This is a genomic window from Streptomyces sp. NPDC051310, from assembly GCF_044455245.1.
In the GTDB taxonomy this organism is placed as follows: domain Bacteria; phylum Actinomycetota; class Actinomycetes; order Streptomycetales; family Streptomycetaceae; genus Streptomyces.
The window spans coordinates 111483-226825 of the sequence record NZ_JBITEO010000006.1; the positions used below are offsets into that span (position 1 = coordinate 111483).

The 115343-nt window shown below is 74.5% G+C and carries 92 protein-coding genes, 2 pseudogenes and 1 riboswitch (2 of these 95 cut by a window edge); of the genes and pseudogenes, 45 read left to right on the top strand and 49 right to left on the bottom strand.

Features of this window, described 5'->3' with window-relative positions:
• Positions 1-1479, top strand: the 3' portion of a protein-coding gene (locus ACIA79_RS11305; protein WP_399427943.1) for an amino acid permease. 48 nt of this gene lie to the left of the window's left edge; the window shows 1479 of its 1527 coding nt (coding positions 49-1527); its start codon lies off the left edge, out of view; its stop codon occupies positions 1477-1479.
• A gap of 12 nt (positions 1480-1491) precedes the next feature.
• Here the strand turns inward: ACIA79_RS11305 and ACIA79_RS11310 are convergent, their stop codons facing one another.
• A complete protein-coding gene (locus tag ACIA79_RS11310; protein ID WP_399427944.1) occupies positions 1492-2220 on the bottom strand; it encodes a GntR family transcriptional regulator in 729 nt (242 codons plus the stop codon).
• Positions 2221-2465: 245 nt separating this feature from the next.
• Here ACIA79_RS11310 and ACIA79_RS11315 point away from each other — a divergent pair, with 245 nt between their 5' ends.
• On the top strand, positions 2466-3656 hold the full coding sequence (locus tag ACIA79_RS11315) for a zinc-dependent alcohol dehydrogenase (RefSeq protein WP_399427945.1): 1191 nt from the start codon (positions 2466-2468) through the stop codon (positions 3654-3656).
• On the opposite strand, the gene ACIA79_RS11320 is transcribed toward ACIA79_RS11315, so the two are convergent.
• Both ACIA79_RS11320 and ACIA79_RS11325 read right to left on the bottom strand, forming a co-directional pair.
• The gene (locus ACIA79_RS11320) at positions 3657-5060 is read right to left on the bottom strand and encodes an FAD-dependent oxidoreductase (protein ID WP_399427946.1); all 1404 of its coding nucleotides are present in this window, start codon (positions 5058-5060) and stop codon (positions 3657-3659) included.
• 24 nt (positions 5061-5084) lie between these two features.
• Positions 5085-5462, bottom strand: coding sequence for a metalloregulator ArsR/SmtB family transcription factor (locus ACIA79_RS11325; RefSeq protein WP_031078979.1), 378 nt, complete (start codon positions 5460-5462; stop codon positions 5085-5087).
• A 119-nt stretch (positions 5463-5581) separates the two neighbouring features.
• Here ACIA79_RS11325 and ACIA79_RS11330 point away from each other — a divergent pair, with 119 nt between their 5' ends.
• On the top strand, positions 5582-7705 hold the full coding sequence (locus tag ACIA79_RS11330) for a heavy metal translocating P-type ATPase (RefSeq protein ID WP_399427947.1): 2124 nt from the start codon (positions 5582-5584) through the stop codon (positions 7703-7705).
• Between the two features lie 454 nt (positions 7706-8159).
• Here ACIA79_RS11330 and rpmF read toward each other — a convergent pair whose 3' ends face one another.
• The 4 genes from rpmF to ACIA79_RS11350 form a co-directional block, all read right to left on the bottom strand.
• Positions 8160-8330 (bottom strand): 50S ribosomal protein L32, encoded by a 171-nt coding sequence (gene rpmF, locus ACIA79_RS11335; protein WP_359659064.1) that lies wholly within the window; start codon positions 8328-8330, stop codon positions 8160-8162.
• Positions 8331-8389: 59 nt separating this feature from the next.
• Positions 8390-8944: a PadR family transcriptional regulator gene (locus tag ACIA79_RS11340; protein ID WP_399427948.1), complete on the bottom strand. Its 555-nt coding sequence runs from the start codon at positions 8942-8944 to the stop codon at positions 8390-8392.
• A gap of 23 nt (positions 8945-8967) precedes the next feature.
• Positions 8968-11007 carry an FAD-dependent oxidoreductase gene (locus ACIA79_RS11345; protein WP_399427949.1) on the bottom strand — a complete coding sequence of 680 codons (2040 nt, stop codon included), beginning with the start codon at positions 11005-11007 and terminating at the stop codon, positions 8968-8970.
• A gap of 390 nt (positions 11008-11397) precedes the next feature.
• Complete coding sequence (locus tag ACIA79_RS11350; protein WP_399427950.1) at positions 11398-12603, bottom strand: erythromycin esterase family protein; 1206 nt, start codon at positions 12601-12603, stop codon at positions 11398-11400.
• 58 nt (positions 12604-12661) lie between these two features.
• Between ACIA79_RS11350 and ACIA79_RS11355 the strand changes: the two genes are divergently transcribed.
• Together ACIA79_RS11355 and ACIA79_RS11360 are read left to right on the top strand one after the other, a co-directional pair.
• Entirely contained in the window at positions 12662-13408 is a 747-nt protein-coding gene (locus tag ACIA79_RS11355; RefSeq protein WP_399428117.1) for a TioE family transcriptional regulator, read from the top strand.
• Between the two features lie 409 nt (positions 13409-13817).
• Positions 13818-14603: a sulfite exporter TauE/SafE family protein gene (locus ACIA79_RS11360; RefSeq protein ID WP_399427951.1), complete on the top strand. Its 786-nt coding sequence runs from the start codon at positions 13818-13820 to the stop codon at positions 14601-14603.
• Positions 14604-14672: 69 nt separating this feature from the next.
• On the opposite strand, the gene ACIA79_RS11365 is transcribed toward ACIA79_RS11360, so the two are convergent.
• From ACIA79_RS11365 to dhaK, 7 genes are all read right to left on the bottom strand, one after another.
• Positions 14673-15509 (bottom strand): energy-coupling factor ABC transporter ATP-binding protein, encoded by an 837-nt coding sequence (locus ACIA79_RS11365; protein ID WP_399427952.1) that lies wholly within the window; start codon positions 15507-15509, stop codon positions 14673-14675.
• The gene (cbiQ, locus tag ACIA79_RS11370) at positions 15506-16255 is read right to left on the bottom strand and encodes a cobalt ECF transporter T component CbiQ (RefSeq protein ID WP_399427953.1); all 750 of its coding nucleotides are present in this window, start codon (positions 16253-16255) and stop codon (positions 15506-15508) included. Before cbiQ ends, ACIA79_RS11365 begins: the two co-directional genes overlap by 4 nt.
• Positions 16256-16261: 6 nt before the next feature.
• Positions 16262-16600 carry an energy-coupling factor ABC transporter substrate-binding protein gene (locus ACIA79_RS11375; protein ID WP_399427954.1) on the bottom strand — a complete coding sequence of 113 codons (339 nt, stop codon included), beginning with the start codon at positions 16598-16600 and terminating at the stop codon, positions 16262-16264.
• Entirely contained in the window at positions 16597-17421 is an 825-nt protein-coding gene (locus ACIA79_RS11380) for an energy-coupling factor ABC transporter permease (RefSeq protein ID WP_399428118.1), read from the bottom strand. The genes ACIA79_RS11375 and ACIA79_RS11380 overlap by 4 nt, the downstream gene beginning before the upstream one ends.
• Positions 17422-17450: 29 nt before the next feature.
• A riboswitch (cobalamin riboswitch) is annotated at positions 17451-17685 on the bottom strand.
• Between the two features lie 308 nt (positions 17686-17993).
• Entirely contained in the window at positions 17994-18401 is a 408-nt protein-coding gene (gene dhaM, locus ACIA79_RS11385) for a dihydroxyacetone kinase phosphoryl donor subunit DhaM (protein ID WP_399427955.1), read from the bottom strand.
• The gene (gene dhaL / locus ACIA79_RS11390) at positions 18398-19018 is read right to left on the bottom strand and encodes a dihydroxyacetone kinase subunit DhaL (RefSeq protein ID WP_399428119.1); all 621 of its coding nucleotides are present in this window, start codon (positions 19016-19018) and stop codon (positions 18398-18400) included. The genes dhaM and dhaL overlap by 4 nt, the downstream gene beginning before the upstream one ends.
• Positions 19019-19026: 8 nt before the next feature.
• Positions 19027-20019, bottom strand: coding sequence for a dihydroxyacetone kinase subunit DhaK (gene dhaK, locus ACIA79_RS11395; RefSeq protein WP_399427956.1), 993 nt, complete (start codon positions 20017-20019; stop codon positions 19027-19029).
• 246 nt (positions 20020-20265) lie between these two features.
• Between dhaK and ACIA79_RS11400 the strand changes: the two genes are divergently transcribed.
• The gene (locus ACIA79_RS11400) at positions 20266-20661 is read left to right on the top strand and encodes an STAS domain-containing protein (RefSeq protein WP_399427958.1); all 396 of its coding nucleotides are present in this window, start codon (positions 20266-20268) and stop codon (positions 20659-20661) included.
• A gap of 176 nt (positions 20662-20837) precedes the next feature.
• Positions 20838-21275, top strand: coding sequence for an ATP-binding protein (locus ACIA79_RS11405; RefSeq protein WP_399427960.1), 438 nt, complete (start codon positions 20838-20840; stop codon positions 21273-21275).
• Positions 21276-21314: 39 nt separating this feature from the next.
• Here the strand turns inward: ACIA79_RS11405 and ACIA79_RS11410 are convergent.
• Positions 21315-22826: pseudogene (locus ACIA79_RS11410) on the bottom strand (hypothetical protein); the annotation flags it as partial.
• A 310-nt stretch (positions 22827-23136) separates the two neighbouring features.
• On the opposite strand from ACIA79_RS11410, the gene ACIA79_RS11415 reads away from it, so the two are divergent.
• A complete protein-coding gene (locus ACIA79_RS11415) occupies positions 23137-23916 on the top strand; it encodes a universal stress protein (protein WP_399427961.1) in 780 nt (259 codons plus the stop codon).
• A gap of 136 nt (positions 23917-24052) precedes the next feature.
• Positions 24053-25132: a PEP/pyruvate-binding domain-containing protein gene (locus tag ACIA79_RS11420; RefSeq protein WP_399427962.1), complete on the top strand. Its 1080-nt coding sequence runs from the start codon at positions 24053-24055 to the stop codon at positions 25130-25132.
• A gap of 24 nt (positions 25133-25156) precedes the next feature.
• Here the strand turns inward: ACIA79_RS11420 and hpnR are convergent, their stop codons facing one another.
• Entirely contained in the window at positions 25157-26740 is a 1584-nt protein-coding gene (hpnR, locus tag ACIA79_RS11425; protein ID WP_399427963.1) for a hopanoid C-3 methylase HpnR, read from the bottom strand.
• Between the two features lie 135 nt (positions 26741-26875).
• On the opposite strand from hpnR, the gene ACIA79_RS11430 reads away from it, so the two are divergent.
• Both ACIA79_RS11430 and ACIA79_RS11435 read left to right on the top strand, forming a co-directional pair.
• Positions 26876-27184 (top strand): DUF1876 domain-containing protein, encoded by a 309-nt coding sequence (locus ACIA79_RS11430; RefSeq protein ID WP_399427964.1) that lies wholly within the window; start codon positions 26876-26878, stop codon positions 27182-27184.
• A gap of 97 nt (positions 27185-27281) precedes the next feature.
• Positions 27282-27557 (top strand): DUF1876 domain-containing protein, encoded by a 276-nt coding sequence (locus ACIA79_RS11435; RefSeq protein ID WP_399427965.1) that lies wholly within the window; start codon positions 27282-27284, stop codon positions 27555-27557.
• A 243-nt stretch (positions 27558-27800) separates the two neighbouring features.
• Here ACIA79_RS11435 and ACIA79_RS11440 read toward each other — a convergent pair whose 3' ends face one another.
• The gene (locus ACIA79_RS11440; RefSeq protein ID WP_399427966.1) at positions 27801-28202 is read right to left on the bottom strand and encodes a ChaB family protein; all 402 of its coding nucleotides are present in this window, start codon (positions 28200-28202) and stop codon (positions 27801-27803) included.
• 226 nt (positions 28203-28428) lie between these two features.
• Between ACIA79_RS11440 and ACIA79_RS11445 the strand changes: the two genes are divergently transcribed.
• The 4 genes from ACIA79_RS11445 (at position 28429) to ACIA79_RS11460 (ending at position 33587) form a co-directional block, all read left to right on the top strand.
• Positions 28429-29445: a thiopeptide-type bacteriocin biosynthesis protein gene (locus tag ACIA79_RS11445; RefSeq protein ID WP_399427967.1), complete on the top strand. Its 1017-nt coding sequence runs from the start codon at positions 28429-28431 to the stop codon at positions 29443-29445.
• Between the two features lies 1 nt (position 29446).
• On the top strand, positions 29447-32143 hold the full coding sequence (locus ACIA79_RS11450) for a lantibiotic dehydratase (protein WP_399427968.1): 2697 nt from the start codon (positions 29447-29449) through the stop codon (positions 32141-32143).
• A 19-nt stretch (positions 32144-32162) separates the two neighbouring features.
• On the top strand, positions 32163-32318 hold the full coding sequence (locus ACIA79_RS11455; RefSeq protein WP_399427969.1) for a hypothetical protein: 156 nt from the start codon (positions 32163-32165) through the stop codon (positions 32316-32318).
• A gap of 81 nt (positions 32319-32399) precedes the next feature.
• A complete protein-coding gene (locus ACIA79_RS11460) occupies positions 32400-33587 on the top strand; it encodes a lanthionine synthetase LanC family protein (RefSeq protein ID WP_399427970.1) in 1188 nt (395 codons plus the stop codon).
• Here the strand turns inward: ACIA79_RS11460 and ACIA79_RS11465 are convergent.
• Positions 33552-34682 (bottom strand): galactosyldiacylglycerol synthase, encoded by a 1131-nt coding sequence (locus ACIA79_RS11465; protein WP_399427971.1) that lies wholly within the window; start codon positions 34680-34682, stop codon positions 33552-33554. The two genes, ACIA79_RS11460 and ACIA79_RS11465, sit on opposite strands and share 36 nt — an antisense overlap.
• Positions 34683-34880: 198 nt before the next feature.
• Here ACIA79_RS11465 and ACIA79_RS11470 point away from each other — a divergent pair, with 198 nt between their 5' ends.
• The 5 genes and pseudogenes from ACIA79_RS11470 to ACIA79_RS11490 all read left to right on the top strand — a co-directional run bounded on the left by ACIA79_RS11470 (position 34881) and on the right by ACIA79_RS11490 (position 38718).
• Positions 34881-35648: an SDR family NAD(P)-dependent oxidoreductase gene (locus ACIA79_RS11470; protein WP_399427972.1), complete on the top strand. Its 768-nt coding sequence runs from the start codon at positions 34881-34883 to the stop codon at positions 35646-35648.
• Positions 35649-35652: 4 nt separating this feature from the next.
• Positions 35653-36540: a DMT family transporter gene (locus ACIA79_RS11475; protein ID WP_399427973.1), complete on the top strand. Its 888-nt coding sequence runs from the start codon at positions 35653-35655 to the stop codon at positions 36538-36540.
• 92 nt (positions 36541-36632) lie between these two features.
• Complete coding sequence (locus tag ACIA79_RS11480) at positions 36633-37391, top strand: polysaccharide deacetylase family protein (protein ID WP_399428120.1); 759 nt, start codon at positions 36633-36635, stop codon at positions 37389-37391.
• Positions 37392-37642: 251 nt separating this feature from the next.
• Positions 37643-37756, top strand: a pseudogene (locus ACIA79_RS11485) (hypothetical protein); the annotation flags it as partial.
• An 86-nt stretch (positions 37757-37842) separates the two neighbouring features.
• The gene (locus tag ACIA79_RS11490) at positions 37843-38718 is read left to right on the top strand and encodes a class I SAM-dependent methyltransferase (RefSeq protein WP_399427974.1); all 876 of its coding nucleotides are present in this window, start codon (positions 37843-37845) and stop codon (positions 38716-38718) included.
• A 61-nt stretch (positions 38719-38779) separates the two neighbouring features.
• On the opposite strand, the gene ACIA79_RS11495 is transcribed toward ACIA79_RS11490, so the two are convergent.
• The 4 genes from ACIA79_RS11495 to ACIA79_RS11510 form a co-directional block, all read right to left on the bottom strand.
• Positions 38780-39841 (bottom strand): trypsin-like serine peptidase, encoded by a 1062-nt coding sequence (locus ACIA79_RS11495; RefSeq protein ID WP_399427975.1) that lies wholly within the window; start codon positions 39839-39841, stop codon positions 38780-38782.
• 10 nt (positions 39842-39851) lie between these two features.
• Positions 39852-40973, bottom strand: a complete 1122-nt coding sequence (locus ACIA79_RS11500; RefSeq protein ID WP_399427976.1) for a trypsin-like peptidase domain-containing protein — start codon at positions 40971-40973, stop codon at positions 39852-39854.
• Positions 40970-44173 carry an ATP-binding protein gene (locus ACIA79_RS11505; RefSeq protein ID WP_399427977.1) on the bottom strand — a complete coding sequence of 1068 codons (3204 nt, stop codon included), beginning with the start codon at positions 44171-44173 and terminating at the stop codon, positions 40970-40972. Before ACIA79_RS11505 ends, ACIA79_RS11500 begins: the two co-directional genes overlap by 4 nt.
• 118 nt (positions 44174-44291) lie before the next feature.
• Positions 44292-45422: a hypothetical protein gene (locus tag ACIA79_RS11510; protein ID WP_399427978.1), complete on the bottom strand. Its 1131-nt coding sequence runs from the start codon at positions 45420-45422 to the stop codon at positions 44292-44294.
• Between the two features lie 378 nt (positions 45423-45800).
• Here ACIA79_RS11510 and ACIA79_RS11515 point away from each other — a divergent pair, with 378 nt between their 5' ends.
• Positions 45801-46649 (top strand): caspase family protein, encoded by an 849-nt coding sequence (locus ACIA79_RS11515; protein ID WP_399427979.1) that lies wholly within the window; start codon positions 45801-45803, stop codon positions 46647-46649.
• A 74-nt stretch (positions 46650-46723) separates the two neighbouring features.
• On the opposite strand, the gene ACIA79_RS11520 is transcribed toward ACIA79_RS11515, so the two are convergent.
• Both ACIA79_RS11520 and ACIA79_RS11525 read right to left on the bottom strand, forming a co-directional pair.
• On the bottom strand, positions 46724-47794 hold the full coding sequence (locus ACIA79_RS11520; protein WP_399427980.1) for an ABC transporter permease: 1071 nt from the start codon (positions 47792-47794) through the stop codon (positions 46724-46726).
• 21 nt (positions 47795-47815) lie between these two features.
• Entirely contained in the window at positions 47816-48694 is an 879-nt protein-coding gene (locus ACIA79_RS11525; protein ID WP_399427981.1) for a DUF6777 domain-containing protein, read from the bottom strand.
• Positions 48695-49022: 328 nt separating this feature from the next.
• Between ACIA79_RS11525 and ACIA79_RS11530 the strand changes: the two genes are divergently transcribed.
• Entirely contained in the window at positions 49023-50357 is a 1335-nt protein-coding gene (locus ACIA79_RS11530) for a streptophobe family protein (protein ID WP_399427982.1), read from the top strand.
• Between the two features lie 129 nt (positions 50358-50486).
• Here ACIA79_RS11530 and ACIA79_RS11535 read toward each other — a convergent pair whose 3' ends face one another.
• Positions 50487-51047, bottom strand: coding sequence for a TetR/AcrR family transcriptional regulator (locus ACIA79_RS11535; protein ID WP_399427983.1), 561 nt, complete (start codon positions 51045-51047; stop codon positions 50487-50489).
• Between the two features lie 48 nt (positions 51048-51095).
• Here ACIA79_RS11535 and ACIA79_RS11540 point away from each other — a divergent pair, with 48 nt between their 5' ends.
• From ACIA79_RS11540 to ACIA79_RS11555, 4 genes are all read left to right on the top strand, one after another.
• Entirely contained in the window at positions 51096-51554 is a 459-nt protein-coding gene (locus ACIA79_RS11540; protein WP_399427984.1) for a DUF1348 family protein, read from the top strand.
• 121 nt (positions 51555-51675) lie between these two features.
• Positions 51676-52563, top strand: coding sequence for an SDR family oxidoreductase (locus tag ACIA79_RS11545; protein WP_399427985.1), 888 nt, complete (start codon positions 51676-51678; stop codon positions 52561-52563).
• Positions 52560-53720, top strand: a complete 1161-nt coding sequence (locus ACIA79_RS11550; protein ID WP_399427986.1) for an aromatic acid exporter family protein — start codon at positions 52560-52562, stop codon at positions 53718-53720. The genes ACIA79_RS11545 and ACIA79_RS11550 overlap by 4 nt, the downstream gene beginning before the upstream one ends.
• Before the next feature lie 83 nt (positions 53721-53803).
• Positions 53804-55195, top strand: a complete 1392-nt coding sequence (locus tag ACIA79_RS11555) for an NADP-dependent succinic semialdehyde dehydrogenase (protein WP_399427987.1) — start codon at positions 53804-53806, stop codon at positions 55193-55195.
• Positions 55196-55207: 12 nt separating this feature from the next.
• Here ACIA79_RS11555 and ACIA79_RS11560 read toward each other — a convergent pair whose 3' ends face one another.
• Positions 55208-56191: a glutathione S-transferase family protein gene (locus ACIA79_RS11560; protein ID WP_399427988.1), complete on the bottom strand. Its 984-nt coding sequence runs from the start codon at positions 56189-56191 to the stop codon at positions 55208-55210.
• 76 nt (positions 56192-56267) lie between these two features.
• Positions 56268-57095 (bottom strand): helix-turn-helix domain-containing protein, encoded by an 828-nt coding sequence (locus ACIA79_RS11565; protein WP_399427989.1) that lies wholly within the window; start codon positions 57093-57095, stop codon positions 56268-56270.
• 403 nt (positions 57096-57498) lie between these two features.
• Here ACIA79_RS11565 and ACIA79_RS11570 point away from each other — a divergent pair, with 403 nt between their 5' ends.
• A complete protein-coding gene (locus ACIA79_RS11570) occupies positions 57499-58533 on the top strand; it encodes a hypothetical protein (protein ID WP_399427990.1) in 1035 nt (344 codons plus the stop codon).
• Between the two features lie 283 nt (positions 58534-58816).
• Here ACIA79_RS11570 and ACIA79_RS11575 read toward each other — a convergent pair whose 3' ends face one another.
• The 4 genes from ACIA79_RS11575 to ACIA79_RS11590 are packed head-to-tail and all read right to left on the bottom strand — an operon-like array spanning position 58817 to position 65948.
• Entirely contained in the window at positions 58817-62092 is a 3276-nt protein-coding gene (locus ACIA79_RS11575; protein WP_399427991.1) for an SAV_2336 N-terminal domain-related protein, read from the bottom strand.
• A gap of 3 nt (positions 62093-62095) precedes the next feature.
• A complete protein-coding gene (locus ACIA79_RS11580) occupies positions 62096-63121 on the bottom strand; it encodes an AAA family ATPase (RefSeq protein ID WP_399427992.1) in 1026 nt (341 codons plus the stop codon).
• 58 nt (positions 63122-63179) lie between these two features.
• Positions 63180-65471, bottom strand: coding sequence for a trypsin-like peptidase domain-containing protein (locus ACIA79_RS11585; RefSeq protein WP_399427993.1), 2292 nt, complete (start codon positions 65469-65471; stop codon positions 63180-63182).
• 3 nt (positions 65472-65474) lie between these two features.
• Positions 65475-65948: a CU044_2847 family protein gene (locus ACIA79_RS11590; protein ID WP_399427994.1), complete on the bottom strand. Its 474-nt coding sequence runs from the start codon at positions 65946-65948 to the stop codon at positions 65475-65477.
• Between the two features lie 205 nt (positions 65949-66153).
• Here ACIA79_RS11590 and ACIA79_RS11595 point away from each other — a divergent pair, with 205 nt between their 5' ends.
• A complete protein-coding gene (locus ACIA79_RS11595) occupies positions 66154-66786 on the top strand; it encodes an LAETG motif-containing sortase-dependent surface protein (RefSeq protein ID WP_399427995.1) in 633 nt (210 codons plus the stop codon).
• 42 nt (positions 66787-66828) lie between these two features.
• On the opposite strand, the gene ACIA79_RS11600 is transcribed toward ACIA79_RS11595, so the two are convergent.
• Positions 66829-67869: a PHP domain-containing protein gene (locus ACIA79_RS11600; protein WP_399428121.1), complete on the bottom strand. Its 1041-nt coding sequence runs from the start codon at positions 67867-67869 to the stop codon at positions 66829-66831.
• Positions 67870-67880: 11 nt separating this feature from the next.
• Positions 67881-69947, bottom strand: coding sequence for a SpoIIE family protein phosphatase (locus ACIA79_RS11605; protein ID WP_399427996.1), 2067 nt, complete (start codon positions 69945-69947; stop codon positions 67881-67883).
• A 149-nt stretch (positions 69948-70096) separates the two neighbouring features.
• On the opposite strand from ACIA79_RS11605, the gene ACIA79_RS11610 reads away from it, so the two are divergent.
• The gene (locus tag ACIA79_RS11610; protein ID WP_399427997.1) at positions 70097-72664 is read left to right on the top strand and encodes an alpha-L-arabinofuranosidase C-terminal domain-containing protein; all 2568 of its coding nucleotides are present in this window, start codon (positions 70097-70099) and stop codon (positions 72662-72664) included.
• A gap of 222 nt (positions 72665-72886) precedes the next feature.
• Complete coding sequence (locus ACIA79_RS11615; protein WP_399427998.1) at positions 72887-73897, top strand: LacI family DNA-binding transcriptional regulator; 1011 nt, start codon at positions 72887-72889, stop codon at positions 73895-73897.
• Here the strand turns inward: ACIA79_RS11615 and ACIA79_RS11620 are convergent.
• The 5 genes from ACIA79_RS11620 to ACIA79_RS11640 form a co-directional block, all read right to left on the bottom strand.
• Positions 73884-76109, bottom strand: a complete 2226-nt coding sequence (locus ACIA79_RS11620) for a glycosyl hydrolase family 95 catalytic domain-containing protein (protein WP_399428000.1) — start codon at positions 76107-76109, stop codon at positions 73884-73886. The genes ACIA79_RS11615 and ACIA79_RS11620 overlap by 14 nt on opposite strands.
• A complete protein-coding gene (locus tag ACIA79_RS11625; protein WP_399428001.1) occupies positions 76106-78079 on the bottom strand; it encodes a beta-galactosidase in 1974 nt (657 codons plus the stop codon). Before ACIA79_RS11625 ends, ACIA79_RS11620 begins: the two co-directional genes overlap by 4 nt.
• Positions 78080-78164: 85 nt before the next feature.
• Positions 78165-79067, bottom strand: coding sequence for a carbohydrate ABC transporter permease (locus ACIA79_RS11630; RefSeq protein ID WP_399428002.1), 903 nt, complete (start codon positions 79065-79067; stop codon positions 78165-78167).
• Positions 79068-79123: 56 nt separating this feature from the next.
• Positions 79124-80197, bottom strand: coding sequence for an ABC transporter permease (locus ACIA79_RS11635; protein WP_399428003.1), 1074 nt, complete (start codon positions 80195-80197; stop codon positions 79124-79126).
• Positions 80198-80223: 26 nt separating this feature from the next.
• A complete protein-coding gene (locus ACIA79_RS11640) occupies positions 80224-81918 on the bottom strand; it encodes an extracellular solute-binding protein (protein ID WP_399428004.1) in 1695 nt (564 codons plus the stop codon).
• Positions 81919-82682: 764 nt separating this feature from the next.
• Here ACIA79_RS11640 and ACIA79_RS11645 point away from each other — a divergent pair.
• The gene (locus ACIA79_RS11645) at positions 82683-85577 is read left to right on the top strand and encodes a glycoside hydrolase family 3 C-terminal domain-containing protein (protein WP_399428005.1); all 2895 of its coding nucleotides are present in this window, start codon (positions 82683-82685) and stop codon (positions 85575-85577) included.
• Here the strand turns inward: ACIA79_RS11645 and ACIA79_RS11650 are convergent.
• The gene (locus ACIA79_RS11650) at positions 85499-87076 is read right to left on the bottom strand and encodes a hypothetical protein (protein WP_399428006.1); all 1578 of its coding nucleotides are present in this window, start codon (positions 87074-87076) and stop codon (positions 85499-85501) included. The two genes, ACIA79_RS11645 and ACIA79_RS11650, sit on opposite strands and share 79 nt — an antisense overlap.
• A 216-nt stretch (positions 87077-87292) precedes the next feature.
• On the opposite strand from ACIA79_RS11650, the gene ACIA79_RS11655 reads away from it, so the two are divergent.
• Complete coding sequence (locus ACIA79_RS11655; RefSeq protein WP_399428007.1) at positions 87293-88096, top strand: class I SAM-dependent methyltransferase; 804 nt, start codon at positions 87293-87295, stop codon at positions 88094-88096.
• A gap of 85 nt (positions 88097-88181) precedes the next feature.
• Here ACIA79_RS11655 and ACIA79_RS11660 read toward each other — a convergent pair whose 3' ends face one another.
• From ACIA79_RS11660 to ACIA79_RS11690, 7 genes are all read right to left on the bottom strand, one after another.
• Positions 88182-89345: an aldose epimerase family protein gene (locus tag ACIA79_RS11660; protein ID WP_399428008.1), complete on the bottom strand. Its 1164-nt coding sequence runs from the start codon at positions 89343-89345 to the stop codon at positions 88182-88184.
• Positions 89346-89365: 20 nt separating this feature from the next.
• The gene (mmsB, locus tag ACIA79_RS11665) at positions 89366-90595 is read right to left on the bottom strand and encodes a multiple monosaccharide ABC transporter permease (RefSeq protein ID WP_399428009.1); all 1230 of its coding nucleotides are present in this window, start codon (positions 90593-90595) and stop codon (positions 89366-89368) included.
• Between the two features lie 9 nt (positions 90596-90604).
• Positions 90605-92143 carry a multiple monosaccharide ABC transporter ATP-binding protein gene (gene mmsA, locus ACIA79_RS11670; RefSeq protein WP_399428122.1) on the bottom strand — a complete coding sequence of 513 codons (1539 nt, stop codon included), beginning with the start codon at positions 92141-92143 and terminating at the stop codon, positions 90605-90607.
• 17 nt (positions 92144-92160) lie between these two features.
• Entirely contained in the window at positions 92161-93345 is a 1185-nt protein-coding gene (chvE, locus tag ACIA79_RS11675) for a multiple monosaccharide ABC transporter substrate-binding protein (protein ID WP_399428010.1), read from the bottom strand.
• A 3-nt stretch (positions 93346-93348) separates the two neighbouring features.
• Entirely contained in the window at positions 93349-94317 is a 969-nt protein-coding gene (locus ACIA79_RS11680) for a hypothetical protein (protein WP_399428011.1), read from the bottom strand.
• 288 nt (positions 94318-94605) lie between these two features.
• Positions 94606-95616: a zinc-binding dehydrogenase gene (locus ACIA79_RS11685; RefSeq protein ID WP_399428012.1), complete on the bottom strand. Its 1011-nt coding sequence runs from the start codon at positions 95614-95616 to the stop codon at positions 94606-94608.
• Entirely contained in the window at positions 95613-96767 is a 1155-nt protein-coding gene (locus tag ACIA79_RS11690) for a mandelate racemase/muconate lactonizing enzyme family protein (RefSeq protein ID WP_399428013.1), read from the bottom strand. Before ACIA79_RS11690 ends, ACIA79_RS11685 begins: the two co-directional genes overlap by 4 nt.
• Positions 96768-96999: 232 nt before the next feature.
• Here ACIA79_RS11690 and ACIA79_RS11695 point away from each other — a divergent pair, with 232 nt between their 5' ends.
• The 4 genes from ACIA79_RS11695 to ACIA79_RS11710 all read left to right on the top strand — a co-directional run bounded on the left by ACIA79_RS11695 (position 97000) and on the right by ACIA79_RS11710 (position 102562).
• Positions 97000-97773 carry an IclR family transcriptional regulator gene (locus ACIA79_RS11695; RefSeq protein WP_399428014.1) on the top strand — a complete coding sequence of 258 codons (774 nt, stop codon included), beginning with the start codon at positions 97000-97002 and terminating at the stop codon, positions 97771-97773.
• Positions 97774-97787: 14 nt separating this feature from the next.
• Entirely contained in the window at positions 97788-98630 is an 843-nt protein-coding gene (locus ACIA79_RS11700) for an SMP-30/gluconolactonase/LRE family protein (protein WP_399428015.1), read from the top strand.
• 160 nt (positions 98631-98790) lie between these two features.
• Entirely contained in the window at positions 98791-102240 is a 3450-nt protein-coding gene (locus tag ACIA79_RS11705) for an ATP-binding protein (RefSeq protein WP_399428016.1), read from the top strand.
• A gap of 118 nt (positions 102241-102358) precedes the next feature.
• The gene (locus ACIA79_RS11710) at positions 102359-102562 is read left to right on the top strand and encodes a hypothetical protein (protein ID WP_031079509.1); all 204 of its coding nucleotides are present in this window, start codon (positions 102359-102361) and stop codon (positions 102560-102562) included.
• 180 nt (positions 102563-102742) lie between these two features.
• Here the strand turns inward: ACIA79_RS11710 and ACIA79_RS11715 are convergent, their stop codons facing one another.
• Both ACIA79_RS11715 and ACIA79_RS11720 read right to left on the bottom strand, forming a co-directional pair.
• Positions 102743-103768, bottom strand: a complete 1026-nt coding sequence (locus ACIA79_RS11715; RefSeq protein ID WP_399428017.1) for an iron-containing redox enzyme family protein — start codon at positions 103766-103768, stop codon at positions 102743-102745.
• Positions 103765-105333, bottom strand: coding sequence for an FAD-dependent oxidoreductase (locus ACIA79_RS11720; RefSeq protein ID WP_399428018.1), 1569 nt, complete (start codon positions 105331-105333; stop codon positions 103765-103767). The genes ACIA79_RS11715 and ACIA79_RS11720 overlap by 4 nt, the downstream gene beginning before the upstream one ends.
• A 61-nt stretch (positions 105334-105394) precedes the next feature.
• Here ACIA79_RS11720 and ACIA79_RS11725 point away from each other — a divergent pair, with 61 nt between their 5' ends.
• The 5 genes from ACIA79_RS11725 (at position 105395) to ACIA79_RS11745 (ending at position 108384) form a co-directional block, all read left to right on the top strand.
• Positions 105395-106054: a HemK2/MTQ2 family protein methyltransferase gene (locus ACIA79_RS11725; protein ID WP_399428019.1), complete on the top strand. Its 660-nt coding sequence runs from the start codon at positions 105395-105397 to the stop codon at positions 106052-106054.
• Between the two features lie 34 nt (positions 106055-106088).
• Positions 106089-106250, top strand: coding sequence for a CDGSH iron-sulfur domain-containing protein (locus ACIA79_RS11730; RefSeq protein ID WP_399428123.1), 162 nt, complete (start codon positions 106089-106091; stop codon positions 106248-106250).
• 28 nt (positions 106251-106278) lie between these two features.
• Positions 106279-106512, top strand: coding sequence for a DUF6480 family protein (locus tag ACIA79_RS11735; RefSeq protein ID WP_399428020.1), 234 nt, complete (start codon positions 106279-106281; stop codon positions 106510-106512).
• Between the two features lie 19 nt (positions 106513-106531).
• Positions 106532-106948: a CBS domain-containing protein gene (locus ACIA79_RS11740; protein WP_399428021.1), complete on the top strand. Its 417-nt coding sequence runs from the start codon at positions 106532-106534 to the stop codon at positions 106946-106948.
• Positions 106949-107205: 257 nt separating this feature from the next.
• The gene (locus ACIA79_RS11745) at positions 107206-108384 is read left to right on the top strand and encodes an acyl-CoA dehydrogenase family protein (protein ID WP_399428022.1); all 1179 of its coding nucleotides are present in this window, start codon (positions 107206-107208) and stop codon (positions 108382-108384) included.
• 95 nt (positions 108385-108479) lie between these two features.
• Here ACIA79_RS11745 and ACIA79_RS11750 read toward each other — a convergent pair whose 3' ends face one another.
• Entirely contained in the window at positions 108480-109592 is a 1113-nt protein-coding gene (locus tag ACIA79_RS11750) for an ABC transporter substrate-binding protein (RefSeq protein WP_399428023.1), read from the bottom strand.
• Positions 109593-109798: 206 nt separating this feature from the next.
• On the opposite strand from ACIA79_RS11750, the gene ACIA79_RS11755 reads away from it, so the two are divergent.
• The 4 genes from ACIA79_RS11755 to ACIA79_RS11770 all read left to right on the top strand — a co-directional run.
• On the top strand, positions 109799-110344 hold the full coding sequence (locus ACIA79_RS11755) for an HAD domain-containing protein (protein WP_399428024.1): 546 nt from the start codon (positions 109799-109801) through the stop codon (positions 110342-110344).
• Between the two features lie 132 nt (positions 110345-110476).
• Positions 110477-111397, top strand: coding sequence for an oxygenase MpaB family protein (locus ACIA79_RS11760; RefSeq protein ID WP_399428025.1), 921 nt, complete (start codon positions 110477-110479; stop codon positions 111395-111397).
• 39 nt (positions 111398-111436) lie between these two features.
• A complete protein-coding gene (locus ACIA79_RS11765) occupies positions 111437-113806 on the top strand; it encodes a tetratricopeptide repeat protein (RefSeq protein WP_399428026.1) in 2370 nt (789 codons plus the stop codon).
• Positions 113807-114011: 205 nt separating this feature from the next.
• Positions 114012-115343, top strand: the 5' portion of a protein-coding gene (locus ACIA79_RS11770; RefSeq protein ID WP_399428027.1) for a phytoene desaturase family protein. Its footprint extends 213 nt past the window's final position; 1332 of the gene's 1545 nt are visible here — the first part of the coding sequence; its start codon is at positions 114012-114014; its stop codon lies beyond the right edge, outside the window.

A 115343-nucleotide genomic window follows, 5' to 3' on the forward strand; every position in this document is an offset into this window, starting at 1 on the left:
GACGAGGAGCAGCGGCTCAGAGAGCTCGGCTACCAGCCGGTCCTGGCCCGCCGGATGGGAGGCTTCGGCAACTTCGCCATCAGCTTCTCCGTCATCTCCATCCTCTCCGGCTGCATGACCCTGTACGGCTTCGGCCTCGGCACCGGCGGACCCGCCGTGATGATGTGGGGCTGGGTCGGCGTGGGCCTGTTCGTGCTCTGCGTCGGCCTGGCGCTCGCCGAGGTCACCAGCGCGTACCCCACCTCCGGCGCCCTCTACTACATGGCCGACCGGCTCGGCGGCCGCCGCTGGGGCTGGTACACGGGCTGGCTGAACCTGCTCGGCCTGCTCGGCGCGATCGCCGGCATCGACTACGGCGCCGCGCTCTTCACCGGGGCGTTCCTCAACCTGCGGTTCGGCTTCGAACCGACGCCCGGCTCCACCTTCGTGATCTTCCTGTGCATCCTCCTGCTGCACGCCGTGCTCAACCTCTTCGGCGTCCGCCTGGTGAGCGTCCTCAACTCCATCAGCGTGTGGTGGCACCTGACCGGTGTCGCCGTGATCGTCGGCGCGCTCGCGATCGTCCCGGACCGCCACCAGTCGGCCGAGTTCGTCTTCACCGAGTTCGTCAACGACACCGGCTGGTCGAGTCCCTTCTACGTGGCGGCCGTCGGCCTGCTCCTCGCGCAGTACACCTTCTCCGGCTACGACGCCTCGGCCCATCTCTCCGAGGAGACGTCCAACGCGTCCGTCTCCGCCGCCAAGGGCATCGTCCGGGCCATCTGGGTCTCCTGGGTCGCCGGCTTCGCGCTGCTCGCCGGACTGACCTTCGCCATCCAGGACTACGCGGGAACGCAGAACAGCGCCACGGGCGTCCCGCCCGCGCAGATCCTCCTCGACGCGCTCGGCAGCGGCGGCGCCTCCGCCCTCCTGCTGGTGGTGATCGTGGCGCAGCTGTTCTGCGGCAACGCCGAGGTGGCCGCCGCCAGCCGCATGGTCTTCGCCTTCAGCCGCGACAACGCCCTGCCCGGATCCGCGCTCTGGCGCAAGGTCAGCAGCCGCACCCAGACCCCGGCGCACGCGGTGTGGCTGTCGGTCGCGGTCGCCGCCGTGCTCGCCGCGCCGTCGCTGTACTCGGCGACCGCCTACGGCGCCGTCACCGCCATCAACGTCATCGGCATCACCCCCGCCTACGCCATCCCCATCTACCTCCGGCTGCGCGCGGGGGACCGGTTCCGGCCCGGCCCCTGGTCCCTGGGTCGCTGGAGCAAGCCGGTCGGCTGGATCGCGGTGGTCTGGGTCGCGGTGGTCACCGTGCTCTTCTGCCTGCCCCAGAAGGCCCCGGTGACCATCGACTCGATGAACTACGCGGTGATCGCGCTCGCCGCGGTGCTCATCCTGGCCAGCGTGTGGTGGTACGTCGCCCGCCGCTCGTACGGCACGCCCGCTCCGTACGGCAACGCGCGCGAACAGGCCGAGATATCCGAGGGCATCGTCTGAGCCCCCGCGGCGTCAGCTGGTGAACTCGTACGTCCAGGCCGCGGACTCCGGTGCGAACCGGAGGTCCGTGACCTCCAGCACGTGGCCGTGCTGGTCGCTCACCTCCCGGTGGACGCCGAGCCACGCGGTGTCCGCCGGGCCCCGGTCCACCCCGACCGACTCCCGCCGCGTGAGCCGCAGCCCGGCCCGGTGCATCCAGTGGTACAGCAGCCGCAGGTCGACCCGGTGGGGCCAGGCGTCCGGCCGCCGGTAGCGGGCCAGTTCGGGTATCTCGGCCAGCGCGTACCGCGAGAAGTACGTCAGGGCGTGCTGCCGCACCGGTGTGCCGTCCGGCCCGGTCAGCCGGTGGTGGTGCGTCAGCGTCGGCTCGCCGGGCAGCAGACCCAGCCGCTCGGCGTGTTCCGGTGGTGCGCTCTCCCAGGCCAGGTGCGTCTCGGGGAGCGTGTCCGGGGTCCCCGGACCGCAGGGGAAGTACAGCAGGCCGGGCGCCAGGGCCGGCTGCGCGGCCTGCGTGCCGGGGGCCGCGGCGTAGGTACCGCGCCGCTCGGTCACGACGAGCCGTTCGTCGCGCAGGAGCTGGAGCGCATTGCGTACGGTCTGCCGGTTGACCTGGAAGCGCTCCACGAGGGAGCGCTCCGAGGGCAGCCGGTCGCCCGGCGCGATGCGCCGGTGGGTGAGGTCGTCGCGCAGCGCTGCGGCGACCTGCAGGTAGAGCGGAAGTGCGGGGGCAGGCTCAGCCATGTTCAACCCTCAATTTCCTTCGCTCAGTGTAGTCGAGCGTGCCGTGTGGGTGATCAATCCCTATCATTGGTCTAAACCTTGCCGGAAGGGCCTGCCGGGCATGACGCACCACTCTGTCCGAAACGGATGCCCGTGACGAAGGCCCGCAACGAAGCCGAAACGGAGCCGCAACGGGTTCACCGCCCCTCCCTCCCGGGTACCCGGGCCGCGCCCCCCGCAGGAAGCCGGTCGAAGGGACACGCACGATGAGGGCCGTGACATGGCAGGGAAAGCGTGACGTCCGCCTGGAGACGGTGCCCGATCCCCGGATCGAGGAGCCCACGGACGCCGTCATCAGGGTCACGTCCACCGGACTGTGCGGCTCGGACCTGCACCTGTACGAGGTGTTGACGCCCTTCATGACCCCTGGTGACATCCTCGGGCACGAGCCGATGGGCATCGTCGAGGAGGTGGGCGCGGAGGTCACGGGCCTCCGGCCGGGCGACCGGGTCGTCGTGCCCTTCCAGATCGCCTGCGGCCACTGCTGGATGTGCACCTCGGGTCTGCCGACCCAGTGCGAGACCACCCAGGTCACCGAGGAGGGCATGGGCGCCGCCCTGTTCGGCTACTCCCGGCTGTACGGCTCCGTCCCCGGCGGGCAGGCCGAGTACCTGCGCGTGCCCCAGGCCCAGTTCGGCCCCGTCAAGGTCCCCGCCGGCCCGCCCGACGACCGCTTCCTCTACCTCTCCGACGTCCTGCCCACCGCCTGGCAGGCCGTCCGGTACGCCGACGTCCCGCCCGGCGGCTCCGTCGCCGTCCTCGGCCTCGGTCCCATCGGCGACATGTGCTGCCGCATCGCCCTCCACCTGGGCGCCGCCCAGGTCATCGGCATCGACCTGGTACCGGAACGCCTCCAGCGCGCCAGGGCCCGCGGTGTCGAGGTGTTCGACCTGACGGGCCACGACAGCCAGGACGACCTCGTGGAGGCGGTCAAGGACCGCACCCGGGGCCGCGGGCCCGACGCCGTCATCGACGCGGTCGGCACCGAGGCCCACGGCAGCCCCGTCGCCCGCACCCAGCAGCAGGCGGCCGGGCTGCTGCCCAAGGCATGGGCGGCCAAGCTCCACCAGAAGGCCGGGGCCGACCGGCTCGCCGCGCTGCACCTGGCCATCGCGCTCGTCCGGCGCGGCGGCACCATCTCCCTCAGCGGGGTCTACGGCGGCGCCGCCGACCCGCTGCCGATGATGACCCTGTTCGACAAGCAGATCCAGCTGCGCATGGGGCAGGCCAACGTCCGGCGCTGGGTCGACGACATCCTGCCCCTGCTCACCGACGACGACCCGCTGGGCGTCGACGACTTCGCCACCCACCACGTCCCGCTGGCCGACGCGCCCCACGCGTACAGGATGTTCCAGCACAAGGAGGACGGCGTGGTGAAGGTGGTCATGCACCCCTGATCAGCGGGTGCGCTCCGTCCGCCACAGGGGCGGCCCGGCGGGCGCCGGGGGCACCGGCCGCAGGAGCGCCGCACGCATGATCCGCGGCGCGAAGAGCGCGCGCAGCGGCTCATTGAGCGTCAGGACGGAGCGGAACGCCGCTCCCACCTCGGGGTCGCCCGCGTAGCGCTCCTGCACCCGCTCGAGGTACCAGCCCGCGGCGCGATCGGCCGGCCCGGTGCGGGCCGCGTTGCCCACCGCGCCCGGCATCCTCCGGTCCGCGCCCGCCGAGATGTCCCACGCCTGCCGGGAGGCGCCGAACAGCGCCCGCTGGACGCGGCGGGTGGTCGGCGTGCGGCGCGGGTCCGCGAGCGCGTCCCGCAGCGCCACCGCGCAGAGCGCGGCGACCGCCATGCCCTGCCCGTAGATGGGGTTGAAGGTGCACAGCGCGTCGCCGGTGGCGAGGAAACCGGCCGGGCGGCGGCCCGGGCGGTCGTAGCGCCGCCGGACGTTCGCCGTCGCGCGGAAGCCGTGCACCGGCGACTCCGGTTCCGCCTTGGCCAGCCACTCGCTCACCAGCGGGTGCGGCAGCTTGGCGGCGTACGCCTCGAACCCCGCTTCCTCCGTGGGCGGTTCGTCGCCGCGCAGGCCCGACAGCGTCACCAGGTGGCGGCCCTCCTCGACGGGCAGGACGGTCGCCGCGTACGTCTGCTGCGGGTTGGCCACGGTGTAGTGGCCGAGGGCGTCGGTGCCCGTGCCCGCCGGGGCGCCGCGGTAGACCCGGGTCGCGTACGCCAGGCCCGTGTCCAGCGTCTCCTCGCCCGCCGGTTCGGCGCCGATCGCCGACAGCCACTCGGGCGCGCGCGAGCCGCGTCCGGACGCGTCCACCACCAGGTCGGCCTCCAGCGCCCGCGGCTCCCTGACCCGCCCGGCGCCGCGCTCCCGCAGCAGCACTCCCCGCACGCGCGCGGCGTCGCCGAGCAGCCCGACCGCCTCCGTGCTCTCGACCGTCGCGATCCTCGGATCGGCCAGGACCCGGCGCCGGAGCACGTGCTCCAGCCGGGGGCGCCAACCGGTGACCAGGTACACGGTGGCGGGACTCCGGTGGAGCCAGCGGCCGTCCTGCCACTGCACCATGTCCTCCGGCATGCCGACCCGCGGCGCGCCCTGGGCGCGCAACTCCCCGATGACTCCGGGCAGCAGCTCGTCCAGGGCCCGCTGCCCGCTCTCCAGCAGGACGTGCGTGTGCCGCCCCTGCGGCACGCCCGCGCGCGCCTCGGGTTCCTCCGGGAAGCGGTCCCGCTCGACGACGGTCACCCGCTCCGCGTGCTCCGCGAGCACCCGCGCCGTCAGCAGACCGGCGATGCTCCCGCCGATCACCACCGCATGCCGTGTCCGCTCCGCCGTCCCCAACCGGTCCGCCATGCCCGCCCCTTGAGCCTCGTAGGTCTACGGGCGACCAGTATCCACGGCGGACCGGGGCAGATCACGTGCGCCGAGCCGGAGGTGCTCGATGTGGTACACCGCTTCGTCCAGCAGCTGGGCCACGTGGTTGTCGTACAGGCTGTACTCGATCCGGCGGCCCTGGCGCGTCCCGGTGACCAGGCCAAGGGCCCGCAGCAGGCGCAGCTGGTGCGAGACGGCCGACTGCTCCATGGCGACCGACTCGGCGAGTTCGGTCACACCGCAGGGGCCCTGGCGCAGCCGGGTGAGGATCATCAGCCGGGACGGGGTGGCGAGGGCCTGGAGCGTGGCGGCGATGGTGGCCGCGGACTCCGCGTCGAGGCGGGCTGCGGGGGTCGTCTCACCGTGCACTCCGTGTCCCATGCAGGTCATCGTAGCCGCGCGTACCCCGAATGAATGAAGAGCTCTTCATGTGTTCGGGTAAGGTGTGGCCGTACTCCGCCCGTCCCGCCCGCCCGCCCGTCCCCTCGGAGGTGTGACCGATGGCTTCCCCGGTGCTCGACGCCGACCGGCCCGCGACCCCGCCCGCTCCCGTGCCCCCCGGCCGCAGGACCGGACTCCTCGCCCTGCCCGAGGTCCGCTGGGCGGCGCTGTCCGCCGCCGCGTTCCTCGCCGCCCTGCCGCTCGACCTGGCCGGCGCCCCGGCATGGGCCTGGGGACCGCTGTACGCCGTCTGCTACGCCGCCGGAGGGTGGGAACCGGGCTGGGCCGGGCTGCGGGCCCTGCGGGAGAAGTCCCTCGACGTCGACCTGCTCATGGTCGTCGCGGCGCTCGGCGCCGCCGCGATCGGGCAATACCTCGACGGCGGGCTGCTCATCGTCATCTTCGCGGTGTCGGGCGCGCTGGAGGCCCTCGCGACCCGGCGCACCGCCGACTCGGTGCGCGGCCTGCTGGACCTGGCGCCCGCCCGTGCCGTACGGCTGACCGCCGCGGGCGAGGAACCGGTGGACGTGGCGGCGCTGCGGGTCGGCGACACCGTCCTCGTACGGCCGGGGGAGCGGCTGCCCGCCGACGGCACGGTCGTCGGCGGTGCGAGCGACGTCGACCAGGCGACCATCACCGGCGAACCGCTGCCCGCGCCCAAGGCGGTCGGCGACCCGGTCTTCGCGGGCACGCTGAACGGCACCGGAGCCCTGCGCGTCCGCGTCGACAAGGACGCCTCCGCGTCCGTCATCGCCCGGATCGTCGCCATGGTGGAGGAGGCGAGCGCGACCAAGGCCCCCACCCAGCTCTTCATCGAGAAGATCGAGCAGCGCTACTCGGTGGGCGTCGTCGTCGCGACGCTCGCGCTGTTCGCCGTGCCGCTCGCGCTCGGCGCGGACTTCACCGGAACGCTGCTGCGGGCCATGACCTTCATGATCGTCGCCTCGCCGTGCGCGGTCGTCCTCGCCACCATGCCGCCGCTGCTGTCCGCGATCGCCAACGCCGGGCGGCACGGCGTCCTCGTCAAGTCCGCGGTGGTCATGGAGCGGCTCGGACGGACCGACCTGGTGGCGCTGGACAAGACCGGCACGCTGACCGAGGGGGCACCCCGGGTGGCCGGGGTCCGGCTCCTCGCCGGCTCCCCGGCCGAAGCCGAGGTGCTCGCCCTGGCCGCCGCGGCCGAGCTGCCCAGTGAGCACCCGCTGGCCCGCGCCGTGGTCACCGCCGCCCGCGACCGCGGCCTCACGGTGCCGCAGGCCGCGGCGTTCTCCTCCACCCCGGGCGTCGGCGTCCGTGCGCTCGTGGACGGCCGCGAGGTCACCGTGGGCCGCCCCGCGGAGCCCTGCCGCGCGGTGCCCGCCGGCGACCGGGAGCCCGCGGCGCCCCGGGGGGCGGGGACGGGGCCGGCGGGGGAGGCCGCCGCGGTCGACGGGGCTTCCGGGGCGGCCGCGCCGGGCTCGGAGGCCGCCGCGGCCGTGCGCGAGGTGGAGGCCGGCGGGGCTCCCCGGGCCTCCGTGCCGGGCCCGGAGGTCGCCGCGGCCGTGCGCGAGGTGGAGGCCGGCGGGCGGACCGCCGTGGTCGTCGCCGTCGACGGTGTGCCGGTCGCCGTGCTCGCCATCGCCGACCGGCTGCGCGAGGGCGCCGCGGCCGCCGTCGCCGCCCTCGGGCGTCTCAGCGGCACGGCGCCCGCCCTGCTCACCGGCGACAACGAGCCCGCCGCCCGGCGGATCGCCACCGAAACCGGCATCGACGACGTACGGGCCGGGCTCCTTCCGCAGGACAAGGTCGCGGCCGTGCGGGAGTGGGAGCGGGCGGGGCGGCGCACCCTCGTCGTCGGCGACGGCGTCAACGACGCCCCGGCGCTCGCCGCCGCGCACTGCGGCATCGCGATGGGCCGTGCCGGTTCCGACCTGGCGCTGGAGACCGCCGACGCCGTGGTCGTACGGGACGAACTGACCGCCGTTCCCGCGGTCGTGGCCCTGTCCCGGCGCGCCCGGCGGCTCGTCGTGCAGAACCTGGTCATCGCGGGTGTCTGCATCGGCGCCCTGATCGTCTGGGACCTGGCCGGGCACCTGCCCCTGCCGCTCGGTGTCGCGGGCCACGAGGGCTCCACGGTCCTCGTCGGCCTCAACGGCCTGCGGCTGCTGCGGGAGAAGGCATGGCGCTCCGCGGCAGGAGCCTGACCGCGCCCGGCGCGGCGCGGGCCCGCCGGCGGTGCCGGCATCAGACCGGCGTCGGAAACGCGAAGCGCACTCCGGTCAGCTCTTCCGACAGCTTCCACAGACGGCGGCCGGTCGCCGGATCGGCCGCCGCGGGGAGGAGCTTCGCTTCCGTCGCCGCGCCGCGCCGCGCCGCGCCGCGCCGCGCGGCTCGGCCGGGCCGTCCGGCCCTGTGAACACCCCGCCGTTCACCCGCGGGTCGGTCGCCGCCTACCACTGCGGCAGCGCGCCCCGGTCCGGCGACTGCGCGAGCAGCGGATTGCCGATCCGGCCGAACACCACCCGCCACAGCGCCACCGGGTCCGTCGCCCCCCGGGGCGAACGGCGGGGCGGGGCCTCCCCGCGGTACGGAGCCGGCGCCCCGGCCCCGGCCGGCCCGGCCGGAAAGGCTTTGGGGTGGCGGGGGCCGTCGTCGGGCTCAGCCCTCCGGGTGGATCAGGCCGCGCTCGTACGCCTTCACCAGGCGCTGCGGCACCTGGTACACGGTGCCGTCGACCGTCACGGGCACGAGCTGGGGCGTGGACGCCTTCCACTGCGCGCGCCGGTGGCGGGTGTTGGAGCGGGACATCTTCCGCTTGGGTACGGCCATGACTGCGGGACCTCCATCGTCGGTACGGTGGCGGTCACGCTACATGAAAACGATTCCCATTAGTAATCGGCGGGGTGCCGGCCCGTCCCGTCGAGCGCGGCCAGCGCCTCCGTCAGCCATGCCGTCCAGAAGCGCTCCAGCTCGATCCCGCCCCGCAGCACGAGATGGCGCAGCCGGTCCGCCTCGGCGTTCCGCTCCGGCGGGAACTGCCGCTGCTCCATCCCCAGGTACTCCTCCAACTGGGCTTCGTGCAGCGCCAGATGGCGGCGCAGCTCCGCCTCCAGTCCCTCCGTGCCCACCACCGCGGCCGCCCGCAGCCGCAGCAGCAGGGCGTCCCGGATGGGCTTGGGATCCTCGCTCCTGCGCACCCACCCGGTCAGCTCGGCACGGCCCGCGGGCAGCACCTCGTACTCCTTCTTCTGGCCCCGGGCCGGTGCCCGGGAGGGCAGGGCACGGATGTGCCCCGCCTGCTCCAGCTTTCCCAGCTCGCGGTAGATCTGCTGGTGCGTGGCCGACCAGAAGTACCCGATGGACCGGTCGAAGCGGCGCGTCAGCTCCAGCCCCGAGGACGGCTTTTCGAGCAGGGCGGTGAGGATCGCGTGCGGGAGTGACATGACCGCATCCTAGGGAGGGACCGTCAGAGCGACGCGGCCAGCCGGGTCCCCTGGTCGATCGCGCGCTTCGCGTCCAGCTCCGCCGCGACGTCGGCGCCGCCGATGAGGTGCACCCGGACCCCGGCCGCCGACAGCTCCTCGAAGAGCTCGCGCCGCGGCTCCTGCCCGGTGCACAGCACGACCGTGTCGACCGGGATCGTCCGGGCCTCGCCGTCCACCGTGATGTGCAGGCCCTCGTCGTCGATCCGCTCGTACACGGCGCCCGCGACCATGGTCACGCCCCGGTGCTTGAGCTCGGTGCGGTGGATCCAGCCCGTCGTCTTGCCCAGGCCCGCGCCGACCTTCGACGCCTTGCGCTGGAGCAGGTGCACCGTGCGCGGCGGCCGCGGCCGCTCGGGCGCGCGAAGGCCCCCGCGCCCGGTGTACGCCATGTCGACGCCCCATTGCCGGAAGTACGTCTCCGGGTCCCGGCTCGCGCCCTCGCCGCCGTCCGTGAGGAACTCCGCCACGTCGAAGCCGATGCCACCCGCCCCGATGATCGCGACCCGCTCGCCGACCGGCGCGCCGTCGCGCAGCACGTCGAGGTAGCTGACCACGGACGCGTGGTCGACACCCTCGATGGCGGGCGTGCGCGGGGTCACGCCGGTGGCGATGACGACCTCGTCGTAGCCGGCGAGCAGCTCGGCGGTGGCGTACGTGCCCAGCTTCACCTCCACGCCGTGCTCGGCCAGCTGGGTGCGGAAGTAGCGCAGGGTCTCGTCGAACTCCTCCTTGCCCGGCACCCGCTTGGCGATGTTGAGCTGTCCGCCGATCTCGTCCGCCGCGTCGTACAGCGTGACGTCATGTCCGCGCTCGGCGGCCGAGACGGAGCAGGCGAGCCCGGCCGGACCGGCGCCGACGACCGCGACGCGCTTGCGCAGGCGGGTGGGGGACAGGACGAGCTCGGTCTCGTGGCAGGCGCGCGGGTTGACCAGGCACGAGGTGATCTTCCCGCTGAACGTGTGGTCCAGGCAGGCCTGGTTGCAGCCGATGCAGGTGTTGATCGCCTCCGGCCGGCCCTGCTCCGCCTTGGCCACGAAGTCCGGGTCGGCGAGGAAGGGGCGGGCCATCGACACCATGTCCGCCCGGCCCTCCGCCAGCAGTTGCTCGGCGACCTCGGGGGTGTTGATGCGGTTGCTGGTGATCAGCGGCACGGAGACCGAGCCCATCAGCTTCCGGGTGACCCAGGTGTACGCGCCGCGGGGGACGGACGTCGCGATGGTGGGGATGCGGGCCTCGTGCCAGCCGATGCCCGTGTTGATCATCGTCGCGCCGGCCGCCTCGATCTCCTTGGCGAGCGCGACGACCTCCTCCAGGGTGGACCCGCCCGGCACCAGGTCCAGCATGGAGAGCCGGTAGATCAGGATGAAGTCCTCGCCGAGCCGCTCGCGCGTGCGGCGCACGATCTCCAGCGGGAAGCGGACGCGGTTCTCGTACGAGCCGCCCCACCGGTCCTCGCGCCGGTTGGTGGCGGCCGCGATGAACTCGTTGATCAGGTAGCCCTCGGACCCCATGATCTCGACGCCGTCGTACCCGGCCGACTTCGCGAGCTCGGCGGCGCGCACGTAGTCCTCAATGGTCTGCTCGACCTCGGCGTCGGACAGTTCGTTCGGCACGAAGGGGCTGATCGGCGCCTGGAGGGCGCTCGGCGCGACCAGGTCGCGGTGGTACGCGTACCGCCCGAAGTGCAGGATCTGCATGGCGATGCGCCCGCCGGCGGCGTGCACCGCGTCCGTCACGACACGGTGCTTCGCCGCCTCCTCCTCGGTGGTGAGCTTCGCCCCGCCCTCGTACGGCCGCCCCGCGTCGTTCGGCGCGATGCCGCCGGTCACGATCAGCCCGACGCCGCCGCGGGCGCGGGCGGCGTAGAAGGCCGCCATGCGCGCGAAGCCGTTCTCGGCCTCCTCAAGTCCGACGTGCATCGACCCCATGAGCACGCGGTTGGGCAGGGTCGCGAAGCCGAGGTCCAGCGGCCGCAGCAGATGCGGGTACGGGGACGTGGCGGGGCTCGGGGTCGGGGTCATGGGGGCGCCTCCTCGCGCGGTGTCGTCGCCCCAGTTCTAGACGACACCGAGGGCCTTGTGCAACAAGTTGCATAAGGGCGGGGGCGTGAGTTGCGCTACCTCGGCCCTGGCGGGCCGTACGGTGACGTGCCGCGTATGCGGAGCTGGCACGGGCACCATGGCGCTGCGTGGACTGTCGGGACGGTCGATCGCGGTCTGGCATGATCGCGCGGTGCGTAATGCGAGGCTGCCGGCCGCGGAGGCTGTCGAGTCACATGTCCGGGTGTTCTTCGAGGGGCACTCCGTGGAGGTCGTCGACTACGACCTCGGGCCGGAACGGCGACAGGTGGCTCCCGATCTGCGCATCCTCGTGGTGGCGCCCGGTCCCCGCAGCGAGGGCTGGGCCACTCCCTACCCCGGCAGGGCGCAGTCCTTCACGAACACCAGGCCGTCGCTGTCCGCCAGGTGGGCCGGGTCGAGCGGGGCGTAGCCGAACCAGGGGGACACGCGGGGTGGGGGCGGTGTGCTGCCGAGGGCGGCGGCCAGGCGCCGGGCGTCGATGAGGCGGCGGTCCTCGGGGAGCGCGTACAGGAGCCCCTCGACGGTGTCCGGCGGCGGTGTGTCCACTCCCTGGTGCCGGATCGTGCCCAGCGCCGTCGCCACGAAGGCGTACTCCTCGCCGAGCCGGGCGCTCACCAGCGCGCCGGCGCTCCACCACTCCAGGGGCCTCCCGCCCATCCGCATCGTGCTCTTCTCGCGCTGGAGATGGGCATTGTGGGCGTGGACGAGAGCCGGGCCCCGAGCGGCGACGGCGAGGAGGTTGTCGGCCATGATCCGGTCCCGCACGCTCACCAGCCGGGTCAGGCGGGCCGGTGAGGTGTCGGCCATCCAGTGGTGGTACTGCAGCAGGCCGTTCGCGGTGCGCCCGTACAGGCGCGCCCGGTCCCAGTCGTCCCGCGATGTCGCCGCGATCAGATGCGGCGCCTGCTCCTCCAGCAGGGCGGCGAGTTCGTCGGCGAGCAGTCGCAGCTCCCTCGCCTCGGCCGACCGTCCCACGGACCGGGCCGGGTCCCTCATCGCTGCCGGTTCGGTCCACCGGTCGTCGCTGCCGAGCAGGCGGTCGAGCGTGTCCGCGGTGCAGGGGAGCAGGTCCGCGTCCACCCGGGCGGAGAGGTAGCCGTAGAGGGTGGTGAGGGCCTGCCGGGGGCTCGCGGCGCCGGTGATCTCCAGCGGCCCGTCGAAACCGGCGAAGCGCAGCCGCTCGCCCGCGGCCCGGCCCTCGTTGTGCTCGCGCATCCAGCGCACCAGCTCGCGGTTGGCCGCCGACGCGCCCCAGCCGTGGCTGATGCCGTGCTCCACGACGTCCTCCAGGGTGCCCGTGCCCGAGCGGACGTACTCGTCGACGACCAGGCCCTTCATGCAGTCGCTCTCGATCGCGATGGTCCGGTAGCCCTCCTCCTCGACGAGCTGCCGGAAGAGCTCGTTGCGCAGTTCGAGCAGCGTGTCCTCGCGGTGCGTGGGCTCGCCCAGGGCGAGCAGCCGCGGCCGGGCCGGGAGCAGCCTCATGACGGCAGCCGCTTCGACGGCATGGGCGCAGTCCTTGATGTCGTTGACCATGTCCTCAACGGTATCGTTGAACCTTCGGTGGAAACTTTTCCGCGAGATCGGCAGGTCCATGAGGCAAAAGCTTCAAAGTGGTGGTCATCGCAGCAGTGAGCGGCTCCGGCCGGTCGACCTGGCGCGTGAGCACGGTTTGTCCACCCAGGCGATCCGGAACTACGAAGAGGCCGGCATCCTCCCGCCCACCGACCGGACACCCCACGGCTACCGCACCTACACCCCGCTGCACGCGGGGGCCCTGCGCGCGTTCCTGGCCCTGGTGCCCGGCCACGGGCACCAGGCCGCGGCCTCGATCATGCGGGCCGTGAACGACGGCGCGGCCGACGAGGCGTTCCGTCTCATCGACACCGGCCACGCCCAGCTCCTCGACGACCGCCGGACCCTCGAGGCCGTGGAGAGCGCCCTCCGCGACCTGGACCCCGCACCGGGTACCGCACCGGCCGCGGTCCCCGGGCCGGGCGGCACGTTCATCGGGCCGCTCGCCGAGCGGCTCGGCATCCGGCCCGCGACCCTGCGCAAGTGGGAGCACGCCGGGCTGGTGCGCCCGAGCCGCGATCCCCTGACCGGCTACCGCGTCTACGACGAGGCTGCCGTACGGGACGCCCGCCTGACCCACCAGCTCCGGCGGGGCGGCTACCTGCTGGAGCAGATCGCCCCCCTGATCGACCAGGTCCGCACGGCCGGCGGCCTGGAGCCGCTGGAGGCCGCCCTGTCCGACTGGCGCGGCCGGCTGTCCGCCCGCGGCCGGGCGATGCTCACCGGCGCCGCGGAGCTGGAGGCGTACCTCCGCCTGCGCGGATGAGCCCCCGGTCGCGGGCCCGACGGGCTCCGCAACCGCTTCCGGTCGCGGTGGGACCGCCGCCACGGGCGCGGTGCGCCGCCGGCATCGCTGAGCAGGCGGCGACTCGTCCGGCACCGGAGCCCGGCGGGGCGCCGGGACCTCCACGAGTCCAGGACGCCGAGGTCTCCTGCGCCGCCGCGGTCGCCCGGCAGCTCCTCCGCCCGCGATCACGCCGTCGGGCGCTCCGCGAACGGCGCACCCCGCGGCTCACCACCGTCCATCGCCCCAGCAGGAGCAGGGAGCCGTCGCAGGACGGCCGCGGATGCCGCCGCGGCCGCTCTCGCCGTTTCATGAACATCACGTTGCCCGCCGCCACCGCCGACCGCCGCCACAGCGATACTGCACGTGCGAGCGGGGGGCGGGTACGACGGTGGACGGGACGATCTGGGCCGGGCTTGCGGCCGGACTGCTGATCTCTGCGGCGACCGCTCCGGTCGGTGTCTCCGGCGCGGTCTTCCTCCTGCCGGTCCATCTCAGCGTCCTCGGCGTGCCGAGCCCCGCGGTCACCCCGACGAACCTGCTGTTCAACGTGGTGGCCGGGCCCGGCGCCCTGTGGCGGTACCGGGCCGGCGGCGCCCTGCGCGACCGCCTCACCCGGCAACTGGTGCGGGGGACCCTGCCCGGTGTGGTCGCCGGCGCGGTCATCCGCGTCTTCGCCGTCCCCGGCCCTGCCGTCTTCCGGCTGCTGATCGCGCTCTTCCTGCTCCCGATGGGGCTGTGGCTGTGCTTGCGCACAGCGACCCCGTCGCGGAAGGGGTCATCACGGCCGGCCGAGCCGTCGGCGGGGTCCCTCACCGGGCTCGCTCTCGCGGTCGGGGTGATCGGCGGCATCTACGGCATCGGCGGCGGTTCCCTGCTGGGGCCCGTTCTCGCGGGCCGCGGCCTGCCGATGGCCCGCGTGGCACCGGCCGCGCTCGCCGCCACGTTCGCGACCTCGGTCGTCGGCGCCCTCACCTACGCCCTGCTCGCGACGGTGAGCCCCGGTGACGTGGCGCCGGACTGGGAGCTGGGATGCGCCTGCGGCGCCGGCGGCCTGATCGGCGGTTACCTCGGCGCCCGCCTCCAGCCCCGGCTGCCCGAGCCGGCCCTGCGCCTGCTGCTCGGGGCGCTGGCCACGGCCGTCGGCGCCCTCTACGCCGCGCAGGTCATCGCCTGACGCCCTTCCCCTCGGCGTACCGGCGTACCGGCGTACCGGTGCGTCGGCCGAGCTCCGGGCCCGTGCGTGCTACCCGCACCGGGCCCAGGCCTCCAGATCCTCAGGGGTGCGCGGGCCCGGGGCGTCCGGCGGCAGCAGGCCGTGGTCGCGCAGCACGCGCGTCACCGCCATGCCCCACGGCCTGCGCAGCCGCGCCGCGTCCAGCAGGGCGCCGTCCGCGAGGAGCTCCGCGACCGGGCCGGTGCGCAGGCCGTCCGCGGTGAGCACCGCCGCGTCGTCCGCCCAGCGCAGCGCCAGGTCCACGTCGTGCGTGGCCATGACCACCGTCGTGCCCGCCGCCCGCAACCGGTCCAGCACCTCCAGCAGCCGCTCCTGACCGTGCGGATCCAGGCCGGCCGTCGGCTCGTCCAGGATGAGCACCCGGGGCCGCATGGCCACCGCGCCCGCGATCGCGGCACGCTTGCGCTGCCCGTACGACAGCAGGTGGGTCGGCCGGTCCGCCAGCGCCGTGATGTCCAGCGCCTCGAGTGCCTCGCGCACGCGCGCCCGTACCTCGTCCTCCGCCAGCCCGAGGTTCATCGGCCCGAACGACACGTCCTGCGCCACGGACGCGGCGAACAGCTGGTCGTCCGGGTCCTGCACGACGAGCTGGACCGTCGTGCGCAGCCGGGTGAGCCCGGCCCTGTCGTACGTCACGTCCTCGCCGTGCAGCCGCAGCCGCCCGCTCGCACACCGCAGGCCGCCGCTCAGCAGCCGCAGCATCGTCGTCTTGCCGCTGCCGTTGCGGCCGAGCAGCGCGATCGCACGCCCCTCGGGCACGGCGAAGTCGACGCCCGACAGCACGGCGGGCCCGTCCTCGTAGGCGTATCCCGCACCGACCAGTTCCACGACGGCGTCACGATTCATGGCAGGAACCTTTCGAGTACGAGGGTGAGGGCGACGAGCCCCGCGAACAGCCCCGCGGTCGCGCCCAGGAACCGCCCGGAGACGGCCCCCTGCGGCACCAGCACCCGCAGCGTGCCGTCGTAGCCGCGCCCGGCCAGCCCGGACTGCAGCCGCGCCGCCCGGTCGAAGGCGCGGACGAAGGCCGTCGCGCCCAGGCCGGCCAGCGACCGCCAGGTGGCCGCCCGGCTCGTCAGCCCCAGCCGCGCGGCCTGCGCCTCACGGATCCGCCGGACGGCGTCCAGCAGCAGGAAGCTGATCCGGTACATCACCAGCGCCACGTCGACCACCGGGGCCGGCACCCCGGCCCGTACCAGCCGGGGCAGCACGTCCGAGACAGGAGTCGTGAACGCGAACAGCAGCACCCCGAGCGACGCCGCCGACGTCCGCAGCAGCAGCTGCCCGGCGTGCACCGGCCCGTCTGGGGCCAGGGTCACGAACCCGTCCGCCCCGCCCACCTGGAACAGCAACGGAACCGCCCCCGTGCAGCAGAAGCCGAGCGGAACGCGGAACGCCCGCCACAGCTGCCGCCGTCCCACCCCGGCCGGCCCCAGCAGCACGCCCAGGGTGGCCAGCGCCACCAGCACCGCCCCCGGCCACGGCGGCAGGCAGATCGCGAGGAGGGTCAGGCCGAAGCCGAGCACGGCCTTCTCGCACGGGTGACGGCGGCGCCAGCGACTGCTGTGCGCCGCCGCGTCGATCGGCAGCACCGGCGGCTACTCGACGCGTCCGGCGCTCTCGGCGCGCGCCTGCGCCCGCGCCTCGCCCTGCCGCCGCCCGCGGCGCAGACCGAAGTAGTAGGCCAGCACCCCCGCCCCGAGGGCGGCCTGGAGGGAGAACAGGGCCGACTCGATCTCGCCCGACGGCGGTTCGTAGAGCGGGCTGAACCACGGCTCGTAGTCCGGGTGCGTCTCGGTGATGGCGGTCTCGGCCTGCGCGTCCGCGCCGGTGAACGGCTCCTCCTTGTGGTCGCCCATCCCCAGCGCGAGCGGGAGGACGGCGAGCGCCACGACGACGAGCAGCAGCAGCGTGTTGATCCTGGCGTTACGGCTCATCGGCCCACGGCCTCCGTCTTCGTCCCGGTCCCGGTTCCCGTCTCCGGCCCGGTTCCCGTCTCCGCCGCGGCTTCGGTCTCCGACCCGGTCCCCGTCTCCGGCGCGGCTTCCGTCTCCGGCCCGGTTCCCGCCTTCTTCTCCGCCTCCGTGGTCGCCTTCGTCCCGAGCAGCACTCCGAGACGGGTCAGCTCGCCCTTGCTCGACTGCGTCAGCAGCCGCATCACCAGCACGGTGAGCAGGCCCTCGCTGACCGCGAGCGGCAGCTGCGTGACGGCGAAGATGCCGCCGAACTTGGCCAGCGCCCCCGCGAACCCGCTGCTCGGGTCCGGGAACGCCAGCGCGAGCTGCACGCTGGTGACGCAGTACGTGGACAGGTCGGCGACGAACGCACCGAAGAACACGCTCACCATCAGCGGCACGCCGGAGCGCCGCAGCAGCCGGTACACGCCGAATCCGGCCCACGGCCCGACGATCGCCATCGAGAAGACGTTGGCGCCCAGGGTCGTCAGACCGCCGTGCGCCAGCAGCAGCGCCTGGAACAGCAGGGTGATGGTGCCGAGCACCGCCATGATCGGCGGCCGGAAGAGGATCGCGCCCAGGCCCGTACCGGTGGGGTGCGAGCAACTGCCCGTCACCGACGGGAGCTTCAGCGCCGAGAGGACGAAGGTGAAGGCACCGGACGCGCCGAGCAGGAGAGTCGATTCGGGGTTGGACCTGACCTCGCGGGTGAGCGCCCGGACACCGTGGACGACGAACGGCGCGGCCGCCACGCTCCAGGCGGCCGCGTGCACGGGGGGCAGATAGCCCTCGGCGATATGCATGATGTGGGAGACCCTCTCCAGCACCTCGTGGATGGACAACGCGCCTTGGCCGGTCTCCTGGCTGACGGGTCATGCCGCCGCGGCTCCGCCTTCCCGGACACCACGGTCTCCCGCGGTGTTCCAGTGGCTTCCCGGGGTGGTACCCCCGGGAGTGGAGCCGGACTTCCCGATCACAGTGGCGAGGGCCGCACCGGTACCGCACCGGTTTCCCGTACACCAAGGCCCTGCGACAGTAGTGCGTTGACCAGGTGCATCACAACCCGCGCGCTCCCGCACGCCCCCGCCGCGTCCCCCTGCCCCGGTTCCCCGCCCCGCGCTCCGCCGCCGGAGCCGTACACCGCCCGGGGCCGGCGCGCAGCACGGCGCGGGGGGGTCGTCCTTGCGGGGGCGGGGGCGTGGGGAGGGGCCGAGCCGGGCGGGGGCCGGGGGGGGCCCGCCGCGGCGGGGCTCCCCCCCCCCCCCCCCCCCCCCCCCCCCCCCCCCCCCCCCGCCCCCCCCCCCCCCGCCCGGCCCCGCCGCCCCCCGCCGGGGGCCCCCGCGCCCCCCCCCCCCCCCCCCCCCCGCCGCGGGGGCTACTCCTTGCGGTAGCCGTACGCTTCGGACGCCGCCGACACCACCGCGTCCAGGTCGCCGCCCGCCGAGGCGGTGACCACGGCCGCCACCGCCCCCTCCACGAACGGGGCGTCCACCAGCCGCGTGCCGTCGGGGAGCTCGTCGCCCTCCGCGAGGAGGGCCTTCACCGTCAGGACGGCGCTGCCCAGGTCGACCAGGACGGCCACGCCCGCGCCGCCGTCCACCGACGCCGCCGCCTCGGTGATCAGCTCGGCGCTCGTGCCGAGCCCGCCGTCGGGGGTACCGCCCGCGGGCGCCACGGGCGCGGCCGCACCGCCCCCGGCGAGGCCCCGCGCCAGCTCGGCGACGGACGCGGCGACCGCCGCGCTGTGCGAGACGAGCACGATCCCCACCGGCGCCCCGCTCACCGGGCCCCCTCCGCCGCCGCCTCGGCGAGAGCGGCGAACAACAGCGCCGACGACGTCGCCCCGGGGTCCTGGTGTCCCACGCTGCGCTCACCGAGGTAGCTCGCCCGGCCCTTGCGCGCCTGCATCGGCACGGTCGCCAGCGCCCCCTGGTCCGCCGCCTCGGCGGCATCGGCGAAGGACTCGCCCAGCGACTCGCCGAGCGCCTCCACCGCCGGTTCCAGCGCGTCCAGCATCGTCTTGTCGCCGGCCGCGGCACCGCCGAGCTGTGCCACCGCGGCCACGCCCGCGCGCAGTGCCTCGACGAGCTGGACGGGCGCGACCGAAGCGGCGTCGCCGAGCGCCTTGCCGGTGCGCCGCAGCAGCGTCCCGTACAGCGGCCCGGAGGCACCGCCCACCGTCGAGATCAACTGCCGCCCGGCGAGCGTGAGCACCCCGCCGGGCGTCTCCGGCTCCTCCTTCCCGACCGCCGTGAGCACCGCGGCGAAACCGCGCTGCATATTGGCGCCGTGGTCGGCGTCACCGATGGCCGAGTCCAGTTCGGTCAGCCGGTCCGCCTCGCGCTCGACCGCGTGCGCCATGACCGCCATCCAGCGCCGGAAGAAGTCCGCGTCCAGCATCACCGGCGTCACACCCCCCACCGCAGCGCGGCCGTCCGTACCGGCGCGTCCCACAGCCGGAGAAGCTCCTCGTCGGCCCGGCACAGCGTGACCGAGCAGCCCGCCATGTCCAGCGACGTGACGTAATTGCCGACGAGCGTGCGCGCAACCGGCACCCCGCGCTCGCCCAGCACCCGCTGGACCTCGGCGTTGAACCCGTACAGCTCCAGCAGCGGCGTCGCGCCCAGGCCGTTGACGAGCACCAGCACCGGCCCCCGCCCGCCGAGGTCCTCCAGGACGGCGTCCACGGCGACGTCGGCGATCTCCCGCGACGTCATCATGGGACGCCGCTCGCGCCCCGGCTCGCCGTGGATCCCGACCCCCAACTCCAGCTCCCCCGGAGGGAGGTCGAACGTGGGGCTGCCCTTCGCCGGTGTCGTACAGGCGCCCAGCGCCACGCCGAAGCTCCGCGAGGCGGCGTTGACCTGCCGGGCGATCGCCTCCACCCGCTCCAGCGGTGCCCCCTCCTCGGCGGCGGCGCCCGCGATCTTCTCCACGAACAGCGTGGCCCCGGTCCCGCGCCGCCCCGCCGTGTACGTACTGTCGGAGACGGCCACGTCGTCGTCGACGAGGACCTTGGCGACCTGCACGCCCTCGTCCTCGGCGAGCTCCGCCGCCATCTCGAAGTTGAGTACGTCCCCGGTGTAGTTCTTGACGACGAACAGCACCCCGCGCCCGCTGTCCACCGCGGAGGCCGCCCGCGCCATCTGGTCCGGCACGGGGCTCGTGAACACCTCGCCGGCGCAGGCCGCCGCCAGCATCCCGGGTCCGACGAACCCGGCGTGCAACGGCTCGTGCCCGGAGCCGCCGCCGGACACCAGCGCCACCTTCCCCTCCACGGGCGCGTCACGCCGCACCACGATCCGGTTCTCCACGTCCACGGTCAGTTCGGGGTGCGCGGCGGCGATCCCGCGCAGCGCGTCGGCGACCACGGTCTCCGGCACGTTGATGAGCATCCTCAACGGTGTCTCCCAACAGATCGATCGAGCAGGCCCTCGGGCTGTTCCGGCAGATCAGGTGCTGTTCCGTGAGTAGTCCGTCCTGGGGTGGACAGGGCTCCAGTATCGGGCCGGAGCGCCGGCGCGGGGCGTATGCCCGCTCCGCCCGGTGGGGTGTTCCCGCCCGTGGGTGCCACCGGTGCGACGCCCCGGCCCCGCGGACACCCCCGAGCGTGGTGCCCGCGGGCATGCCTCTGTACTGTTCGCGGGATGGAAGAACAGATAAGCGGAGGAGCGGGCCAGGGGCCGGAGGTCACGGAGCCGCGTCTCGTGGTCGTACCCGAGGCCGACGGCGACATCCCGGTGCTGCGCGTCAGCGGAGACCTGGACCTCACCACCGTTCCTGTCCTCATGGACGCGGTGGACGCCGCGGTACGGGTCCACGGGCGCCGGCCGATCGTGCTCGATTGCGCCGGTCTGGAGTTCTGCGACTCCAGCGGCCTGAATTGTTTCCTCCAGCTGCACCAGGGCACCGGACCGACCGGAGGTCTCGTCCTCGCCCAGGTGGGGTCGACCGTGCAGCGGCTCCTGGACATCACCGGTGTCGACACGGCGCTGACCGTCGTGCCCTCGGCCGAGGCCGCTGTGGCCCGGCTCCGCAGCTGAAGCAGCGGGCGCCCCAGCCCGTACCTGAGGCACCGGGTGCCCCGGCTCCGCGTCCGAAACACCGCGGCGCCCGTACGAGCCCTTTTTCTCGCAAAAGCGGCAAGGCGTACATGTCCACTCGCGAATCGGGAAGCCGGAAAGCGCCTCCGAGTTCCGTCGGAACGAAGGGAGAGTGCATGACTGCCGAACGAGATCGTGTGCGGAGCGAAGGCCTGCTGAACACCCTGAGTATTGAACAGACCTGGCATTTCGAAGGCTTGCTGAGCGATGTCACCGAGGCCCGCGAAGGGGCTGCCGCGTTCCTGCGCGGTCTGGCGCGCATCCAGTCGCCGGCGGCGCCGGACGCACACGACGATGTGCTGCTGGTCGTCACGGAGCTGGCCGCCAATGCCTTCTCCTTCGCGCCGGGCCCCTTCACCCTGCGCCTGCGGGCGGTGGCCGACACCGTGCACATCGCCATGGAGGACACCAATCCCACGCCTCCAGCGCCGCGCCCCGTCGACCTCACCGGTCGCGGCGGCATCGGATGGCACCTGATCAACACCCTCGCGGAGCAGGCCCTCACGGTGCCCCAGGAGCACGGCAAGACGGTGCACGTCTTCATGGCGTGGTGAGCGCGGCGTGGCGGAAAGCGGTGCGAGGAGACGCGACGGTGTGAGACGGGCCATGTCGGCCCGGGGCAGGGAAGGGTTGGCAGCCGCGGCGGCCCCCACCTGAGGGTCGTCGTCGGCGAGCAGCTCCACGACGACCTGCGGCGGCAGGGCCGGGTGCGCGGCGGCCAGGCGCCTCGCCCGCGGGTCCGCCAGGCAGGCCGTGAGCGCCGCGGCGGTCGCGCGGGGGTGCCGGGCGATCTCGCGCAGCGCCTTGAGCGGAGGCCGCTCCAGCCGGGCCAGACGCTCCAGCAGGCCGGGCGGCGCATCCGGGTTCGCCGCCACGCGGGCCGCCACCTGATTCCCGTGCCGGCGCACCATGGCGTGCAGGGCCTCCCCGGGCAGTCCGGGATGCGGGGCCACCGCCTTGGCCACCTTGGCGTCCGGGTCCGCGGCGAGCGCATCGAGGACGGCGGGTGGCAGGTCGCGCCGTTCCGCCAGCAGCATCCGCAGCAGCGGGTCCGCCGCGGCGGCCAGCTCGTCGACCTCGGCCGCGCCGGCCGCGGCGATCGCCGGCAGCAGCACGGGACCGATCCGTGTCGTACGGGCCACCCGGGCGAGCACGTCCCAGGGGATGCGCGGGTGGTGGGCGAGACGCCGCTGCACATCGTGATCGCGGTCCGCGGCGAGGGCGCGGATCAAGACCTCACCGGTCGCCGGGTTGCCGGCGAGCTCGGCGCGCACCCCGGGATCCGGGTCCGCGGCGAGCACCTCGCATGCTTCCGTCGGCAGATCCGGCCGGGCGGCGAGCTCACGTCGCAGGAGCGGCGAGGGGTGCCGGACGAACCGGACGGCTGCTGCGACGGGCGTCATGGGGTTGCGCAGGGCGAACATCCGCGTCTCGTGCACCGTGGACGCGTGCGAGCCGTCGCAGGAGGCGCCGGGCCGCAGCACACAGTCCGGCCGGGGACAGGACGGCTCGTGCACGAACGGCACCGCCTCCTGATCGCAGACCGCGCACCGGCGGGCCGGGGCCAGCCCCTCGCCGGTGAGCAGGGCCGCCAGCCCGGCCGCGGGCGTACGGGTATTGGTGGCCGCGGCGCGGCGGACCTCGGCGTGCGGATGCCGGGCGAGCAGGGCGGCCGTGGCGGGCACGGTGGTCCACAGCCCCAGCTCCGCGACGACCCGTGGGTCCGCGTCACCGGCCAGGGTCTCCAGCACGTCGGGCGGCAGGCCGGGGCACGCGGCCAGCTTCTCCCGCCGTCCGACGGCCGGGTCCGCGGCGAACCGGCGCGCCCACTCCGGCCGGCCCGCGCCCGTGTCGAGCAGGGCGAGGGCGGCCCCCGGCCACGCTCCGGGGTCGACGTGCGCGGCCGGCAGCCGCCCGGCGTACGCAAGGTGCACGGCGACCTCGTCGCCGAAGCGGCGGGCCAGCGCCAGGGCCTGCGCGGGGCTGAGGTCGGCCCGGTCGGCGAGGGACGAGGCGGTGTCGGCGTCCGCCGTCTCGATCAGCCGGTCGATCAGGGCGGGCGGCAGAGCCGGATTGGCGGCGAGCCCGCCCAGGAGGTGATCCATGCCAGGCATCCTGCCCGAACGCGCATGCGGCGGGCGCGCGCATTTCGTACGGCGCGCATTTCGTACGCCGCCCGGTTCGTACGCCGCCCGGTTCGTACGGCGCGCATTTCGTGCGGCCCGCATGGCGCGGAGTGGGCGGCTGGTGCCGAGGGCGGTCGGCAGGACGTGCGGCCGGTGAGGCGCGTGGATCGGCGGCTCGCGGGATCCGGGTGACCCGCGGGGCGGACGGAGGCGGCCGAGGCGTGCGGGGATCCTCCGGCGGACGCACTGTGGAGGTACGGGACGACGAGCGGATCCCCGAGGAGTCGATATGCCCCGCACCGTCACCGTGACCGTCGGTGTCGACGCGACACGGGAGAGCATGGTGGCAGCCGAGTGGGGCGCCGACGAGGCGGCCACCCGCGGGCGCCCGCTGCGGCTCGTGCATGTGTGGAGCCCCGACACGGACGCGGTCACGCCCGTGACGGACCGGGGCGGCGAGCGGCACGCGGCGGAGCGGCTGCTGCACGCCGTGGCCGGGCACGTGCACCGCCACCGCCCGGAGGTGCACGTCGAGACGGACCAGCTCCACGGCAGTCCCGTCCAGGGCCTGTGCGACGCGAGCGAGGACGCCGAGCTGCTGGTCCTGGGCTCCCGGCGGCTCGGGAGCCTCACCGGCTTCGTCGGCGGCTCGCTCTCGCAGGCCGTGCTGGCGCGGGTGCGGCGGCCGGTCGTGCTGGTCCGGGCGCACGGCCCGGCGACCGGCGACGTGGTGCTGGGCCTCGACCCCGACCGGCCCAGCGACGAGGTGGCCGCCTTCGCCTTCGCCAGCGCCGACCGGTACGGGTGCGGCCTGCGGGTCGTCGCCGCCGAGCCGTCGTCCGAGCACCTCGTCGCGCGGTGGACCCGGCAGTACCCGGGCGTGGCCGTCACCCGGACGGGCGGACAGGGCCGGGTGGCCCGCGAGCTGGCCGAGGCCTCCCACGGAGCACGGCTGGTCGTCCTGGGCCACCGAAGACGCCGCGTGCCGTGGGGAGCGCGCGTCGGGCCCCTCGTCCACACCGTGATGCACGACGCCGCCGCTCCCGTCGCCGTCGTACCGCACCGCTGAGGAGCCCGGCCCGGGGCGCATCGTCTGCGCACGGAAGGGGACCCGGCCACCACCGGCGGTACCGGGCATGGCGGGACGGCCCGGCATGCCGGGCTTCCCGGTCGATGCATGGGCGGATCAGGGGCAGGGCGGGCTGATGAGCACATACGTGTACGACTTCACGCGGGGCGGCCGCGACCTCGCCGGGCTGCTCGGTGACAAGGGCGCCGCCCTCGCCGAGCTGACCCGGCTGGGCCTGCCCGTACCGCCCGGCTTCACGGTCACCACGGAGGCCGGCCGGGCGTTCCTCGCCACCGGGGAACCACCCGCCGGGCTCGACGAGCAGATCGGCGAGCACCTCGCCGCGCTGGAGCGGGCGACCGGCAAGCGGCTCGGCAAGGTCGACGACCCGCTGCTGCTCGCGGTACGGACCGGCGCCGGGCCCGCGGCCCCGGAGGTCCCGGCGCTGCGGGGACTCCCGGCACCGCGGGGACTGCCGGGACTGATGGACACGATCCTCGACATAGGGGTGAACGACTACGCCGTCCTGGGCCTCGGCAGGACCGCCGACCGGGAGCGGTTCGCCTGGGACTCCTACCGCCGCCTGGTGCAGATGTACGGCACCACCGTGCTGGGGGCCGACCCCCGCCGCTTCGAGGAGGTCCTCTCCGGGATCGAGCGGCAGCACCACGTGCCCGACGCCGGCCGGCTCGACGCCTGCGACCTCATCCGGACGGTCGAGACCTTCAAGGACGTCATCCTCGAAAGCACCGGCGAGGAGTTCCCCCAGGACCCGGCGGAACAGCTCCGCCGGGCGGTCCACGCCGCCTTCGCCTCCTGGAACGGCGAGCCGGCCCGGCGCCATCGCCGCCGCGCGGGCCTCCCCGGCGGCCTGGGAGCCGCCGTCACCGTGCAGGCCATGGTCTTCGGCAACCTCGGCCCGGACTCGGGCAGCGGCGTCGCCCGGACGCCTGTCCTGTCCGCCGGCGGGGCGACCGGCCGCGTCCACGGCCGCTACCTGGCCGAGGCCCAGGGCACGGACGTCGTGGCGGGTGCCCGCGAGGCGGTGCCCGTCGAGGAGCTCGCGGTGCTCGACCCGCCGTCCTTCGCCCGGCTCCGCGACCATCTGCGCACGCTGGCGGAGCACTGCCACCCCCGCCGCTGTGACGTGCAGTTCACCGTCGAGCACGGCGCCCTGTGGCTGCTCGGGGCCCGCGTGGTCGAGCCGGGGGAGTGACGGCCGGCGCCCGGGCCGCGGGCGTCAGACGCCGTCCGGCTCGGGATCGGGGCGTTCGACCCGCTCGCCCTGCTCCGCCCGCTCGGTGCGGTCGGCCCGCGCGGTCTGCTCGATCCGTTCGTCCCGCCGGAGCGGATGCGCCGGCACGCGCGTGTGGATGTAGAGGTCCTGGCGGCCCGGAGGTGTCGCCCGGCGCTGCGGGAGCGGCAACTCGAACTCCACCGGCCGCCGGTGGTCGGCGAGCTGGCGGCCCGCGTTGTAGACCCGGCCGAACTTCCACAGCATGCGGGCGAAGTTGGTCTGCCCGCGCGCCAGGTTCCGGCCGAGCACCCCCATGGCGCCGATGGCGTTGCTCAGGCCCAGGTGCTTGCGGTTGATGACGGCCTGCGTGCGCACCAGCTCCCGGTAGAACTCGTCCAGCGGCAGCGTGGTGGGGACGACCGCGTGCTGGATGTCGAAGAGCCGGTAGTCGCGGGTCGTCAGCTGACGGGCCTCGGTGTGCCAGATCTCCGTGCCGGGGTACGGCGTCATCACGGTCAGGTGCACGATCTCCGGCACCGACAGCGCGAACTCGCGTACGACGCGGAAACGCTCCGCGTCCCAGGCGGGGTCGACGATCAGGTTGATCGCCACCATGATGCCCATCCGGCGCGCCACTTCCAGCGCCCGGAAATTGTCGTCCGGGCTCACGCGCTTGCGGTAAAGGTCGAGCCCCTCGGCGTCGATCGCCTCCATGCCCAGGAACATGTACCGGAGTCCCAGCCTGGTCCATCGCTGGAAAACCTCCTGATTGCGCAGCAGGACATCACTGCGCGTCTCCAGGTAATAGCGCTTGCGGATTCTGCGGCGCTCCAGTTCCGCGGCGATTCCGTCACCGTGCTCGGGCCGGATGAAGGCCACGTCGTCGACGATGAACACATTCGGTTCGCGGATCGACGCCATTTCCTCCGCCGCGCCCTCCGGGGACGCCTTGCGGTAACTACGGCCGTAGAAGGTCCAGGCCGAGCAGAAGGAGCAGTCCCACGGGCAGCCGCGGGTGAACTCGATCGACGCGCACGGATCCAGCTCACCGATGAAGTAGCGGCGGCGCTTGCGCATGAGGTCGCGTGCGGGGCGCGGCCGGTCCAGGCTGTCCAGCAGCTTCGGCGCGGGCCCGCGGCCGTCCGCGCACACCACGCCCGGGACGGTCTGCACCCCGCCGTCGCGGACCGCGGCCAGCAGCGGTGCGACCGCCGGCTCGCCCTCGCCGCGCACGATCGCGTCCACCGCCCCGTCGGCCTGCTCCAGTACGTGTTCGGCGATGAACGACACGCTGTGGCCGCCGAAGAAGACGAAACAGCCCGGCGAGGCGGCCTTGGCCCGGCGGGCGATGTCGATGGCCTCGGGAATGTTCGCCAGGTAATTCAGCGAGATGCCCAGTGCCTCCGGCGCGAAGGAGACCATCTCGCGATCGAGCAGGGACCGGGAAAGGACCTGGAGGTCCACCACACGCACCTCGTGGCCGGCGTCCCGGGCCGCCGCGGCCACGCGTTCGAGCCCCAGCGGTTCCAGTCGCAGGAAGATCTCGGAGTACATCAGGGCACTCGGATGGACAAGCATGACGCGCATCTCGGGTCTCCGGCCGCCGGCGACAAGGGTTCGGTGGAACCATTTCTCCCTTGTCGGCCGGATTTCCCCGGGAAGGCACGCCGCGCATGAGCGGCCGGGCGCCGGGAGAGGGATCCTGGGATCCAGGAGGTTGCCATGGCACGAACACTGGAATGGCAGGTCCGGCTGGAACTCGCCGAGGAGGACGGCACCACGCGGGCACGGGCGACGGTGGAGGCGGAGGGGACGACGTTCACGGGGCACGGAACGGCCCGGCGCAACCCCGACGACCCCGACGTACCCGTGATCGGCGACGAATTGGCGGCGAGCCGCGCGATGAGCGACCTCGCCCGCCAGCTGATGCGTGCGGCGTACCGGGACATCGGCGAGGTGGGCGCAGGCCTGCCGGGCACGGAGCGGTACGAGGACGTCGGCGGTTACGGCTGGTCGGCGGTGAGCGCCTGACGGGCCCGGTTCCCCCTCCTCGCGCGCCCGTTCCCCCGGACGGGCGAGGGCCCGCCCACGGGTGCACGCTGGAGGAGTAGCTCAGGAGGTGAGTGGGATGCAGACCATCGTCGGATGGCACGTCGACATCGAATTCTCCGAGGACGAGGACACCGGCAAGACCAAGGCCTCCTGCCTGGTCCGGCTGCCCGACGGCACGGAGCTCCGCGGTCACGGCAGGGCGAAGCGGCACCCGGACGACCTGGAGCAGCAGCGGGTCGGCGAGGAGATCGCGGCGGCACGCGCGCTCAATGAGCTCTGCAGGAATCTCATGAGGAAGGCCGGACACGAGATCGAGGAGGTGACGCACATCCCGGCGCACATCGCGATGTGAACCGTCGGTGAGCCGGCGTTCGGCCGCCCCCGGAGCCCCGGCCCCCGCCCGGCCCGGGGCTCCTTCATGCCCACCGCCCGCCGGGCCGCGGCGTCATACGCACGGACCGCATCGCGCCGCCGGAGCCCCGGGCGGGCAGCCGCCCACCGGCACGCGGATCGGCACGCGCACCGGCGCGGAGAGTCGCCGGGCGGCCCCGTGGCGAGGTCGCCCGGCGACGACTGAGCCGGGCCGCGGCGCGCGTCAGGCGCGGGCCTGACGGGTCGCGGACCTGTTGGCCTTGCGGATGGCGTCCAGCAGTTCGGGCTTGGACATGCGCGAACGGCCGTCGACGCCGAGCCTCTTCGCCAGCTCGTACAGGTGCTCCTTCGATGCGTTCTCGTCGACCCCCTCACCGCTGCGCCCGCCCTGCCCCCGCGGCCGGGCGGCCCGCGGGTCGGACGGGCCCTTGCGGCCCCCCTCCTTGCGTTCCCAGTGGTCGCCGACCTTCTCGTGGGTGTGCTTCAGCGCGCTGAACGCCACCCGGTGCGCGCGCTCGCCCTCGCCGTACTGCTCGACGGCCGAGTCGTGCGCCTCGGCCCACGTACGCTGTGCGCTCTCCGGCGAGCGCCGCAGCGTCGAGGGCATGGCCTCGCGTGCCGGCATGACCACCGCCTCCCTCCGCGCGTACCCCGGACGGGGGACGAGTGTCCGGGAAGCGGGTGGGGCAAACGGCGCAGCCGGTGCCGTCCGGTGCAGGGGCCGAACGCCCGGCATATCTGAAATGCGCCAGCGTACGTCGGTTGATGATATGACCAATACTTTGCGTGCTTTCGGCACCCCTCGGCCCGGACATCACAGAGGAGGAATCCCGTCGCCTCGAGGAGGCCGCATGCTGGAGGTCGAGCGTCTGCTGGCCGATTGCCTGGACGACGCACGTGCCGGTTCGCTGGGCGCCGTACCGCTGGTCCCGTACGGCTCCGGGTACGCCGCCGCCCGCCGGGCGTTCCTCGCGGCCGGCCTGCAGGCCCTGCGGGACGACGTGCCGGAGGCGGGCTGGGTCCAGCTCAGCGTGGCGCCCGAGGCGTCCGCCTGGCCCCGCCTGTACGGGCGTCTCGCCGAGGCGGCCGACGACCTCGTCGGCACCGGGCTCGCCCGCGACTTCTTCTTCATGCACAAGCCGCCGGGCCTGCGGGTCCGCTTCCACGCCTCCGAACCGTCGCGCGCCGGTGAACTGCGCGCCGCCCTGACCCGCCACTTCGAGCGGCGGCGGGAGGACGGCGGCTGGGCGCGGCCGTACGCCGGTGTGTACGAGCCCGAGACGTACCTCTTCGGCGGCCCGCGCTCCATGGCCTACGTCCACGGGCTGTTCACCGCCGACGCACGGGCCTGGCTGGACGTCCACACGGCCGCGCCCGCAAGCCCCGCACCACCGGACTGGCGCGTGTCCCTGATGCTGCTGCGCACCGTGTTCGACGCCCTCGGCATCGTCGGCTGGGAGCACCGCGGGGTTTGGCAGGTCGTCCGCGAGGAGACCGGGCGCCGGCTCGCCGGCGGACTGCTGGGCGAGGCCCGGCAGCGCGCCGCCGACGGCATCCGCGCGTACTTCGAGCAGCCTTCCGACGCCCAGCTCGACGCTCTGCCGAAGGAGTGGCGGGACGTGCTGCGGGTGCACCGGGACGCGGCGCACCGGGCCGCGGACCGCTGGCGCGCCGGCTACTTCGAGTCCGGCGGTGCCACGGTCGGGCCCCGCCGGGCGGCCGCCCACTACGTGATCTTCCACTGGAACCGCGGCCGCCTCTCCGCGGCACGGCAGTGCCTGATCACCGAGGCGCTGGCCGACGGGAGCGCCGCGGCGGAGGGCGCCGAGACCGGCCGGAGCACCGCGGCCGCCGAGGGGAGGGGCTGACGTGGCCGGCGTACCCGACGAGGCACACGTGCCCGGACACCCGCTGGGCGCGACCGTGCTGCTGCGCATCGCCGGCATGCCCTGCGAGGCGTGGACGGCGGCCGCCGACCCCGGCCTGTTCGAGCGCGTCGCCCGCCACGCCGAGGCCGAGGAGGAGCGGATCGAACGTGCCCGCGTGCTGGCCGGCCGGCTCGGCGAGGAGGTCGTCCCGCACCCGCTCCTGGCGGCCGCCGAACGCGGCGCCGTCCTGGCCCTGCGGCGGCGGCTGCACTCCGGCGCCGCACCGGCCCTGGCGGACTGCGACCTGCTGGAGCGGTCGCCCGCCGTGCCCGCCGACCTCGCCGCCGAGGCCCGCGAGCTGGCCGATCGAGCCCGTATGCAGGCGGCGGGCCTCGCCGCACTCGACCGGGCCGTCGCCGCCGAAGCGGAGCGCCTCGCCGCACAGGCCTGGCACACCGCCCGCACCGACCCCGTGCTGCGCGCCTTCCTGGACAGCGCCGCCCCCGACCTCCTGGCGGACGTCGAACGCCGCCTGGCCCAGGGCCAGTCCTGGTCGGGCAAGCAGCTGCGCAAGCGCGCCGCGTACATCCGGCGCGTCCTCGGCCGGGCCGCGGTGAAGACCACACCCCGCGGCTGGGCCGGCCAGATCGCCGTCCTCCCGGTCACCGCCGGAGGTGACGGAACCTCCCTGCTCGCACCCGGACCCGTCCCGCTCGGCGCCCTGGCGGCCGCCGCCACGGAGAACGTCCACCTCGTCCGCGCCCGCACCGCCGCGCCGGACCTGCGCACCGCCGATCCGGCCACGCTGCTGGTGCCCGCGCCCCTGCACTTCACCGAACCGCCGCACGCCGGCCCCCCTGCCGGACCACCCGCCGAGGCCCCCGCCGGCCCGCGCGGCGACGGCGCCGGACGGCTGCGCTGCTACGTCGTGGACCCGCGCGAGCCCGGCCGCCTGCGCCATGTGGTGCTGCGCCGGACCCGCGTACTGGAAACCGTCCTGGCCCTCCTCGCCGACGGGCCCTGCCCGCTCGGCGAACTCGAGAAGACGATGCTGGCACTCGCCGCGCCGGCCGGCGCGCCGCCCGGCGACCCCGGCGTGCTGCGCGGATTCCTCCAGCACCTGCTCTCCATGGGCGTCCTCCAGGTGTGCGGGGCGCCACGCCACCACTACAGCGCCTGGACCCCGGCCGGCGCGGTCACCGCCGACGGCGGCGCGCTGCCCCGGACGCCCGCGGACACCGGGCCCGGCGGCTGGTTCCTCGACTCGTACCGCACCCTCGGCGCCGACGCCGCCGTGCCCGCTCCGGCCGCCGCGCGCGTGCTGCGCGGCCTGCGCGTCGCTGCCCGGATCAGCGCCCTGCGCGACGCCGACGGCCACCCGGACGGGCCGGACGTGCCGCTTCAGACACGTCCCGAGTTCGCCGCGGTCACCGAACGGCCGCGCCCGGTCAGCGAGATCCTCGCCGACCGGCTCCCCACCGCCGACGACCCGCCGCCCCGGCCCCGGCGGCACGGCGGGTGGACCCCGCCGCGCGACCCCGGCTCCGGCTACGCCCGGCTGCTCGGCCACCTGGACACCGCCACCCGCTCCGGCGCCGACCGCGTGGACGTGGACGACGCCCTGCTGGACGCCCTCGGCGCGCCGGGCGCCGACGACGCCCTGCCCGCCTGGCCGGTCGACTGCCTGCTGCGCCCGCTGCCACCGGGCGGCGCAGGGGGACCGGTGGCGGTCCTGGAGACCGCGTCCGCCGCCGGAGTGCTCGACGCCCGCTTCGCCGACGGACTGCGCACCCTGTACGGGGGCCATCCCAACGCCGACGCCTACCGCGACTTCCTCGCCGCCGTCGAACGGCGGGCCGGCGTGCGCTTCGTCGAACTGCTCGTGCCGCCGCTCGCCGAACGGGCCGCCAACGCCGTACGCCGTCCCGTGACGACCGGCTGGTGGACCGGGGACCCCGACCCCACGCCGTACTACGGGCCGCCCGGCGCGCACGCGCGCTACCTCCCGCTGGACCGCATCACCGTGCGCCGCAGCGGCCGGAGGATCGTCGCCGAGGCGGACGGACAGCGCATCATCCCCGTGCACCACGCCACGCGCTCCCCGGCGCCGCCGTACGACGTGCTGGTGCGGATCCTGCTCGCCGCGAGCCACCCGGCCGCCTCCCACCTCGTCCGGCTGGACGGGCTGGACGCCGCGCTGCCCGGGCGGCGCAGGCTGCCGCGGCTGATCGCGGGGGGCGACCTCGTGCTGTCCCCGGCCACCTGGCGGGTCGACCGCACGCACCTGTGGCAGCCCGGTGACGGGCCGCTCGCCAAGGTCCGCACCCTCGCCCTGCTGCGCCGCGCCCTGGGGCTGCCCCGCCACGCGTTCGTCCGCGCGGCCCCGGGGGCGAAACCGGTGCCCGTGGACTTCGACTCGCTCACCGCCCTCCAGGCCGTCGAGCGGCTCTGCGCCCAGCAGGCGGGGGGAGAGCTCCTGGTCGAGGAGATGCTGCCGGCCCCGGGGGACCTGCTGCTGCGCGATCCCCTCCACCACGGCGCCGCCGTCGCCGCGCAGGCGCTGCTGCGACTTCCGTACGACCGGGGCGCCGAGCAGTTCGCCGCGGTCGCCGCCGACGCGCTGCTGCGCGGCGACGGCACACCAGACGTCCCCGGCCCGCCCGCCAGGCGGCCCGCCGGGGCGGTCACCACCCAGTGAGGAAGAAAGGGAACGTCCCATGCCCAAGATCGAACTCGCCGACCTCGACTCTCTCATCGACGACCTGGACGAGCGCATCACCGACAGCGACCTGCCGTCGGCGTCCCCGTCGTCCGCCGGCTGCAGCGGCCTGTGCACGATCATCGTCTGCGCCACGGTCGTCATCTGCGCCTGACCGTCTCTCCCAGGAGCCGCCCGGTCCGTCCGGGCGGCTCCGCCCTCGTGATCCCACCGCCACCGTACGAGGAGCCCCCCCATGGCGTACGACACCACCGCGCCGGACACCGCCCGCGACACCGTGCTCGGCCTCGCCGTCCGGTACCTGGAGCAGTGGGCCGCCGCTCCCGGCGGTGACGGGCACCCCTCCGACCCCGGCGTCCCCGTCCTGGCGCACGTGGTCGCGGACGAGCACCCCGCCGCCGCGGCCGCCGTCGCCGTCTGGGCCAGGACCGCCGGCCGCGGCCCGTCCCACCCGGCGCTGTACAACGGGGGCCTCGCGGGCACGCTCGTCGGCCTGCGCCTCGGGGCCACGCTCCACCCGCCGCTGCACCGGGCCGCCGACCGGCTCCGCGACCACCTGGCCACCCGTCCCCCCGCGTACCGCACGCGCGATGTCGCCTTCCCCGACTACGACCTGATCTCCGGCCCCTCCGGTACCCTGCTCGCCCTGTGCGCGGGGGCGGAACCGGAGCCCGGCCTGCTGCGCCCGCTCGCCGCGCACCTGGCGCTGCTGTGCGACGGCGACGAACTGCCCCGCCTGCGGGCCGCGCAGTACGACGGACACCCCTATCTCGCGTGGATGCAGGGCCGGATCAACACGGGCATGGGCCACGGCGTCGCGGGAGTCCTCCCCGCGCTCACCGCGGCACTCCGCCGCGCGCCGGACCGGGAGTCCACGGCGCCGCTCACCGCCGCGCTCGGCCGGGCAACCCGCTGGCTCGCCCGCCAGGCGTACGACGACGACCGCGCCATCCGCACCTGGGCCGGTGCCGGACTCGACGGCGGTCCGCCGCCGGACGGCCCGAACCCCCGCCAGGCCTGGTGCTACGGCACCCCGGGCGTCGCCTGGGCGCTGTGGGACGCCGCCGACGCGCTCGGCGACATGGCCGTCGCCGAGGGGGCCGCCGACGCCTTCACGGCACTCGCCGAGCGCTACGACGAGGACTTCCACCTCTTCGGCGACACCCCCGGGGACCTGCTCGGGCTGTGCCACGGCGCCGCGGGCGTCCTGGCCGTCGCCGACGCCTTCGACCGCCACGCGCGCGTGCCGGCAGCGGCGGCGCTCAAGCGGCGGCTCGTGCGCCACCTGCTGACGCGGCTGCCCGAGACCTTCGACGACTGGCCGCCCGGCCTGCTGAGCGGCCCGCCCGGCGCGCTGAGCGCCCTGCTCACCGCCGCCCACGGCGCTTCACGCGCCTGGCTGCCCTGTCTCGGACTGCGCTGACGCCGGTGCGCCCGCGAGCTCGGCGACCAGCCGCGCCGCGTCGTCGCGGAACACCGCAGCCCCTCGCTCCGTGCGCCGGTCGCGCTCCGGGCCCGGCGGCACCAGCCGGCCGGCCTCGGCGAGCAGTTCGCCCAGGTCGGCGGCGTACACGGTCAGCCCCTCGGCCGCCATCTCCCGTACGCCGACGGTGCCGTGACCGGGGATCGGCCGGTAGCCGATCACGGGCAGCCGGGCAGCCAGCGCCTGGACCGACGTCTGCCCCGCCGCGTTGTCGACGAGCAGCCGCGCGGCCCCCATCAGACCCGGCATGTCGTCCACCCAGCCGACCGGCAGGACACCCCGCAGCCGCGTCGCGCTGCGGCGCAGCCGCTCGTCACGCCCGCACAGCAGCACGGGCAGGAAGCCGTGACCGGCCAGCGCCGCCGCCGTGCCGAGGAGCGCGTCGCCCACGCCCCACGCCCCGGCGGACAGCAGCACCGGCGGCCGCCCGCCCCCGGCGCGCGCCAGGGCCGCCGCCCACCGCTCGGAGGCGGGCGGCTCCCGGAACACCGGCGGCACCACCGGGCCGGGCGCGGCGGCCGGGCGTCCCGTCCGCGCCCGGGCCGTCCGCGCCGCGGCCTCGCTGACGCACAGGAACAGGTCGTTGCCCGGCTCCAGCCACGCCCGGTGCAGGGCGAAGTCGGTGACGAACACCGCGCACGGCACGCGCAGGGACCCCCGCCGCCGCATCCGGCCCGTGAGCTGGCCGGCGAGGTGGAAGGTCGAGACGACGACGTCCGGCCGCCACCCGCTGACGAGCGCGCCGAGGCGCCGCTCGGCCAGCGCCGCCATCGGCGACACGTCCGGCCGCCGCCCGCGCGCAGCCGGCCCCTCCTCCGGACCGGGCGCCAGGAACACCGCGTAGATCAGCTCGTACAGCCGGGGCACGTGGCGCACCGTGAACCGGTAGAACGACCGCACCCCCGGCCCGGCGCCGGGCGGCAGCAGCGTCAGCACGTCCCGTACGAGCACGTCGTGGCCCGCCGCGCGCAGCCGCCGCGCCAGCTCGGCGGCCACCGTGTCGTGACCCGCCCCCATGCTCGCGCTGAGCACCATGCATCGTCGCCCCATGTGGCGCCTCCAGACGTCGGTGTCGGCGTACCTCCACCGTGTTCCCCCGGGCCGCGCTCGGCGGCCCGGGGTGGCCGCCGAATCGACCTGTTCGGGTGGATCGTGGGGCGCGTACAGACTGTCGCGAGGCGAACCGGCGGGAAACCAGGAGGCTGGAAGGACACGTTCCCCACACCCCGGAGGATGCTGATGCCCCCGACAACCGCAGGGCCGGTCGCACTCGTCACGGGCGCGTCCTCCGGGATCGGCCAGGCCGTGGCCGAGCGCATCGCCACGGCGGGCGGCTGGCGGCTGCTGCTCGGAGGCCGGGACGAGGAGCGGCTCGCCGCCGTGGCGCGCAGCACCGGCGGCACCCCGCTCGCCGCCGACCTCGGCGAGCGGACGGGCGTGGAACGGCTCGCCGCACAGGCCGTGGAGCGCGAGGGGCGGGTCGACGCGCTGGTCGCGGCGGCGGGCGTCGGCTGGGCCGGACCGTTCGTCGGGATGCCCGCCGACGCCATCGACCGGCTGCTGGCGGTCAACCTCACCTCCGTGGTGCACCTCGTGCGGCTGGTGCTGCCGGGCATGGCGGAGCGCGGTGTGGGCCGGATCGTCCTGATCGCCTCCATGGCCGGCCGGGTCGGTGTCGCCAACGAAGCCGTGTACGCCGCGACGAAGGGAGCCCTGCTGGCCTTCGCCGAGAGCCTGCGCTACGAACTCGCCGGGACGCGCGTGCGCGTGACCGTCGTGCTGCCGGGCGCGGTCGAGACGCCGTTCTTCGCCCGGCGCGGCGTGCCGTACCACCGCGACCACCCGCGTCCCGTGCCCGCGGAGCGGGTGGCCGAGATCGTCTGGCGCGCCATCGAGCGGGGCGCGGAGGACGTCTACGTCCCCGGGTGGCTCGCGATGCCCGCACGTATGCAGGGCGCCGTCCCGGGGTTCTTCCGCGCCATGGCCAAGCGGTTCGGCTGACCCCGTGCTGGCTCTGTCGATCCTCCTGGCGCTCCTCGCGGCGCTCGGCAACGCCGGCGCCTCGGTGCTCCAGCGGCGGGCGGCGGCCGATGTCGGTTCCGGTCCGTCGCCGGCCCGCGGCGGCTGGATGGCCGGTCTGGTGCACCGGAGGGTCTGGTTGTGGGGCGCGGCCCTCCTCGCGGTCTCGGGCATCCTCCAGGCGCTGGCCCTGGCCACCGGCCCGCTGTCCATCGTCCAGCCCGTCATGAGCACCGAGCTGATGTTCACGCTCGTCGTCGGCAGCGTGGTGTTCCACCGCAGCCCCGACACCGCCACCCGCTGGGCGTTCGCCGCGATGGCGGTCGGCCTGGCCGCCTTCCTCGCGCTCGCGGACCCGTCGGGCGGCCGGGACACGGTGCCGGCGGCCGACTGGCTGTGGACCGGAGCCGCGGTCGGCCTCTTCGTGACCCTCATGATCGTCGTGTCGCTGCGGCTGTCGTCCGCGCCGCGGGCCGCCGTCCTCGGCACGGCCACCGCGACCGGCTTCTCCTGCACGGCCGCCCTGCTGAAGGACGCGCTCGGGCGGCTGCCGGACGGGATCGGCGCGGTCTTCACCACCTGGCAGCCGTACGCCGCGATGGGCGTGGGCCTCGCGAGCTTCTTCCTGCTCCAGGTGACCCTGCGGGCGGGCACCCTGGTGGCGTCCCAGCCCGCGATGACCCTCGGCGACGCGCTGCTGAGCGTGGTGCTCGGGGTGACCCTGTTCGCCGAGACGGTGCACCTCGGCTGGCGGGTGGTGTTCGAGGTCCTGGCCCTGGCGATCCTCACGGCCGGCTGCGTGCACCTGGCGCGCTCCCCGCTGGTGGGGGAGGAACCGGAGAACGGCGAGGGGGAGAGGAAGTCCAAGTGGTGAACCATGCCGAGGCACGGGGGCCGGGGCCGGGGGTGAACCGGGGGGCGGCGCGCGCGGTCCGTCCGGGCCCGGTGGCTGCCCGTGCGGTCCTGATGCGCCCGGTGGCGGCACGCCGCACGGTGCGCGTTCCCGCCGTCGTCCGGGGCGTCGCGGCCGCGTCGCTGGCCGTGGCCGCAGGGCACATCGGGCCCGCCGCCACCTGGCTGCCCGGGCCGCGCGGGCGCCTGTGGCCGCTGCTCGACGGGCGCGGCGACCCGGCGCGCGTCGCCCTCACCTTCGACGACGGGCCGGACCCGGAGAGCACGCCCCGCTTCCTGCACGCCCTGGACGAACTCTCCGTCCGCGCCACCTTCTTCGTGCTCGGAGAGCGGCTGGCGCGCCACCCGGAGCTGGGGCGGCGGATCGCCGCCGAAGGCCATGAACTCGCCGTCCACGGCTGGCGGCACGACCGCCCCTGGTGGCCCCGGCCGGTGCGCGACCACCGCGACCTCGCCCGCACCGCCGACCTCGTGGCGGAGGCCGCCGGGCACCGGCCCCTGTGGTACCGGCCCGCCTACGGCATCCTCACCGGCGGACGCTGGGCCGCCGCGCACGCCGCCGGCCTGCGGCCGGTGCTCTGGTCGGCGTGGGGGCGCGACTGGACGCACGACGCCACCCCCGACAGCGTCCTCGTCGAGGTGACGCGGACACTGCGCGGCGGGGCGACGGTGCTGCTGCACGACTCCGACGTGGTGAGCGCCCCGGGCTCCTGGCGCGCCACGCTCGGCGCGCTGCCCGGACTCGTCGCCGTGTGCCGTGCGTACGGCCTGACCGTGGGCCGCCTCGCCGACCACGGTCTGCCGGCCGCCTGACGTACGCGGCGCCGGACGGCTCGGGCCCGTGACCGCGGCTCGGGCGGATCGCCACCGGGCGCCGGTCCGGACGGGTGACGCCACCCGCGCGTCGGATCCCGTCCCCGCGCCGTGCCCGCCGGCCGCCTGGCAGAGTCGGCCCCGTTAACTCCAAGCGCCCTGCCTTCATGGGGCTGCTGGGTCGGGCCCCCGCGGCGGCCACCACCGCCCGGGGGCCTTGCCTTGGCCGGGCCGAGGGAGGGCCGACGGACATGGTGACGGAACCCGCAGTGCCGGACCCGGAGAAGCAGCAGGCGTTCGCAGCCCGGGTGGTCGAGGTCCTCAACGACGCTTCCCTCGCCCTGTTCACCAGCGTCGGCCACCAGACCGGCCTGTTCGACACCATGAGCACCCTGCCGCGCCCGCCACCAGCCGGGACATCGCCGGGGCCGCGGGGCTCGACGAGCGGTACGTGCGCGAATGGCTCGGCGGCATGGTCGTGGGCGGCTTCGTCGAGTACGACCCCGGCACGGCGACGTACCGCCTCCCGCCCGAGCACGCCGCCTCCCTCACCACGGAGGCCGGCCCCGACAACATGGCCGGGGTCATGCAGTACGTCGCGCTGATGGGCGAGGTCGAGCAGCAGGTCGTCCAGTGCTTCCGCACGGGCGGCGGCGTACCGTACTCCGCCTACCCCCGCTTCCAGGCCCTCCAGGCCCAGGAGAGCGCCCGCCTGTACGACATCGCCCTCGTGGACGTCATCGTCCCGCTCGCCCCGGGGGTCGTGGAGCGGCTGCGCGACGGCATCGACGTCCTGGACGTGGGGACGGGCCAGGGCCACGCGCCGGTCGTCCTGGCCCAAGCCTTCCCGCACAGCCGGTTCCACGCGCTGGACCGGTCCGAGGACGGCATCGCCGCGGGCCGCGCGGAGGCCGCCCGGCTGGGCCTGGACAACGTCACCTTCATCGTCGGCGACTCCACGGACATCCCCGGCACGTACGACCTCATCACCGCCTTCGACGTGATCCACGACGTCGCCGAGCCGGGCCCCACGCTGGCGGCCGTCGCCGCCGCGCTCCGCGAGGACGGCACCTTCCTGATGGGCGACATCGCCGCGTCGAGCAGGCTGGAGGAGAACCTCGGCCACCCCTGGGGCCCGGCCCTGTTCGGGTTCTCGCTCTTCTACTGCATGACCACCGCGCTCAGCACCGGAGGCGCCGGACTCGGCACGGTGTGGGGCGAGCAGACCGCCCGCCGCATGCTGGCCGAGGCGGGCTTCACCGACGTCGCGACGCGCTCCGTCGAGGGCGACCCGCTGAACCTCTACTACGTGGCGCGCAAGCGCTGACGGCCCCGGCCGCCGGCCGCCTGCCCCCTGCCGCCCGTCCGCGGCCGCCTGTCCGCGGCCGTCAGACGAAGTTCACGTCCGCCCGTTCCAGGAGCGGGTCCTCGACCATCTGCCACAGCGGCACCGCGTAGTTGCCGAAGCCGTAGCGGCCGCCGAAATGCAGGCCCAGGACGCGGTGGTCGGTGAGGTCGAGGACGGGGGAGCCGCTGTTGCCGCCGAGGGTGGAGCAGTCGTGCTTCATCACGTTCTGCTCGGGAGCGAGCCCGGTCGCGGTGCCCGGCTGGAGGCGCTTGACGTTGTAGACGTCCATGAAGATCCGGCGCATCGACTCCGGTTCGTTGCGCCTGCCGTCCCAGGCCGGGTAACCGACGCAGTACACCGGATGCCCGGGCAGGTCGGCCGGGGCGTCCGCCGCCACGGCCAGCGGGGCGGGCAGCGCCTCCGCGCCGTCGCCCGGGGCGATCCGCAGCAGCGCCATGTCGGCCTCCGGGTGGATGCCCACCACCTCCGTGACCTCGTACGCGGGGCCGCCGCCGGGCAGCGCCCCGTACTCCTCGGCCGTGTCCACCCGGGCCGCCATGCCCTGCTGGAAGCCCCACCCGCCGCCGTCGGACCGCGCGAACTCCACCGCCACATGACGGTTCGTCATCACCACATCGGAGCCGACGAGGAAGGCGGTGCCGACCCAGTCCAGGCTGACGTGCCCGGTGACCTCCACCCGGCCGACCCGGGCGAGCGTCTCCCGGATCGCGGCACGGTGGCCGTCCAGGACCGCCCAGTCGCCCGCCTGCGACGGGAAGTCGGAGCCCTGCACGAGGATCGCGGGCCTGCCTTCGAGCAGGACGATCGCCTCCAGGCCGAACGACTCCTCGCCGGAGAGCTCGTCCCCGCGCCCCTCGGCGAGCTTCTCCAGGCCGTCGGCGCCCGCCGACAGCACCCTGGCCCGCTCCTGCTCGGCGAACTGCGCGATCTGGCCCGCGGGCTGCTCCTGCGGCGCGAGCTCCTGCGCCGATTCGGGCACCTCCCGCGCCAGTTCTTCCCGGACGCGCTCGGCGACGGCGCGCAGGTCCGTGAAGACCCGCTCGGCGTCGGTGGCCACGGGTGACCTGTTCCCGGCTGTCATCTGCGTCTCCTCACTCGCGTTGTGCCGCCTCGATCTCCGCGTGGAGCGCGGGGCTGGTCGCCGCCACGTGGCTCAGCACGGCGGCCATCAGGGTGCCGACGTTCACGAAGGCGGCCGCCCTCCCCTGGAACGTGACGTCCTCGACCCGTTTCGTCCCGCGGTGCAGGGCCACCACCCGCCAGTCGTCGGTGAGGACCGGGGAGCCGGAGGACCCGCCGCGGGTGTCCGTGAAGTACCGCAGATCGCGCGCGTCCGCCTCGTACACGAGGTTGTTGCGCAGCGCCACCCGCTTCGGCTGCCCGCCAGGGTGCTGGATGATGTTGACGGCGACGAAGTCGCCGGGCGTGACGGCCGGCGCCTCCCGCGCGAGCCGCAGCACCGGCCGGGCCGGATCGCCGGCCAGCCGCAGGATCGCGTAGTCCAGGTCGCGGTCCGCGGCGAGCAGCCCCTCGAACGCGGCCTCCTCCGTCTCCTCCTCGTCCGTGTCGTAGTCGAACCGGGCGCGTGCGTTCGCGGCCTGGAGGAGCAGGTCGTCGGGGGCCGCCTCCGGCCGGCCGCCACCGCCGCTGTTCCGGGCGTTGACCACGTGGTGGTTGGTGACGAGCAGCGTCGGGGCGATCAGCCAGCCCGTGCCGGAGTGCGGGAACCCGTTCGGCTGGAGCGGCGCGCCCCCCTCGTACGGCGGGACCTTGACGCGGGCCACCGCCGTCCCGGCCAGGTCGCCCCCGCGCAGGAACCCGAAGGGAACCGTGTCGTCGCGGTGGACGACCTGCTCCTTGATCTCCGGGACGGCCACGTCGGGGACGTCCGGTTCGCCGCTCGCGTCCCGTGCCACGTCGTCCAGGGCCCGCTGGAAGACGGCGAGCGGCGCCGCCTCGGTGGTCTGTACGACGGCGTTGCGCAGCCAGATCTCCAGCGGTACGGAACCGTCCACGAGCCGCTCGACACGGTTCATCTCCACGAGGTCCGAGTGCAGCTGCCGTCCGGGCGCGGCCAGCACCGGCAGGGTCCCGCGGTAGCGCGGCAGCACGCCGTCGAACAGCAGGGGCCGCACCGACGGGTCGGCGAGCCCCGACTCCAGGGCGGCGTCCCGCACGGCGAGCAGCTGGTCGGGGGAGAGATACGCGGTCATGGCGGTCCTGTCCAGGGTGCGGGGGTCGGCCGGTCGCGGGCCGCAGTGGCGCCCAGCTCCATCGCCGCGGCCACCCCCGCGGTGATCTCGCCGCTCTCGTCGCGCACGTCGAGCAGTCGCCGGGCGAGCGTGTCGAGGGTGCCCCGGTCGCGCGCCAGCCGCAGGAGTTCGGTGATGCTGGACGGCGGGGGCGCCGCCGGCCGCGGGGCCCGGCCCGCCGCCTCGCCCAGCAGGTCCATCACGATGCCCAGCAGGCCCGGCCGGTGGGCCACCGCCCGGCGGACGGCCGCCCCGAGGACGTCCGGCACCTCGTCGTCGGCCGGCAGGCCCACCACCTCCAGCGTGTGACCGAGCGCCTCCGGGTCCAGCGCGTGGACCTGCGAGGCCGCCGCGCGGACGAGCTCCGGCTGGTCGGCCATCATGGCGTCGGGCAGCGCCCGCAGCCGCCGGGCCAGCCGGTCGTCGGCGTCCCGCAGGGTCTCCTGGAGGGCCTCCCCGGCCCCGCCCGCCTCCGCCGGCCGGCCCCGCGCCAGGCGGGTGCGGGCCAGCAGCGCGCCGATCGCCTCCAGGTCGTGTCCGATGCGTACGGCGGTGTCCTCCGCCACCCGCAGACACCGGTCCGCCCCCTCCGGGTCGCCGTCCTGCTCGGCGAGGCGCGCCGACAGCAGCAGCAGTTCCAGCTGCCGCTCCTCACACCCGGCGCTTTCGGCCGGTCCCAGCGCGCCGGAGGCGACCTCGCGGGCCTCCGCGCGCCGCCCGAGCCGGTCGAGCGTCTCGGCATGCAGCGCGTGCAGGGGGCTGCAGGGCGTCCAGGGGCGGCGCTCCGCGAGCCGGGCCACCGCGTCCTCGGCGAGCCCCTGCGCGAGCAGGTCCTCGATCTCGCGGGCCGCGAGCCGCTCCCAGTCCTCCTGATCGGCGCCGTCCAGGACCGTCTGCGGGGCACTGCGGCCGGACCTGGCGCTCAGCAGCCCGGCCGCCCGGGCGTCCATGTCCCGTTCGGCGCCCGTCAGGAACTGCTCCACCCCGGGCAGCCACCGCTCCTCCACCGAGCGCGGGCTCTCGCCGAGCCGCAGCCGGTGGTAGATCTCCTCGGCGCGCGCCTCCAGCCCCTCGCGCGCGGCGTAGTAGTCCACGGCGCGGCGCTCCACCTCGCGCGCGGTGCCGGCGCGGTCCTCGCCCAGCAGCCGCAGCATGATGCACCGTACGTCCGGGCGGTGCCGCAGCGCCGCGGGCCCGGCCGGCTCGACCAGGTCGAGGCGGGCCAGCTCGTCGAAGAGCCGCTCGGCCTCCTCCATGGTCTCCACGCGCAGCCCGCAGGGTCCGGCGAGGACCTCCTTGATGATCTCGGGGGTGATCGTGCGCAGCACCAGCCCGGGGTGCGCGAGCCGCCGGACGTCGTCGTCGGCGATGTGGTGCAGGATGCGGTCGTACAGGACGCCCTGCACCAGCATCTGGTCGACCCGCTGGAAGAACCGCCGGCGGCGGGCCGGGAGGCTGCCGATCAGGTCACGCAGCAGCTCGCCGCCCGCGGGGCCGGCTCCCGGCGTGGTGCCGTGCCCCGGCGTGGTCCCTTGCCCCGTCGCGGCGACCTGTCCCGTCGCTGTGCCCCGTCCCAGACCCGCCGGACCCGCCCCTCCGGGCCCGGTCTCCGCCGCGGCCGCCGCTTCGGCGAGTACGGCGGCACGGGCCGCGAGCTTCAGGCTCAGCGGGTGGCCGCCCACCCGGTCGGCCAGCAGCCCCGCCAGCTCCGGGTCGTCGACGCCGCACGCCTCCAGCAGCCGCACGGCGGCCTCCGGGTCGAGTTCGGGGAGCTCCATGGCGTGCGAGGCCACCGTCTGCGTGGGATGGCCCACGGGCGCCCGGCCCGAGACGAGGACGCGGGTCCGCGGGTAGACGCTGCAGAGCGCGGTGTACATGGCCCAGAGACGGCCGAGCACCGGCGAGCCGCGGTACTGCGCCTCCTCGAACGAGTCCAGTACGAGCACGAACGGGGCCTTCGCCTGCCCGGCCCCGGTGACCGCCCGCGCCATGACCTCGGCGACGCCCCGCATCAGGGTGGTCTCCCGCTCGGCGGCCAGCAGGTGGAACTCCTGCGACGACCGGCGGCCGAGCACGGCCCGTGTGGTGGCGAGCCGGTGCAGCTGGGTCACCCGCTCCTGGCCCTCCCGCTCGTTGCCCGCCACCTCCTGGCACTCGTCCGCCAGCGCGTCCAGGTCGGCGCGGTGCGACGGGTACTGGACGCCCAGCTGCCGGGCCATCTCGGCGATGAGGGTGATCGGTTCGTGCACCGACAGCGTGGGGCGCTCGTAGTCGACGTACGCGAACGGGAAGCCCGGCGTCACGTGCCGGACGCCGTCCAGCAGGAACGTGGCGAGCAGCGTGCTCTTGCCGATGCCCCCCGGCCCGTGGACCACGAGGGGACCGACGGGCCCTTCGTGGCCGGCGGCTCCTCCCGGCCCGGCGGGCCCTGTCGGTCCGGCGGGCCCTGTCGGTCCGGCGGGTACTGCGGTCAGGCCGGTGTAGGCGCCCAGCGCGCGCAGCTCGTCGGCGCGCCCCTCGAACGGGCCCTGTGCGAGCTGCTCCAGCGGCTCCAGCAGCCTGGCCCGCTCCAGGTCGCGTCGGACGTCCGCGGCGTCGGGAAGCCCCGTCACCCCTGGCACCCGGGAGAGCCACAGCACCGCCTGGAGCGTGTCGGCCAGCTCGGCGGCGTTCTGCCGCGCCGGGTCGGGCGGGCGGCCCGAGAGATAGGCGAGGCACACCTTTTCGGGGCCGGGCTCGTCGGCGAACTGGTGGGCGTTGCACTCCAGGAGCCGCAGCGCGGCCCCGGGGCCTGCGAGGCCGGTCAGCACCTCCTCCCGCACCGCGGGCTTGAGGGTCCACAGGCCGCTGGCGCGGCCGCCGACGGCGGTGCAGTCGTCGAGCAGCTCCAGGGTCGCGGGTCCGGCGGGCCCGGTGGACTCCGCTGCCCCGGCGGGCCCGGCGCTCTCCGGCAGCCGGAGCCGCTGGGGGTCGAACCGGCTCAGCAGGGCGGCCGCCTGACGGTAGGTCCGGCGCGCGTCCGCCACGGCCGGTGCGTCGCTTCCCTCGCCGCGCAGCTCCGCGCGCAGCCGGGCGGCGAACAGGTCCCGCAGCCCGGCGGCACCGGGAGCCGCGCCGGCCTCCACCGATGCGTCGGCCTCCACCGAACCGGCCGGCCCCATGGAACCGGCGGCCTCCACCGAACCGGCTGCGTCCGGCGCTCCCGGCGCTCCGGGCGCGCTCGCCGCGCCCGCCGGACCCGCCGCTCCCGGCGCGGACCGGTCGGGACCGCGGATGCCGTCAGAGGCCCCGGTAGACACGGATCGCCCCCTCCGCCGCCGTGCAGAGCCTGCGCATGTAGCTCTCGCCGCCGCCCTGCTCGGCGGCACGCAGCACCTCCTCGACGGCCACGTCCACCAGCGCGGTGACCGCCGCGTCCCGGGACGGCCCCGCGGGCAGGGAGCTCACCGCGGCGGACGGGCACTCGCGGAAGTACTGCTCGAAGAAGGCGCGCAGATCGGCGCGGTCCGCGACCCTGGCGGTATCGCGGCACACGCTGCCGCGCACGTCGTAGGGCAGTTGCCGCATCGTGGGCCCGTACCCGAGGAGGACCAGCCGCGGCGCCTGGTCGCCCCGTACCGCGGCGTGCTCGTAGATGGCGAGGGCCAGCTGCCCGATGAGGTCCCACACGTCGGAGCCCGCGTCGAGCTTGTCGCACTCGTCGAGCACCAGCCAGAAGGTGTCCTCCGCGTCGGTGGCCCGGCGCACCACCCAGTGGACGGCGTCCTCGACGGACGGCAGCAGGTCGTCCAGCTCGGCGGGGTCGAACGGCGCGACCGCGCTGCGCGGCTCGGCGACGAACTCGGCGAGCCGTCGCACCACGCGGCCGGCGGTCGAGGTGGGGGAGAGGGTGACCCGCGCGGGGCGGAAGCCGCAGTGCTGCCCGACGTGCCGGATCAGGCGGTACGTGTACGACCGGCCGCTGTCCGGCTCGCCGTCGACCATCAGCACCGACGTGTCCGGGTCCTGCACGAAGCGGCGCAGGGTCTCCCGCAGGTCCTGGCGGTCGATGAACGCCTCGGTGCCGTTCTTGAGGACGAGGGTGCGGAAGCTGTCCTGGGAGGTGTGGACGCGCACGTCCTCCCTCAGGCGCTCCAGGAACTCGTGCGCCTTGGCGACCTCGGGCCGGACGGCCAGGCGGTCGGTGGCGGCGACGGCCTCGACGAGCCGCAGCTGGCGCTCGATGTCCCGGCGGGACGCCCGGACGAGCGTGCGGGCGTTCTCGCCGCTGACCGCGGTCAGCGGCAGTGCGGCGACGAAGTCGGGGGGGAACCCCGCCTGGGCGAGCCCGGTGTGCGGATCGGTCGTGTCCAGGAGGTACTCGCGCACCCACAGGGTCACGAGGTCCCATTCCGTTTCGGCCAGAGGCATGCGGCCACCTACCAGAGCAGAGAGGACGCCTCTCTCCCCCTCTTTGTCATATTCACACCCAGCCAGGCCCCCCGCAAGGCGGTCATGAGCCCGCTATCACGCGCCGCTCACCTGCGTATTCGGAAGATGGCGAGGGTCGGCGGGCGCCTTGCGGGGCCTCGGACGCACAGGGTGGCCGCCGTCGGGCGCGGACGCCACCCGAACGGCCGGGTTCGGCCGGGCGCGGGCCATGGAACGCATCCGAGCGGCACACGTCCCCTCCGGCACGCCCGTACGACCCGCGCCCCGCGCACGCCCGTACGACCCGTACGGCCCCGCGCACCCGTGCGACCCGCACATCCCTCCGTAACCCGCCCGCATCCCGCACCAGGAGCCCCCATGGCCACTGGCCTCTCCCTGCACGTCGGACTGAACACGGTCGACCCACAGCGGTACGGCGGCTGGGACGGAGCGCTCGTCGCCTGCGAGAACGACGCCCGCGACATGGCCCGGACCGCCCGCGAAGCCGGCTTCTCCGACACGACGCTGCTCACCGCCGACGGCACCGTGGAGAACGTCACGGCCGAGCTGCGCGAGGCCGCCCGGCGGCTGAAGGACGGCGACATCTTCCTGCTCACCTACTCGGGCCACGGCGGACAGGTGCCGAACACCCTGCGCCCGGACGACGAGGCCGACGAGCTCGACGAGACGCTCGTGCTCTACGACCGCGAGTTCCTCGACGACGAACTGCACCGGGAATTCGGCCGGTTCGCCGAGGGCGTGCGCATCCTGACCCTGCTCGACTGCTGCCACAGCGGGACCGGCATCGAGGTGCGCGAACTGCTCACCCCCGACGCCATGGAGCAGCAGTTCCAGACCCGGGACCCGGCCCGCATCGAGCAGACGGCGCGCCTGATGCCCGTCACCAAGCAGCACGAGGTCTACGAGCGGGACAAGGACTTCTACCAGAAGCTCCAGCGGGAACTGCGCGACCGGGACGGGGAGGTCGCCGCCAGCGCCCTGCTCATCGCCGCGTGCCAGGACAACCAGCTCGCCTCGGACGGCCCCGTCAACGGCCTGTTCACCGGGACGCTGCTGGAGGTCTGGAACGGCGGCGGGTTCCGCGGCGGCTACCGTGCGTTCCACCGCGACATCGTGCGCCGCATGCCGCCCATCCAGAGCCCGAACCTCCACCTGGCCGGCCGGCCGTCCGACCGGTTCCTGGAGCAGCAGCCGTTCACGGTGTGACACCGCAGCCGGCCGTCCGCCTCGGGCCGCCGCCCCCGGGTCGCCGCTCCGGACGGGGGCCTCAGGACGGAGCCTCAGGACGCCGCGTGCGCCGGTGCCCGGTCGCGGCCGCCCGGGTGGCGGTGGCGCCACACCCAGAAGACCCCGCAGGACAGCAGTGCCCATCCGGCCAGCACAGCGAACGGGAACGGATGCTGGTGCCCGCCGAAGTACACGGCGGTGTGCTGGGCGTTCACCGAGGCACCCGGCGGCAGCCAGCGCCCGAGGTGCCCCAGCGCGGAGGGCAGCAGCGGCCAGGAGACCGCGCCACCGGACGACGGATTGCCCAGCAGCACCATCAGCCCCCACGTGGGCAGCATCGCCCACCGCCCCATCAGGGCGTTGAACATGGTGAACACCATGCCCGAGGCGAACATGGTCAGCGCCAGGATCAGCCACGACTCCGCGAACGGCAGGTCCAGGGCTCCCAGCAGCCAGTCCACGGTGGCGGCGATGGTGAATCCGCCCAGCAGCGCGTACGCCGCGGTGAAGGCGATGCGCTCGGCCGGGTTCAGGGCCCGGGCGTGCACACTCAGCTGGATGGCGCCCACGAAGCCGAGGATGACCGCGGCGAGCGAGATGTAGAAGAGCGCGAGCCCCCGCGGATCGCCCGGCTGCGACGGCTTGATGTCGCGGACCCTGACCGGCACACCCGTCGCCCGGCTCGCCGCCGCTCCCGATTCGGCCAGCACTTGCGCCACGGACGCGCCCGCCGCCCCGGCCACGTCGAGCTCCACACCCCGCTGCCGCACCGTCAGGACGGCGAAGACCTCCTGCTCCTCCACTGCGCGGCGGGCGTCCCCGTCACCGGCATACCGGCGCATCTCCAGCGAGGCACCGAGCGCCTTCTCCATGCCGGCGACGAACCGCCGGCCCTGCACGGTGTCGACCGGTCCGACCAGTGCCCTCGGGATGTGACGTGGTGTCGGGTTGGCCATGGTGTACGTGTACGAGCCGGCGAACAGCGCCGCGGCCGCGGCCAGGATCAGCACCAGCACGGCCGCCGGGAGGAACGGCGACCTCTTGAACGCCGCCCACCGGTCCGCCCGGGTCGGGGGCCTGCCGTGCTCGCCGTGCGCGGGTCGTGCCGCGTCTGTCCCGGGCATGCGTCGCGCGGTCCTCGCCGGTCAGGACACCGGACCCGGCGGGAGAGCCGGGCCGGGGTCGGACTCGGTGCCGCTGCCGGTGCGGGTGCCGCTGCCGCTGCCGGTTGCCGGGGCGGGTGCGGAGGCCGGCCGGGTGGTCGGGGCTGCTGCGGTGGCAGTGGCGGTGGCGGGGACCGCGGGTGGCGGGGCCGCGCGGTCGAACCGGTGCCCCGTCCCGCCCGCGGGACGGACGATCCGCCGGCCGGGAACCGCGAGGTCGGCGATGACGAAGGCGTCCACCGGCTTCTCCGCGGCTTTCACCCGCACCGTCCGCGCCAGGGAGAACCCGGTCCACCTGTTGCCCGTGGGGCGGTACCGGCCCTCCCCGTCCGGCTCGGACAGCGGGTTGCCGCAGGCGCACCGCACGCGGGGCACCGCGAGCCGGTCGACCAGGACGGCCGTGCCCGCCTGCAGCACGGCCTGGTAGGGGTACGCTTCGCCGCTGCGGTAGCCGTGGTCGGTCACCCATGCGTCCCGCACCAGCCGCAGCGGCGTCAAGGAGCGCAGGTAGCGGGGGACGGCGACCGGCTCGACACCCACCGCGACGGCGAACGCCCTGTTCTTGGCGGGCGCGGCGCCGAGGCGGCTGATCTGGCGCTCCACCTCGCAGGCGGGCACGTTCCGGGTGCCTCCGTACAGTCCGTCCGCCGCACCGCGGGTCGACGCGTGCCCGCCGTCCGCACCGGGCGAGGTGCCCCGGGCGGCCGGCGGAACCCGCGCGCCGCGCTGCGGATCCGTCGAGTCGGTGAAGCGGTCGTCACCGGGCTCGGCGGAGCCCTGGAGCCTGACCTCCCGGGTGACGTCGCCGTGGCCGCCCCGGCCGGGCAGGACGAGCGCCAGGACCACCGACACCGCGAGCACGCCGACCACCGCCGCGGCCTCGGGTCCGGACCGCCACCGCGGCCCGCGCCCGTGACCACCCTCCCCGCGCCCGCCGTCCCCGCGACCCCCCGCCGAGCGGGACGCCGGGTCGGGTACGGGCACCGGTGGCGGGTTCGTCGGCGGACCCGGCGGGGGGCCCGCCGGACGATCGGGAGGCGGCTGGGACGTCACGATTGCTCCCCTTCCTTCCGTTCCGCGCTCATTGTGTGCCGCGTGCGGGCGGCACCCGCAAGCCGGGACACCGGCGCGGTGCCGAACGGCCGCGCCCCGCGGGCGGACGCCCCGCCGCCCCCCTAACGTGACCAGCGTGAGCCGTCAGGTCCCTCAGGTCCCTCACCCGGGCGCCGCGCACAGCGGTGCCCACCATGCCGCACGTGCCTGGGGCGACGCCCTCCTCGCGGTGGTCGCGGGAGTGGCCGCGATGGCCGTCGTCGCCGCGCTCGGCCTGTGGGCCGCGGGCGCCGCCGACCTCCCCGGAGGTGCCTTCCCCAGCATCGTCGCCGCCGTCGTCGTCATGGCGGCCGGCGGTTCGGTGGAACTTGCCGGGGACGCCGGGGTGCTCGCCGGCACGGAAGCCGAACTGACCGCCATGCCGCTCTCGGTGACCCTGGCCGGAGCACTGGCCACCGGGGCCGTCTTCCTCCGCCCCCTGCGCCGCCACGCCGTCACGAGCGCCGGTGAACTCCTCGGCCGCATCGCCCGGACGACCGTGCTCTGGCTGGGCGCGCTCGCCGCGATCACCGCCCTCGCCCGGCACAGCTTCACCATCGACGCGAGCGACATCGCCGGTGACATCGCGGGCGACATCCTGGACTTCCTGGGCGCCACCCCCACCCTGGGCTTCCGCGCCGACCTCGGGCGGACCCTGCTGTTCGGGCTGCTGTGGGTGCTCGGCGTGCTGCTCGTCGCCCTGCTCGTCTCGCGCACGGCCGCTCTGCCGGCGCGGCTGCTGCGCTTGCAGGAACCCGTGCGCCCTGCCGCCTTCGCGATGCTGCTGCTGGTCCTCGCGTACGTCGTCATCGGCGTGCTCACGGGCCTCGTCGTGGCGGCCACCCGGGGGCACCCCGCCGACACGTTCGCGGTCATCCTCCTCGGGCTGCCGAACGTGGTGTGGCCGGCTCTCGGCGTCGGGATCGGGGGCGCCTGGGACGGCAGGGCGGAGGGGCCCTTCGCCCTGCCCATGCCGAGGATCCTCGACGCGGTGCTGCGCAGCTCGCCGGAGGCCACCGTCGACGTGGGCAGCCTCGCCGAGCAGGACTCCCGGGCCTGGTGGCTCGTCCCGGTCGCCGGCGTCCTGCTGCTGGGCGCCGCCTGCGTCATGTCGCTCCGCTCACCGGCCCGTACGCGGCTGTGGCAGCACGCCGTGCACCTGGGCGTGGCCTTCGCCCTCACGATGCTGGTGATCGTCCCACTGACCCGCGTCTCGGCACGGTACGGACTGTCGATGATCATCATCGGTGACGTGGACGCGTTCAGCGGTGCGGTGGTGCTGCGACCGCATCTGTGGGCCATGGTCGGCCTGGCTCTGGCCTGGGGCATCGTCGCCGGCCTCCTGGGCGGCCTGCTCACCTCGCGCGTACGCCGCCGGGGCCCCGTCCAGGTCCCTCAGGACGCGCCGCTCCAGCCCCCCGAGCACCGGTAGCCACCGACTGCACCAGCCGCACCCCCCGGTCACCCGCCCCGTGCAGGTCCACCCCCCTCGCCCGGTCACCGCCCCGTGCCGGTCCACGTCCCCTCACCCGGTCACCGCCCCGCCCCCGCTGCCGCCACCTCACCGGGGTGCCGCCGTCAGCAGCAGCCGCGCCGCCTCCCGTGCCTCGCCGGCGGGTGCGGACGAGCCGGTGAGGGCCGCCGTCGTGATCGCGCCCTCCGCGAGCAGGGCGATGTGCGCGCCGGTCGCCCCGGGGCCCCCCGCCTCCGCCACGAGCTCGCCGACGTAGCGGCGGAACGCCTCCTTGTGGCCCCGCGCCGCCTCGGCGACCTCCGGCGCGGTTCCGCCGAGCTCACCGAAGGAGTTGACGAACGCGCAGCCCCGGAAGCCCGGCTCCGCGAACCAGCGGCCCAGCCAGTCGAAGACCGCGAGGACCCGCTCGCCGGCCGGCCCGTCCACGGCGTCCACGTACGACGCGAGCGCGCCGCGCCAGCGCGCGTCGCGGCGCAGCAGGTACGCCTCGACCAGGGCGCCCTTCGACGGGAAGAGCTGGTACAGCCGCCGCAGGGTCACACCGGACGCCGCGCGGACGGCGTCCATCCCGACCGCCTGGATGCCCCGGGCGTAGAAGAGCTCCTCGGCGGCGTCGAGGATCCGCTCGCGGGCGGGTCCGTGGTCCATCGCTCCGCTCCCTTGCGTGAGAACCATCGTTCTCGTACGGTACCGGACGTGGTGAGAACGAGCGTTCTCACGGAAGAGGAGACCGCCGTGCGCCCGCCCCTGCCGCCGTTCACCGAGGAGACCGCCCGCCGGAAGGTGCAGCTCGCCGAGGACGCCTGGAACACCCGGGACCCGCGGAAGGTGGCGCTCGCCTACACCGAGGACTCCGAGTGGCGCAACCGCGACCGGTTCCTGCGCGGCCGCGAGGAGATCGTCGCCTTCCTGACCGACAAGTGGCAGCGCGAACTCGGCTACCGGCTCCGCAAGGAGTTGTGGGCGTACACCGGCAACCGGATCGCCGTCCGCTTCGCGTACGAGTACCACGACGCCGACGGCCGGTGGTTCCGCGCGTACGGCAACGAGAACTGGGAGTTCGACGGGAACGGCCTGATGAGCAAGCGGTACGCCAGCATCAACGACCTGCCCATCACCGCCGCCGAGCGCCGCATCGCACGTTCCGCCGACTGAGCGATCGAAGGGATTCGGCCCGCTCCTCCCGGGAACGCGAAGACACGGAAACAGCGCACACCACCACATCTCCGCGCACCCGCGGAGCCGTGCGACCGTGACGATCAGGAGAACCACCGCCATGAGCGATGACCGCCGGCCCCAGGACCCCGTCACCCGCCACCCGCGGCCGGACTTCCCCGAACAGGAACAGCCGCACCCCGGCTTCACCGAATCGATGGACCCGCGGCCCGACCACGGCGAGGAGTCGTACCGCGGCAGCGGACTGCTGGCGGACCGCGCCGCGGTCGTGACCGGCGGCGACTCCGGCATCGGCCGGGCCGTCTGCCTGGCTTACGCGCGTGAGGGCGCCGACGTGCTCTTCACCCACCTGCCCGAGGAGGCGGACGAGGCGCGCGAGACCGCCCGCCTGATCGAGGAGGCCGGCCGCAAGGCCGTCGCCGTGGTCTGCGACATCCGCGAGGAGGAGCAGTGCCGCGGCCTGATCGACCGGGCCGTCGCAGAGTTCGGGCGCATCGACGTCCTGGTGAACAACGCCGCCTTCCAGATGGCCCAGCCCGACGGCATCGAAGCCATCAGCACCGAGCAGTTCGACCGGGTCATGAAGACCAACCTGTACGGCATGTTCTGGCTCACCAGGATGGCGCTGCCCCACATCCCCAAGGGCGGCTGCGTCATCAACACCACGTCCGTACAGGCCTACAAGCCCAGCCCGCCCCTCCTCGACTACGCCATGACCAAGGGCGCCATCGTCACCTTCACCCAGGGACTCGCCCAGATGCTCGCCCCGCGCGGCATCCGCGTCAACGCCGTGGCCCCCGGACCGGTCTGGACGCCCCTGATCCCCGCCACCATGCCGGACACCGCCGAGTTCGGGAAGCAGGCCCCCCTGGGCCGCGCCGCCCAGCCCGCCGAGATGGCGCCCGCGTACGTCTTCCTCGCCTCGCCCGGCGCCAGTTACATCACCGCCGAGGTCGTCAACGCCACCGGGGGTACGCCGCTTCCGTGATCCTCTCCGCACGGGAAGCACGGCACCGCGTCCGCTGGGAGGCGGCCGCGGTCGGCCGGTCCATACGCAGCGCCCTCACCGGCCCCGGTCCCGAGCGGGACCTGGCCGTCCAGTCCCTCAAGGCCGCCGGGGCGGCCATCCTCGCGTGGGCCGTGGCCGGCTGGTGGTGGCAGGCGCCCCTCGCGCTGATGGCGCCCTGGACGGCCGTCGCGCTCGTACAGAGCACCGTCTACCGGTCCGTGCGCACGGGGCTCCAGCAGGTCGTCCTCATCGCCGCCGGGACGGTCCTCGCGGCCGCGGCGGCCGGTCTGACCGGCGACACCATGGCGGCGATGGCGCTGGTCCTGCCCGTCACCGTCCTGCTCGGCAACTGGTCCCGCTTCGGCGACCAGGGCACCTACGCCTCCACCACGGCGCTCTTCGTGCTGGTGTACGGCTCGTACTCGGGCTTCGACATCCTGCACCGGCTGCTGGAGACGCTGCTCGGCGCGGTGATCGGCATCGGCGTGAACGCACTCGTCCTGCCGCCCGTCCACCTGCGCAGCGCCCGCGACTCGCTGTGCCGGCTGCCCCGCGACGCCACCGCGCTGCTGCGCGACATGGCCGGGGAGATCGAGCGGGGCCACGAGCGGCGCCAGGCCCAGCAGTGGCACCAGCGGGCCCGCCGGCTGGCCGGACGGCTCACCGAGCTGCGCAGCGCCCGGACGTGGACCCATGAGAGCTACCGCTTCAACCCCGCCCACCGCGTCCGCCGGCCCCCCGGACCCGAGCTGCCCTCCACCGAGTGGGACGCCGCCTGGGAGCGCGTCGTGGACCATCTGACCTCCTTCACCGCCCTGCTCGCCGAGGCGGCCGGGGAGCGCCCGAGGTTCAGGCCGCCGCCGGACGCCGTCCTCGCCGACGTACCGCCGCTGCTGCACGCCCTGGCGGACGTGTGCGCGGCGGACTGCACCGCACTGGACGAACCCGGGCGGCGCGAGCCGGCCCTGCGGGCGCGGCAGGAGGCGATGGCCCGCTCCTGGGAGGCCCACCACCGCCTCAAGGCCCGGCTCACCGGTGGGGCCGCCCCGGACGACGAGACGGCCACCTCGGTCGGCGGCCTCGCCGCCGAGACCCGGCAACTGCTGCACGAACTGGAGAACGCACGCGTCGCCTGACCGCAGGCCCCCCGCTCGCGTTGCGGGACCCCGCCGCGCGCGGGAGGGTCGAGGCAGCGACCGCGAGGAGGAGGAACGCCCCCATGCCCATCGCGACGGTGAACCCCGCCACCGGCGAGACGCTGCAGACCTTCGACGCCCTCGACGCCGCCGGCATCGAACGCCGCGTGGCCGCCGCCGACGCCGCCTTCCGCGACTACCGCACCACCTCCTTCGACCGGCGGGCGGCTCTGCTCCGGCGGGCGGCGGACCTGCTGGAGCAGGACCAGGAGGACATCGCCCGCACCATGACCACCGAGATGGGCAAGCCCATCACCGCCGCCCGCGCGGAAGCGGCCAAGTGCGTCAAGGCGATGCGCTGGTACGCCGCCAACGCCGAGCGGCTGCTCGCCGACGAACACCCGCCGCAGGACCAGGTACGGGACGCCGGCGCCGTGCACGCGCGCGTGCACTACCGGCCGCTCGGCCCCGTGCTGGCCGTGATGCCCTGGAACTTCCCCCTCTGGCAGGTCGTCCGGTTCGCCGCGCCCGCGCTCATGGCGGGCAACACCGGGCTGCTCAAGCACGCCTCCAACGTCCCGCGGACCGCCCTTTACCTGGAGGACCTCTTCCGCCGCGCCGGCTACCCCGAAGGCGTCTTCCAGACCCTCCTCATCGGCTCCGGAGCCGTCGAGGGCATCCTGCGCGACCCGCGGGTCGCCGCCGCCACCCTCACCGGCAGCGAACCCGCCGGCCGCTCCGTAGCCTCCATCGCGGGCGACGAGATCAAGAAGACCGTCCTGGAGCTCGGCGGCAGCGACCCGTACGTCGTGATGCCGTCCGCCGACGTCGACAGGGCCGCCGACGTCGCCGTCACCGCACGCGTGCAGAACAACGGCCAGTCCTGCATCGCCGCCAAGCGGTTCATCGTCCACACCGACGTCTACGACGCGTTCGCCGAGCGCTTCACCGCCGGCATGGCCGCGCTCACCGTCGGCGACCCGATGGACGAGTCCACCGACGTCGGCCCGCTCGCCAGCGAACAGGGCCGCGACGGCCTCGAGGAGCTCGTCGACGAGGCCGTCCGCGGCGGCGCGGCCGTCCTGTGCGGCGGCCGCCGCCCCGAGGGACGGGAACGCGGCTGGTACTACGCGCCCACCGTCCTGGCCGGCATCACTCCCGCCATGCGCATCCATCAGGAGGAGACCTTCGGCCCGGTCGCCACCCTCTACCGCGCCGCGGACCTCGACGAGGCGGTGCGGCTCGCCAACGACACCTACTTCGGTCTCAGTTCCAACGTCTGGACCCGCGACGAGGAGGATGTGCGGCGCTTCGTCCGGGACCTGGAGGCGGGCGGCGTGTACGTCAACGGCATGACCGCCTCCCACCCGGCGCTGCCGTTCGGCGGCGTCAAGCGCTCCGGCTACGGCCGCGAACTGTCCGGCCACGGCATCAAGGAGTTCTGCAACGCCACCACCGTCTGGCAGGCGGCCTGACCCGGCTCGCCGCTACAGCGGCCGGACGATCTCGTCCGCGGGCGGCGGCCCCGGCGGCGTACCGTCGCCGAACGGCCGGCCGCCCAGCTCCTCACGGTGGTGCGGGGCGCGCCAGCCCCGCAGGTCCGGCCCGCGCGGCACGATCCGCGTCGGGTTGATGTCCTCGTGGACCTGGTAGTAGTGCCGCTTGATGTGGTCGAAGTCGACCGTGTCGCCGAAACCCGGCGTCTGGAACAGGTCACGCGCGTACGCCCACAGCACCCGGTCCTCGGTCAGCTTGTTGCGGTTGCACTTGAAGTGGCCGTGGTACACCGCGTCGAACCGCACCAGGGTGGTGAACAGCCGGATGTCGGCCTCCGTGATCGTGTCGCCGACGAGGTAGCGCTGCCCCGCCAGGTGCTCCGACACCTGGTCGAGCCGCGCGAACAGCCGCGCGTAGGCGGCGTCGTACTTCTCCTGCCGCTTGGCGAACCCGGCCGCGTACACGCCGTTGTTGATGTCCCGGTAGATGCCGTCCATGCGCTCGTCGATCTCGTCGCGCAGCGCCTCCGGGTACAGGTCGGGGGCCCCGGGGCGGTGCAGCGCGCCCCACTCGGTGGCCAGGTCCAGGGTGATCCGCTGGTAGTCGTTGGTCACGACCCGGCCGCTCGGCACGTCCACGATCGCCGGGACGCTGATCCCGCCGTCGTACTCCGGCTCCCGCGCGCGGTACGCCTCGCCCAGGAAGCGGATGCCCAGCACCGGGTCCCGGTCGTCCGGGTCCAGCGTGAACCGCCAGCTCCGCTCGTCCTGGACCGGGTCTGCCACCGCCAGGGACAGGGCGCCCTCCAGGCCCAGCAGCCGCCGCGCCACCAGCGAGCGGCTCGCCCACGGGCACGCCCGGCTGACGACCAGCCGGTAGCGGCCCGGCTCGACGGGCCAGCCGTCCCGGCCGTCGGCGGTGACCCGGTCGGTGAAGCGGCTCGCGGACCGCACCCATTCGGGGGAGTTGCTCACGGTGCCCACCTTCCTCGTGACGGCACACGGAACAACGGGTACCCGGTCGCCCCGTCGCGTATCGCGGGTTCACCCCTCACACGTCGGCCGGGGCGCGCAGCGCCGGAACCCGCCCCCGGCGGCGCTCACCGGGGTGGAAGTTCAGCAGGACCATGCGCGCACCGGGCGCCGCCAGCGGCTGGGCCGCGCACATGGTCACCCACCCGGGGCCCAGCTCCGCGTGGTGCACGGGCCGCTCGTCACCGTCGAGCCGGATGCGGCAGCTCGCCGACTCGTAGATGGCCGCGGCCACGGGGTCGGCCAGCACGTCGCGCACGATGCCGCGCAGCGTCCGGTCGCCGGGATCGGCGGCGAGCGCGACCCGCAGCTGCGGCAGCAGCAGGGGGGCCCACGCGGTCTCCCAGTCCGTCAGCACGGTACGGGCCTCCGGCTCCACCGCCATCCACCGCATCGTGTTGGCGGGCACCTCCCGCCGGGGGAAGAGCGCCTCGAACGGCGCGTTGTGGGCGAGCAGGTTCCAGGACCGGTCGTTGATGTACGCCATGTGGGAGAAGGCGTCGAGCGCCGCCTGCCAGGCGCCGGGGATCTCCTCGCCCGAGCGGGAGTTGAGCGGATACGGCGGGTCCTGGCCCAGGGCGTACCGGTACAGCGCGATCCACTCCTGCTCGTCCATGCCGAACAGGCGTGCCACGTCCTGCAGCAGGCCCACCGGCGGGTTGGCGTACCGGCCGGATTCCAGACGGCCGTACGTGTCCGGGGCGCGGTGCAGGAGCTGGTCGATCTGCGCCTGGGACAGCCCGGGTGCGCGCCGGCCCTGCCGGGTCGGACGGGACAGGCCGTGGCTCTCCGGCTTGATCCTCGCGCGGCGTTCCCGCAGCAGACAGCGCAGTGCCACCTTGTCCATGACGGTTCTTCCCCCAAGGGACCGGGCGGCGGCCTCGCGTTCGCCGGTGCCGCCGCGGTGATGAAACGGTTCCTGATCAGCCCTGTGCGCGGCCGGGCGGCCCGGTCACCGCCGGAGTACGGGCGGCGGCCGCAAGCGGGACCGGAACCGGGGCCGCCCCGGTGCGGGCACGGCGTACGGGCTGCTGCATGGAGTGCGTCCGTTCATGGGCATACGGCGGTACGGCGAGGGGGCCCGGCCCGCGCGCCCGCGAAGCGGGCGGGTGCCGGGAGGGTCGCACCGCTACGCTGGCCCGTCGGACACCGACGATCAAGAGCCTGCCCGGTGCGTACGTGCGCACGGCGCACACACGCAGCCGCACGGCAGCCGCGAGGGGAGAAGGGTGAGGGACAGGGACGACTCCGTGAGCGTCGAGGTGCCGGTGCTGTCCGCGGCCGCGCGGGCGCTCTATGCCCGGATCACCCGCGGCGAGCCGGTCGGGCCCGCGGACGGGGCCGCGCTCGACGAACTGGTGGACTGGCACCTCGTCGCCGTCGATCCGGACGCGGCCCGGGCCCCGATCGCCCTGGACCCGCAGGAGGCCGGCCGCCGCCGGCTCGACGACGAGCTGCGGGACATGGCCGCCCGGGCGGCGCGGACGGCCGCGATACCCGCCCTCGCCGACGAACTCGGCGTCCACTTCGAGCGCGCCAAGTGGCGCTCCGGATCCAGCAGCGAGTTCCTCACCGAGCCCGAACAGGTCGACGCCCGCATCGGCGAGGCCGTCGGCGGCGCCGAGACCGAGCTGTGGACCGCCCGGCCCCGCCGTCCGCGCAGCCCCGAGCTGATCGAGAGCACCATGGCGCACGAGGCCGAGGCGCTCGCCCGCGGGGTGCACGTGCGCACCCTGTGCCACGACAGCGAGCGCGACGATCCGCGCACCCGCGCCTGGGTGACCACCATGACCGCCAAGGGCGGCCGGTTCCGCACCCTCGCCGCGCCGTTCCAGCAGTGCGTCGTCGTGGACCGGCGCCAGGCCTTCATCCCCGACCACGTCGTCAACTCCAGCCCCAGCCACGCGGCCTGGCACGTCGTCGACCGCGCCCTGGTGGCGTACATCGCCGAGGGCTTCGCCGAGGCGTGGCGCCGCGCCGACATGTGGCACGGCGACCCCGAGCCGGGCAGACCCGACGACGGCGGCAGCGGACTGACCCGCCGGCAGCGGGAGATCCTCATGGACACGGCCGCCGGCATCGACCAGCGCATCACCGCCCGCCGGCTGGGCATCGGCCTGCGGACCCTGAGCAAGGAACTCGGCGACCTCCGCGCCCGCTGGGGCGTGACGACCCTCGCCGCCCTCTCCTACCAGTGGGCACTGTCCGCGGAGCGGCAGCAGCCGCACCACGGCGACCCGGCGCCCGGCGCCCGCTCCGGGACGAGCCCCGCCCCCGGCCCGTGATCACTTTTTCACCGAAGAAGCATCAGAGGAAAAACCGCCGGAGGTGCGGCATCCTGGACCAGCCGACCGGCCCGTCCCCGTGGGACACCACCGGTCCGCACAAGCCGCTATTACGGGGGGCGTTACCCGCGCCTCATGCCGGAAGGGCAGAGCAGGGCACGGGCAGCGTGTCCTGCCGGGCATCGCGCGGGTACCTCAAGGTCGCTGCCAGGGCCTTGACGGAACGCAGAGCCGAGTCGTCGTTACGCTCCCCGTGATAGGGCACTCACCATGTCGGGAGAGCTCACTCCCCGCCCGTCTCCGGAGTGAAGGGCACGGCCTCCCGCAGTGCGGTGTGCGTGAGGAGCCCCCCGTCCGGCACGTCCAGCGGATGGGGCGCCAGCACCCGGCGCGTGCGCAGCGTGACCCGCGCCGGGACGTACTCCAGGAACGACCGGGCGAACCACGGGTGCACCTGGTTCCTCGTGGCCAGGACCAGATGGATGCCGAGCCGAGCTCCCGACCGCGCGGCCCGCAGCAGCACGCTGCTCAGCTCCGGCTGCCGGGGCAGGATCTCCGTCACCTCGTCCATGACGACCACCAGCCGCGGCAGGACCGGTGGGCCGGGCGCCGCCGTGTGCTGCGCCTCGTACGCCCCGAAGTCCGGGCACCCGGCCGAGCGCAGCGCGCCCTCGCGCACGGTCAGCTCGGCGGCGAGCGCCTCCCGCAGGTCCAGCGCCCGGGCCGGCACGGTCGACAGTCCCAGGGCGGCCACGCCGGTGACCGGCCGCTGCGCGTACCGCTCCAGACCGCTGCGGCCGGTGAAGTCGGCGAGCAGCAGCCGCACGCCGTCCGCCGGACCGTCCGCGGTCAGCTGACGCAGCAGGGAGCTCAGCAGCCCGCGCCGCCCGACGTCCAGGGGGCCCTGGCACAGCACGTGCGGACCGTGGCCGCCGGACTCCGGGCCCGCCATGTCGAGGCGTACCGGACGGCCCGTCGGGCCGCGTCCGAGGAGCAGGCGCAGCCCGCGCCGGTGCGGTCGCCGGTGGTGCGCGATGCCGTTCAGCGCGCGCCGGACCTCCTCCGCGGTGGGGCGCCGCCCCGGGACGGTGTCGACGCAGTCGAGCAGGACGTCGGTGAGCCGCGGGTCAAGGGCAGGCGGCGTCTCCCGCGCTTCGTCGCGCCGGTCGTCCGCCCAGTCGCCCGAGGCGGCCGCGAGCAGGATCGCGCCCATGGACCACACGTCGGACGCCGGCGTCGGCGGCGCCGCGTGGTCGGGCAACTCCGGTGCGCGGTAGGTGCCTTCCCGGCGGAGCAGCCCGCGGTAGCGGCTCGGCCGGTCCGCCACGGTGGCGGTCAGCCAGCCCGTGATCAGCACGTCGCGGCCGGCCACCAGCAGGCACTTCGGCACGAGCGAGCCGTGGACGAGCCCCTTGCCGTGCGCCCTGGCCAGCCCGTCGGCGAACCGGCGCGCGACGGTCAGCAGGCCGTCCTCGTGCAGCGGGCCGTAGCGCCGGACGAACCGCCGCAGGTGGGGAGCGGGCCCGCGGTCCGCCTCGTCGTCCTGCGCGCACTCGACGGCCGCCCAGGGCAGGGCGGCGGTGACGTCGTGGGCGAGCAGCCGCGGCGCGTGGACGCCGTCCATCCGGCTCAGTGCGATGACCTCACGGGCCATCAGGTCGGTGTCGTGCAGCGCGGCGTCCTCCAGCCGGCGGACGATCACGGGCGTGCCCGTGCCGTCGTGCGCGAGGTACAGCCCGATCCCGGGCCACCCCCGCCGGTACTCGGCGACCACCGTGTACGGCAGCGTGCCGGCTCCCTCGAACCGGGGGTCACCCGGTGGTACGGGCACCCAGCCCTCGTCCGTCAGCCGCTGCGGCAGGGCCGGCGGCACCTGTGGCGCGGGCTGCTCTGCCGCGTGCGGGGCCCGGCCGCCGGGTGCCGCGGCCGCGGGCGCGGACACGCCGAGCCGGCGCATCACCCGCTCGTCCACCCAGCCGAACGGCCGGGGCCCGGCCGCCGGCACCCGCTCCGGCCCCTCCGGGTGCGGCAGCCAGGCGGGGAAATCGGGGGCGTGGCCCGCCAGTTCGGTCAGCCGCGCGGTCACCGACCGGGTGGTGCGCACCAGATCGGCGGGCGGCACGGTGCCGAGCAGGATCCGCCGCGTGTCCTCCCGGAAGTCGAACTCGCGGTGGTGCGGCAGGGCGTCCGGGGCGTCCTCCCGGTGCATCAGCCCACCGAGGAACACCTCCGCCAGGTGCGTGGTGTCCACCGCCGGCGTCATCGCGCTCTGTACCAGCCGCATCACCGGCACCGGCAGCGGCGCCACCGCCGCGAGATGCGCGGCCAGCCGGTACGCCTCCGGTGACGCCGCCTCCCGGAACCGCAGCACCGCGTCCCCGGACGACGCCCCCTCGGCGCGCCGCGGGACCGGACCGCCGCCGGACGGCGGACCGGCCGCCCCCCGCGGGCGCGCAAGCAGCGGCAGGACGGCACTGCCGCCGGGGGAACCCACCAGCGCCGCCCACGTGCCGACGGACCCGGGCGTCGCCTCCAGGACCGGGACCGGGATGCCGTCGAAGGGCGCCAGCTCCGGCGGCAGCACCGGGTCGGCGACGATCCAGGAGGCGCCCGCCGCGCCCCGGCGGCGCGTGGTGACCCGCCACCGCTCGGCCCGGATGCCGGAGCCGTCCCACAGCCGCGGCGGCAGCACCTGGAGCACCGCGGCCGGGCCGGTGGCGGCCGCCCGTTCCAGCGCGGCGTGCATCCGCCCGTCGCGCCAGGCCGCACCCACTCCGTCGCTCACCACCAGCAGCAGCGTGGTGCCCGACGGATCGCCGACGGTCGACATCGACAAGGTGGCCCGGCCGTCCGCGAACGGCCGGTGGCGCAGCAGCGGACCGTCCGCGCAGCGGCTGTCCAGGCCGTACACACGGACGTCGCGGAACGCCCCGCTGCGCTCCATCAGCAGCCGGACCTCGGCCGCCAGCCGCTGCCACAGCAGCATGGACACCCCGTCGTCGACGAGGACCACCAGATCCAGCCAGCGGGTCACGGCGGGCCGCAGCACCGCGTCCGGCAGCCCCGTCTCGGCCATGACCGCGACCGTGGCCGCCACGTCGAGCTCCCGGCGCGCCGCGTCGGGGCGCCGGTGCTTCAGCGGCCGCAGCGCACGGCCCAGCCGTAACTCGGCCGTGCCCAGCGCCTTGACGCCCGGGGCGCGGACCGGCATCGCCGGGACGCCGGGGCCGGCGCCCGCAGCCGGCGCGGACGGCCGGGCGGCCGGAGCGGCGTGCAGGGCCCCGAGCCCGCCGGACGGTCCGGTCGCGGCCGGGCCGGCCTCCTCGGCGGGCTCCTCCGGCCGCGCCGGGCCGTCCGCCGCCCGCGGGACCGCAGGGGGCCCGGTGCCGTCCGGCGCGGGACCGCCGGGCGGCGGCGCGCCCGGCCCGGCCACGGAACCGCCCAGCGCGGCCGCGGCCGCCGGGGGCAGCCGTGCCGCCAGCCAGAGCGCGTCCAGCAGCTCCTCGGCCGACAGTTCCGCCCCGCTTCCCGCGAGGACGTCCCGCACCCGGTCGAGCACCGGTCACACCGTCCCGCCGAGCCGGTGCAGCACGGCGTCCAGCAGCCCTTCGGCGTCCAGGTCCACCCCGCCCCGGCGCAGGAACACCGCGTTCAGCAGCTGGTCCGTGGCCAGTTCGCCGCGGGCCCTGCGGGCCAGGAACGCGCGCATCAGGTCGTCCACGCCCTCCAGGCCGCCGTCCGCCGCGGACCCGGCGCACTCCAGGTGGGCCCGGATGATCTCCCGCAGCCGCTCCTCGTCGGGCTCGGGCAGGTCCAGCCGCACGCAGCGGCGCAGGAAGGCGGGCGGGAAGTCCCGCTCGCCGTTGCTGGTGATGACGACGACGGGGAACTCCGAGCAGCACACCCGCCCGCGCTCGACCTCCGTCCAGGAGTGCGGATCGGCCGTCATCACCCGCACCCGGGCCTGGTCCTCGGGCAGCCGGGCCAGCTCCGGAATCTCGAACTCGCCCTCCTCGAAGACGTTCAGCAGGTCGTTGGGCAGGTCGACGTCGCCCTTGTCGAGCTCGTCGACGAGCAGCACCCGCGGCCGCGGGGACGGTACGAGTGCCGTGCCGAGCGGACCCAGACGGACGTACGAGCCGATGCCGGGGCCGTCGTCCGGCACGGCACCGTCGTCGCGGTCCCGCCGCAGGTTCGTCTCGCGGAGCCGGCCGATCGCGTCGTACCGGTAGAGAGCGTCCTGCAGCGTCGTCCGGCTGTTGACCGGCCAGTGCAGCACCCGGCCCAGCGACAGCTCGTGCGCGACGGCGTGCGCCAGCGACGACTTGCCGGTACCGGGCTGCCCGGTGACCAAAAGCGGCCGTCGCAGCAGCAGCGCGGCGCTGACGACGTCCGCCTCCGCCGGGCCGATGAGGTACGGACGCGGGCGGCGCCTCCCGCCTCCCGCCCCGCCGCCGAACCGCCGCCACGGCGGCGCCTGGGGGAACTCCGTCGTACGGGCCCGGCCGTCGCCCCGGAACAACCGCCACCCCTCGGGGCAGCCGCCGTCGCCGTCTCCGCGTCCCGCACCGGGACCTGTCGTCGTCATCAGGTGTCCGCTTCCGTTCGTCCGCATGCTGTTTCCGCCAGGCCGGCCGGGGCCGTGATCACGAGGGGTCGAGCAGTTCGAGGGATCCGGGGACGGGCAGCTCCGCGTCCTCCCACACCAGCGCCGGGCGCGCCGCCGAGGACACCGTGGCCCCGTACACCCCGGCGCGGAACTCCCGCACCCGCTCCGGCAGCTGGTGCAGCGGCCCCGCGGGGGCGAGGGCGTCGAGCCGCGCCGCGTGGCCGTGCCCGTCCGCCTCGCGGTCCCACAGCACCACCGGCACGCCCAGCGCCAGACACAGGTCGAGCAGCCGGTCCCGTTCCTCGCGCGGCCCGTGCAGCACCACCCCGGCCACGTCCTTGTGGCTGGTCTCCAGGCGCTGGTAGAGCTGCTGCAGGGTCGCGGAGGTCTCGTCGACCACCAGTACACCGGGGTCCCCGGCCGCCCAGCGGCGGCGCATCTCGGCGTCCCGGCGCGGGGAGCGGCGGCTCATCTCCGGGCAGCGCAGCGCCACCCGGTACTTGGCGCCGAGCGCCAGCCGCAGTCCGTCGAGGCCCGGGAACAGGTCACCGAGCGCGTTGCCCGTGTCCCAGCCGTCGACGGGGAGCTGGAGCCCGTCGCGGCCGACGACGACGTCCACCTGGGTGAGCGGGTGCGCGTCGTCGCCGTGGCCGCCCTCCGCCGCCTCGCGCACCAGCCGGCCGATCTCCTCCGGGGCGCAGGTGCCCTCGGGCGCCGCGACGGTCGCCGTCGTACCGTCCTTGCGGACCAGGCTGATCCGGCACCGGTAGCGCTCGGCACCCCGGCCGTCGGCGCCTGCCCCGCCCCCGGCGCCGGTGGTCCCGGCGGTCAGCCGCAGCACCACCCGGCTGACCGGGGACGGCCGCTGCGCGGCCCAGTTGGCGGCGTCGGCGCGCCGCTCGGCCAGGGCGACCGGGCTGATGCCGAGCCGCTGGGCGACCCGGTCGCACCAGCCGTGCAGGGAGTCCCGGGTCCCGCGGTCGGGTGCCGCCGACGCCACGAACGCGGCGAGGCGGAGCAGCGCGGGGACCGGCGGCGCACCGCCACCGGCCGAGGGCCCGTCCGGATACCCCTCCAGGGCCGGCACCACCGCGTCGAGGTCGCCCTCCGCCAGCCGGGCCGCGGCGCCCAGCGGCCCCGGCAGGGCCATGTAGCGCAGGGCTTCCCGGGCGGCGCGCGGGACGAGCGTGGCGTCGGCGGCGGTGACCCGGCGCAGGTCCTCCAGCAGCAGCCGGTGCTCGCCCACGGACAGCAGCCGCACACCCTGCTCCAGCCGGCCGAGTGCCAGCAGGGAGTTCAGCGCCTCCCGGTCGGCGTCGCTGCGCACCGCGGGCGCCAGCGACTCGGTGAGCGTCGCCAGGGCCCGCTCCTCGGTCACCAGGAACTCCGCCAGCTCCTCGACGGCCGGCGCCGCGTGCCCGCTCCCGGGAGCCGCGTACCCCAGCCCGGCCGCCAGCGCACGGGCGTGGTCCGCCCGCCGCCGCGGATCGTCCAGCAGCGCCCGCAGTACGGGCGTGAGCGCCGCGGCCGCCCGCGCCGTCTCGGGTCCGGCGCACCGCGGGTCCTGCCCGGCGCGTCCCGCGACGGCGCACTCCTGCAGGACGTCCGCGGCCCCGGCGCGGGCCAGTTCCTCGCGCACCGCCTGCCACGGCACGGCCCAGCTGCGCCGCACCGCCTGCTGCATGCCCAGCGGCTCCGCCCCCGGCGGCATCAGGTGTGCGACGACGAGCCCGGCCACGGCGGAGGCGTCCCGGGTCCACAGCGGTCCGCCGCTGTAGCCCGGACCGACGGCCGCCCCGGACAGCCGGCCGTCCAGGTAGCCGTACCGGCCCTCCCTGAAGCCGACGACGATGTCGGCGAACGTGATCGCCTCGCCCCCGCCGTGCCAGGCACGCAGCTCCTGGCCCTCCTCCATGTCACGCCACACCACCGGCCGGAACCTCGCGGGGGCCGGCTCGTCGAGGTCCAGGACGGCCAGGTCGCCGTCCCATTCCAGCGCCGAGGGCCGCGGCTGCGGAGGCACCCAGACCGAGACGGTGGCCGTGGCGCGGTGCGTCCCGCCGGCGTCCGCGGCACCGGGCCCCGTGCCGTCACCGGCCGCGGCACCGCCACCGGAGGCGGAGCCGCGCAGGGCCACCGTCAGCGGGCCGGCCGCGGCCGGGTGTTCGGCGCAGTGCAGGTCCCTGCCCAGGGCGTCGTTGACGACGTGGGCGCAGGTGAGCACCCGGCGCGGGGAGAGGAGCGCGGCGGCGCCCGCGGCCTTGGCGCTGCCCTCGTACAGCAGCGAGACCCGGCTGCCGGCGGCCGCCGGAGGTCGGAACCAGGTCATGCCTCAGCCCTGTCGGTGCTCGGACGCGCCCTGCCGTGCGGTGCCGCCGGGCTGGACGCCGTCCGGCCGGGGCGTGCTCTGCGCCGGGTCGTGGTGCCAGGTCGCCGACACCGTCATCGTCGCGTTGCCGTTCGCGCCGACGATGCCGAGCTTGAGGTCGTGCCCGATCTGGATGCCGAACTCCACCGACAGCTCCTGCGGGGCGTGCGGGACGCTCGTCACCGCCGTGTGCACCTCTTCGAGCAGCGGGCCGAGCGGACGCAGCGCGGTCCGCAGGGCCTCCGTCGCGAGGACGGCCGCCCGGCGCCCGCCGCCGCGCGCCACGGGGGTCAGGGTGCCCAGGCCCTCCGGCAGGTCCGGTCCGTCGTCCGCACTCCGGTCCGCGGCCGCACCGCTGCCGGACGCGGGCGTTCCGGTGTCGGACAGCTCCACGCGCAACGCGGCACCGGCAAGATCGAGTTCCAGGTATTCGGGCATGCGGTCATTGTGGCCGATCATGGGAGCGGCCTGCTCCGTCTTTCCGCAAGCCGTCCCAAGACGGGTACGGATCAAGCCAGTTGGCCGTCCGGGAGGCGCATGGGACGGTTGTGAACCCCACCCGGGAGAGCAGTACTGTGCGCTCCACGCCGACTCCGGCGCCATGTCGTACAGGAACCCGTCCCCGTACGGAGGAACCCCCCAGATGACCCTGTCCATCAGACCGGGACGCAGCGCCGCCGCCCTCGCGGCCGCGGCGGCCGTCCTCGGCGTCACCGGCGCGGCGCTCTCGGCCGTGCCGGCGGCGGCCCACACCCCCGCCTGGTCGGTGACCTGCTCCGAGGTGCAGGTCGACCTCACCGACTACACGGCGGACGCGCCGAACCAGGTGACGGTCACCGTCGACGGCAAGGACCTGCTGCCGACCCGCACTTTCGGCCGTGAGTTCCACGAGAAGCTCCGACTGCCCGAGCACGACAAGGAGCTGACGGTCCGGCTCGTCGTGAAGGACGGCAGCGAGGGCGGGAAGTTCTCGCGCGACGAGACCAGAACGGCCCCCGTCTGCGAGACCCCCGCCCCCACGCCGAGCACCACGCCGTCTCCCACGCCGCCCGCCGGCACCCCGGCGCCGGCCCCCACGCCCACCGTCACGACCCCGTCGGCCGAGGTCCCGCCGGCCGGGCCGTCCACGCCCGCGCCCGAGCCCACCGGCCCCGGTCTCGCCGAGACGGGCTCCTCCGGCACCGCACCGCTGATCGGCGGCGCGGCCGCTGCCGTGCTGCTCGCGGGCGGCGGCATCCTCTGGGCCGTCCGCCGGCGCCGTACGGCCCGGTCCTGACCGGTCGCCACACCGCTCGGCCGCGGTGCGGCGCCGTACCGCTCAGCCACCGGCCGACCGGGGCGCACGGCGCGTGCGGGTCCAGGTGAGCAGGTCCCCGGCCGGCCAGGTGTTGATCACCCGGTCGGCCGGGACGCCGCACTCCTCGGCCCGCGCGCAGCCCAGGATCTGCCAGTCGAGCTGTCCGGGCGCGTGGGCGTCGGTGTCGACGGCGAAGAACACCCCGGCCGCGACGGCCTCGCGCAGCAGCCGGCGCGGCGGGTCCAGCCGCTCCGGCCGGCTGTTGATCTCCACCGCCGTTCCCGACTCGGCACACGCCGCGAAGACCTGTTCCGCGTCGAACCGCGACTCCGGCCGCTTGCCGCCGACCAGCCGCCCCGTGCAGTGCCCCAGCACGTCCACCAGCGGATCCCGGACGGCCCTGACCATCCGCCGCGTCATGGCGGGCGCGTCCATCCGCAGCTTCGAGTGGACCGAGGCGACCACCACGTCGAGCCGGTCGAGGAGCTCGGGCTCCTGGTCGAGCGAGCCGTCCAGCAGGATGTCGCACTCGATCCCGGTCAGCAGACGGAACGGCGCCCACTGCTCGTTCAGCTCGGCGACCACGTCGAGCTGCTCCCGCAGCCGCTCCGCCGACAGGCCGCGGGCCACCGTCAGCCGCGGCGAGTGGTCGGTGAGCACGGCCCACTCATGGCCCATCGCCGCGGCGGTGCGCCCCATGACGTCGATGGGACTGCCCCCGTCCGACCAGTCCGAGTGCACATGGCAGTCGCCGCGCAGCGCCGCCCGCAGCCGGGCGCCCGGCGCGTCCGTGTCCCGCGCCCGCTCCCCGGCCTCCTCCTCCAGGCGCCGCAGGTAGGCGGGCACCTCGCCGGTCAGCGCCTCGCGCACCACCTGGGCGGTCTTCGGCCCGACGCCCCGCAGCCTCTCCAGCGTCCCGGCCGCCGCCCGCTCGGCCACCTCGCCGGGGTCCAGGGCGGCCAGCGCAGCCGACGCGGTACGGAAGGCGCGTACGCGGTAGGTCGGCGCCTGCGCCCGCTCCAGCAGGAAGGCGATCCGGTCCAGCGCCTCGACGGGGTTCACCACGGGACGTCCTAACCATGCCTCGGTGACGGGCCGATCTCGCACCACACGGCCTTTCCCTCGCCGCGCGGTTCCACACCCCAGCGCAGCGCCAGCGCGTCCAGGAGCAGCAGTCCCCGGCCGCCGGTCGCCGCCTCGCCCGGGGTGCGCCGCCGGGGCCACGCGCTGGAGCGGTCCTGGACCGCCAGCCGCACCCGGCGCACCGGCTCGGGCAGGACCTCCAGCGTCAGCACCGCGCCGCCCTCGGTGTGCAGCAGCACATTGCCGAGCAGCTCGCCGGTGACGAGTTCGGCGTCGTCCGCGAACTCCCGCAGCCCCCAGTCGCGCAGCGCCCGCCGCACCACCGCCCGCGCCTCCGACAGGCCCTGCGGGTCCGCCTGGTGGATGTACTGGTGGATGCGCGGCGCCCGCGGGGTGCCCGGGTCGGGGCTGCGGCGCAGCACCAGCAGGGCCACGTCGTCGCCCGCGCCCCAGCGCTCCCAGAACCGCTCCGACAGGTGGTCCGCCAGCGCTTCCGCCCCCGGCGGCCCGCTGCCGACCGCCCGCTCCAGGGCCTCGATCCCCTCGTCGATGTCCGCGCCCGGCTCCTCGACGAGCCCGTCGGTGCACATCACCAGCGTCTCGCCCGGCACCAGGTCGAGGCGCGTCTCGGGGAACTCCTCGTCCCCGAAGACCGATGCCACGCCCAGCGGCAGGCCGCCCGGCAGCTTGGGCTGCCCCACCCGTCCGTCCGTGTGCCGGATCAGCAGGCCCAGGTGTCCGGCCCGGACCGCCCGGAGCGTGCCGGTGTCCAGGTCCACCTGGGCGTACGTGCAGGTGGCGAACCGCTCCGTGTCCAGCTCCGCGAGGAACCGCGATGCGCGCGCCAGCACCGTGGAGGGGGCGTGGCCCTCACCGGCGTACGCACGCAGGGCGATCCGCAGCTGGCCCATGATCGCGGCCGCGTGCGTGTCGTGGCCCTGCACGTCGCCGACGACGATCCCGACCCTGCTCTTGGGCAGCGGGATGACGTCGTACCAGTCGCCGCCGACCTGGCGGCCGCCCCACGCCGAGTGGTAGCGCACGGCGATCTCGCCGCCCTCGACGGTCGGGATGCGGCGGGGGAGCATCGCGGCCTGCAGCCCGGTGGCCAGCTCGCGCTCCTCGTCGAAGAGGATCGCCCGCTGGAGGGACTGGGCCACGATCGCCGCGAGTCCCAGTGTGAGGTTGCGTTCGTCCGCGCTGAAGGCGGTGCGGCCGCGGTAGAACAGCGCCATCCCGCCGAGGGTGCGGGCCTGGGCGACCAGGGGCAGGTAGGCGGCGGCCCGGAAGCGCAGCTGCCCGGCGTACGGGGCGAGCACCGGGTAGTTCCGCACCAGCTCCTGGAACGAGCTGCAGAACAGCGGGCGCCCGCTCAGCACCGTCTCCGCCAGCGGCATCCCGCGCTCCAGCCGGCGAACCCGCAGGTCTTCCAGGACGTCGAGCGAGTCGCCGCTCAGGGCGATGATGTTCAGCGAGCCGTTCTCGACCAGGCCCAGCGCGAAGCCGTCGGCGCCCAGGCGGGCCAGACCTCCGGGGCCGGTCAGCGCGGCCGTGACGTCGTCCACGGTCACCGCGCGGGACAGCGCCTGCGTGGTGCGCTCGACCATGTTCGTCTGGCGCTTGCGGCGCTTCTCCAGCTCCAGCACGAACGTCGAGTGGGTGACCTCGAAGGTCGCGTCCCGGACGATCCCCACGATCCGGTGGGCCCGGCCCTCCCGGTCCCGCAGGATGCGCGCCTGTACGTGGGTCCACTGCGGCGATCCGTCGTCCAGCGGGATGCTGAAGTGGGCGGCGTACGACGAGCGGCCGCTGCTCAGCGCCTCCTTGATCACGTCTTCGAGCCGGACCCGTTCCTCCTGGTCCAGGCGGCGCACCAGGGAGCCGGGCCGGCTGTCGAACGTGCCGGGGGCCACGCCGAACACGAGCAGTCCCGCTTCGTCGACATCGATCGTCCCGGCGTCGAGATCCCAGTCGAAGCTGCCCGTGCGGTTCATGGCGAGCCGCTCGGGCTGGCCGATCTCGCCGCTGTGTGCCCGGTTGTCCGTCATCCCCCTCATTGTCGATTGCGTCCCGGGGGAACGCCAAGGCATCGGCGGAGGGTGCTGTCCTCCGACCCGTTGACGCGTTCACGTCGCCTGCCTAGGGTCTGTTCGAAGTCCTGGTCAATGTCCGATATATCGAACAACTGATACCCAGGAGCACTTGGATGGCACGCACCCGCCCGAAACCGGTCCTCGTGTCGGCGACCCTCCTCGCCGCCCTGCTCGCCGGGACGGTGATGACGGGCCCCACCCGGGCCGACGCCCCTCCGGCCGTCACCCCTCCGGCCCCCGGACCCGTGGACTACTCGCTCACGGTCCACCCCGACCGCACCGGCCCGGCGATCGACCGCACGATGTACGGCGTGTTCTTCGAGGACATCAACAACGCCGCCGACGGCGGCCTGTACGCCGAACTCGTCCAGAACCGGTCCTTCGAGTACGACCCGGCCGACCACCCCGCCTACACCTCGCTGACCGCCTGGCAGCAGACCGCCACGGGCGGCGCCACCGGAACGCTGCGGGTGGCCGGTGACGCCGAGCGGCTCGCCGAGCGCAACCGCCACCACCTCCGCCTCGACCTCACGGGGGCGGGCGGCGCCGCGGGTCGCTTCGGCGTCGTCAACAGCGGATACGGCGCCGGCATGGCGCTCACCGCGGGCCGCCCCCACGACTTCTCCGTCTGGGCCCGTACGGACCGCCCCGCCGGCACCCGGCTCACCGCCGAGCTCCGCGCCGCCGACGGCACCGCCGTGTCCGCGCCGCTGGCGGTCACCGTGCGCGGCGACCGCTGGACCAAGTACACCGGCACCCTCGTCCCCGGGGCGTCCACCACCACCGGACGCCTCGCCGTGACGGCGTCCGGAGCGGGGACCGTACGCCTCGACATGGTCTCGCTCTTCCCCCGCGACACCTACAAGGGCCGCCCGAACGGCCTGCGCAAGGACCTCGCGGAGAAGATCGCCGCCCTGAAGCCCGGCTTCCTGCGCTTCCCGGGCGGCTGCCTCGTCAACACCGGCAGCCACCGGGCGTACGAGGCCCCGCAGTGGGAGCGCAAGCGGTCCTACCAGTGGAAGGACACCATCGGGCCCGTCGAGCAGCGGGCCGTGAACGCCAACTTCTGGGGCTACCACCAGAGCTACGGGCTCGGCTACTACGAGTACTTCCGGTTCGCAGAGGACATCGGGGCGATGCCCCTGCCCGTCGTCCCCGCCCTCGTCACCGGCTGCGGCCAGAACGAGGCCACCGACGACCCCGCGCTGCTCCGGCGGCACATCCAGGACACCCTCGACCTGATCGAGTTCGCCAACGGACCGGTCACCTCGGAGTGGGGCCGCAAACGGGCCGCGATGGGCCATCCGGCGCCCTTCGGCCTGACACACCTGGCCGTCGGCAACGAGGAGAACCTGCCCGACGCGTTCTTCGCCCGCTTCACCGAGTTCCGCAGGGCCATCGAGGCGAAGCACCCCGGGATCACGGTCGTCTCCAACTCCGGCCCCGACGACTCCGGTGCGGTCTTCGACCGCTCCTGGCAGCTCAACCGCGACGCCGGCGTGGCGATGGTCGACGAGCACTACTACAACAGCCCGCAGTGGTTCCTGGAGAACAACGGCCGCTACGACACCTACGACCGCACCGGCCCCAAGGTCTTCCTCGGGGAGTACGCCTCCCTCGACAACCGCTTCTCCAACGCGCTCGCCGAAGCCGCCTACATGACCGGTCTCGAACGCAACGCGGACGTCGTCAAACTCGCCTCGTACGCCCCGCTCCTCGCCGACGTGCACCACAACCAGTGGCGGCCCGACATGATCTGGTTCGACAACCACCGGTCCTGGGGCTCGGCCAGCTACGAGGTGCAGAAGCTCTTCATGAACAACACCGGCGACCGGGTGGTGCCGAGCCGCGCCTCCGCCACGCCGCACGTCTCCGGCCCGATCACCGGCGCCGTCGGGCTGTCGACGTGGGCCACCAGCGCCGCGTACGACGACGTCGAGGTCACCGCGGCGGACGGCACCGCGCTGCTGCGGGAGGACTTCTCGGCCGGCGACACCCGCTGGACCCGCGCCGCCGGGCGCGGCGACTGGGCGGTCGTGGACGGCGCGTACGTGCAGTCCGACACGACCGCGGAGAACACCCTGGTGACGGCCGGCGACACCGGCTGGCACGACTACGACCTGCGGCTGAAGGCCACCAAGAAGTCCGGCAGGGAAGGCTTCCTCGTCGCCTTCGGTGTCCGCTCCACCGGCACGCACTACTGGTGGAACCTCGGCGGCTGGGGCAACACCCGCTCCGCCGTGGAGAAGTCCGTGGACGGCGGCAAGCAGACGCTGGCGGAGAAGAGCACGACCATCGAGACCGGGCGCACCTACGACCTCCACGTCCAGGTGCGCGGCCGCCAGGTCACGCTGTACCTCGACGGGCGCAAGTGGGGCTCCTTCACCGACGACAAGGCCGCCGAACCCTTCCGCCAGGTGGTGACGCGGGACAAGGGCGACCTCGTCGTCAAGGTCGTCAACGCGCAGGCGGCGCCGGCCCGGACGCGCATCGACCTGGGCACGGCCGCCGTCGCGCCGACGGCCCGGCTGACCACCCTCCACGCGGCACCCGAGGCCGTGAACACGGCGGACGCGCGCCCGGTGCGGCCACGGACGTCGGTCCTGCGGGGCGTGGCGCGGGACTTCACGTACACGTTCCCCGCCCACTCGGTCACCTTCCTGCGGATCAAGGCCGGCTGACCGGACCGCCCGACCACCGACGGGCCGGGAGGGGCAGCCGCCCCTCCCGGCCGTCCTCCGTCGCGGTCACGCGCGGGCACGGCCGGTCGAAGCGCTTCGATCGCAGTGCACCCTGTACCGGTCCCTCTGGAGACAGCTCCCTGGACAGGCGCATCGGGACGCATCTAAGGTCGTCGGCGAGGCGAATCGAAGCGCTTCACATCACCCGTCCTGGAGAGCCGAATGGTCACCCTCGCCGATGTCGCTCAGCATGCCGGAGTCTCCGCCAGCACGGTGAGCTACGTCCTGAGCGGCAAGCGGTCCATCTCCGCCTCCACCCGCGAGCGCGTCGAGCGCAGTATCGCCCAGCTCGGCTACCACCCCAACGCCGGCGCCCGCGCCCTCGCCAGCAACCGGTCCAACATCATCGCGCTGATGATCCCGCTGCGCACCGACATGTACGTGCCGGTGATGATGGAGATCGCCATCGCCGTCGCCACCACCGCCCGCGCCCACGGCTACGACGTCCTGCTGCTGACCGGCGAGGAAGGGCCCGCCGCCGTGCGCCGCATCGAAGGCAGCGCCCTCGCGGACGCGATGATCCTCATGGACGTGGAGCTCGACGACGACCGGCTGCCGCTGCTGCGCGAGGCCGCCCGGCCCGGCGTCCTCATCGGCCTGCCCGCCGATCCCACCGGACTGAGCTGCGTCGACCTCGACTTCGAGGCGGCCGGCGCCCTGTGCGCCGACCACCTGGCCTCCCTCGGCCACCGCGAGATCGCCGTCATCGGCGAGGCCCCCGCCGTCTACGAACGCCACACCGGCTTCGCCGAACGCACCCTCATCGGCCTGCGGACCCGCAGCGACGAGCTCGGCCTGCGCCTGCTGCACCGCCCCTGCGAAGGCAGCTACGCCGCCGTCGCCGCCACCCTCGCCCGGATCCACGACGAACGCCCCGCCACCACCGCCTTCGTCGTCCAGAACGAGGCGGCCACCGACCCGCTCCTCGCCCTGCTGCGCCAGCAGGGCCGCGCCGTCCCCGAGGACGTCTCCGTGATGGCCATCTGCCCGGACCAGGTCGCCGCGCACGCCTCCGTACCGCTCACCTCCGTCGCCGTACCGGCGCAGAGGATGGGCCGCCACGCCGTCCAGCAGGTCGTCGCCAAGCTGGAGGGCCGCGGCACGGACGAGACCGTCCTGCTCGCACCGGAGCTGACCGTGCGCGACAGCACGGGACCGGTCAGCGCGCGCTGACCCGCACGACGCGCTCCACACCCGCGACCAGGTCCAGCGTCCGCGCGCCCGCCGGTGTCCTCAGGTCGACGCGGACCGTGCGCGACGGCCGGACGGCGGCCGTGCACACCCCGTCGCGCCACCCCAGGTCGACCTCGGCGCCGAAGCGGGTGCGCACCCCGCGCAGCTCACCGCCGGGGAACGCCGCGGGAAGCGCCGGCAGCAGCACCAGACGGGCGGGCGTGGACTGCACCAGCAGCTCGATCAGCACCGCGGGCAGCGTGTGGGCGGCGTCCGCGTTGTAGACGTCGCGCCCCGGATAGTGCGCGCTCATCAGCGACGCGTGGAAGAAGTCGCCGCCCAGCACCCGGTGCAGCGCGTCCGCCGCCCGCTCGCCGTCGCCCAGCCGCGCGGCCACCAGGGCGTGGTGGAGCCGGCCGTGCGCGGAACCGTTCCCGGCGCCGCGCAGCTCCAGGGCGCGGTGCGCCGCACGGGCGAGCCCCGGGGTGTCGTAGGGGTTGATCTCACCGAGCGGCCACACCGGGTACAGGTGGCTGAGGTGGCGGTGGTCGTAGCGGTCCGCCAGACCGGGCCGGGCCCATTCGGCCAGGGCGCCGTCGCCGTTGACCCGGTAGGCGGGCAGCCGGCCGGCGAGTGCGCGCAGGCGCTCGGCGTCCGCGGGGTGGCGGTCCGCGGCCGTGGTCAGCGCGTGCCGGGCGGCCGCGATGTCCATCGTCGCGTCGACCGCGCCCCAGCCGCCGCCCACGGGCCGGTTCTCCGGGGAGTACGACGGCACGATCACGACCCGCCCGTCCGGTCCCGTGCGGGTGAGGAAGTCCTCGTAGAACCGGGCCACCTCGGCCAGCGCCGGGGCCAGTCGCGGATCGGCCGCGCCCGTCGTCTCCGCGTGCTCGACCAGCGGGTGCAGCAGCCAGTCGGCGCCCGCCGTCCACAGGTGCAGCGGGTAGCGGCGCTCGAAGTGGTACGCATGCCCCGACACGCCGTCCGTGTGGGCCGGCGCGACCACCCCGCGCGCTCCGAACACCTCCCGCGCGTTGTCCCGCCAGTCCGCCCATTGCCCGTACACCAGGGCGGCGTGCGCCTCGCTCACCTCCCCGAGCGCGGCGGGCGCGGCCGACGCGATCTGCAGATTGAGGTTGGCGTCGGTGGTGAACGCCCCGGACCAGGCCGTGTCCCAGTCGCCCGTCCACAGACCGGTGAGGCGGGGCGGCAGCATGCCGCTCGCCGACAGCAGGTGGTAGCGGCCCGCCGCGAACAGCCGCTCCAGCAGGGCGGGGCTGTCCGTTCTCCGCAGCAGCGCGCTGCCCGGCAGGGCACGGTCCGCCGCGCTGCCGCCGAGGTCCAGCACGACCCGCTCGTACGCGGCGCGGTGCAGCGCCCCGTGCCGCGCCAGCAGCCCCGCGTACGCCCCGGCGGGCGCAGCGCCCTCCGGCACCAGGGCGCGCAGTGCTGCCGCCGCTTCCCGCAGGTCCGGCTCGCCGCGCCGCCGGTGCACCCGCGTGAGCAGCAGCAGCCCGGCGGCCCCCGTCACCTCCAGGCCGCCCGGGCCGGCCTCGGTGCGCCCGCCCGCGGTGAGCACCAGGGTCACGCCCGAGAACGTCACGTCGCTGCCCGGATAGCGCGCCCGCAGGGTCAGCAGGCCGCCGCGGTCGTCCGGCGCCGCGTCCCGGACGACGGCCAGGCCGTGCGGAGCGCCCGGGAGGCCCGGGTCGAGGGTGACCGTGCCGGTCAGCGGAGCCCGGCCGCCGGTCACGTACTGGACGATCACGTCGTCGGCGCGCGAGACGAAGACCCGGCTGGCGCGCCCCTCGCGGACGGAGGACGCCACGCCGGTCGCGAAGTCGACCTCCCGCCGGACCGCCCGCGGCCCGGTGCCCGGCGGCTCCCGGCGTCGCACCCGCACCCGGAACGCGGGGTGGAAGGCGCCCACCCAGCGCAGCCCGCGCCCGTCGGTGAACCGATCCGCAGCGTCCCACTCGCCGGCCAGCAACCGGTCCTGGAGCGCCGGCAGTTCGGCCGCCAGACGGGGCGGGCGGGTGTCGGCGGGGTCCACCGGGCGTACCAGCGTGTGATGGGTGACCACGACCGCCTCGTCGTCGGGGTCACCCGTCACCATGGCACCGTGCCGCCCGTTGCCGCACAGGAAGGCGTCCTCCCAGCGGGCCGCGGGCGCCGCCTCCCACGTACCGTGGACGGGCCCGGAGCCCGTCACGGCGCGGTCTCCCGCAGCACCGCCACCCCGTACCGCTCCAGCGCCAGCGACCCGCGCACCGCCGCCCCCGTCAGCACCTCGCGGTACGTCCCCGGTACGGCGACGGCCACCGGCTCCCGACCGTGGTTCAGCACGAAGAGCAGCTCACCGCGCCGCACCGCCTCGACGCCCGCCGGCAGTCCGGGCAGCACCGGCCGCACGCCCGCTCCGGCCGCCACGGAGGCGAGCAGGTCGCGCAGCGCGGCCGGCGAGGGCAGCGTCGACAGGTACCAGGCACTGCCCGAGCGCAGCACCGCGGGAAGGCCGTCGAGCTCACCGCCCCGGTACGCCGCGACCACCTCACCGCCGTCCGCGGTCAGCTCCTCCGACCACAGCGTCCCGTCGAAACCGTCGACGCGGACGGTCTCCCCATGCTCCAGCGGCCACCACTCGTGGACGGTGCCGATGCCGAAGAGCGCCCGCAGCCGCGCGTCCATGCCGCCCTCCCGGACGCGGTCGTCCGCGTCCGCCACCCCGGTGAAGAACCCCGAGACGAGGGTGCCGCCACCGCGCACGTATGCCACCAGGTTGCCGATCGACGCGTCCGTGAGCAGGTACAGGTGCGGGACGACGACCAGCCGGAAGGACGACAGGTCGTGCGCGGGGTGGGCGAAGGAGGCCGGCAGGTGCGCCTCCCACAGCGCACGGTGCCAGGCCCGTACGACCTGCTCCAGGTCGAGCTCGGCGGACGGCCGGCCCTCCTGCTGCCCCGCCCACCAGGAGTCCCAGTCGTGCAGCACGGCGACGCGGGCGTCGGTGCGGGTGCCCACCACCTCGCCCAGCCGGGCCAGTTCGGCCCCGATCCGCCGCACCTCCCGGAACGTGCGCCCCCGCTCACCGGCGTGCGGAACCATCCCGGAGTGGAACTTCTCGGCGCCCTGGCGGGACTGGCGCCACTGGAAGTAGCAGACCGCGTCGGCGCCGTGGGCGACGGACTGCAGCGACAGCAGCCGGTTCAGCCCGCGCGGCTTGGGGTGGTTGACGCCCCGCCAGTTGACCGCGCCGGCCGCCTGCTCCATCACCATCCACGGGCCGCCGCCCGCCTGCGAACGGGTCAGGTCGCCGATCATGGCGTTGTACTGGCCGCCGTACGGATCCCTCGGGTCGGGGTAGACGTCCACCGACACCACGTCCTCCTGACCGGCCCAGGCCCAGCCGTCCAGACCCGGCCACAACGGCATGAAGTTCGTGGTCACCGGAGTCCGCGGGGTGTGCCGGGCGACGATGTCGCGCTCGGCGGTGCAGCACTCCAGCAGCGCGTCGGACGTGAACCGCTTGAAGTCGAGCTCCTGCGCCGGGTTGCGCAGGTACTGGGCGCGGCGCGGCGGAATGATCTCCTCCCAGGAGCCGTAGCGCTGGCTCCAGAAGGCGGTGCCCCACGCCGCGTTGAGCGCCTCCAGGCTGCCGTGGCGGGCGCGCAGCCAGCGGCGGAAGTGGCGGGCCGTCCCGTCGCACCAGCAGTATGTGCAGTACTCGTTGTTGATGTGCCACATCAGGAGCGCGGGGTGCTGCCCGTACCGCTGCGCGAGGTCCTCGGTGATCGCGGCCGCGTACCGCCGGTAGACGGGCGAGCTGGCGCAGAACTGCTGGCGCGACCCCCACCACACGGTCCGGCCGTCCTCGTCGCGCGGCAGGGTCTTCGGGTGCCGCGCGCCCATCCAGGGCGGGGGAGAGGCGGTGGGCGTGGCGAGCACCACGCCGACGCCGTGCCCGTGCAGCAGGTCCATCACGCGGTCGAGCCAGCCGAAGTCCCGGGCGCCGGGACGCGGTTCGAGCCGCGCCCACGAGAAGACGCCGAGCGTGACGGAGTTGACCCCCGCCTCCCGCATCAGCCGGACGTCGTCGTTCCAGGTCTCCTCCGGCCACTGCTCGGGGTTGTAGTCACCGCCGAAGAGCAGCCGTCCGCGGGTGGCGTCGTCGAGCGTGGGCATCGGGCATGGTCTCCCTGGGAGGCGGCCGCGCGGGCCGTACGGAACGGGGACACGGCGGGACGGCCCGGCCGGTGCGCCAAGGGCGTCAGCCCTTGACCGCGCCGGTGAGCATGCCCTTCCGGAAGTGCTTCTGGACCAACGGCGACGCGATCGCGACCGGTACCAGCGCCAGCACCATCACCGCCATCTGCACCGAGAGCGGGGAGAGCCGGTTGGTCCTGATCATCTGCCCGAGCCCGGTCGGCGGCTCTTGCTTCTGCACGATCTGGATCATGACGTTCTGCAGCGGCATCATGTCCTGGTCGGTCAGGTAGAGGGAGGCGTTGAACCACGCGCTCCAGTAGCCCACCGCGTAGAACAGCGCGATCACCGCCAGGACCGCCCGGGAGAGCGGCACCACGATGCGCCACAGGATCCGCACGTCACCCGCCCCGTCGATCCGGGCGCTGTCGATGAGCTCCGGTGAGATGTTCATGAAGAACGCCCGCAGCACCAGGATGTTGAACACGCTCACCGCACTGGGCAGGATCAGCGCCAGGTAGGTGTCGGTCAGCCCCAGCGCCTGCACGAGCAGATAGGTCGGGATGAGCCCGGCGCCGAAGAACATCGTGGCGAGCAGGGTCATCAGGATCCACCGGTGCCCCGGCGACCCGGGGCGCGACAGGCCGTACGCGCACAGCACCGACACCGTCATGCTGAACAGGGTGCCCACGGTCGTCACGCCCAGGCTGACCAGCGCCGCGCGCTGCACCTGCCCGCCGCCGAGCAGTTCCCGGTACGCGACGAAGGTGACGTCCCGCGGGACGACGACCAGGCCGCCCGCGCTGCTGATCGTCTCCGGCGTCGACAGGCTCGTGACGACCACGATCCACAGCGGGAACAGGATCGCGAGGCACGCACCCGCCAGCACGATGCCTTTGCCCACGAGTCCGGCCGCGCTGGGCCTCTCCTCCCACACCGGCCGGGACGGCACCGGACGGGACGGCACCGGCCGGCCGGTGGGGCTCCGCCGGCCCGTGGTCCGGCGGACCGCCCTATGCGGTCTCACTTCCTGTACACCCCCTGCTCGCCCATGAGATGGGCGACCTTGTTGGCCGTGAGGACCAGCCCGAGCCCGACGATCCCCTTGACGAGCCCCGCGGCCGCCGCGTACCCGAAGTCCTGGTTGCGGATGCCGTTCCACCACACGTAGGTGTCGAGCACCTCGGCGGCGTCCGGACCCACCGCGTCGCGCTGGAGCAGCAGTTGCTCGAAGCCCACGGTCAACGCGTCACCGACCCGCAGCACGAGCAGCAGCGCGATGACCGGGCGCAGCGCGGGCAGCGTCACGTGCCACATCCGGCGCCAGCGACCCGCGCCGTCCATCGCCGCGGCCTCGTACAGCTCGTCGCTGACCGAGGAAAGGGCGGCGAGGAAGACGATGACGCCCCAGCCGGCGTCCTTCCAGATGCCCTGGGCCGTGACGAGGAGAGCGAAGGCGTCCGGCTCGGTCATGAGGTCGAAGCCCTCGACGCCGTGCTGCCGCAAGGTCTGCGCGATGATGCCCGCGCCACCGAAGATCTGCTGGAAGACCGTGACGACCAGGACCCAGGAGAAGAAGTGCGGCAGGTACAGGACCGCCTGGGCGACGGCGCGCACCCGCGGCCGCACGATGCTGTTGATGAGCAGCGCCAGCCCGATCGGCACCGGGAAGAAGAGGACGAGCTGGAGGAGGAACAGCACCAGCGTGTTCTCGACCGCCCGCCAGAACGCCGGGTCGGCGAGGATCCGCTCGAACTGGGCGAACCCGGTCCACGGGCTCTGCGCCATGGCGACGATCCCGTTCTCGCCGAGGTACGGGTCGTAGTCCTGGAACGCCACCACATTGCCGAGCACCGGCACGTAGTGGAAGACCAGGACCAGCAGCAGCGCCGGGACGGTCATCAGGATCAGCGTCCGGTCCCGCCGCAACCTCGCCCTCAGACCCGGACGACCCGTACGGCTTGCACGGTCCGTACGGCCTGGACGGTCCGTACGGCCTGGACGGTCCGTACGGCCGCCCGGTGATCCCGGCTTCTCGGGCGCCCTCCGGCCGCGGTTGCCGCTGCTGCCGCTGCTCCGTCGCGTGCGCGTCGGCACCGTCGTCCTCCCCTCTGCGCCGGCCGTCAGTGCGCGGCGGTGGCCGGCCCGTTCTCGTCGAGCAGCTTCCGGTACCAGTCGCGCAACCGGTCGCCGCCCGCGCTCCGCCACTCCGCCACGGCCCGCCGCACGTCGCCGATCTTCTTGCGGCCGCGTACGACGTCGTCCTCCAGCTGCTCGAAGTCGTCGGCGAGGTTGGTCCAGCGGTTCGGCTCGGTGACGGTCAGCCCGTAGAAGGCGGTCTTGCGGGTCAGGGCCCCCATCCGCTGCTGCCACTCCACCTGGAGCCGGGTGATGCCGGGCAGATCCGGGTGCGCGATGTACGGGGCGGGGTCGCCGAGGTAGTCGAAGGCGCCCGTGACCTGGAGGTGCCCGGCGTCGGTCTTGACGGGCACGCCGCCGGAGATCGTGTAGTGGACGCCCTCGACGCCGTAGTCCGTGAGCATGCGCTCCTTCGTCCCGTACGGCGCGGCGCAGAAGTCGGCGACGGCCAGCACGTCCTCGACGAGGGCTTGCGGCGCGTCGGCGTTGACGAACGCCCAGATGTTCGCGGGCTGGGTGGCGTACAGCCGCGGCGCGGAGCCGTCGTGCCCGGGGATGTCGAAGGCACCCATCCGGAAACCCGGATTCCGCGTCTTCTGCTCGGCGCTCTTGGTGTACCAGTGGGACAGGTCCTGGTTGTAGACGAGCACCTGGCCCGCGGTGAACCGGTTGCCCGCGTCACCCCGCGCCGCCTTGGCGTCCGGGTGGACCACGCCCGCCGCGTACAGCGTGCGCACCCATTCGAGGGCCTCCAGGTACTCCTCGGTCTCCACCCGGTTGACCAGCTTGCCGTCGACCGTGTTCCACCACAGCGCCTTGTCGCTGCCCGGCAGGACGCCGAACATGTTGAACGCGGTCCACTTCAGGTCGTCGCAGGCCCACACCTTCGCCTTCGCGCTGGTCGCCTCCTTCGCCCAGGCGAACAACGCGGCGGCGCTCGAAGGCGCCCGCCAGCCCCGCTCCTCGAAGACGTCCTGCCGGTAGAAGGGCGCGATGTTGCCCACGTACGGGGCGGGCATGGGGATGCCGCGCAGCGCGCCCCCGAAGATCGACCGCTGCCAGGCGTCCGTGGGGACGGCCGCGAGGTTCGGGTAGGCCCTGACCTTGTCGCCGGAGAGGTACGGGCCCAGGTCGGCGAACTTGGCACCGATGGCGCCGGGGATCCTGCCGGTGAGGTTCCACGCGGGGACCACCACCACGTCGGGAATGCCGCTGGAGGCCAGCACCGCGCCGAGCTTCTCGTCGTACGTGCTGCCGTCCTGGTTCTGCCAGACGGTCCGGACGCCGATGGCGTCGTCCATCGCCCGGTAGTACGGGTTGTCGCCCTTCGGCGGGCTGCCCCACAGCGGCGCCATGATGCGGATGGCGCTGCCCCGGCCGGCCTTGCGGGCCACCGACGCCTTCAGCCGTGCCGCCGCCACCGCCGTGGTGAATCCGGCTGCCGAACCGTTCCTGGCCGCGATGTCGGGGGACACGACGGTCCGTGCCGCGAACGCCGGGAGGATCTTCGCGGCGTCCTTGCCGGAGGTGGCTCCCTCCTTCTGCCGGCTCTGCCCGCCCCCGCAGGCGGTGAGCAGCGGGACCCCGCCGGCCACCGCGGCCGCCGCCACGGCCGCCGAGGCGAGGAAGCTTCTCCGGCTCGGGGCGGGGCCCGCGGCGGAGGACGAGTTCGGCGTCATTGCGTCAACCCTTCATGGCGCGCCAGGACACACTCGACTGGCGGGGGACGAAGCGGGATAGCGCCAGGGAGCGGGAGGGTGCCGCACGGCGTCGAAGCGCTTCGATGTCGCTGCGAGGTTAAGTGAACCCCCCTGCCCGCACAAGGGGTTGCGTCGCACCTCGTGCGCTCCGAAATCCGGGCGGTACAAGGGCTCTTGACATCCGCGGGGGGCGGCGAGGAGCATCGAAGCGCTTCGATGTTGCGGGTGGGCGTAGCCATGTCGGGGCGTAGGGGGTGAGCAGCGCTCTGCACTGGGAGCGGTGTGCGCGGTGTGGAGCGCCGCGCACCTGCCAGAGCAACCGGGCACGGTGTGGAGCGGTGCGGCCACCTGGTGCGTCGCGCACCATGTAGAGCAGCGTCCACGGTCTGGAGCGGTACGCGCCATATGAAGCACCGCGCCATCCCGAGAGCACCGCGCACCACGTGCGGCACCGCACCCTCCGCCGAGAGCACCACGCGTGGAGCACCACGCCACTCCGAGAGCACCGCCCACCACGTGCAGCACCGCACCACTTCGAGAGCACCGCGCACTGCCAGAGCACCGCGCACCACGTGCACCGCGCCACTCCGAGAGCACTGTGCACCTGCCAGAGCACGGCCCACCAGGTGAAGCACCGCGCACCACCTGGAGCACCGCCCCATTCCGAGAGCACCGCGCCCCAGCGCCGGCGCCCCCGTACGCCTCCACCTCCGCCTCCCGCACTCCGGCAAGGGGAACCCCACGTGACCGCAGACCGGCCGCCCTTCCGCGACCCGCGGCTGCCCTTCGCGCACCGCGTCGAGGACCTGCTCGGGCGGCTCACGCCGGACGAACGGATCGCGCTGCTCCACCAGTTCGCGCCCGCCGTCGACCGCCTCGGCATCGCGGCCTTCCGCACCGGCCAGGAAGCCCTGCACGGCGTCGCCTGGATGGGCCCCGCCACGGTCTTCCCGCAGGCCGTCGGGCTCGGCGCCACCTGGAACGACGATCTGGTCCGCCGCGTCGGCGAGGCCGTCGCCGGCGAGGCCCGCGCCATGCGCGCCCGCGACGACCGCGTCGGTCTCAACGTCTGGGCGCCCACGGTCAATCCGCTGCGCCACCCGCTGTGGGGCCGCGGTGAGGAGGGCTACTCCGAGGACCCGGGCCTCACCGCCGCGCTCGCCGTCGCCTACACCCGCGGCCTGCGCGGCGACCACCCCGTGTACTGGCGCACCGCTCCCGTCCTCAAGCACTGGCTCGCCCACAACAACGAGACCCGCCGCGACACTACGTCCTCCTCGGTCCGTCCGCGCGTGCTCCACGAGTACGACCTGCGGGCCTTCCGCCCGGCCGTCGAAGCGGGCACCGTCGCCGGGGTGATGCCTGCCTACAACCTGGTCAACGGACGCCCCAACCACCTGTCGCCCCACCTCGCCGAGCAGCTGCGCACCTGGACCGACCGGGAGCTCCTGGTCTGCTCCGACGCCGGGGCACCCAGCAACCTGGTCGACTCCCAGCGCTGCTTCGACACCCACGAGGAAGCCGTCGCCGCCGCGCTGCGCGCCGGCGTGGACAGCTTCACCGACCACGGCACCGACGGCTCGCCGACCACCGCACGCCTCCGTGCCGCCCTCGACCGGGGCCTGATCGACGAGGCCGACGTCGACACCGCCGTACGCCGCCAGCTCCACGTCCGGTTCCGGCTGGGCGAGTTCGACCCGGAGCTCGACCCGTACGCCCCCGGCGCGGCGGCCGGGGACGGCTACGACACCGACGGGCACCGCGCCTTGGCCCGGGAAGCCGCCGAACAGGCCGTCGTGCTGCTCACCCACGACGGACTCCTGCCGCTCGACCCGGCCGCCGTGCGGCGCCTCGCCGTCGTCGGCCCGCTCGCCGACGAATGCAAACTCGACTGGTACAGCGGCACGCTGATCCGGCGCTCCAGCCCCCTGGACGGCCTGCGGGAACGGTTCGGTGCCTCGCGGGTGACCTACGCCGAAGGGGCGGACCGGGTGCGGCTGCGCTGTGCCGCCGGTTTCCTGCGGGTGCCCGGTTCCGGCGGGGACGGCCCCGGGACAGCCGGCACCGGGGCGACCCTCGACCCGGCGCTGCTCACCGGCCGGACCGATCTGCCGCCGCTGACGGCCGGCCCGCACGGCACCACCCTGACCCTCACCGACTGGGGCGGCGGGGTGCTCACCCTGCGCGCCCCGGACGGCCGGTACCTCTCGGTCGCCGACGACGGCTTCGTACGGGCTTCGGCCGAGCAGCCGGGCGGCTGGGTCGTGCAGGAGACGTTCCGGCTGGAACCGCACGGGGAAGGCCACCTCCTGAGGCACCTCGGGACGGGGGGTCACCTCACGGTTGCCGCCGACGGCGTGAAGGTTGCCGCCGAACACGACCCGGCCGCCGTCTTCACGGTCGAGACCGTCGAGAGCGGAACGGACGCCGTGGCGCGTGCCGCCGCCGGTGCGGACGCCGTCATCGTCGTCGCGGGCAACGACCCGCACATCAACGGGCGGGAGACCGAGGACCGGACGACCCTCGCCCTGCCCGGGGCGCAGGACCGGCTCTGGCGCACCGCCCACGCGGTCAACCCCCGCACCGTGCTCGTCCTCACCTCGTCCTACCCGTACGCCGTACCCGGCGCCGCCGCGCGGCTGCCCGCCGTGCTGTGGACGGCGCACGGCGGTCAGGCGGCCGGCACCGCGCTGGCCCGCGTACTGGCCGGCGACGTCTCGCCGGGCGGGCGGCTGCCCCAGACCTGGTACGCCGACGACGCCGACCTGCCCGGCCTGCTGGACTACGACATCATCGGCAGCCGCCAGACCTACCTGTACTTCGAGGGCACCCCCCTCTTCCCGTTCGGCCACGGCCTGTCGTACACCTCGTTCGCGTACGACGACCTGTCCGCCGAGCGTCACGGCGGCCTGGTCCGGGCCGCGTTCACCGTCACGAACACCGGTGCCGTTCCCGCCGACGAGGTCGCCCAGCTGTACGTACGGGCCGTCGCCCCCTCCGTGCCGCGGCCCCGGCGCGAGCTCGCCGCCCACCGGCGCGTCCACCTCGCGCCCGGCGCCTCACGGCGGCTGGAGTTCGAACTGCCTCTGGAGATGCTGGCGTTCTGGGACGTCGCCCATGGCGGGTGGTCCGTCGAGCCGGGGAGGTACGAGTTCCTCGCCGGTGCCTCCAGCAGCGACATCCGGCTCACCGCCGGCCTCACCGTGGACGGACCCGCCCTCGCGCCGCGGCCCGTCCTCACCCGGCCCCTCGCCGCCGCCGACTACGACGACCAGCACGGCACGGTGCTCGCCGACCGCACCCGGACGCACGGCGACTGCGTCACCCCGGCCGCCCCCGGCCGTCCGGGCGGACTGCTCTTCCGGGACTGCGACTTCGGGTCCGGTACCGCCTCCGCCATCCTGGAGGTCTCGGGCACCGGCCGGGTCACCCTCGCCGTCGGGCCCGCCACTTCCACGCCCACAGCCACCGCCGTCGCCACCGCCTCCGTCGACGTGGCGGTGGCCGGCGGCCCGTACGACTACGCGACGCTCGTCGTCCCCCTCGCCGCCCGTGGGGTTCAGGACCTGCGGACCGCCCTCACCGGCTCCGTACGGCTGGCCTCCCTCGGCTTCACGCCCGCCGCACCCGCCACATAGGCGCGGTACCCCGTCAGCCGCCCCAGTTCCGGCAGCCGGTGGACGCGCCACCCCCGGACGTACGCAGGGGGCCGCCCCGCGTCGGACACCAGGACCGCGACCGGCCGCTGGCGGGCCAGGGCTACCAGGCCCTGCGGGGTGATGCTGCCGTCGTGGCCGCCGGGCTGGCGCGAGGCACAGCCGGCCCGGTACGCGACGCGGATGGCGTCCTCGCCGCTGACCACGCACGGTGGGCGCACCCCCTGCGCGTGCAGCGCGGCGGCGATCCGCGTCAGGTCGCGCGTGTCACGGCGCACCCGCTCCGCCACACCGTCGAGGACGCGGTACTGGACCGCCAGGTGCGCCACCACGGCCAGGGCGACCAGCCCCACGACGGCCCGCCGCCGGCCCCGCCGGGCCCGGGGGCGGCACACCCACACCAGCCACCGCGCCGCGGGCAGCGCGAGCAGCGCGTACGCCGGCAGCAGGAAGCGCGGCGCCGCGTAGCCGACCGTGAACAGGTACGGCAGCGCCAGCGACAGGCCCACCGCGCTCGCCACCGCCATCTCCGTCCGGTGGCGCTCCGTCCGGGCCGCGGCCGCCAGCCCGCCCACCACCAGCAGCGGCAGCGCGACGAACCACACCGCGACCGCCGGGTGCGGCCAGGACACGTCGCACGGCCGGCACAGCGTCCGCCCGCCGAGCGCCCGTACGTGGTCGTCGAGGGACAGGTACCAGCCCAGCCCGCCCTGGATCTCGCTCGCCCGCTCCAGCCGCGCCCCCAGTCCCCCGTACCGGGCGTACGCCTCCAGGACCCAGTCCGCCCAGCCGACGGCCAGGCCCGCCGCGAGCGCGGCCACCAGCAGCGGCCACCGCCAGGCCCGCATCAGCACCGCCGCGACGATCAGCGGCACCGCCAGCCACACGGCGTCGGACGGCCGCATCAGACCTGTGAACGCCACCGCGCCGACCATGCCGGCGGCCGCCCACCGGTCGCCCGGATCCCGCGCCGCCCGCAGGAAACAGCCGGTCGCGCCCAGCGCCCCGAAGGCGACCCACAGGTTCGGCATGACCTGACCGGCGTAGAAGAGGGTGACCCACAGGCTCGCGAACAGCGTTCCCGCCAGGGCGAGGACCGGCGCGGGCAGCAGCCGCCGCCACACCCACAGCGCCAGGAACAGACCGCAGCCGGCCAGCACGGCCAGGTAGAGGCGCAGCACCGCGACGGAGGTGGTCATCGCCGCGACCGGCGCGGCGAGGAACGTGACGCCCCGGGCGCGCGGCGCGCTGAAGAAGGCCGCCGGGGCCTGCGGGCCGACCTGGCTGACGTACACCGTCTCGTCCCAGCCCAGCCCCAGGCCCGGGGCGACCACGACGAGATGCGCGAGCGTGAACGCGGCGGCGACGGCCGCCAGCCACGGCAGCGGCCTCCCGCCCGCCCCGGCGCGCGGGTCCCGGCTCTCCTCCAGCGCCACGTGCGGCACGCGGCCGCGCGTGCCCACGATGAGTGATTCCTGCATGCCCGGCCTCGTTCGGGAGTATGCGGGTGACGGATTCCCCGGCCCTTCCCGTCCACCGTCCGGTGGTTCCGGCGCCCCCACCACGCCGGGACGGCACTCGGCCCAACGGACCCTCACGAACGAGTGAGCCACCGCCTCCCGCCGCCCCGCGGTCACCCGTGGTTAGCATCCGCACAGGGGGAACGCCCACGGATGGCACGACCCACGGAGGCCGCCATGCAGCAGACACCCGGATCCCGCCTGTCGGCGAACCGCGCACGCCTCGGGCACAAGGTGCGCTACGCGCTGCGCCACCCGGAGCGCGTGGTGCCGTATCTGCGCCGGGCCGGACGGGACACCCTGCTGCGGCTGCGCCACGGCGGCGACCACATCGCCTACTACCGGGCCGTGATGGCGTCCGACACCGCCCGCAGCCCGGAGGCGGCGGTCGGCGGCGCCGCGTCGGCCGAGCGCTGGCTGGCCATCGGGCAGATGCAGTTCGATTACCTGCTGGCGCACGGACTGCGCCCGCAGGACCGGCTGCTGGAGATCGGCTGCGGCAACCTGCGCGCCGGGTGGCGGTTCATCCGGCACCTCGACCCCGGCCACTACTACGGCATCGACATCTCGCCCGACATCCTCATCGAGGCCAAGAAGACCCTGGTCCGCTACGGCCTGCAGGACAAGCTGCCCTACCTCACCCCGGTCGACGACCTGAGGCTCGACTTCCTGCCCGACCACGCCTTCACGGTCGTGCACGCGCACAGCGTCTTCTCCCACTCGCCGCTGCACGTCATCGACGAGTGCCTCGCGCACGTCGGCCGGATCCTCGCCCCCGGCGGCTTCTTCGACTTCACCTTCGACCGTACCGAGGCCGCCGAGCACCAGGTGCTGGGGGAGGACTTCTACTACCGCACCGAGACGCTGACGCGCCTGGCCGCGCGGCACGGTCTCGTCGCCCGGTTCATGGACGACTGGGAACGCCTGCCGCACGGCCAGTCGAAGCTGCGCGTCACGCACGCCGTCCCCACGACGGCATGACGCCCGCCACCGGCCCCGCCCGGCCCGCCGGTACCGCACCGGCCGTCCGGTACCGGCCCGCCGGAACCGGACGCGCCGGGGCAGCTCAGTGCGCCGAGAAGCTGTGCACCGTCGCCGAGCGGTACGTCCCGCCCGGCCGCAGCACCGTCGAGGGGAACTCCGGCCGGTTCGGCGAGTCGGGGAAGTGCTGGGTCTCCAGGCACAGCCCGTCGCTCTGCCGGTAGGTGCGCCCGGACGGTCCCACGAGCGTGCCGTCCAGGAAGTTCCCGGAGTAGAACTGCACACCCGGCTCCGTCGTCGCGATCCGCATCGTCCGCCCCGAGCCGGGGTCGCGCAGCGTCGCGGCGTACTCCGGGCGCACCGTCACGCCCTTGTCGAGCACCCAGTTGTGGTCGTACCCCTGGGCGGTCACGAGCTGCTCGTGCGCGGTGCGGATGTCCTGCCCGACCGGCTTCCCGCGCCGGAAGTCGAACGGGGTGCCGGCCACCGCCGCGAGCTCGCCGGTGGGGATGAGCGTCGCGTCGGCCGGCGTGTAGCGGGAGGCCGCCAGCCGCAGCTCGTGCCCGAGGACCGAGCCGCTGCCCTCGCCCGCCAGGTTGTAGTACGCGTGGTTCGTCAGGTTCACGACGGTGGCCCGGTCCGTGGTGGCCGTGTAGTCGATCCGCCAGTCGCCGCGGGGCGTCAGGGTGTACGTCACCCGCACCCGCAGCGTGCCCGGGTACCCCATCTCGCCGTCGGCGCTCACGTACCGCAGGACCAGCCCCACCCCGGCGGCCCCCGCGGTGAAGGGCTCCACGTCCCACATCCGCTTGTCGAAGCCCTGCGCCCCGCCGTGGAGGCTGTTGGGGCCGTCGTTGACCGACAGCCGGTACGCCGTGCCGTCCAGGGTGAACCGGCCGCCCGCGATGCGGTTGCCGTAGCGGCCGATCAGCGCGCCGAAGAAGGCGGTGGCCGTGAGGTACTCGCCGAGGCCGTCGAAGCCGAGGCAGACGTTGGCGTACCGGCCGTGGCGGTCCGGTATCTCCAGGGACTGGACGATGCCGCCGTACGACAGCACCTTCAGCCGCGTGCCGCCGTTCTCCAGGGTCCAGCGGTACACCTTCGTCCCGTCGGGGAGCGTGCCGAACAGTTCCTTCACGGGGTGCTTCACATGCGTCCCGCCCTCCGACGCGTACGAGGTGGCCGCGCCCGCGGCCGTGAGTCCCGCGGCGGCCGCTGCCGCCAGCACCGTGCGTCTGCTCGTGTCCATGTGCGCCTCCAGTCAGGGGTTTACTTGCCGGCCTTGCGCTTGTTCCAGACGTCGAAGCCGACCGCCGCCAGCAGCACCAGTCCCTTGATGACCTGCTGGTAGTCCGTGCCGATGCCGACCAGCGACATGCCGTTGTTGAGCACGCCGAGCACCAGGCCGCCGATCACGGCGCCCATCACCGTGCCGACGCCCCCGCTCATCGAGGCGCCGCCGATGAACGACGCGGCGATCGCCTCCAGTTCGAAGTTGAGACCCGCCTGCGGGGTGCCCGCGTTCAGCCGCGCCGCGTACACGCAGCCCGCGAGCGCCGCCAGCACGCCCATGTTGACGAAGACGAGGAAGGTGACCCGCTTGTCCTTGACGCCCGACAGCTTGGCCGCCGCCTTGTTGCCGCCCAGCGCGTACACGTGCCGACCGATGACCGCGTTGCGCATCAGGTAGCCGAGCCCGATCAGCAGCGCGCACATGATGAGCATCACCACCGGCACCCCGTGGAAGCTCGCCAGCGTCAGCGTGAACGCCACCACCGCGGCTGTGACCGCCGTGCACTTGAGCGCCCACAGACTCAGCGGCGGCACGTCGAGCTCGTGCGCGAGCTGCCGCTTGCGGTCGCGCCACTCGCGCACCAGCAGGAACACCACCGTCACGAGGCCCAGGACGAGGGTGGGGTTGTGGTACTGGGTGTACGGGCCCATCTCCGGGATGAAGCCCTTGGCGATGTTCTGGAAGCCCTCGGGGAACGGGGCGATCGACTGCCCTTCCAGCACGATCTGGGTGAGGCCCCGGAACAGCAGCATCCCGGCCAGCGTCACGATGAACGACGGGATGCCGAGGTAGGCGATGAAGAAGCCCTGCCACGCGCCCGCCACCGCGCCGATCAGCAGCGACAGCACCAGCGCGAGCACCCAGGGCAGGTCGTGCTTGACCATCATCACCGCCGCCATGGCGCCGACGAAGGCCACGAGCGACCCGACGGACAGGTCGATGTGGCCGGCGATGATGACGATCATCATGCCCATGGCCAGGATGAGGATGTAGCCGTTCTGCTGGATCAGGTTGGAGACGTTGTTCGGCAGCAGCAGCGTGCCGTCGGTCCATATCTGGAACAGCACGACGATGAAGGCCAGGGCGATCAGCATGCCGTACTGGCGCATGTTGCCGCGCAGACCCTGCAGGAGCAGCGCACCCGCCGACGGCTGCCCGGAGGGTGCCGCCGCGGCGTCGCGCGGGGGAGTGGTCGTGGTCGTCATGGCGGGGCCTCAGCTTCTGTTCAAGGTCATCTGGCGCATCAGGACTTCCTGGGTGGCGTCGGCGCGGGCGACCTCACCGGTCAGCCGGCCCTCGGCCATCGTGTAGATCCGGTCGCACATCCCCAGCAGCTCCGGCAGTTCGGAGGAGATGAACAGCACGGCCTTGCCCTGCGACGCGAGCCGGTCGATGACGGTGTAGATCTCGTACTTCGCGCCGACGTCGATGCCGCGCGTCGGTTCGTCCAGGATCAGCACCTCCGGATCGGCGTGGATCCACCTGCTGAGGACGACCTTCTGCTGGTTGCCACCCGACAACCGCCCCACCTGCTCGAACACCGTCGGTGCCTTGATGTTCATGCTGGCGCGGTAGCCCTCGGCGACCCGGCGCTCATGGTGCTCGTCGACGACGCCGCGGCGCCGCATCCCGGGCAGTGACGCCAGCGAGATGTTGCGGTTGATGTTGTCGATCAGGTTGAGCCCGTACCGCTTGCGGTCCTCGGTGACGTACGCGATGCCCGCCGCGACGGCCGCGGGCACCGTCCGGGTGACCACTTCGCGCCCGTCCACCTCGACCGTTCCGCTGACGTACCGGCCGTAGGACCGCCCGAAGACGGACATGGCGAGCTCGGTGCGTCCCGCGCCCATCAGGCCGGCGATGCCGACGATCTCGCCGCGCCGCACGGTCAGCGACACGTCGTCCACGACCAGGCGCTGGTGGTCGACCGGATGCCGGACCGTCCACCCCTTCACGCGCAGCGCGACCCGGTCCGCGTCCCCGCCGGCGTACGCCGTGCGCTCCGGGAAGCGCTGGTCCAGCTCCCGCCCGACCATGCCGCGGATGATCCGGTCCTCGGACAGCTCCGGTGCGGCGTCCGGCGTCCGGCGGACCGTCAGGGTCTCGATGGTCCTGCCGTCACGCAGGATCGTCACCGAGTCGGTGATGCGGCGGATCTCGTTCAGCTTGTGCGAGATGATGATGCTGGCGATGCCCTGGTCGCGCAGTTCCAGGATCAGGTCGAGCAGCCCCGCGCTGTCCTCGTCGTTGAGCGCCGCCGTCGGCTCGTCGAGGATGAGCAGCTTCACCTCCTTCGCCAGCGCCTTGGCGATCTCCACGAGCTGCTGCTTGCCCACGCCCAGGTCGGCCACCGGTGTCTGCGGCTTCTCGCGCAGCCCCACCCGCTTCAGCAGCCGGCCGGCCTTGCGCAGCGTCTCGTTCCAGTCGATGACACCGCGCGCCGACGTCTGCTCGTTGCCGAGGAAGATGTTCTCGGCGATCGACAGGTACGGGACCAGGGCGAGCTCCTGGTGGATGATCACGATGCCGCGCCGCTCACTGGCCCGGATGTCCTTGAAGGCCACCGGCTCGCCCTCGAACCGGATCTCACCCTCGTACGAACCGTGCGGGTGGACGCCGCTGAGGACCTTCATCAGCGTGGACTTGCCCGCGCCGTTCTCGCCGCAGATCGCGTGGATCTCTCCTGCGCGCACGGTCAGGTTCACCTCGGAAAGCGCGGTGACGCCGGGGAACGTCTTGGTGATCCCGCGCATCTCCAGCACCGGCCCCGTCACGTCAGCTGCCCGGCGGTGAAGTACCCCTCGCGGACGAGGAGCTGGGTGTTCGACTTGTCGATGCTGACCGGGTTCAGCAGGAACGACGGCACGGCCTTCTTGCCGTTGTGGTAGTCCGTCGTGTTGTTCACCCGGGGCTTGCGTCCGCCCAGGACCGCGTCGCCCATCGCCACCGCCTGCGCGGCGAGCTTGCGCGTGTCCTTGAAGACCGTCTGCGTCTGCTCGCCCCGGAGGATGGACTTCACGGACGCCAGCTCCGCGTCCTGTCCCGTGACGATCGGCAGCGGCCGGTCCTTCCCTCCGTAACCGGCGCTCTTCAGCGCGGAGATGATGCCGATGGAGATCCCGTCGTAGGGCGACAGGACCGCGTCCACCCGCTCCTCGCCGTAGTTCTTGCTGATCAGGTCGTCCATCCGCTTCTGCGCGGTGCCGCCGTCCCAGCGCAGCGTCGTCGCCTGGTTCATCCGCGTCTGCTTGCTGCGCACCACGAGCTGTCCGCTGGCGAGATACGGCTGGAGCACCTTCATGGCGCCGTTCCAGAAGTACTTGGTGTTGTTGTCGTCCGGCGAGCCGGCGAACAGCTCGATGTTGTAGGACTCCGACCCGCCCTTCGCCGGCTTGCCCAGCTCCAGCCGGTCGACGATGTACCGCGCCTCCAGTTCGCCGACCCGTTCGTTGTCGAACGACGCGTAGTAGTCGACGTGTTCGCTGCCCATGATGAGGCGGTCGTACGAGATCACGGGGATGCCCGCGTCCTCCGCCCGCTGGAGCACCTCGGTGAGCGCGGAGCCGTCGATCGCGGCGATCACCAGCAGCCGGCGCCCCTTGGTGATCATGTTCTCGATCTGGGCGATCTGGTTCTCCACCTTGTCGTCGCCGTACTGGAGATCGGTTTCGTAGCCCGCCTTGCGGAACTGCTCCGCCATGTTCTCGCCGTCCGCGATCCACCGCTCCGACGACTTGGTGGGCATGGCCAGGCCGATGACACCGCCCTTGCCACCGGACGGCTTGTAACGGCTGCCGCCCCGGGCCTCCTGGCCGCAGGCGGTGAGGCCGACGGCGAGCAGGGTGGCGAGCAGGGCCGCCGTGGCGGTGCGGTGTGCACGGAAGCGGGGCGGACGGGAGCGGGGGGTGGGGACCCGGGGGGTGACGCCGACGGTGACGCTACGGGGGATGCGCATGGATCAGTGCCCTTCCGGGACGGGGAAACGGCGGAGCTCACCCGGCAGCCGCGAGCCCAGCGGGGACATCCCGCCGTCCGCGCCGTGCCGGGCCAGCAGGTCGAGTACGAGCCGCCCCCGACGCACCCGCTCGCGGGCGGAGGCGAGCGCCGTGTCGCGCAGCTGCGCGCCGTACGGGTAGATGCCGGGGGAGCGGCTCAGGCCGAACTTCAGGTACAGCGGGGCGCCGCGCCGGATCAGCTCGGCCGTCTCGTACATGCGGATGTAGCCGCCGAGGTCGTCGGGCGCCTCGACGTACATGTCCATCGGGGCCCGGCTGACCCGGCGGATCTCGGTGAGGTGGTCCAGGGTCAGATCGGACGGCACGTTGAGGGAGTCCGCGCCGAGCTGTTCGTAGACGGCGTACGAAGCCGGGTTGACCGGTCCGGTGAGCGCGGACAGCTTGAAGGTGGTGTCGGCCGGCAGCCGCCCGGAGGCGCGCAGCCGGTGCAGCGTCCACAGCACGCCCTCGTCGGCGACGAGCAGGCAGCGCACCCCGAGGCCGGTGGCCCGCAGGGCGTCCTCGACGCAGCCGGCGAGCGCGTCGTGGCCCCGGGCGCGCAGCCCGGCGCCGCCGGAGTCGGTACGGGTGCCGGCACCGATGTCCCAGGTGCCCCGCGGACCGGTGAACAGGCAGAGCTCGACGCCCCGTTCGGCGCACGCCTGCACCATCCCGGTGATCTCGGCGTCGGTGAGCATCCACACGCCGCTGCCCTGGCTGATGCGGTGCACCGGCACGTCCAGGCGGGTGCTCTCGTCGAGGACGACGGCCAGGGCCTCCGGGCCCTCGACCGACGGGATCTCGGTGCGCCACAGGCCGCCGTCGGGGAAGGTGTGCGGCGAGGCGTCGGCCGGGTCCGCGGCGGGCGCCGGGTGGCCGATCGCGGCGAGGGCGTCGGCGCCGGGACGGCGGGGGAGGGACGGGGCGGTCACGGGACTCCTATGTTCGGTATGTCGGACGTGGTTCGGACGAGGGCGCACACACATGTCCACGGCGGTGCGCGCTCGGAGGTTCACGGCGGTGCGGGCGCGCGGGATGCGGGTGCGGGCCGGTGCGGGCGCGCGGGATGCGGGTGCGGGCCGGTGCGGGCGCGGCGGTGCGGGTGTACGGCGGGTGAGGCGGTGCAGGGGCCTTCCGCGTTCGAGCGGCTGCGGGTGTACGGCGGTGCGGGGGCGGTCGGGACGCGCCCCGCACCGCCGTACGGCACGAGGGGCGGCCCGTCAGGGGCGCAGCAGCACCTTCCCCGTCTTCGGGTCACCGGCGCCGACCAGCGCGACGGCGTCCGAGAACCGCTCCAGCGGGAACTCGTGCGTGATCAGCGGCGCGGGGTCGAGCAGTCCGAGCCCGAACGCCCGTACCGCGTCCGACCAGGCCGACGACGGGGCTCCGAACACGCTGCGGATCTCCAGCTGGCTCAGCGACAGGTGCACCGGGTCGATGCCGACGGCGCCGGGGGTGAACATCCCGGTCAGCACCACCCGGCCGCCCCTGCGCGCCAGTCGGCACGAGGCGGCCGCCGTGGACGGCGCCCCGGCCGTCTCCACGACCAGGTCGAAGCGCCCGCGCAGCGCCTCGGCCTCGTCCGGCACCAGGCACGCGCCGGCACCGAACCGCAGCGCCTGCTCGCCGCGGGCCGCCCGCGGGTCGATCACCGTCAGGTCGCCCGGCGACGACGCCGACAGCAGTTGCACCGCCAGCAACCCGAGGGTGCCCGCGCCCACCACGGCGATCCGCTCACCGGGGCGCGGCCGCCCGGCCCGTACCGCCGCGGCGATCACCGCGGCCGGCTCCAGCAGCGCGGCGGCCCGCAGGTCGGCGTCGTCGTGGAGCGGGTGCAGCAGCCGCGCCGGCACGGTGAGGTGGTCGGCGAAGGCGCCCGGCTCGGTGAACCCGGTCTCCGCGTACCCGCCTTCGCACAGGCTCGTCTCGCCGTCGCGGCACCGCTCGCAGGCTCCGCAGGTACGGAAGCCCTCGGCGACCGTCCTCCGCCCGACGAGCGCGGGGTCGACGCCCGGGCCGACCGCCGCCACGGTGCCGGCCCACTCGTGGCCCGGGACCACCGGGTACCGGACGTACGCGGCGTCGCGGTGCCCGTCGTACACCTCCCGGTCGCTCATGCAGATCCCGGCCGCCGCGACCCGGACGAGGACCTCGCCCGGTCCGGGCGCCGGCACGTCGCGCTCGACGAGCCGGTGCACACCCGGGCGCTCGACGAGCAGTGCCCGGCTCACTTCGGTGCCCTCTTCTCCCAGCCCTCGGCCCACAGGTCGAACCGGGCCTTCTGCTGGGGGAACTCGGCCGCCGCGTCCACGTCCAGCTCGACGCCCAGGCCCGGCGCGTGCGACACCTCGAAGCAGCCCGTGGCCGGGTCGACCTGGGGGGCGCCCTTGACGACCTTCTTGATCTCCGCGTCGGCGAAGTCGTTGAAGTGCTCCAGGATCTTGAAGTTCGGTGTGCACGCGGCCAGTTGCAGCGAAGCCGCCGTGAGCACCGAGCCGCCGACGTTGTGCGGGGCGACCAGCATGTAGTGCGTCTCGGCGGTCGCCGCGAGCTTGCGCGTCTCCAGGATGCCGCCGATGTGCCCGAGGTCCGGCTGGATGATGTCGGCCGCCTGCGACTCGAACAGCTCCCGGAACTCGATGCGGTCGTGGATCCGCTCGCCCGTCGCGACCGGCATGTCCACCTTCCCGGCGACCTTCTGCAGGGCCTTGAGGTTCTCCGGCGGCACCGGCTCCTCCAGCCAGGCGGGGGCGAACGGCGCCATCTCCTTCGCGAGCCGCACCGCCGTGGCCGGGCTGAACCGCCCGTGCATCTCCAGCATCAGCTCGGCGTCCGGGCCGATCGCGTCCCGGACCGCCTCGATCAGCGACACCGCGTACCGCGTCCCCGGCGCGTCCAGCTCGAAGTGGCCGGTCCCGAACGGGTCGATCTTCAGCGCCCGGTAGCCGCGGGCCATCACCTCCTTGGCCGCCCGGTGGTAGGCCTCGGGGGTGCGCTCGGTGGTGTACCAGCCGTTGGCGTACGCCTTGACCCGGTCGGTCACCTTCCCGCCGAGGAGCTGCCAGACCGGCACGCCCAGCGCCTTTCCCTTGATGTCCCAGCACGCCATCTCGACCACCGCGATGCCCGACATGACGATCTCGCCCGCCCGGCCGTAGTCGCCGTACTTCATCCGGCGGACGAGGTCCTCCACCGCGAAGGGGTCGGATCCCGCGATGTGGTTGGCCTCCGCCTCCTTGAGGTAACCCACCAGCGCGTCCGTGTGGCCCAGCATGCGGGTCTCGCCGACGCCGGTCAGGCCCTCGTCGGTGTGGACGAGCACATAGGTGAGATTGCGCCAGGGGGTTCCGACGACATGCGTGCTGATTCCGGTGATGCGCACGGCAGTGATCCTGCCCTTCCGTCTTCGTGCGAGCTGCTGCTCGGCTCGCTCGGGACCTGTACTGTTCGATATTTCGTCACACGTTCGAAATCTGGGCGTGACCGTATTCACCTCCGGGGGAGGTGTCAATGGGTGACGCGCGCCCGTTGCCCGGTGAAGTGGCCTGTGGTTAGCCTGTGTTCGTCATACCGGTCATGTGCCGGAGTTTCGAACGAAGAGGTGGGTGGCCGATATGGGTCGTCTTGTCCCCGCGGTGACCAGGGCGCTCGACATCCTGGAACTGTTCCTGGACGGCGACGGAACGCTCTCCGCGCCCGAGGTCACCCGCAAGCTGAACCTGCCCCGCACCACCGTGCACGAGCTGCTCACCACCCTCGCCGCCCGGTCGTACCTGGTGCCCGCCCCCGAGCAGCCCGGCCGCTACCGCCTCGGCGTGCGCACCTACCAGCTCGGCAGCCGGTACGCCGAACAGCTCGACCTCGCCGCCGAAGGGCTGCGCGTCGCCCGCGAGGTCGCCGAGACGTGTGACGAGACCGTCCACGTCGCGATCCTGGAGGACACCGACGTCATCTACATCGCGAAGGTCGACTCCACCCACGCCGTGCGCATGGTCTCCGCCGCGGGACGCCGGCTCCCCGCCCACTGCACCTCCGTGGGCAAGATGCTGCTCGCCTCCCTCCCCGAGCACGAGCTCGACCACCGCATCACCGGGCGCCGGCTGGCCGCCATGACCCCCAACAGCCTCACCGACCCCGACGAACTGCGCACCGCGCTCGCCCGGATCCGCGAGCGGGGGATCGCCACCGAGCACCAGGAGTCCAACCCGGACGTCAGCTGCGTCGCCGCCCCCGTGCGCGACAGCGCGGGCCGGGTCGTCGCGGCCCTGTCCATCTCCGTCCCGATGATCCGGTGGAACGAGCAGCGCGAGGACGAACTCGCCGAACTCGCCGCCAAGGGCGCCGAGGACCTCTCCGCCAGCCTCGGTCACCGCGGCGGCGGCCGGTGAGGCGCCCGGCCTGCGTGGACGTCGCCGTGCGCGAGCACGCCCGGCTCGGCGAGGGCCCCACCTGGGACGCGGCCCGCGGACGGCTCGTCTGGGTGGACATCCTCGGCGCCCGCGTCCACACCTACGACCCCGGCAGCGGCCGGCGCACGGTCATGGCCACCGAACAGCACGTCGGCGCCGCCAAGCCGCGTGCGGCCGGCGGACTCGTGGTCAACCTCCGCGACGGCATCGGGCTGTACGACGCGGACGGCACGTTCCGCTGGCTGCTCCGCAGCCCCGTGAGCGGGCGGCGCGGCAACGACGCGGCCGTGGCGCCCGACGGCTCGCTGTGGGCCGGCACCATGCGCTACGACGAGGCCAACGGCGGCGGCACCCTGACCCGCATCGCCCCCGACGGGTCGGCCGCGCCCGTCTTCCCGGACGTGTCCGTCAGCAACGGCACCGCCTGGAGCCCGGACGGCACCCGCATGTACTACATCGACAGCCCCACCCGCCGCATCGACGTCTGCCGCGTCGGCCCGGACGGGCACCGGGTCCTCGACCGCCGCCCCCTGGTCGCGGTCGAACCTGCCGCCGGGCTCCCCGACGGCCTGACCGTCGACGCCGACGGCTGTTTGTGGGTCGCCCTCTGGGACGGTGGCCGGATCCGCCGTTACACACCGGACGGAGAACTCGACAGGACCGTCGAGCTGCCCGTGCGCCGCCCCACCTCCTGCGCGTTCGGCGGCCCCGGCCTGCGCGACCTCTACGTCACCACCGCCCGCACCGGCCTGCCCCGGCCCCACCCCCTGTCCGGATCGCTCCTGGTCCTGCCCGACGCGGGAACGGGCCTGGCGGGCACGCCCTTCGGGGGCTGACGGGGACTGACGGGGGCTGACGGGCGTGGGGGGGGCGCTCCGGGACACCCGGCCGAGGTGTCGTCCACTCGTCCCGGCCGGTCCGGAGCGCCGCCACCCCCCCCCACCTCGCACACCCGCACCGGCCGGTGCGGCCTGCCGGACCACGGACAATGAGCAGGTGACAGACGGCAACGGCACTCCGGGATCCGGCGGCAACGGCAAGGTAATAGGCGACGGCACTTCGGCATCCGGTGGCGATCGCAGCATGTTCGGCGACGGCACTCCGGCATCCGACGGCGATCGCAACGTCTTCGGCGACGGCACTCCGGCATCCGACGGCGATCGCAGCGATGACCGCGAGGCCGGCGGCTCCGGCTACCGCTTCGGCGTCCTGGGCGCCGCCCAGGTGCTGCGCCCCGACGGCACCGAGGCCCCGCTCCAGGGGCCACGGCTGCGCGCCCTCCTCACGGCGCTCGCGGCCGCCGCCGGGCGGAGCGTCCCCGCCGGAGCCCTGGCCGCCCAGCTGTGGACCGACACACCGCCCGCCGACGAGATCGCCGCACTCCAGGCGCTGGTCGGACGGTTGCGGAGGGCCCTCGGCCCGGACGCCGTCCGCTCCGTGCCGGGCGGCTACCGGCTCGCCGCCCGCCCCGACGACATCGACCTCTTCCGCTTCGAACGGCTCGCCTCCGACGGTGCCGCCGCGCTCGACGCCGGGAACCCCGCCACCGCGGCCCGCCTCCTCGACGAGGCCCTCGCCCTGTGGCGCGGTCCCGCCCTCGCCGACCTGCCGGGCCGCGATACCGACCCCCTCGCCGCCCGGGCGCAGGCGCGGCACCTCGAGGCCCGCCGCACCCGGCTCGCCGCCGAGGTCGCGCTCGGCCGCCCTCAGGCCGCCCTGCCGGCACTCGCCGAACTCGCCGCGGACCGGCCGCTGGACGAGCCCCTCGCCGCCCTGCGGATCCGCGCGCTGCGGGCCGCCGGACGCCCGGCCGAGGCGCTCCAGGCGTACGAGGGCGTCCGCTCCGCACTGGCCGCACGGCTCGGCACGGACCCCGGCCCGGAGCTGCGGGCGCTCCACGCGGAGCTGCTCGCCGCGGACGGCGAACCGGTACGCCACCGGGCGCCCGCCCCCGGCAACCTGCGCGCCCGGCTCACCTCCTTCGTCGGCCGCGACGCCGAACTGACCGGCCTCGCCGGCCAGGTGCGCCGCCACCGGCTGGTCACCCTCCTCGGGCCGGGCGGCGTCGGCAAGACGCGCCTCGCCCTGGAGGCGGCGGACGCCGCCCGTGACAGGGCCCCCGCGGACACCTGGCCCGACGGGGTCTGGCTCGCCGAACTCGCCCCCGTACGCGACGAGGCCGACGTCGCCGAGACCGTGCTGACCGTGCTCGGCGCCCGCGAGCCCCTGACCTGGACCGCCGACGCCGGCGCCCGCGACCCGCTCGCCCGGCTCGTGGAGTACTGCGCCCGACGGCGCCTCCTGCTCGTCCTCGACAACTGCGAGCACGTCGTCGGCGCGGCCGCCCGGCTCGCCGACACGGTTTTGGCCGCCTGCCCCGGCGTCACCGTGCTCGCCACCAGCCGCGAGCCGCTCGGCGTCCCGGGCGAAGCCGTACGCCCCGTCGACCCGCTCCCCGAAGCGGCGGCGCTGCGCCTGCTCGCCGAGCGCGGAGGCTCCGCCCGCCCCGCGTTCCACGTGTCCGACGATCCGGAGGCGTGCGCCGAGATCTGCCGGCGCCTCGACGGCCTGCCCCTCGCGATCGAACTGGCCGCCGCCCGGCTCCGGGCGCTGACCCCGCGGCAGATCGCCGACCGCCTCGACGACCGGTTCCGCCTCCTGACGGGCGGCAGCCGCACCGCCCTGCCCCGCCAGCAGACCCTGCGCGCGGTCGTCGACTGGTCCTGGGAGCTGCTCGACACGGCCGAGCGGACGGTGCTGCGCCGGCTGGCCGTCTTCTCCGGCGGCTGCACCCTCGCGCTCGCCGAGGAGGTCTGCGCAGAACCCGGCACCCTCGACCGCCTGACCTCGCTCGTCGACAAGTCGCTCCTGGTCGCCGCCCCGGCACCCGACGGCACCATGCGCTACCGCCTCCTGGAGACCGTCGCCGACTACGCCGCCGAACGGCTCACCGAGGCGGGGGAGCGCGAAGCCACCGCCCGCCGCCACCTCACCTCCTACCGGGAACTCGTCCGCACCGGCGAGCGCGAGCTGCGCGGCCCGGGCCAGACGGCATGGCTGCGGACCTTCGAGGACGAACACGACAACATCCGTGCCGCGCTGCGCACCGCGGTCGAGCTCGGTGAGGAGCAGGAGGGCCTGTGCGTGGTGCTGTGCCTGAACTGGTTCTGGCAGCTGCGCGGCCGGGTGACCGATGCCCGCACCTGGTCGGCGGCGGTCGCCGCGCTCGGTCCCGACCCGTTCCTCCCACCGGTGCGGCACGCCGTTCCCATGCACCGGAGGTGCACCGACGCGCCGCCGCCGTGGGACGACGAAACCCTGTGGGAGGCCCGGCGCGGTGTCCGTCTGATGGCCTTCGCCTCCGACGGCAGCCAGGGAGCCGCCGCGCTGGAGAAGCCCGAGAACCGCGCCTACCTGGAGGCGATCGCCGCCACGTACCGCCCCGGCATGCCGCAGAACTGCCGCCACCCCGGTGCCATGTGGTTCTTCGTCCGCCTGCTCCTCGGCGAGTTCGCCGGCCTTCCCGACACGATGGCCGCCACCGTGGAGTCCGCCCGGGCGCACGGCGACGACGCCGACATCGGGTTCGCCCTGCTGATGCGGGCCAAGCTTCTCCAGGAAGAGGGCACCGACGCCGCCGAGGCGCTCGCGCGGTTCGAGTCCGTCGGCGACCGGTGGGGCATCGCCGAGTCGCTCTCCGCGCGCGGCGAGGCCCACGACCGCGCCGGGCGGTACGCCGAGGCGGCCCGGGACTTCGAACGGGCCATGGCGAGCGCGGAGCGCATCGGCGCGCACAGCCAGGTCACCGTCTTCCAGGCCCGTCTGGCGTCCGTACGGCTCCGGCTCGCCACCACCCCCGCCGAGCGCGAGCACGCCGAGCACATGCTGCTCGCCGCCGCCGAGGCGGCGCGCACCTACAACGTCGAGGCCGTCAGCACCGCCCGGCTGCTGCTCGCGCAGCACTACGGCCGCACAGGCCGCGTCCCCCTCGCGCGCCACCAGCTCGACCTCATCGAGCGGGAGCTCATCCCCGGCATCGCTGAGATGTTCACCGGCATGCTGCTGGGCCTGCACGCCTGGCTGGACTGCCTGGACGGTGCTCACGCGCGCGCCCGTGAGCGCCTCGCCGAGGCCGTGGGCCGGCTGGAGACCCTGGCGTACCTGGTCGCCCCGCACATGGTCCTCGGCCAGTTCCCGACCGCCGCGTGGGCCATGGCCGGCGACGGCGATCCGTCCGACGGCGCCCGGCTCCTCGGCGCGTACGACCGGCACGTCGCCGGCCTGGCCGGTACGGGCTTCCGCCAGCTGCCCGTCGACGCCGAGACGGAGGTCCGGGACCGGGCGGAAAGGGAGCTGCGGGCCGTCCTGGACGACGCGTCGTTCGCCCGGGCCCACGCCGAGGGCGGCGCCCTCGGGCTGAAGGAGGCCGCCGCCCTGGTCCGCTGACCTGGTCCGGTCGACCTGGCGGGCGTCCGCCGTCGGGCGTCCCGCAACGGGGTGGTGTAGCGGATGCGAACGGGGTACCCGGCGACGACAATGACTGCAGGACGAACAAGGAGGCGGCATGAACGCTGAGCCCGATTCGACCTCCCAGCGAGAGCGCGTCACGCCCGACCGCCTGCTGCACAGCGGCGCCGAGAGCGACGACTACACCGCGGAAGACCTGGTGCTCGCCTCGGGGCGTGACGTGAACCCGAAGAACCTGGCCTGGGCCGAGCGCCGGATGGCCGAGAAGGGCAAGGCCGCCCTCGACGAACTGCTTCCCTGACCCGGGCGTCCCCGCCCGTACCGGGCACGGGCCACGCGGCCGCACTCCCGCCGGAGTGAAGCCGCGTGGCCCGCGCGCGTGTGTACGCGCCGGTGGGGGTGCGACGGTGTGCGGGGCGCCGGTGTCGCGGCGGCCCGGCCGGGGCGGGCACCGCCCGTCAAGCGGGTCGGGCACCGCCCCTCAGGCCGATGCGCCGGCCTGGTCGGAAAGATCCGCGAGCGGGCGGCGCAGCGACGTGCGCCCGGCGTCCCAGGACGACAGCACCCGCTCCTCCCAGCGGTCGTCCAGCCACACCGTCGCACGGATGCCGAACGCGATGTCCTCCGCGAGCTCCGGCTCACGGGCCAGCAGGTCACCGAGGACGTGGCGCCGCATCACCTGCTCGTGCACCGCGTCCGCCTCGATGTGCTCGGTGAAGAACCGCACGCACCGCTCCTCGGCACCGAGCCGCTCCAGTGCCTTGGCCATCCGCCGGGCCCCCGGCGGCGAGGTGATCTCCAGCACCGCGAAGTTCCCGGCCGCCGCTCCCCGCAGCGAGCGGTGCAGCCCGAACAGGGACATCACGTTCACCGTGGCGAGCGTGACGGCCGGCGCCAGGTCCAGGTAGCGGCCGTACGAGGAGTCGAGCCCGGCCCCGTCCATCAGCTCCGCGAACAGCCGCGCGTGCACCCGCTCGCCGTGGCCGGCGCCGAACTCGTCGAACGCCACCGCCACCAGTGACGCCTTCGCCTGCCCCTCCAGCCGGGGGATCAGCCACGCCTGCGGGTCGGACTCCTTGAGCTGGTAGAGCGAGCGGTGCACCAGGTACTCGCGCATCAGCTCCCAGGTGCCCTCGTCCATCAGCCGGTGCGAGACCCCGTGCCCGTCGACGGGCTCCACCAGCAGCGGCTCCAGGGCCGCGTCCACGGCCCCCGCCCCGTCGCCCTCCCGCGGCACGGCTTCGCGCAGCGACGCCAGGAACGCCTCCTCCATCGGCCTGCGCAGTCCCAGCAGCGCCGGGTCCCACTCCCGCTCGTCGGCGACGCCCTCCAGCGCGCGGTAGTGGGGTTCGTACGCCAGGTACAGCGCGAGCTGGAGGTCCTCGCCGAACGGGTCGGCGTCCGCGACGGACGGGACCCGCGCCGGCGCGGTCCCGCCCAGCAGGACATCCCGGACGGCCGCCGACAGCGGACCGCGCGGCTCGGGAAGCGGAGCCGGCTCCGTCATCGGGTCTCCTCCTCGTCCACGTCGAACTGCTCCAGCGGCTTGATCGCCGGCCCCTGGACCACCTTGCCGTCCACGTCGAAGCGCGACCCGTGGCACGGGCACTCCCAGGCGCACTCCTCGTCGTTGAAGTGCACGATGCAGCCCAGGTGCGTGCAGCGCGCCGAGACCGCGTGCAGCGCGCCCGCCGCGTCCCGGTGCACCGCGAGCCGCCGCCCGCCGACCCGCACGACCGCGCCCGCCCCGGGCTCGATGTCGGCCGTCGAATCGGCGTGCGCGCCCGGCAGCCGGTCGCCGATGAAGTGCTTGCCGACCTGGGCCTGGAGCCGCAGCATGGCGGGTGCCTCGCGCACCGGGTGCAGCCGCGCGGGGTCGTACAGGCTCGTCCAGGCGGGCTCACGGCCTCGGATCCGCGACGCCAGCAGATCGCCCGCCATCACCCCGTTGCTCATGCCCCACCCGGCGAACCCGGTCGCCACGTACGCGTGCCGGGACCCCGCGTGCAGGCGCCCCACGTACGGCACGTGATCGGTGGTGACGTTGTCCTGCGTGGCCCAGCGGTGCGTGAGCTCCACCTCCGGGAACCGCTCCCGTGCCCACGAGGCGAGCTTCCCGAACCGCTCGCCGACCTCGCCCTCGCCCTCCGTGCCGGGCGTGAACTTCTCACCCGTGACGATCAGCATGCGCCGGCCCTCGTCGTACGGCGCCGTCCGTACCGAGCGCGTACCGCCCTCCGGCGTCAGGTACATCCCCGCGGGGTCCTGACCGGCCGGGAGCGGGCCCGCCACGACCAGCTCCCGCTTCGGCTCCAGCCGCGTGAACAGCAGCGCCCGGTCGAACACGGGATAGTGCGTGGCGACCACGACCTCCCGCGCCCTGATCGTGTGCCCGCCGCTCGTGGTCAGCTCGCACGGCGAGCCCTCCTGGAGCCGTGTCACCCGGGTCCGCTCGAAGATCCGGCCGCCGAGCACCTCCAGGTCGGCGGCGAGCCCCAGCAGGTACTTGCGCGGGTGGAACTGCGCCTGGTTCTCGACCTTGACCGCACCCGCCACCGGGAACGGCAGCGGGACCTCCGTCTCGTAGGAGGCGGCCAGCCCCGCCGCGCGCGCCGCCTCGGCCTCCGCGCGCAGCTTGTCGGCCATGGCCGGATCCTCGGTGTACGTGTACGCCGGGACCCGTTCGAAGTCGCAGTCGATGCCCAGTTCCTCGCTCACCTCGGCCACATGGTCGATGGCGATCTGCTGCGAATGGGCGTACAGCCGGGCGGCGCGCGCACCGTGCACCGAGGCGATCTCGGCGTACACCATGCCGTGCAGCGCCGACAGCTTCGCCGTGGTGTGCCCCGTCACGCCGGAGGCGATCCGGTCCGCCTCCAGCAGCACCACGGGGTGCCCGGCTCGCGCGAGCTCCCAGGCCGTGCACAGTCCCGCGATCCCGCCGCCGATGACGGCCACCTCGGTCTCGATGGGGCCGTCCAGGGGCGGACGGGCCGGTCCCGGGGCGTACTCCATCCACAGGGAGCCGGCACCGGAGGCCGGGCCGGAGCCGGAACCGGGGTCGTACGTCATCGCTCACTCCTCATAACCGATCACACCGTTTCACGTGGGATCTTCGAGGTACCCGTTACGCATGCGGCTACTCAGACCGCGTGGTGTGTACGAGCCCCAGGAAGACACAGAGCTGCTCGCGAAGGCCGCCCGCAGCGAACTGCGTACCCTGCATCTCCCACACCACGCCGAAATACTCGACGTGGGAACCGGAACCGGTGCGCTGGCGCTGCTGGCGGCCAGGTGCACGGCGGCACGGGTGACCGCCATCGACATCTCCTGGCGCGCCGTGCTCGCCGCGCGCTACAACGCCCGGCGCCTGGGCCTGCCGATCCAGGTGCACCGCGGCGACCTGACCGGCCCGGTCAAGGACCGGAGGTTCGACCTGATCCTCTCGAACCCGCCGTACGTCCGCTCCCCGCGCCGCGCGAAGGATGCGGCCGCGCGGACCTGGGCCGCGGGTGCGGACGGGCGCGCCGTCCTCGACCGGCTGTGCGCCGAGGCGCCCACGCTGCTGAAGGAGGGCGGAGTGCTGCTCCTCGTGCAGTCGGCGCTGAGCGGGGTGGCCCCGACCCTGGAGCGGCTCGGCGACGCGGGGCTGAGCGCCCGGGTCGCGCTGCGGGACACGGTCCCCTTCGGGCCCGTGATGGAGAGCCACGCCGAATGGCTGGAGCGGCACGGTGTGATCCCGCCCGGCGAGCGCAAGGAAGAGCTGGTGGTGATCCGTGCCCAGCGAACGTGAACCCGAGCACGTGGTGATCGACCCCGAGGGCCCGATGCTCCTCGAAGGGCCGGTGGAGATAGAGCTGCCGGACGGCGGGACGGCCCGCTCCGACCGCTTCATGGTCGCGGTGTGCACCTGCCGGCGCAGCCGTCGCTATCCGTGGTGCGACACCAGCCATCGCCGCCGGACCCGGGGATCGGGCGGCCGTGAATGAAATGTCCAGGAATGCGCACTCGTACCCCATGACGTACCCGAACCCGGACCCAGATCCGGACCGCACCCCCGGCCTCGAGCCCGGTGGTGGCGTCCCGCCCGGCGAGACGCCGCCCGGCGAGTCGAGCATGTCCGAAGCCGGGCCGAGGGAGACGCACAACCCGACGACCGGCTGGGCCAAGGCCCCGCTGATCCTGATCCTCCTCGTCGTCGTCCTGGTGGCGGCGCTGTTCGCCGCGATGGCAGTGGTGATCGCCCTGTGATGCGAAGGAGCTCCGGCACATGACAACCGCACGTCAGCTGATGACCAAGGGCGTCGACTGCATCGGTGAGCGTGACACGGTCCTGCAGGCCGCCGAGATGATGACGCAGCTCGGCGTCGGGGCCATGCCCATCTGCGGCGAGGACGACAAGCTCAAGGGCATGCTGACCGACCGCGACATCGTGGTGAAGGCCCTCGGCGCGGGCCGGGATCCGGCGACCACCACGGCCGGCGAGCTGGCGCAGGGCCGGGTCGTGTACGTGGACGCGGACGACGACGCGCGGATGGTGCTGCGCAGGATGTCCGAGCACAAGGTGCGGCGGCTGCCCGTCATAGAGAACCACCGGCTGGTCGGCATGATCGCCCAGGCCGATGTGGCCCGCGGTCTCCCCGACCCGCAGGTCGGCGATCTCCTGCAGGCCCTCTCCACCGACTGACCGTCCCGTCCGCCCTCCCGATCCTGCGGAAACGTCCTCGGAGTAACGATCCGCCCCGCCGGAGCACGTCACCGGCGGGGCGGACCGCTGCGCGCCGGAACAGCGCGGCCGTGCCCTCACATACCGGCGGGCAGGGGACCGGCGCGGACCGCCCGGGAAACCCCGGCACCACCCTTCCGGATTCCTGTAACAGGTTCTACCGTGTCCGTCCTGCGACGCGCGCCGAGCAGCGACGAGAGACGACGCCTGGAGGAGCCGTGCACCTCGACCACACGCCCGCACAGCGGCAGTTGCGCACCGAGCTGCGCGCGTACTTCGCGGAACTCGTCCCCGACGACACCTACAACCGCCACACCGACCCCGCCACCCGCAAGCGGTTCTACCGCGACACCATCCGCCGCCTCGGCGCGGACCGCTGGCTCGGCGTCGGCTGGCCCGAGGAGTACGGCGGCCGCGGGCTGACGCCCATCGAGCAGTTCATCTTCTTCGACGAAGCCGCCCAGGCCGACGTACCGCTCCCGCTCATGGCGCTCAACACGGTCGGCCCCACGATCATGCGCTACGGCACCGACGCGCAGAAGGCGTACTTCCTGCCCCGCATCCTCTCCGGCGAGATCGACTTCGCCATCGGGTACAGCGAGCCCGACGCCGGCACCGACCTGGCCTCGCTGCGGACGCGGGCCGTCCGCGACGGCGACCACTACATCGTCGACGGACAGAAGATCTGGACCACCAACGGCGACACCGCCGAGTGGGTGTGGCTCGCCGTCCGCACCGACCCCGTGGCCCCGCCGCACAAGGGCATCACCGTCCTGCTCGTCCCGACGTCCGACCCCGGCTACTCCTGCACGCTGATCAACACGCTGGCCTCGCACGACACCACCGCCAGCTACTACGAGGGCGTCCGCGTCCCCGTCTCCCACCGCGTCGGCGAGGAGAACCAGGGCTGGCGCCTGATCACCAACCAGCTCAACCACGAGCGCGTCACCCTCGCCGCCCACGGCGCCATGGCCATCCGCGCCCTGCACAACGTCCAGCGCTGGGCGGCGGACACCGAACTCGCCGACGGCCGCCGGGTCATCGACCTCGGCTGGGTCAGGAAGCGCCTGGCGCAGACCCACACGAAGCTCGACGCGATGAAGCTCCTCAACTGGCGGATGGTCAGCGCCCTGCAGGACTCCACCCTCACCCCCCAGGACGCCTCCGCCGTCAAGGTCTACGGCTCCGAGGCCCGCCGCGACGCCTACGCCTGGCTGATGGAGGTCGTCGGCGCGGCGGGCCCCCTCAAGGAGGGCTCCGCCGGCGCCGTCCTCCACGGCGAACTGGAGCGCGGCTACCGGTCCGCCGTGATCTTCACCTTCGGCGGTGGCAACAACGAGATCCAGCGCGAGATCATCTGCTGGATCGGCCTGGGCATGCCCCGCGTCCGCCGCTGATGCCCGCGACGACAGGATCAGTGACGGCAGGATCGGTCGAGACAGAACATCGGCACACCATGGCAAGGGACTTGGCAGTGCACCGTCGCCCGGGCTCAGACGGCGTGGAGGACCCGGAAGCGGTCGGGCCGTGCCGGATCCCGGTCCACGACCTGGGTGGGTGTCCCGGCCCCTTGCCACACGCCGATGCCGGGCGTCCGGGAGAACCGGATCAACCCGCGGGTTCCTTCGACCGCCACGTGCGGCCACGCCCGGATGAGGCGCGCCGGTTCCGAGCCGTGAGAGCGCAGCATGTGGGTGAGGACCGCGACCGTGTCGTACCCCTCGAACCCGACGAAGGACGGCGCTTCGGCCAGCCGTTCGCGGAGGGCCGACCCGACGCGGGCACCGAGTGGGGTGAGGTGCTCGGGCAGGTAGCGCAGGAACGGGATCCCGGCGCTGTCGTCGCCCAGCAGTGCCGGCCATGCGGCGAACTCCGGTTGTCCGGCCGGAGCACCGATCATGATGCCGGCGAGGCGCGGGTCGCGGCGGACGGACCTGACGATCGACACCGCGGGCTCCGGCAGGCCGGCCAGCAGCAGGAGGGCCGTCGCGCGGTGGCCGACCAGTTCGCCGCACAGGGCCGCGGGGGCGAGTGCGCGTGCGTCGAGTTCGATCACGGTGCCGCCGCGCGGCGCGAGGTGGTCCCGGAGGATGCGCGTCCCCGACGCCCAGTACACACTCGGTTCGGCCGCCACGGCGATGCGGCGGTGGCCCGCCCCGAGGAGGAAGTCCGCGTAGACCCGCCAGCCGTGCGACTGCGCCGGGGCGAGGCGCGCAACCCACTCCGTAGGCCCCTCGGTGAGGGCGTCGAGCACGGCCGATGAGCAGAGGAACGGCAGGCCGAGCGCATCGGCCCTGGCGGCGGCCGCGCGAGCGACGACGCTGTGGTACTCCCCGGCCAGGGCCGCCACACCCAGGCGGGCCAATTCGTCCACGGCCGCAGCCGCCCTCCGCGGATCAGCGGCCGTGTCACGTATCACCAGCTCGAGCGGTCTCCCGCCGATCCCGCCGGCGTCATTGACGTCGCCGACGGCCAGCTCCAGTCCGGCGAGCAAGTGCCGGCCCGCCTCGACCCACCCGGGCCGGGTCAGCGGGACGAGCGCACCGATCCGGACGGTTGCTTCGTCGGAGCGTTCCGCTCCACGCGGCGTCGGCGGTGTGTTCATGCGTCGGCGTCTCCCTGCGTCGATGATGCGGCCTCTGCCGTCAAGCCAAGATCCAGCATCGTGTCCGCCGGCGGGTACTGGCAATCCTGGCCCCCGGCCGTGCCGGCGCTGGGAGACCCGTGTGAGCACGGAAACACCGGCTCGGGAGCTTCCGGGGAGCGCCGGCCGCTGTCGTCGTTCCTGCTGAGCGGCTACTGTGCGGAAGTGTGGGTATCTCCGCACAGCCCCTCCTGTTTCTCGACGTCGACGGGCCTCTCATCCCGTTCGGCGGCCCGGGCCGGTACTCCGACGGGCCTGCGGCCCCACAACGGTGGGAGCCGTCACCGGCCGCGGACTCGAACCCGCTGCTGGCCCGGATCGACCCGGCACACGGCGCCGGCCTGGCGGCCCTTCCGTGCGACCTCGTCTGGGCCACCACATGGATGGACGATGCCAACGCGTGCGTCGCGCCGCTGCTCGGGCTGCCGGAACTGCCCGTCGTGGACTGGCCGGAGCCGTCCGAGCAGGAGGAACGGGACGTGCGGGCGGGCCTGCACTGGAAGACGCGTCCGCTCCTCGACCGGGTGGGCGGCCGGGCCTTCGCCTGGGTCGACGACGAGATCACCGACAGGGACCGGGCTTGGGTGGCCGCTCGTCACGGCGAACGGGCCCTGCTCCACCGGGTGGATCCCCGTACCGGGCTGACCGGCGCGGACTTCGCCCTTCTCGACGGCTGGTTGCGCGGAGTGCGAACCGGTGGACCGGCGCCCTGAGCCGGCCGGGCACGTCGCCGTCACGGGCGCGCGGATCCTCGTGGAACCTTCCGGAGCCCCTCGGAGCCCTCCGGAACCTCCTGGAAGCAGCGAGGGCACCGTCCCTCGCTCGACACCACGGGCGGGAGCAGCATGAACGACAGCACCGGATACGACAGCACCGGGTACGACAGCTCAGGAACCCACGCCCCGGGCAGCCGGCGGAAGCACGGTGCGGACCCCGGCCTCTTCGGGCCCCGCTCCGTGACCTGGCAGCTGCACAGCGACCCGATGATGTGGATCGCCGGCGTCCGCGCCCTGTACCTTCAGGCGCTCCACCCCCGTGCCGTACGCGGCGTCATGATCAACAGTTCGTTCATGACCGACGCCTGGGGACGCCTGATGCGTACCGCCGGCTTCGTCGGCACGATCACCTACGGGACGGCCGACGCCGCCGAGGAGGCGGGCGCCCGGGTCCGCAGGATCCACCGGCTGCTCGGCGTCGACGACCCCGAGCTGCTGCTCTGGGTGCACTGCGCCGAGATCGACTCCTACCTCCACGTCGCCCGCCGCTCGGGCCTGCCCGTCAGCGACGCCCAGGCCGACCGCTACATCGCTGAACACCGCGAATCCGCCCGCCTCGTGGGCCTCGACCCGGCCGCGGTGCCCGGCTCCGGCGCCGAGCTGGCCGCCTACTTCGGCGGGATCCGCCCCCGGCTCGCCGCGGGCGACGACGCCCGCACGGTGCAGGCGTTCCTGCGCCGTCCGCCCGTCCCCGCCCCGCTCGTGCCGCTGCGCGCCACACTGTGGCGGTCCGTCACCTCGCTCGCGTACGACTCCCTGCCGCCCTGGGCGCACGCGCTGTACGGGGTGCCCGCGCCGGACCCCGGCACCGTCACCCACCGGCTGACCGCGACCGGCAACCTGCTGCGCTGCATCCCCTCCCGTATCCGCTGGCAACTCCCGCCACAGCACATCCTCGAAGCCATCGACAGACTCGGGCGCGACACCCGCCCGGCCCCGTACAAACTCCGCAGACAGGCCGCCATACTGGACGGGCCGGGGAGGGCGTAGCGGGGGCGACGGGCGAATCGACGGGGGCGATGGCACGCGATGGGGGACACCAGGCTGATCCACGGCCGCTACCGGCTGCACGAGGTGATCGGGCGCGGCGGCATGGGCGAGGTGTGGCGCGCCACCGACGAGTCGCTCGGCCGCCGCGTCGCCGTCAAGTGCCTCAAGCCGCTCGGCCCGCAGCGGGACGAGAACTTCCTCCGCGTGCTGCGCGAGCGCTTCCGCCGCGAGGCACGTGTCGCGGCCGCGCTCCAGCACCGCGGCGTCACCGTCGTCCACGACTTCGGTGACTGGGACGGGGTGCTCTACCTCGTCATGGAGCTGCTCGACGGCCGCAACCTCAGCCAGCTCCTGGAGGACAACAGACACCACCCGCTGCCCGTGCACGACGTCGTGGACATCGCCGAACAGGTCGCCGACGCCCTCGACTACACCCACCGGCAGGGCGTCGTGCACCGGGACCTCAAGCCGGCCAACATCGTGCGCCTCGCCGACGGCTCGGTGAAGATCTGCGACTTCGGCATCGCCCGCCTCGGCGCCGACATCGGCTTCACCTCCCGCCTCACCGGCACCGGCATCGCCATGGGCACCCCCCACTACATGTCGCCGGAGCAGATCAGCGGCGGGAACGTCGACCACCGCAGCGACCTGTACTCCCTGGGCTGCGTCCTGTACGAGATCGCCACCGGCTCCCCGCCGTTCGACCTGGACGACGCCTGGGCGATACTGGTCGGCCATCGCGACACCCCGCCCGAGCCGCCCCGCATCCGCCGCCCCGAACTGCCGGAGTTCTTCGAGCGGCTCGTCCTCGAACTGCTCGCCAAGACCCCGGAGGAGCGCCCGGACGACGCGGCCGACCTGCGCCGCCGCATCACCGGGGCCCGCGCCGTCCCCACGCTTCCGCCGTCCGCCGCGCCGTCCGCTGCCGCGGCGTACACGCCGGCTCCGCGCGCGCCGCGCCTGCCGTCCTGGACGCGCGGCATGACCACCGGCCACAAGGCCGTCGGCACCAGCACGCTGCGGACCACCCCGCCCGACCCGGCCGCCGGCCTCACCGGCGGGTGGACCACCACCGCCGGCCCCCTCGCCCCGGGCGCTCCCGTCCACGGCAGCTCCGTCCTTCCCGGCCCCGTCGCTCCCGGCAGCTCCCTCCTTCCCGGCCCCGTCGCCCCCGGCAGCTCCGTCCCCGCCCCGCGCGCCGACGTCCCGGTCCCGGCCGGGACGGCCGCTCCCGACGGGCTCCCTCCCCGGCCCGACCGTCCCACGCCGCCGCCCGAGCTCCTCGCCGTCCTCGCCGGCCGGCACAACGCGGGCCTGAGCCTCGCCCGGCTCGGCCGCTGGGACGAGGCGGGCGAGGTGCACCGGGCGGTGGCCGCCGAGCGTGAGCGCCTCCTCGGGCCCGACCACCCCGACACGCTCGCCAGCCGGTACGAAGTGGGCTTCACCCTGAGCCGGACCGGCCACGCCGCGGAGGCGCTCCGCGAGTTCGGCCGGGTCGCCGAGGCCCGGGCCCGCACCCTGGGCCCCGACCATCCGGACACGCTCGCGGCCCACCAGGAGATGGCGTACGTCCTGGGCCGGCTGGGCCGCCACTTCGAGGCCCACCAGGTGTACGCCCGGGTCCTGGCGGCCCGCGAGCGCACCATGGGTCCCGACCATCCCGACACCCTGCGCTGCCGCCACAACCTGGCGTTCAACCTCGGCCGGCTGGGTCGGCTGGAGGAGTCCTACCGCCTGGCGGCCGAGGTCGCCGCGGCGCGCGCCCGGCTGCTCGGGCCCGAACACCCGGACACCCTGGTCACCCGGTACGAAGTGGCGTACACGCTCGGCCAGCTGGGCCGGTGGCCCGAGGCCCTGCGCACCTACCGGGAGGTCGCCGCGGCGCGGGCTCAGGTGTTCGGCCCCGACCACCCCGAGACGCTCGCCGCCCGCTACGAGGTCGGCATCGGCCTCGGGCGCCTCGGCCGCAGCCTCGAGGCGCTGGAGCTGTACCGGGACCTGGTGGACGCCCGCACCCGCGTGCTGGGCCCCGACGACCCGGAGACCTTGCGCGCCCGGCACGGCCTCGGCGTCAACCTCGGGCGGCTCGGCCGCTGGGAGGAGGCCCTCGCCGAGGCCCGCGCCGTCGCCGCCATCCGTGAGCGGGTGCTGGGCGACGATCACCCCGACACCCTGGTGAGCTGCCGCGAGGTCGCCGTGGCCCTGGGCTGGCTGGGCCGCTGGCAGGAAGCCCTCGCCGTCTACCGGCGCGTCGCGTCGGCCCGCGAGCGGGTCCTCGGCGCCGACCACCCCGATGCCCTGGCCAGCCGCAACGACGAGGCGCACTGCCTGGAACAGCTCGGCCGCCACACCGAGGCCGTGGAACTGTACCGGCGGGTCGCCGCCCAGCGGCAGGAACGCACACCCTAGGCACGGCGCACCGGGCGCCCGGGGAGCCGGGTGACGCCGGACGGAAGGGGAGGCTTGAGTCGGCGCCGGTTGGAACCCAGTGAAGTCGGCGCCCGGGGAGCCGGGTGACGCCGGACGGATGGGGAGGCGGGGGAGAGGCAGACCCTGCCGGAACGCCGGGCGCAGGGGTGTGGCCCCGCCTTTCCGGGCCGTGTTACGAAGGGCCATGACCGTATCGCGCTCGTACGACGCCGTCATCGTCGGCGGTGGCCACAACGGACTGGTCGCCGCCGCCTACCTCGCCCGCGCCGGACGCACCGTCCTCGTCCTGGAGCGGCTTCCCGTCACCGGGGGCGCGGCCGTCTCCACCCGCCCCTTCGCCGGGCTCGACGCCCGGCTGTCCCGCTACTCCTACCTCGTGTCCCTGCTGCCGCCGAAGATCGTCCGTGAGCTGGGACTGCGGTTCGCCGTCCGTACCCGCACCGTCTCCTCGTACACCCCGACCCTCCGCGGGGGCCGTCCCGCCGGGCTGCTGGTCGGAGCCGGCCGCACCCGGGAGTCGTTCGCCGCGCTCACCGGATCGGATGCCGAGTACGCGGCCTGGGAGCGGTTCTACGCGATGACGCGGCACGTCGCCGAGCGCGTCTTCCCCACCCTCACCGAGCCGCTGCCCGACCGGGGCGCCCTGCGGGACCGCATCGGGGACGCGGAGGCGTGGCGCATGCTCTTCGAGGAGCCCGTCGGCGTGGCGATCGAGGAGACCTTCCGGGACGACCTCGTCCGCGGCGTGGTACTCACCGACGCCCTGATCGGCACCTTCACCGACGCGCACGACCCCACCCTCGTCCAGAACCGGTGCTTCCTGTACCACGTGATCGGCGGCGGCACCGGCGACTGGAACGTGCCGGTCGGCGGCATGGGCGCCCTCACCGACGCGCTCGCCGACGCCGCCCGCGCGGCCGGCGCGGAGATCGCCACCGGCCATGAGGCCACCCGCCTCGCGACCGACGGGCGTACCGCCGAGATCACCTACCGCACGGAGGACCACGAGGGCAGCGTCGCCGCCCGGCACGTCCTGGTCGGCGCCCCGCCGCAGCAGCTGGCCGCCCTGCTCGGCGAACCCGCGGCGCAGCCCGCCGAGGGCGCCCAGCTCAAGGTCAACATGCTGCTCACCCGGCTGCCCCGGCTGCGGGACCGCTCCGTCGACCCGCGCGACGCCTTCGCGGGCACGTTCCACATCTCGGAGGGGTACGGACAGCTCGCCGCGGCGTACGCGGAGGCGGCGAGCGGGCGGCTGCCCGGCGCCCCGCCCTCCGAGATCTACTGCCACTCCCTGACCGACCCGTCGATCCTCGGACCGGACCTCGCCGCGCGCGGCTGCCACACCCTCACCCTGTTCGGCCTGCACACCCCGGCGCGGCTGTTCGCCGACGACCACGACGCCACCCGCGCCGCCCTGCTGAAGTCCACCCTCGCGGAACTCGACCAGCACCTGGAGGAACCGATCACCGACTGCCTCGCCGTCGACGCGGACGGCCGTCCCTGCATCGAGGCGAAG

Bases quoted from the DNA above. Each gene is read 5' to 3' on its own strand.
- ACIA79_RS11310 (WP_399427944.1), bottom strand. From the start codon at position 2,220: ATGGCTGAGCCTGCCCCCGCACTTCCGCTCTACCTGCAGGTCGCCGCA.
- ACIA79_RS11315 (WP_399427945.1), top strand. From the start codon at position 2,466: ATGAGGGCCGTGACATGGCAGGGAAAGCGTGACGTCCGCCTGGAGACG.
- ACIA79_RS11320 (WP_399427946.1), bottom strand. From the start codon at position 5,060: ATGGCGGACCGGTTGGGGACGGCGGAGCGGACACGGCATGCGGTGGTG.
- ACIA79_RS11325 (WP_031078979.1), bottom strand. From the start codon at position 5,462: ATGGGACACGGAGTGCACGGTGAGACGACCCCCGCAGCCCGCCTCGAC.
- ACIA79_RS11330 (WP_399427947.1), top strand. From the start codon at position 5,582: ATGGCTTCCCCGGTGCTCGACGCCGACCGGCCCGCGACCCCGCCCGCT.
- rpmF (WP_359659064.1), bottom strand. From the start codon at position 8,330: ATGGCCGTACCCAAGCGGAAGATGTCCCGCTCCAACACCCGCCACCGG.
- ACIA79_RS11340 (WP_399427948.1), bottom strand. From the start codon at position 8,944: ATGTCACTCCCGCACGCGATCCTCACCGCCCTGCTCGAAAAGCCGTCC.
- ACIA79_RS11345 (WP_399427949.1), bottom strand. From the start codon at position 11,007: ATGACCCCGACCCCGAGCCCCGCCACGTCCCCGTACCCGCATCTGCTG.
- ACIA79_RS11350 (WP_399427950.1), bottom strand. From the start codon at position 12,603: ATGGTCAACGACATCAAGGACTGCGCCCATGCCGTCGAAGCGGCTGCC.
- ACIA79_RS11355 (WP_399428117.1), top strand. From the start codon at position 12,662: ATGAGGCAAAAGCTTCAAAGTGGTGGTCATCGCAGCAGTGAGCGGCTC.
- ACIA79_RS11365 (WP_399427952.1), bottom strand. From the start codon at position 15,509: ATGAATCGTGACGCCGTCGTGGAACTGGTCGGTGCGGGATACGCCTAC.
- ACIA79_RS11375 (WP_399427954.1), bottom strand. From the start codon at position 16,600: ATGAGCCGTAACGCCAGGATCAACACGCTGCTGCTGCTCGTCGTCGTG.
- ACIA79_RS11380 (WP_399428118.1), bottom strand. From the start codon at position 17,421: ATGCATATCGCCGAGGGCTATCTGCCCCCCGTGCACGCGGCCGCCTGG.
- dhaL (WP_399428119.1), bottom strand. From the start codon at position 19,018: ATGCTGGACGCGGACTTCTTCCGGCGCTGGATGGCGGTCATGGCGCAC.
- ACIA79_RS11400 (WP_399427958.1), top strand. From the start codon at position 20,266: ATGGAAGAACAGATAAGCGGAGGAGCGGGCCAGGGGCCGGAGGTCACG.
- ACIA79_RS11405 (WP_399427960.1), top strand. From the start codon at position 20,838: ATGACTGCCGAACGAGATCGTGTGCGGAGCGAAGGCCTGCTGAACACC.
- ACIA79_RS11415 (WP_399427961.1), top strand. From the start codon at position 23,137: ATGCCCCGCACCGTCACCGTGACCGTCGGTGTCGACGCGACACGGGAG.
- ACIA79_RS11420 (WP_399427962.1), top strand. From the start codon at position 24,053: ATGAGCACATACGTGTACGACTTCACGCGGGGCGGCCGCGACCTCGCC.
- hpnR (WP_399427963.1), bottom strand. From the start codon at position 26,740: ATGCGCGTCATGCTTGTCCATCCGAGTGCCCTGATGTACTCCGAGATC.
- ACIA79_RS11430 (WP_399427964.1), top strand. From the start codon at position 26,876: ATGGCACGAACACTGGAATGGCAGGTCCGGCTGGAACTCGCCGAGGAG.
- ACIA79_RS11435 (WP_399427965.1), top strand. From the start codon at position 27,282: ATGCAGACCATCGTCGGATGGCACGTCGACATCGAATTCTCCGAGGAC.
- ACIA79_RS11440 (WP_399427966.1), bottom strand. From the start codon at position 28,202: ATGCCGGCACGCGAGGCCATGCCCTCGACGCTGCGGCGCTCGCCGGAG.
- ACIA79_RS11445 (WP_399427967.1), top strand. From the start codon at position 28,429: ATGCTGGAGGTCGAGCGTCTGCTGGCCGATTGCCTGGACGACGCACGT.
- ACIA79_RS11455 (WP_399427969.1), top strand. From the start codon at position 32,163: ATGCCCAAGATCGAACTCGCCGACCTCGACTCTCTCATCGACGACCTG.
- ACIA79_RS11460 (WP_399427970.1), top strand. From the start codon at position 32,400: ATGGCGTACGACACCACCGCGCCGGACACCGCCCGCGACACCGTGCTC.
- ACIA79_RS11465 (WP_399427971.1), bottom strand. From the start codon at position 34,682: ATGGTGCTCAGCGCGAGCATGGGGGCGGGTCACGACACGGTGGCCGCC.
- ACIA79_RS11470 (WP_399427972.1), top strand. From the start codon at position 34,881: ATGCTGATGCCCCCGACAACCGCAGGGCCGGTCGCACTCGTCACGGGC.
- ACIA79_RS11480 (WP_399428120.1), top strand. From the start codon at position 36,633: ATGCGCCCGGTGGCGGCACGCCGCACGGTGCGCGTTCCCGCCGTCGTC.
- ACIA79_RS11495 (WP_399427975.1), bottom strand. From the start codon at position 39,841: ATGACAGCCGGGAACAGGTCACCCGTGGCCACCGACGCCGAGCGGGTC.
- ACIA79_RS11500 (WP_399427976.1), bottom strand. From the start codon at position 40,973: ATGACCGCGTATCTCTCCCCCGACCAGCTGCTCGCCGTGCGGGACGCC.
- ACIA79_RS11505 (WP_399427977.1), bottom strand. From the start codon at position 44,173: ATGGGGCCGGCCGGTTCGGTGGAGGCCGACGCATCGGTGGAGGCCGGC.
- ACIA79_RS11510 (WP_399427978.1), bottom strand. From the start codon at position 45,422: ATGCCTCTGGCCGAAACGGAATGGGACCTCGTGACCCTGTGGGTGCGC.
- ACIA79_RS11515 (WP_399427979.1), top strand. From the start codon at position 45,801: ATGGCCACTGGCCTCTCCCTGCACGTCGGACTGAACACGGTCGACCCA.
- ACIA79_RS11520 (WP_399427980.1), bottom strand. From the start codon at position 47,794: ATGCCCGGGACAGACGCGGCACGACCCGCGCACGGCGAGCACGGCAGG.
- ACIA79_RS11535 (WP_399427983.1), bottom strand. From the start codon at position 51,047: ATGGACCACGGACCCGCCCGCGAGCGGATCCTCGACGCCGCCGAGGAG.
- ACIA79_RS11545 (WP_399427985.1), top strand. From the start codon at position 51,676: ATGAGCGATGACCGCCGGCCCCAGGACCCCGTCACCCGCCACCCGCGG.
- ACIA79_RS11555 (WP_399427987.1), top strand. From the start codon at position 53,804: ATGCCCATCGCGACGGTGAACCCCGCCACCGGCGAGACGCTGCAGACC.
- ACIA79_RS11565 (WP_399427989.1), bottom strand. From the start codon at position 57,095: ATGGACAAGGTGGCACTGCGCTGTCTGCTGCGGGAACGCCGCGCGAGG.
- ACIA79_RS11580 (WP_399427992.1), bottom strand. From the start codon at position 63,121: ATGACGACGACAGGTCCCGGTGCGGGACGCGGAGACGGCGACGGCGGC.
- ACIA79_RS11585 (WP_399427993.1), bottom strand. From the start codon at position 65,471: ATGACCTGGTTCCGACCTCCGGCGGCCGCCGGCAGCCGGGTCTCGCTG.
- ACIA79_RS11590 (WP_399427994.1), bottom strand. From the start codon at position 65,948: ATGCCCGAATACCTGGAACTCGATCTTGCCGGTGCCGCGTTGCGCGTG.
- ACIA79_RS11595 (WP_399427995.1), top strand. From the start codon at position 66,154: ATGACCCTGTCCATCAGACCGGGACGCAGCGCCGCCGCCCTCGCGGCC.
- ACIA79_RS11605 (WP_399427996.1), bottom strand. From the start codon at position 69,947: ATGAGGGGGATGACGGACAACCGGGCACACAGCGGCGAGATCGGCCAG.
- ACIA79_RS11610 (WP_399427997.1), top strand. From the start codon at position 70,097: ATGGCACGCACCCGCCCGAAACCGGTCCTCGTGTCGGCGACCCTCCTC.
- ACIA79_RS11615 (WP_399427998.1), top strand. From the start codon at position 72,887: ATGGTCACCCTCGCCGATGTCGCTCAGCATGCCGGAGTCTCCGCCAGC.
- ACIA79_RS11625 (WP_399428001.1), bottom strand. From the start codon at position 78,079: ATGCCCACGCTCGACGACGCCACCCGCGGACGGCTGCTCTTCGGCGGT.
- ACIA79_RS11640 (WP_399428004.1), bottom strand. From the start codon at position 81,918: ATGACGCCGAACTCGTCCTCCGCCGCGGGCCCCGCCCCGAGCCGGAGA.
- ACIA79_RS11650 (WP_399428006.1), bottom strand. From the start codon at position 87,076: ATGCAGGAATCACTCATCGTGGGCACGCGCGGCCGCGTGCCGCACGTG.
- ACIA79_RS11655 (WP_399428007.1), top strand. From the start codon at position 87,293: ATGCAGCAGACACCCGGATCCCGCCTGTCGGCGAACCGCGCACGCCTC.
- ACIA79_RS11660 (WP_399428008.1), bottom strand. From the start codon at position 89,345: ATGGACACGAGCAGACGCACGGTGCTGGCGGCAGCGGCCGCCGCGGGA.
- mmsB (WP_399428009.1), bottom strand. From the start codon at position 90,595: ATGACGACCACGACCACTCCCCCGCGCGACGCCGCGGCGGCACCCTCC.
- mmsA (WP_399428122.1), bottom strand. From the start codon at position 92,143: ATGCGCGGGATCACCAAGACGTTCCCCGGCGTCACCGCGCTTTCCGAG.
- chvE (WP_399428010.1), bottom strand. From the start codon at position 93,345: ATGCGCATCCCCCGTAGCGTCACCGTCGGCGTCACCCCCCGGGTCCCC.
- ACIA79_RS11695 (WP_399428014.1), top strand. From the start codon at position 97,000: ATGGGTCGTCTTGTCCCCGCGGTGACCAGGGCGCTCGACATCCTGGAA.
- ACIA79_RS11710 (WP_031079509.1), top strand. From the start codon at position 102,359: ATGAACGCTGAGCCCGATTCGACCTCCCAGCGAGAGCGCGTCACGCCC.
- ACIA79_RS11715 (WP_399428017.1), bottom strand. From the start codon at position 103,768: ATGACGGAGCCGGCTCCGCTTCCCGAGCCGCGCGGTCCGCTGTCGGCG.
- ACIA79_RS11720 (WP_399428018.1), bottom strand. From the start codon at position 105,333: ATGACGTACGACCCCGGTTCCGGCTCCGGCCCGGCCTCCGGTGCCGGC.
- ACIA79_RS11725 (WP_399428019.1), top strand. From the start codon at position 105,395: ATGCGGCTACTCAGACCGCGTGGTGTGTACGAGCCCCAGGAAGACACA.
- ACIA79_RS11730 (WP_399428123.1), top strand. From the start codon at position 106,089: ATGCTCCTCGAAGGGCCGGTGGAGATAGAGCTGCCGGACGGCGGGACG.
- ACIA79_RS11735 (WP_399428020.1), top strand. From the start codon at position 106,279: ATGACGTACCCGAACCCGGACCCAGATCCGGACCGCACCCCCGGCCTC.
- ACIA79_RS11740 (WP_399428021.1), top strand. From the start codon at position 106,532: ATGACAACCGCACGTCAGCTGATGACCAAGGGCGTCGACTGCATCGGT.
- ACIA79_RS11750 (WP_399428023.1), bottom strand. From the start codon at position 109,592: ATGAACACACCGCCGACGCCGCGTGGAGCGGAACGCTCCGACGAAGCA.
- ACIA79_RS11760 (WP_399428025.1), top strand. From the start codon at position 110,477: ATGAACGACAGCACCGGATACGACAGCACCGGGTACGACAGCTCAGGA.
- ACIA79_RS11765 (WP_399428026.1), top strand. From the start codon at position 111,437: ATGGGGGACACCAGGCTGATCCACGGCCGCTACCGGCTGCACGAGGTG.